This window comes from Paenibacillus lactis, from assembly GCF_017873605.1.
In the GTDB taxonomy this organism is placed as follows: domain Bacteria; phylum Bacillota; class Bacilli; order Paenibacillales; family Paenibacillaceae; genus Paenibacillus_AQ; species Paenibacillus_AQ lactis.
In genome coordinates, this window is the sequence record NZ_JAGGKI010000001.1 from 230,687 (window position 1) to 346,029 (window position 115,343).

Here is a 115,343-nt window from a genome sequence, read left to right on the forward strand (position 1 = left end):
AGCTGTGGATTCGGGGCCCCGGGGTAACCGTTGCCGGCCGCTGTTTCGGTGCAGATTGGGACATGTTGTTCCTCCCGCTTGAAAAATATAGTCAAGGCGCATGCGAACATCCTTGCGACACACGTTAACGCCAGCCTAAGGGCTGCGGTCTTTCGGACTTAAGGACATTCTAACCTTGGCGATGGGGTGAAACTATATAACAAACCCGCGATTTTTTATACTTCTGACGGATGATCGGTACGGACACAGCTTGAAAAAGTATAAAGTCTGCCTGCCCACGGCATAAAAAAAGATGCCGCCTAATGATAGACGGCATCTTGATCTTATCAATTACTTTTTTTGTATCGGTTAAATGGATCGTTTCAGGGCATTGCCCATCGCATTTGAAGCACTGCACCCCGCGCATTCATTTAGCTCCGTACCGCTTACGGCATTCGCGCATATTCCGATATCGGGGAGAGGCCTCCCCTTCGGCTTATGTGCGCTTGATCTCGACAACGGTCGAGAAGAAGGTTGCCCCCTCACCCATGTCTGCCAGCCTGTCCGGCGTAAGGGCATTGGCCCGCTGCTTCCGGCCCTCGCCTTCCCACCAGAGGCCTTGGCTGACCACGGTGCCCGGCAGCATCTTATCCACCACTTTGGCGCGAGCCTCGTAGGTTCCGCGATCGTTGAACACAACGATCGGATCGCCGTCGGCAATCCCGCGCTGCTCCGCATCCTCGGGATGGATCTGGAGCGTCGGCTCCTTCTCCATCTTCTGATGCTTCTCGACATTGGCAAAGGTCGAGTTCAAGAAATTGTGGTTCGGCGGGGAAATGAACATCAGCGGATACCGGTTCCCCCGTCCGCGCCGCACCCCGTCATAGCCTTCCTTCAGCGGCACATAGGTCGGCAGCGGCGGAAGCTTGGCTTCCGCCAGTCTGGCCGAATACAGCTCGATCCGTCCCGAAGGGGTCGGAAGCCGGTCCAGGAAGCTCTCGAGAGGCGTCATGTCCAGCTTGACATGGCGCTCTGCCTTCAGCCTGTCCAGGGTCACTCCGTTTAAATACGGATTATCGGGATTATCAAGCGCACGGGCAATCATCTCTTCTTCCGATTCCCGGAAGGCTTCTTCCTCAAATCCCATTGCCCGGCCGAGCAGGGAGAACAGCTCAACATTGCTCTTGCTTTCCCCCTGCGCCGGAATAACCGGCTCCTGAAGCTGAACGTATTGGTGCCAGTACGAGGCGTACAGGTCCGTGCTTTCAAAGGAGGAGGTGGCCGGCAATACGATATCCGCATACTTGGCCGTGTCCGTCATGAATAAATCGTGAACGACCGTGAACAGATCCTCCCGCGCAAAACCCTCCCTCACGCGCTCCGTATCCGGAGCAACCACCAGCGGGTTGCTGCAGTAAACGAATACCGAGCGGATCGGCTTCTCGGTCATGGCCAGCGCTTCCCCGATCCGGTTCATATTAATCGTGCGCGCACCCGGGTTCGGCCGCAGATCCGGCCGTTCCAAAGCCTCGCTGTTCATGCTGTTGTAACCCCCGTTTGATTTGGCGGCCCCGCCGCCCCGCTTGAGCCACTGCCCGGTCAGCGCCGGCAGGGCCGCAATGCTCCGCACCGTCATGCCGCCGTTATCATGATGCTGCAGACCGTTGCCGATGTGAATGTAAGACACGCCGGCACGGCCGTACAGCTCGGCCAGCTTCGCCACATCGTCGGCCGGAATGCCCGTTACGGAAGACACGTATTCCGGCGTGTACGTCTTCACATGCTCCCTCAGCTCCTCATGGCCGATCGTATAACGTTCCATGAACGCCTCATCCACCAGCCCGTCCCGGAACAGGACGTGCATGATCCCGACGGCAAGCGCGGCATCCGTACCGGGATACAGCGGAATGAACCAATCCGCCCATTGGCCGGTCTGATTTTTATGAACATCGATGACGACGACCTTCGCGCCCCGCTTGCGGGCTTTTTCGGCGAGCACCACCTGATGCATGTTCGTGCTGACGATATTGCCGCCCCAGACGATGATCACATCGGCGTTCACCGTGTCTTCAGGGACCGTCCCCCCGTTGAAGCCCATGACCGATTTCCAGCCTTCGTTTCCGGCCGAATTGCAAATGGACTGCTTCAGCTTGCTGGCGCCCAGCCTGTTGAAGAAGCGGCGGTCCATGCCGTCTACGCTCAAGATGCCCATGTTCCCGTAGAAGCTGTAAGGCAGGATGCTTTCCGGACCATCCGATGCAATCAGCGCCTTGTACCGGTCCGCGATTTCCCGGATCGCCTCGTCCCAGCTGATCCGCTCAAATGAGCCGGCCCCTTTCGGGCCGGTCCGGCGCAGCGGATACAGGACACGCTCCGGATGGTATACCCGGTGAGCCATATTGCGGACTTTATTGCAGATCGCGCCTTGCGTGATCGGATGGTCGGGGTTGCCTGTAACCTTTACGATTTTCCCGTTCTCTTTATGCAGCAGCAGGCTGCAAGTATCCGGACAATCCAGCGGGCAAACCGCCGGAAATACGCCGTGTTTCTGATGAATCAATTTGTCCTCTCCCCCTTGTCCTCCAGCCTCTTTCGTATCCCCTTATCTTAAAAAAAATCAGCCTTATCGTAAAGTCATACATTTTTTTCTAAAGATGTGATTCACCCCTCGAACTCCCGGGTATATTTCTATCAAGAGCAAGGATGAGAAACCCAGACCCTTTCTCCTCCTCGCCATATCATGGACCACTCCCAAAAATTCGCCATGCATGTATCTCCTCCCCCGAGATACGGCATGGCGAATTTACATTACGGCCGGCTCAAGAAGCGGCCGCGAATGCTCTCTTCGGCTTGCTTCTTCGATAGGAGCATCCTCTTTTATCTGCACGCCTACCTTTTCCCCTCACCGCGTTTTCTGCTTTCCCTACCGCGCTTTCAGTTTCCAAATCTTCGCATTCAGCGATTTATTGCGTAAATCTGCAAAATAATGATCCCGCGAAAGTCCGTATCCTATGTAATCGCTTACTTATGGATCATTCGGTTCCTTACTGCCGAAAATAGCGGCAAAAGGCCGTTTTACAATCGAATGCCGCAGGCGTAATATACTATTCAGATTTCAAATCCAATATAATCTCACAGTTGATTCGCCGAATTTCCAGAGAGGAAAATGGGGGAACCGAAGCGTATGCCTGCCGATGCGGCAGCCATACTATGGGGTGAATCCTGAATAACCGCGGCCGGTCCCGCGCGGCATCAGGTAGGGCGACTCTCGCGCCCGAATCCGACAGCTAACCTCGTAGGCGTTAATGGGAGGGTTGTGAACTTGTGCAAAAAACACAGGCTCTAACCTGTGTTTTTTCTATGCCAAAAATCGAAAAATCGAAATGGAGATGCATCCCATGCCCGGCCCTTGACCATTCACCCAAGCCACATAGCTTTATGCTTTTTTAGGGAGAACGACCCAAAATCCAAATCGAATCGGTGGTGAAACACGATGCTATCTTCCATCAAGCGCTTCCTCATCGGAAGACCGCTCAAATCCAATGAATTAGGCGATCAAAAATTGAATAAAACCAAGGCCCTGGCGATTTTGTCATCCGATGCCCTGTCATCCGTCGCCTACGGCCCCGAGCAAATCCTGCTGGTGCTGATGACTGTCGGCGCGGCTGCCTATTGGTATTCCATCCCGATCGCCATCGGCGTTCTCGTCTTATTGCTGGCGCTGATCCTATCGTACAGACAGATCATCTTCTCTTATCCGCAGGGCGGTGGAGCCTATGTCGTGTCGAAACGGAATCTGGGCATGTATCCAGGCCTCGTTGCCGGAGGCTCCTTGCTCGTCGACTATATCCTAACCGTTGCGGTCAGCGTATCGGCCGGGACGGATGCGATTACGTCGGCTTTTCCCGAGCTTCGTCCCTATAACGTCGGGATCGCCGTGCTGTTCGTCCTGTTTCTTACTGTGCTGAACTTGCGGGGCGTGACGGAATCCGCCTCGATCCTGGCCTATCCGGTCTACCTGTTCGTGCTGGCCTTGTTTATTCTGATCGGCGTCGGTCTCTACGATATTGCAACCGGCCACGCTTCGCCGGACCTGCACACCAAGATCGGCACGCCCGTCGCCGGACTGAGCCTGTTTCTGCTCCTGCGGGCGTTCGCTTCAGGCAGCTCCGCGCTGACCGGGGTCGAAGCCATATCCAACGCCATCCCGAACTTCAAGGAGCCCGCGCCGAACAACGCCGCCAAAACCCTGGCCGCGATGGGCTCCCTGCTCGCCCTGTTATTTTCAGGGATCGTATTCCTGGCCTATTATTACGGGGTCAGCCCCAGCGAAGAGGTGACGGTTGTCTCCCAAATCGCCGAGCATACCTTCGGCCGGAACGCGCTGTATTATTTCATTCAGGGGACTACTGCGTTAATCCTGATCCTGGCCGCCAACACGGGGTATTCGGCATTTCCTCTGCTGGCCGTCAACCTGGCAAAAGATAAGTTCATCCCGCGAATGTTCACGGTCCGGGGGGACCGCTTGGGGTATTCCAACGGCATCATCATCCTTGGCCTTCTGTCCATCGTGCTGATCGTGGCCTTCGAGGGCAAAACCGAGCATCTGATCCCGTTGTACGCCGTCGGCGTATTCATTCCGTTTACTTTGTCGCAGACGGGAATGATGGTGAAGTGGATTCGCGAGAAGCCTCAAGGCTGGATCCCCAAGCTGGTCATTAACACGACGGGGGCTGTTATCAGCTTTGCGGTAACGTTGATCTTTTTCTTCACGAAATTTGCCCAGGTGTGGTCGGTGCTTCTGTTTCTGCCGCTTATCATCTGGATTTTCACCCGGATTCGGAGTCACTATGAAGCGGTCGCCGATCAGCTGCGGATTACGACCTGCGAGCCGGCAAAGCCGATCGAAGGCAACATTATTATCGTGCCGGTAGCCGGCATTACGCATGTGGTGGAGAACTCGCTCAATTATGCCAAATCGCTGTCCGCTGACCAAATCATCGCCGTTTACGTGAATTTTGAACGGGAAGACCAGATTGCTTTCGAGGAAAAATGGAAGAAGTGGCAGCCGGACGTCCGGCTGGTGACGCTGCATTCGCCATACCGAAGCATCATCTCGCCGCTCACTAAATTCATCGACACGGTACAGCGCAAGGCCAGCGAGTCCGACTACCAGGTGACGGTCGTCATTCCACAGTTCATTCCAAAGAAGGGGTGGCACAACTTCCTGCACAATCAGTCGAGCTTGCTCATTCGCGCTCATCTGCTTTACCGGCGGGATGTTATTCTTACAACGGTTCCTTATCATTTGAAGAAATAGCTGCAGCCCGGACCCATGGCGGGGACGGGCTTTTTTCTGCCTTTGCATCCGGTTCGCTTCCCACATCCGCTCCCAAGCGGCTGATGCTGATTCTTCTGAGATGGATTGGGAAGAGACTGGTAATTTACCGAAGGAAAGCGTACGCGCATGGCCGCCAACACCTTCGACATAGGCTTTTTTCTGGGGACAGGCAGCCTTAGGCTTTCTAAGCGTCTTATTTTTCTTTATAATGTCGGAATGGATGGGTCATGCATCGGGGAAATCTATCTAAATAAACATCTAGGAGACTCCATTTATGAGCTTGAAACACAATCTGCTTCGCAAGAAGCCGATTCCGTCTTTGACAGGCGGAGAAGTGCGTTCCGCATTGAAGAAACAGCTCGGCGTCATGGACTTGATCGTCCTTGGCGTCGGTTCTATTGTGGGAACGGGAATTTTCGTATTAACCGGCGTGACGGCCGCCACCCATGCCGGTCCGGGACTGATCTTGTCATTCCTCCTGGCAGGGCTGGTATGCGCCTTCTGCGCACTATGCTATGCCGAATTCGCCTCCACCGTGCCGGTAGCCGGCAGCGCGTATACGTACAGCTACTCCGCCTTTGGGGAAGGCCTCGCTTGGCTGATGGGCTGGGATTTGCTCCTGGAATACGGCTTTGCAAGCGCCCTCGTATCCAGCAGCTGGTCGGGGTATGTGCAGAGCATTCTGTCCGGGTTCAATATTCATCTTCCTGTTGCCATTACAAGTGCCTTCAATCCTGCGAAAGGCACATACGTGGATGTGCCGGCGATCGTCATCGCGCTGTTGATTACATGGATCGTATCCCGGGGTGCGAAGGAATCGACCCGGCTCAACACCATCATGGTATATCTGAAGATAGCCGTCATCGTTCTGTTCATCGGTGTCGGAGTTTTCTACGTGAAGCCGGACAACTGGACGCCGTTCCTTCCGTTCGGCATCGAAGGGGTCATGACGGGGGCGGCCATCGCCTTCCTCGCATATATCGGCTTCGACGTAATCGCCACAGCTGCGGAGGAAGTGAAGCAGCCTCAGAAAAGCCTGCCAGTCGCCATATTAGGCTCTCTGCTTATCGTTGCCATCCTATACATTGCCGTTACGGCGGTATTAACCGGCCTTGTACCGTATCATCTCTTGAACGTGAAAGACCCTGTCGCCTTCGCGCTGCTGTATATTGAGCAGGACTGGATGTCCTACTTCATCTCGCTCGGAGCCCTCGCCGGCCTGACCACCGTCCTCATGGGGGTATTGTTCGGTCAATCCCGGCTGCTGTACGCACTCGGTCGGGACGGCTTGCTCCCGAAACGGATGAGCTCGGTCAATCCGAAGACGAAGTCGCCCGTATTCAGCACTTGGGTATCCGGCATCTGCATCGCGGCGCTGTCGGGCTTCGTTCCGCTTGGAAACCTGGCGGACCTGGCCAGCATCGGCACGCTGTTCGCCTTTATTACCGTTTCGCTAGGCATCATTGTCCTGCGCAAGACGCACCCTAACCTGAAGCGGACCTTTCGCGTGCCGCTGGTTCCATGGCTGCCTTTAATCGCCACGCTCAGCTGCTTGTACCTGCTCACGACGCTGCAGCGGATCACCTGGATCGGGTTCATCGTCTGGATCGGGCTCGGCATCATTATCTACGCCGTGTATGGTTACAGGCACAGCTCGCTGCGCCAAGACGCAGCACCAGACGAATCCTGACTTCGAGTGAACGTCTTGCGCGCTACCATAGATTAAACCAGCCTTGACCTCATCATTAACGAAGAGAAGAAGGGACTCTCCCGTAAGGTCCATTGACCTGGGACAGTCCCTTCTCTTTTCTTATAAGTAAGTTGTTGAGCTGAGCGCTCTAGGATTCCATCACGCCTTTAGGGGCAGCCGTCGGCCCGGCAGGCATGCCTTCAACCGGCACCTTGGCGGCGGGAAGCTTTATGCTGACGAACGAGGATACCAGGAATATGGCTCCTGCCGTGAAATATACCGCAACGATCGACGATGCCGCCATATACCATCCCGTCAGTCCGGAGCCGATCAGCAGCATGCCGGTAAAGACCGGCGTCATGACGCCATTGAGACGCCCGATATATTGTTCATCAACCTGCCGCATCATCAGCGCCATCAAGACGGTTTGCGCCAGCGCCATCAGCACGCCCGTAACAAAACGCATGGCACCGGTCAGGAGCGGCCACTTCGACAGTACTTCGATGCATGTGGACACCCCCAGGAAGGCAAGGCCAGCAAACAGAAGATACGAGCCTTTCACCCTCCCGGCGATGACGGCAGCAATAATCCCCCCGATCAGCATCCCTGCACCCTCAAGCGCGGTAAACCACTGCACGCTGGTCATATCCAGCATCAACCGCTCGGTGATGACAAAGATATCGAGCGGCTGGACAAGTCCCGCCCCGAGCGCCAGAAGAACATAAACCACCAACAGCACCTTCAGCCATCCGGTACGGCCGATGTAGCGGAAGCCCTCCTTCAGTTCTTCTGTAAAAGAGCTTGCAGATTCGGCCCTATCCGCTGCTTCATCCACATGCGAGGGGAGGAATGCCAATACGGCGGCAGAGCCGGCAAATATGACAAGCAGACCAATCAGTGACGCTTCGAGGCCGAAGGCTTGATAGATCGTCGTCCCGATCATCGGCCCTAGAATAATGAACAGCGACATGAGCGTCTGGGACAATGCCGTCGCCGACGAGACATGCTCATCCGGCAAGCAGCGCTTGATGATCTTGAACGAGGACGGCTGGGAGAATTGGGAGACAACGGCCGAGATCAGCGTCACGGCGAAGGCCGCCTGCCAATATCCTGCAAATACGACGAACAGGATGAGCAGCACGGATAAGAAACTCAGGATGTCCCCCCAAATCATCGTGCGCTTCGGCCGCCAGCGGTCGGCTAGTACGCCGCCGATAATCGAAACCAGAAAGATCGGCGCATATTCAATAACGGTCAGAAGCGATATGGCTACCGGGTTATGATGGCTTTTCTCCATAATGAAGTAGAGCAGCGCCATGTTGCGGATCCAGATGCCGATGTTCTGCAGGACATCCGAAATCGTGAGCAGTACAAATGCTTTGTTGCGAAACAGATGCTTCATTGTTCATGCCCCCTTAGTTGAAACCGACTAGTCGGTTTATTTATATTCATAAAAGCACGGAGCATGCCTTCGCATGTTCCTATGCTTTATCAAAAGAAGCTTGGTCATCCGGTCAGTCCTCGGCTCGCCCAGTCATCACCCCTTGCAGAAAAATGCTGACGCCCTTCCGGTACAGCATGCGCAATTCCTCTTGTGACCGTTCATAGAACGTGGTCGACAAGCCGTCGAGAAGGGATCCGAATATAACGGATACTTCCTCGATATCCTCCGGAGAAATGATTCCTTGATCGGCACCCTCCTCCAGGATTTCCAGGTACAGGGCCCGCGGCCCCTGCAGGATCGCCAGCAATTTATTCAGCAGCGTATTGTCATTCGGCTGGTTGATGTAAAATTCCTCTGCAACCTTCGTGAGCGGGTTTTGAAAATCATCGACCATATGATCAGCGATCCCATACAGCTTCTCTTCAAAGCTTCCGTACTTCGCCTTCTTCTCGTGCCATGCTTCCATCCATTCCTGATTCTGTTTGGCAAGTAGCTGGATAAAGAGATCCTCCTTGCTGTCAAAATGGTAATAGATGCTGCCCTTGCTGGCACCGGTAAACTTGACCAATTCGTCCATGGACGTTGCCGCATATCCGCGCTGGATGAAGAGCATCTTCGCTTTCTCCAGAATAAGGTCCCGCTTCCGTTGAGCTTTCTCTGTTGCCATCGAAAAGCACTCCTTGCTACAATGAATTGCCGTTACGGACAAGGTCCTGCAGCCCTTCTTGGGTGGAACCAGAGCCCGATTTATCGCCATTGTTCAAACCAATTCGTTGATTTCAGAAAAAAACCGACTATGCGGTTTAATTTCATCCATCATACCCCAACCCTCCCGCAATGTAAAGGAAAGGCCTGAATAACTAGAACAGGAGGGCTTTCGTTTTATCGAAAACCCTCCTGTCATCGTGCTGCCTACATTCTTAGCTATGATTCGTCTTATTCCAAATTCCAGACAGCTCTGTCCATCTTCATCGGATCCCCGAAGCTCAGCTGCAGACCTTTGGCATCTTTAGCTACCTCATAGGAAATTTCACCCTTCAGCTCCTCCCCGGGTGCTATGGTTCCATCGAGGGTCTGCACATCCGAGGAGATCGCCGGCGTATAGTGCACCTCCTGGTCATCTGTCAGCGCAAACGATAAGGCGGACGAAATGACCACCGGCTCGGTTCCGTTATTTTTAACGGTTAGATCGACAACCTTGAACATATTGCCATCCTGGGGCTTTTTATAATCGTCCCCTTCCGATTCCCGCAATCCGTTCAGCGTAATCACGATTCCGTAATAGTCGATCGTATCGCCGACAACGCCTGTCTCGCCGGCACTCAGCTTCTTGCCACCGTCCGGCGTAGCGGTCTGATCCTCTTGGGGCTTGGCTGAAGGGTCTTCAGCGGACCCTGAGGCATTGCCTGAATCGCCGCCTCCGCTTACGGCAGGGGGCTGTTCCGCCGGCGGAGCAGCCTGATCATTCGAGCAGGCTCCAATAAGCAGCATCGTCAGTATTGCAGCCGAAATTTTTATCATCATCGGATTCATCCTCATTCATATTACCTCCTATCGCAGTCATGGCTTGATTAGAATCTTTCCTTAATCCTGAACTTAAATAGTTTCGCCATGCATTCGCAAAATCCTGCATAAACACGAAAAAGCCCCCTGGAAAGGGGGGCTTCGAAGGGATGAGTTATACGTGCACAGGTGTCTCGGTTTGGATTTCAGGCAGCGCCTGCAATCCCGCCGTATTCAGGAAGTTCCACGGCTTGTTGTAATGCGGCTGGAAGAAGAAATCGATAAAGGCCAGCTGGTCAATCGTCATCCGGTTCTGGATGCATACCGACAGCGTGTTGATCGACTGGGTCAAGTCTGCCTTGGAAATCACTTGGGCACCGATTACGCGGCGGGTTTCCGTCTCATATACGACCTTCAATGTTACCGATTCAGACGTCGGCATAAATTCCGGACGGTAATGATCGGTGATCGTTACGGCTTCGACCTGAAGTCCTTCATCCTTAGCGGCTCCTTCCGTCAGCCCAGTGGACGCGATGTTATGCTCATAAATTTTGAGGCCCGAGGTGCCTTGCGTCCCCATATAAGGGGTGGTGTGCTTCACCAAATTGCGGGCAACCAGCGTCCCCATCCGCACGGCGTTCGTCGCCAGCGGAATGTACATCATCTTGCCTGTCGGGTTATAGAGCACCGAGCAGCAATCGCCCGCTGCATAGACATCTGGCTTATTGGTCTGCATGTACGAGTTCACAACGATGGCTCCGTTGTCGAGCATGTCGACCTGTCCTTTAAACAGCCCTGTGTTCGGACGGAAGCCGATGCAGAGGATGACCAGATCCGTTTGGATTTCTCCCTTGTCGGTAATCACCTTGGTTACTTTGCCCTCCTCTCCCTGGAAGGAGGTTACCGTCTGACCGAGTGCCAGCTCAATTCCTTTTTCCCGGAAAGAATTCTCGATCTGATCACTGAATTCACGGTCCAAATATTTGTTCAGAATGCGGTCAGCGCTGTCGATCAGCGTAACCTGCTTGCCGTTTTGCTGAAAGGCCTCGACCAGCTCGACGCCGATATACCCGGCACCTACGACGGTGATATGCTTCGCATGACGCGCTTTTTCGATAATCGTATTGGAATGGCGGTAATTCTTCGAGAGCAGGATATTGTCCAGGTCAATGCCCTCAAGTTTCGGAACGATCGGCCAAGAGCCGGTCGTAATGATCAGCTTGTCGTACGTATCGTCAAAGGTTTCGGACGTGACCAGATTGCGCACCTTAAGGGTTTTGCGGTCGGTATCAACCGATACGATCTCGTGGCGCATTTTGGTGTCGACGCCCAGCTCTTCGAGCTTCTCCGGCGAGGAATAAAATAATCCATCCGGATCCTTCACGACGCCTCCGACATACAGTGCGATGCCGCACGATAAAAAGGAAATATTGTCATTGCGTTCATAAACGGTAATCTGTGCATCTGGATACAGCTTGGCGGTATTTACAATGGCAGACGTTCCTGCATGGGTACAACCAATAACGGCAACTTTCATGGTTTTTCCTCCTCCAAAGTAAAGCTTGTATTTGTTTAAGATGATCTGTTTGGCATGGAATCATGCTTGGTAACCGTTGATGCCATTCTGCTTCTGATCCCGATGCCCAAGCTTGTTTGTGAATTAATTCACTTTTACTATGGTTTCATTATAATGTGATTTAATTCACATTTCAATAGGCTTTTGAAATAGCCACACTTTGTTCACAAATTCACAATCTTGTTGTGACTCATTCCATTGATTCTTATGATTGCGCAAACGGCTAGCTGTTATTCTAATTTTTGAGACTGGATGAACGGGAATGAATGAGCCGGCTTCAGAGCATACTATTTCGGTCGTTTCCGCCAGGTACGTTTGACACCGAAGCCAGGGGCTCAAATGTTCTGAAAGGGGCTGCACAGCAAAAAACAGGACTGCAGTGACCGGATCGTCCAGCTAAATCCCGGCACTTACAGCCCTCCTCTTAGCATTCGCAAAACTCTCGAAATCTTTAATCCAGCAGCGATTCAATTGCGCTTCTCATCGATTCAGGGGTCTCCCGCGGCTCAAACCGCTGCACGACTTGACCCTCGCGATCTACAAGAAACTTGGTGAAGTTCCAGGCAATCTCTCCGTTTCCTTCAGGACCAGGCTGCTGAGACTTCAAATATTGAAAGAGCGGATGGGCTTCTTCCCCGTTTACATCAATCTTCCCGAAAATCTTGAACGTTACGCCGTAATTCAATTGGCAGAACGATTCCGCTTCCTCGCTCGTCCCCGGCTCCTGTCCTCCGAACTGGTTGCAAGGAAAGCCAAGCACCTCCAGACCTCTGGACTTGTACTGCTCATATAACTCCTGAAGCTCCCCGTACTGCGGCGTCAGCCCGCATTGGCTGGCCGTGTTCGCAATAAGCAGCACACGGCCCTTATAATCCTCGAGCGAAATGGGTTTGCCTTGTGTATCGACGGCTTGATAATCATAGATTGACATCATTCATTCCCTCCTCTATAGTGCTACCATGTTTGGATTACGCTGATCCGGCGTTCACCATCTATTCCTCATCATACCTGAAATCATGGGGAGAAACCAAATTTCGATACCTCGGACTGATACCCAAATGAAAGCATTTGTATTATGATAAATTTATATTTATCGGGCAGGCAAAAAAACTAACAGTCTGATTCGCCGCGATGGCTCGTCTGCTTCGTCCTATCCCTTCCCGGGAATGGGATTGGATGGATGTGCCCTGCTGCAGCCGCACTGCTGCAATTTAACATGTAAGCGAGGAAGAAGCATGAAATTGTACCCAGAAATGTTTTTATCCCCTTGGCATCTCATTGTCCTCCTCTTTGTCCTGATTGCATGGGTAGGACTTATGATTGGCCGTTACGACCGGAAAACCATACTGCGCAGTACCGGCCTCACGGCTTTGGTATTTTATTTTATCGTGACGATTCCCGTGGGACTGATCACGCAGGAATCCTTGTATAAGCAAGAAACGATGCTGGCCGAGCTGGATCAGAGTTTCGAAGAAAAAAAGGAGGAGTCCAGCCTGACGAGCGTCCAGGATCATATCATTGTTTATGCCGGGGCATACAGAAATGATGATGGCGCCGATATTCTCGTCTATGCCGGCAATTACCATAGCAGCGAAACGTTCACCGGCAATATACGGGTTTCCGTTTATGATAAGGATAAAGAAGAGGTATTTACCGAAACATACGAGCGTGTGACACTCGCACCTGGGGAGAAGAAGAAACTCGATACGACTTATACAAGTCAGCCGATGGATACCTACTATCTCCAATACGAAGCGCAGCCCTAGGGCCGCGCTTTTTTACTGCTTATAAAATTGTTCGCAAGTGTGAAACAAAGTTCCGAATGCTTGAACAACCGGTTGTATTCCCAGCGATGCGCTAAAACAGCATCATGGCTTGATCACAATCTAGTTTCTAGCTCTTGTAAACTTCGATCTCCGATTCGGGAGCGTTAGCGGCTGGTCTATACGGCTCGGGTGCCGGCGGCAGATTCTTCGCGTCGCGGTCCTTCCGCAGACGGCGGATCCCAAGATAGACTAAGCCATATAACGGGAGAAGCATGAAGGACAATGCCAACAAACTTCCTGACATGATATAGGACGGATCCGTCTCAATGTCCGAGAAATCCACAAAAAAGAATGAAGCAAGCGATGCCAAAGAAAAAATAATGATCTGCGGCCATCGCATCCATTTCACAAGGATAAAAAACAGAATGCTGAAGCTGCCGAGCAGCGAAATCGAATAGGCGTAATTGTTCGGGTTAATTGAGCCGTTATCCGCTAATCTCACCAGCCAATAACCGATGGCGAATTGAACCGGAAATACAAGCCAAGCCAGCTTGCCGACCCCGCGAAAGGCGGACTTCCTCTTTCTCAGCTCCTCCTCGTATTCTAGAAGCTTCATCCCATGCTCAAGTTCTTCCAGTTCAGCTTCCGTATATTCGCGCTGCTCTTCCTCTTCAATTAACTGCTCCATATACGGACGGAAGTCGCGCTCGATATTCCCGTCAAATTCCGCTGCCTTCAAATCCTCATCGCTCCGCAGCTGCTGCGGCACCGATGCATCGCGGAAATCATGGATGATAAGCGAAGTCAGATATAGCGGTACATTTCTCCCGCTCATGACCTCCAGCCAACGATTCGCATCCATCGGATCCAAGAACGGAATGGCGATCGCCCGCTCCCTCATCCCGCTGCGGGCGATCAGATAGAGGACCGGCATCAATTCGACAACCGGGCTTCTTTCCATCATTTTGGTTTTCTTATAAGCATAGCTGTATTGGAGCACGTAACGTCCATAGTACATCTCCACCACATCGGTCAGGCGGACGCTTCCTTGCTCCGATTCTCCCGTAGCCGGATCCCACAGCTCATAGTCCACGCGATCCTCGTACAATGCGTATCGATCCAGATGCGTATTCGCCCACACCTGCTTCCTCAGACTTTTCAACAGCTTGACAAACATGATGATTCCGACAGGCACGGCCAGCAAGCTAAGCCAGGTCCAGACGGAAGGCCAGAGAAGCAGAAGGACCACCGGGCCGACGATCAACCCGAGCCCGAGCAGCATGGCGATCGAGTACGCCTCGAACGTCAGTATCCAGTAAAAGGGCTGCATTTTGGGTTCTTTCTGCTCATGAATCAACAGGGACATGCAGGCAACTCCTTTGTCTTCAACGTTTGACTTTTATAAGATATTGAACGGGATGAGGGCCAATTATGTGAAATGATCCTGCTTCCCTTCCAATACTCATTCTAACATTCTATATAATCATTCTTTATGTATGAATGCTCTAACCTTTATAATACGGCAAAATCCTTCCCGGGAGGAGATGAATTTAGACCCTTTTTTAGGCAGCTCCATCTAGATCATCCCAAGGCACAGGTCAGCTCAAAATCAAAAAAGCCTTCCCCGGAATTACTGCCGGGAAAGGCTGCCTGACACCATGTGAGAAAGGCTAAGCCTGACGTTTCTGTGCCAGCTTGACGAGCAGATGAGCCAGCTGGTGCTGCTCCTCCGGTGTGCCGACCTTCCACAATTCCTGAAGAAGCTTCTCCTCCGAATTTCTAGGCTCTTCGTTTGCAGCCAGATAGCCGGCCACCTTTTCCGCCGCCTGGGCAAGCTGCTCCTCATTCAATCCGATGCTCTCGGCCAGCTGAATTCGCTTGTTCAAATAGGCCTGAAACGAGTCGAAATCAGCCAGGATCCGCTCCTTCTCCTTATCGTCAATCCGATCTATCGCGTCATCGACCTTACTTACATCGAGCTCACCGTTCTTGTTCACGACATGATTATGTTCAGACATGATAACGCCTCCTTGTGATTGGATTAGATAACGATCAGTTATTAACCGCAAGGCCTGCGAATGAACCACCGGATGGCGTTAACGGCCGCGCCGTCCACCGCTCCGGCCGCTTCCTCCCCGGCTGCCGGAGCCGCGGCTGCCGCCCTGGTTGTCCTGGCCACGGGCGGGGCTGCCGCTGCGGCCGCCGGATCTTGCCGATCCACGGCCGGCACCGCCTTGGCTCTTGCTCTGCCCACGGCTGCGCTCTTCCGCGCCTGCACGTCTCCCGGGCCCGCCGCTCTCTTCCCTGCGTGGCTGCTCCGCTCTCCCCTTGGCTTGGGAGCGGCCTCCCCGGCCATCGGCGCTGCCGCCGCCTCCCCGGGAGCTGCGGTCCGACTGGCCGCGGCGTGCCGAGCCCGTTCCGCCTTCTCTTCGCCCGCCGCCTTGCCCCCGCTCACGGTCAGACTCAAGCGAAGAGACATGTCTAGCTTTTCTCGGACGGCCGGACTCCATACCCGCATTGTTCGCGCGCTCCTCCTGGACGTTCCCCTCGTGTGCGTCATAGCGCACCCGCTTCAAGCGAAGCGAGATGCCCTCCTCAATCCGCGCCAGGTCCGAACGGTCCTTGGCAGCCATAAAGGTCACTGCCATTCCGCTGCCTCCCGCGCGCCCCGTCCGGCCGATCCGGTGGATGTAACTTTCAACATCATGGGGCATATCGTAGTTAAAAACATGGGTAACCCCTTCCACATCCAGCCCCCGGGCTGCCACGTCCGTGGCGACCAAGAGCTGAAGCTTGGCTTCCCGAAACCGTTTCATGACCGCTTCACGCTTGGCTTGGGACAGATCACCGTGAAGCTCGTCCGATTCGTATCCGGCAGCAAGCAGGGCTTCGTTTAGAGCCGATGCCCGCCGCTTGGTACGGCAGAAGATGATGGCAAGAAACGGCCGGTAGCGCTCGATCATGGCCCGAAGGGCGTCCTGCTTGGACCGGTCGGTGCACTCGACAACCACCTGCTTGATCTGCTCCAACGGAATGGGGGATGCCCCTTTTATAACAATATCTTCAGGTTTATTCATGTAACGAGCCGCAAGCTGCTTCACCCCTGCAGGCATCGTAGCCGAGAAGAGCATCGTCTGGCGTCGGTATGGAAGGGCATCGATCAGCGCCTCCACTTCGGCCAAAAAGCCCATATGCAGCATTTGATCCGCTTCATCGAGCACGAGCATTTTAACCCCGCCGAGCTCCAGTGTGCCGCGTCGCAGATGATCCAGCAGCCTTCCCGGCGTGCCGATAATCAAATGCCGGCCGCCTTCCAGCTTGCGCAGCTGCTTCTCGACATCCTGGCCGCCGTACACGGCCAATATTTTAATCCCGTCCGGCTCCCCTGCGGTCAGCTTCCGGGCTTCCTCCGTGATTTGGAGGGCCAGCTCCCGGGTTGGCGCGATGATGAGCGCTTGCGGGAAAGGACGATTCGGATCGATATGCTGCAAAATCGGGAGCATAAAGGCCAGCGTTTTGCCGGTTCCTGTCCGCGCCCGGGCAATGACATCCTTCCCTTCAAGCAGCAGCGGAATCGTCTCCTGCTGCACCGGCGTCGGTACCGCGATTCCCTGCTCCTTCAATTTTCTCACTCTCTGCTCGTCAATGCCCAGCTGTTGAAAGTTCGGCAAACGTTCCACCTCATTTAAGTATTTTTCGCTATTGAATCGTATTAAGAAACTGACAAACGACCCTGTCTTTGGTAATGTCAATATTAGAAGATTCATCCCACCACGGCAAGGAGGTGTCCCCAATGAATCCGCTCCAGCTCATAGTCACTGTACTCGTTCTGCTGATCCTGCTCACCTTGATTAACATGATGATGAATTATGTTTCAAGACGGGACGGGGAACCGCCCGTCCCCCTTAAGAGAAAGCTGTGGCTTGTTCCGCTTCTCGCAGCCTTTATCATTGTGCCGATCGAGCTGTTCTCCATCCTGTATGCACTCCTGTTCCGGGTGACCGATTCTGCGGGACAGATGCTTGCCTATAACAGCGGCGGCGTGCTGCTAAGCCTGCCCCTGCTGCTCTTGATCGGGTTTCTGATCTTTGAAGGCCTCGTGCACCCGATCATGATTACCCTGCTGCGCCTATGGCTGCGGCGGGACGCTTCCGTATACGTCAAGCAGACCGTCACCGTGATCACCGATTCGATCCTGATTTACGCACTCGCGTCGGTGATCCCTGCCGTTCCGGTCGGCAGCTGGCTCCATGCGCTCATCATCGCCGTATTCTATCATCTCATAGAATGGGTCCTGATCGGCATTCAGGCTTGGATCCAGCAGCGTAAACGGGCCAAAGCCGCGGCCCCTGGCTAAACAGCCTTGATAAGCCCACGGCTAGAAACGGCCCGATTTAAAGATCGAATACAGCAGCCATGCCACCATGAGCAGCGCCACGATGAACCCGACCTCGATCACCGGGAAATTCCATAGCATCATGGGCTCCCGGCTCAAGGAGGAACCGATGATAAGTCCAACCATAATGATGCTGAAGGCCAGCAAAACGATGCTGAATGAGAGCCGGTTGCTGATCTGGTCCAGCTTCCGCATCAGCTGCTGCAGCTCCGGCACGCTGATTTCCACCCGGAGCTTTCCTTTGCTGATCAAGGCCGACAGCTGCCTGGCCTGTCCGGGCAAATCCAGCAGACTTTCTGCAAGCCCCGCCAACCCGTCCAGCACCTTCCTTCCAATCCTGCGCGAATTATAGCGCTCCTTCAGCAGCTTCCGTCCGAAAGGCTCCGCCATGTCGATGATGCTGATTTCCGGATCCAGCATTTCGATGACTCCTTCCAGCGTCAGCAGCGATTTGCCGAGCAGCGTCAAATCCGGCGGGAGCATAATCCGGTGCCGCTGGGCAACGGTGAACAGGTCGGTAAGCGCCTTCCCCAAGCGCACTTGAGAGAACGGCACGTCATAATATTCGCTCCGCAGCCGATCCATATCCGACCGCAAGGCGTCCATATCGCAATCATCGGGTATGAGTCCCATCTTGGAGATCGCGCGGATCATCCCTTCCGAATTTCGGCGCATCAAAGCAATGATCAGCCCCGAAAGATGATCCCTCATGTCCTCGCTCAACTGCCCGACAAGTCCAAAGTCCAGGAAGACGAGCTTTCCATCCTCTGCGACAAGCAAATTGCCCGGATGGGGATCGGCATGGAAAAAGCCTTCGATAAAAATCTGTTGAAGCATGCCGTCTATAAGATGCTCCGCAATCTCCTTCAGGTCATAGTCCTTCGCGGCCAGCTCCTGCCGGCGGCTAAGCGTAATGCCCTCCGCGAACTCCATCATCAGCACTTTCGAGGATGTATATTCCCAATATATCCGGGGAATACGGATATACTCATGGTCATCCAGCCGGGATGAAATCTTCTCAGCGTTACGTGCCTCGTGACTGTAATCCAGCTCCGCCATCATCGCTCTGGCAAATTCATCCACAATCCGGTCGACCCGGTACTGCTTCACCCAATCCCAGTGGCGCTCGGCGATCGAGATCATGTCCCGCAGGATTTCCAGATCGCGGCCGATCATCCTGGCCACACCCGGCCGCTGTACCTTGATCGCTACACGCTCACCGCTCTTCAGCAGGCCGGCATGCACCTGTCCGATTGAAGCGGCGGCAAGCGGCTTCTCTTCAAATTCCTGCAGTACATCATGTATCGGCATGCCCCATTCCTGCTCGATCAGCTCCCGCGCGCTGGCGGAAGAGAACGGAGGAACCCGCTCCTGCAGCTTGACCAATTCCTGGATAATATGGTCAGGCAGCAGATCCGATCTTGTGCTCGCTAATTGGCCCAGCTTCACGAATGCCGGTCCAAGATCCTCCAGCACCCTCCGAATCCGTTCCCCGAGCGTAACGGTCTCCGGCTGCTCCCTGGAGCTCCAGCGGACGGGCATCGACAGGACATGGAACAGTCCCATCTCCTCCACCATATAGCCAAAGCCATGGCGCATTAGCGCCATGGCGATTTCCCGGTAGCGTCCGGCATGCCTCATTCGGACCGCCATCTAATCCTGCTGCGGCCCTTCCAATTCCACGATTTTCCTCTCAAGGACAGCGATGCGCTGTTCCAGGCTCGCGACATCGGTTCCTTTCGGCACGTCCAGTTCGGACAGTACGCGCTGCACCTGTTCATAAATATACGTCTTGATCTGGGACTGCTCTTCCTCGCCGCGTTCAATGAGGCGATTCACCAGCGCTTTGGATTCTGTGGGCGCCAGCTCCCCGCGCTTAACCAGATCGTCCACGATTTTCTCGACTTTTTCTTTGCTGACAACGGTAAGGCCCAATCCTAACGAGATTGCTTTCTTAAAAAGATCACTCATGATTTTATCCCTCCCGATCTTGTCTGGTTCCATTATAACCGTTCGCGCTGGTAAAAACATCTATCCGCAAAGCTTCAGCACCCATGTCCTGTGAGCGCTCCCGGTTTATAGGCCGGCATTGTGAAAATTTAGATTCCAGCCGCTCCCCGGGTCAAATCTAGAGACGAACAAAGCCGTTTCGCTCTATAACTGTGCTGATGGGAAGTCGATCTTTGGATGTTGCAAAATCTCATATACTTAGAATTACCCGGATCCGGCCGTAAATATGAGAGCATGGATACCGATCTGTTAACGCCTAGTCGAGGAAAAGAAAACAGACCGACAGGGCATTGCCCCACGGTCTGCACGCTTTTCATAAGATCACTCAATCTTAATCGTTATAACGATCATCGTCATCGTCGTCATGATCATTATCGTCATGATCATTATCGTAACGGTCGTCTTGATCATCGTCATGATCGTCATCATGATCATCATCGTCGTGATCGTACTCGGACTTTACGATTTTCCCGCTCAGGGCGTTGACCTCGACTTCCATGCTGCCTTTGGAGGTCTTCACTTCAACGTCATAGATCCAGCGGTTATCGTCCTCATCCAGATCGACGTCAGTCACCGTGCCGCCTCCCGCATGCTTCAATGCAGCTGCAGCGGCCTGTCCTGCGCCGATCAAGCCGCTGGGATAACGATCGCGGTCATCATCAAAATCATCATCTCCATCATAGTGGTGGTGATATTCGAAAGTCCGCTTCCCGAGCGTTTTGCCGGTTGATGCGTCAATCCATAGCTTGGTGCCCCGATCACTTTGTTGGATGTACACCTTATAAGCGAGCTGTCCTTTATAGTGTACCAGATCGATATCTTTTACCGTTCCTTTGGCGACAGCCAGTGCAAGCTGCTCCGCCTTCTCGACACTGATCAGCTGCTTGCCCGTTTGCGCTGCAGTCGTCGTACCGGTGCTTGCACTTCCGTTCGAGCCCGCAGCCTGCACGGCATTATATCCGTATACGCCGCTTGCCGCTATAGCCACGGACAGCGCGCCGGCCCACAGTATTTTTTTCTTCATCTTGTTCTTTCCCATCGTAATAACCTCCTCATGTCTTATCGATCGTTCTCTTTACAATTTCATTATAACGCTCCAATATGAGAGCATTCAGAGAGAAAGATTAGAAAACGATGATAAATGATAAAAGAGGTTGTTCAAAAGATCGTCTTTTGATCACGAAGTGAAATCAAGAAGTAACTCGTCTGATCCATTCCCTAATCATCCCACGTTACGGTCATAATCTTGCCGGTAATGGCATGAACCTGGATCGTGGCTTCCCGCCCATCGCTCTTCTCAATTTCGACCAGATAATAACGAACGCCGTCATCCTCGCGGTATTCGATATCCTCGATCGTCCCGGGAACCTTAGCAAGCGATACCTTCTCGGCGTGCTCCCTCGTGATCATCCGCATCGGCGGATTCTCTGGTTCGGTGCCTTCGCCATCGTCAGAGTCCTCCGGGGTTCCGCCTGACCCCTCCCCATTCGGCTCCGAAGGTGGTTTACTCCCCTGGCCTTGTCCCTGACCCTCGCTCTGACCCGTCCCGCGGTTATCCGGATCAGGAGGCTCGGGCTGCTGTCCGGTCGGATCCTGATTGCCAGACCCGCCCTTTCCCTTCTCCAGCTGTTCGATCGACACAATGCTGCCTTCGCGAGCATCCACAGCCAAATCATATTTGCCTTGATCGGACACCAGCTGAACCCGGTACACATCGCCGTCCAGCGCTGTATCCGTTATCGTCCCATTTGGGTAGAGAGTTTCCACTTTACCTATAATTTCATCCTCGCTCATACGCTCGGACGAAACACTGAACGGCTTCCACAGCAGCGTACCGGCCACCACGACGACGACCAGCAGAAGACCGCCCGTCAGCATCCCCATTTGTTTTCGCATCCCAATCACCTCGGGTAGATTCTGTTCATTAACGCAAGTATACCGCAGCAAGGTTAGAAATCGATGAGAAACAAAAGGGCGTTTAACCTTGACCTCGGGTCCCGGAAGGCTGCAGCCGGATCGTGGCGGTGGTGCCGACTCCCGGCAGGCTTTCGAGCTCCAGTTCTGCCCCGACGGCCTCTGCAATCTCCTTCGCCAGCGACAAGCCGAGGCCTGCTCCGCCGGTCTTCCTGCCGCGAGCTTCATCGACACGGTAGAAACGGTCAAACACATGCTCCAAATCTTCCTTCGATATGCCGATTCCCCGGTCAATGACCCGAATATATACCCCGGGCGGCTTCCTTCCGACTTCGATGACGATCGACTCATCGCTGTACTTGCGGGCATTATCAAGGAGGATGAACAGCAGCTGCTTCAGCCTGCGGCTGTCCGTCCAGGCGTGCACCTCGCCTTCAGCGCGGACGTCAACCTTCCGACTGTAGGCATCCCGGATCGCACGCGCCGATCCGTTTGCCAGCTCGGAGAGCTCCACGGATTCCATCTCGATCTTCCATGAATCCTGATTCCTCGCCAGCAGCAGCAGCTGCTCGGTCATCTCCTTCATTCGGATCGCTTCCGAATGAATCGCTTCCACCGACTCCTGAAACAGCTCCGGCCGCTCAAGTCCTCTGCGCTTCAGCAGACTGGCATAGCTCTCGATAATCGTAAGCGGGGTCTTCAGCTCGTGCGAGGCGTTGGATACGAACTGCTCCTGCTTCTCATGATTGCTCTCGAGCAGCGTGATCATATCATTGAATGCCGCTCCCATCTCCGTCAGCTCGTTTTTCGGCTGCTCCTTAAGCTCGATCCGGCGGAACCGTCCGCTCTCGCGGATATCCTTCATCGTGCGGGTGAGCGCCGTTATCGGCTGCATAATCAAGCGGCCCAGCACGCGGGTCGACACGACGATCGGAATCAGGCCGATGGCCGTGACGGCCACGAGCACGACACGAAGCGCCTTCAGAATATCCATCGTTGGAGCAAGCGTGCGTGCAAGCTGAATATTGTTAACCGAGCCGTCCGGCCAAATGACCGGGATCGAGGCGAATGCGTACGTTTCCCCTTGGATCGTGATCAGCCGCACCTGCTCCCTTGTATCATACGGCTCATCAAGGCCGTCCAGCTCCACGCCTGGCGCCGTCGTCAACCGCTGGGGGCTGCTGTTATCGGGCATGACCACCTTGATCCCTGCGCCAGCCGGAACATAGCTGCGCTGCAAGTCGGCGAGCGGGACGGATTTCGCGGCCTCCACCATATTACCGGCGATCTGCACGGCTTCGGCCTTCGTCTGCTTAAGCTGGCTATCCACCGTCATCCGGCTGAATACAAAGTAAACCAAAATATTCATGACGATCAGAATGACCGCCATAAGTACCGATGAATACAGATGAATTCGGCTGCTCAGCTTCATGGGCTGTCCTTCAGCACATAGCCGACGCCGCGGACGGTATGAATCAGATCGGGCAGGCCGTCAAGATCGATTTTCTTCCGCACATAACGTATGTACACATCGACGACATTCGTATCGCCGTAATAATCGTATCCCCATACCGCCGCCAGAATTTGCTCGCGGTTCAGCACCTGCCGTTGATTTTTGAGCAGGTAAACGAGCAGATCGAATTCTCGGGGCGTCAGCTCGATCTTCGTTCCGGCCCTGACGACCTCGCGCGTTCCTTCATGGAGCTTAAGGTCACCGGCGGAAAGCCATTCTCCTCCCGGCTCATTGTCGTTCTGGCGCGTCCCCTGAAGGCGAAGCGCTGCCCGGATTCTGGCGAGGAGCTCCTCGATCTGAAACGGCTTCGTGATATAATCGTTAGCCCCCAGATCAAGACCCGACACCTTATCCTCAACCGAGCTCTTGGCGGTGAGCAGCAGCACCGCCGTGTGCGTATCCTGGCTCCGGATGCGCCTCAGCAGCTCGATGCCGCTCATGCCCGGCAGCATGACGTCTAACAGAATCAGATCGAAGGACCCGCTTCGATATACGCTCAGCGCATCCAGTCCGTTATCCGCTTTGGCAACCTCATAGCCCTCGCTCCCCAGCTCAATTTCCAGCAGACGGGATATTTTAGCTTCATCTTCGACGATTAAAATCTTCCCGTTGTTCATCCAATCCCTCCTACAGGCATGCTCCGTATGATTTAGCCCGGAACGCGCGCCGCCCATTTGGCGGCCTGCGTGATGAGCCTCCGAAGCTGCGGCTGAAGGAAGCTCGGCTCATGATGGCCCGGCATGACAAAGACCACCCGGCCGATTCCGTACGTATGGCACCAAGCGGCCGGCCACTGCTGACCTTCATACTCGTAGTGCAGCAGCACCGTTTTTTCCGTAAACGGGCTAAAGGTGAAGCGATACGGTTCCTCATCCAATACAAACGGCTCCACGCCTTCCGTAATATCAAGATCGTTCTCGGCGGGAACGAAATACAGCTTATCCATCGGCGGATGGCCGTCAAACCGCGCTCCGATGAGCTGGGCCAACTCATACCGGTTAGCCAGCGTAATGCCGTTATGAATGACAAGCAGGCCGCCGCCGCCGCTGACATAGGACAGCAGGCCCGCCGTCTGCCGGGGAGATACGCGTTCATCCCACAAGTCGCTGTAGGCAATGCACAGCTCATAGGGATACAGATTGCTCTCGTGGAGCATTTTATGATTTTCGGTGCATTGCACCGTGAACATGTCGTTTAAAAGATGTGTTACTTGTTTATCGATCCCTTGGAGCGGGTGAAACTTGGGGTGGGTATAGCTGCCTAGCAGCAGTGCTTTTCTTTTATCCATGGGGCATCCTCCTATTTACTACTTACAATATTACACGCGATGGTCCATTACATGCACGAGCCTAAGAATCAATCCGGAAGACACGCCCGTCTCCCTCCCCTATCATGCCATTAATTCGCTGATTGGGCAAAATATCGACCGAGCTCGACCATCATGCTGCCCATGCGCTCATCTTCGGGGACAAGCAGGCGCGTGATCCCTTCCTCGCGCAGCCCCTGCGCCGTTACCTTGCCGACGGCAACGGCGATCACTGGCCCGCGGAATGCCTCCAGCACCGCTTCGAGCTTGCCGTGATCCTTGGCGAAATCAGCCAGAAACCGGAATTGCGGCGCACTGGTGAACGCAACGGCATCCACCTTGCCCTGGATAATTTCGTCCACCAGCAACGAGATGTCTTCCTCCCGCGGCGGTATATGCTTATACGGCAAGATCGGCTCCACCTGAGCGCCCCGGCTCTCCAGCCATTCCACAAGCTTAGGCGCGGATTCGCCATGCAGCTGGAGGATGACGCGCTGGCCTGCCAGATCAAACGGCGCAAGCGCCCGAATGAGGCCGGATGTGCTGCCGTCATCATCTCTTACGATGGGCGTAAGCCCTCTTTTTTTCAACGCGTTCACCGTTTTGTAACCGCGCGCGGCAATGGTTGTTTGCGTAAGCGTTGCATTCAACCGGTCCAAAGCGCCCATCTGCTCCGCCATATCATAGATGGCCTCAAGGCCAATGCCCGTCGTAAATATCGCCCATGGCGGTGCGGGCTCTTTAAGCCAATCCTCAATCGATTCACGCAGTACCTCATCATCCAAAAAAACCGTTCCCTGTGCCGGACGAATCAGCGGGGTTCCCCCCATCTTCTCCACCAGCTTTGCCATTTCCTCCGCTTTGCGGGGGCCGGCCAGGGCCACAACCCGATCTTTCATATGCTGTGCCATTATTTTGCCTCGCTCTCCTAGAGTGTGCAGGTTCTGCCATTTGACTCCAGTATACTGGCCCGATCCGCAGAGCGAAAGTCACTTTGGTCTTAAACTTCGGCAGCAAGCCTTATAAAAAAGCAGCGAAGGGAATGCATCCCCTTCGCTGCTTGAACGTTCAGCTCGAAGCGCTGCAAGACGCCCCGCTCCTCCTATAGCTGCTAAACCTTGAAACGCCGGACCAGCTCCTGAAGCTCCTCCGCCTGCCGGCTCAAATCCGTCGCCGACGCGCTTACCTCTTCCATCGAGGCAAGCTGCTCCTCGGAAGCGGCTGATATGGATTGCGTCCGTCCCGACGTCTGCTCCGAGATATTCCGAATCGCATCAATAGCCGTTCTCGCTTGATTCGCATCGCCCGCCAGCTGACGCGCAGCCTCGGCGGTTTCGCTTACTTGCCCGGTCACCTTGTGAACCGCCTTCTTAATGCGGGAGAAGGAGCGTCCGGTCAGGTCAGCCGCGCCGACGCCTTCGGAAACGTTCTCCTGAGCCGATGCCATTACCGCATTCGTCCGCTTCACCTCTTGCAAAATGGCGGCGATGAGCTCGGCGATATGCTGTGCCGATGCCTCGGAGCGATGCGCCAGACTGCGAATTTCCGCAGCCACGACAGCAAAGCCTCTGCCGTGTTCTCCCGCTCTCGATGCTTCAATCGAGGCATTAAGCGCAAGCAGGCTTGTCTGCTTGGCAATCTCTCCAATCGTCCCGACGATGCCTCGAATCTGCTCCGACCGCTCGGACAGCTGGCTGATGACGCCGCCGAGCTCTTCCATCGAATGGTTGATGTCCTGCATCGTAGCCGCGGCCGTGATCACGGCCGTATTCCCTTCCTGGGCCAGCTCTTCCGTCTGATTCATGGCCCCTCTCATAACCTCGAGGAGAGAGGCAATGGAATCGGCATGCTGCGATACTTGATTCATCCGCTTTACGATTTCCTCGACGGCGAAGAGCTGGCTCTCGCTGCCTGCCGCCACCTCCTGAATCGAGGAGGTCACATGCTGGACGGCCGCTGTGTTTTGCATCGCATTAGCCGACAGCTCCTCCGACGAGGCGGACACATTCTCCGACATCCCCATAACGCCATGCACCATTTCACGCAGATTATCCACCATAACCTGGAAGTGATCGGCCAATTCCCCGATTTCGTCCCGCTTGAATCCGCTCATACGATAAGTCAAATCTCCGTCGCTGATCACTTCGGTCGCCTTGCTCAGCTTGCGGATCGGCTTCAGCACCGAGCGGATATTCCATAAGGCCAGCGCAAACGCGCCAAGAAGAGACACCGCCATCACCAATACCATCGTATTCCGGATGCCGCGGACGGAATCTTCCACCTCCGAGAAATACATCGTACCGGCAATCTTCCATCCGGTCCGTTCATTGGTAATGTAATTCAATTGCTTGTCCTCGCCGTTATGCTCATAATGGAAGTGCCCTTCCGGCTCCTCATACAAGCGGGAGATCCAAGCCTCTTGCGCCAATGCATCCGTCCCTGCCGCGTATTCCGGGTGAAATAAATAGTGCTGCTCCTGATCCAGCACCATGGTATAGCCTTCGCGTGCAACCTTGACTTCAACCAGATCACGGATCTGGGTAAGGTTCAAATCAATGCCGACCACGCCGGATCCGTCTGGAAGCATCTGCGCAATCGTCACAACGATCATCGATCCGGCCTGTGATGCATACGGCGTCGTAATAATCGGTTCGCCCTTGGCGGTGATGGCCAGCTTGTACCACTCGCTCTGTCTCGGGTCAAATCCTTCAGGAAGCTCCTCTGTAGAGGCTCTCAAAATGCCGCCCCGGGCTGTCCCGGCAAAAATATCGACCGTTTCGGGGTGCAGCCCCAAATATTGCCGCAGCACCGCAGCGAGTCCTGTTTCGCTGCCCGATGCCAGCTCCTGATCGACCGCGGCCCCTTTGATCTTCCCGCTGAAATAGCTCAGGTCATGAATCTTATTTTCGATCGTCTGGTTGATGACATCATTCGCCGTCTCCACGCTGCGCGATGCGCTGCGCAAAATTTCCTCCTCCACGGTATGACTTGCATCGCGATAAGTAATATAACCGATCGCAAAGCTTGGAACGAGCAGCACCACAAGAAACGTGATGATCATGTTTCGCCGCAGCCGGTTGGTTCTCTTTGTCTTCATATGGTTCCTGTCCTTTCAATCCGCAGGGAGAACGCTCCCTCGTAACTAAAATCTTCCCTTCAACTTATCGGCATCCGGTAAAGGAATCGTTACATCCTACATGTGGTAATTATTTACAATTAAGATTGGGAGACTTGAGTTGGACCATGGTCCTCCGTGCGAGCGGCGGGTTACGGACAAGCGAAGCGGTCCTTGAAACACCCTGTTTGAAGCGGCTCACGGTTGACCTCAAGAAATTGGGATAACGGCAAGATGAGAAACGATTCATGCTAGAGCGTTCTCCTCCCAAGGAAGGAGCCATCCTCCCGGCAAGATCCGAAACGATACGCTAGCGCCCCTTAACTAAAAAAGAGGCGCCCCAAAGATCTCATGATCTTATCGGCACCTCTTTATATATGATGGCTTCACGGCCTGCACAGCGGAAGAAGCAGACCGTTAGGCTCTGGCTCTTTGGCGGACAATCGACCAAGAAGTTATTCCGTAATGCCTTCCTTCGTTAAAGACGCGGTTTATACAGACTCCGGCTTATTTGCTGCCGGAATGAAGCCGCTCAGATCTACGCCGAGTCCCTCGGCCAGTCTGGCTCCGTATTCGGCATCCGCCCGGTAGAAGTTGCATACGGCCCGCAGTTGGATGTCCTGCTTCACCTGGCTCAGATCGGCAATCAGGTTGCGGAGCAGATTGTCTTTCTGCTGCTCGGTGAAGGAGCGGTACAGCTCTCCGGCTTGGGTGAAATCGTCCGTCTTCTCGATACGCTGGCGAACGACATGACCGCTAAGCGGCGCTTCGCTCTCCTGAACGGATGGATCCTCGACCGGTCCGGTCGTATAGCTGTTCGGCTCGTAGTTGACCGGAGACGGATCCTGCTTGACGTTCATCAGGCCGTCGCGCTGATGGTTGCGCACCGGTGCATACGGACAGTTGATCGGAATTTGCAAGTAGTTGGCGCCCAGCCGGTGACGCTGCGTATCCGGATAGGAGAACAGACGTCCTTGAAGGAGCTTATCCTCCGACGGCTCAATGCCGGGAACCAGCGCGCTTGGCGAGAAAGCGGCCTGTTCAACTTCCGCGAAGAAATTTTGCGGATTGCGGTTCAAGGTCATGGTGCCTACCGTAATGAACGGGAAGCGGTCCTCCGGCCATACCTTCGTTGGATCCAGGGGATCAAAAGGCAAATCGTCCATCTCCTCCGGCGACATCAATTGCACCACCAGACGCCATTTCGGAAAGTCGCCTTGCTCGATATGCTCGCGCAGATCCCGCGTAGCATGGTTGAAATCCTTGCCCTGCACTTCAACCAGCTCATCCGCATCCAGGGTTCGTACCCCTTGCTGCGATTCCCACTTATATTTCACATAAGTCACTTTGCCTTCGCTGTTGACCCATTTGAATGCATGCACGCTGAATCCGTCCAGCTCACGGTAGTTGGCCGGCGTTCCATGATCGGAGAACACCCAGGTCATCATATGCGTGGATTCCGGGGACAGCGTCATGAAATCCCAATACCGTCCGGGCTCTTGAATGTTGCTGTCCGGAGCCGGCTTCAAGGAATGGACCATATCAGGGAATTTGATGGCATCCCGGATAAAGAAGACAGGGATATGATTACCAACGATATCGTAGTTGCCTTCCTCCGTATAGAACTTCACGGCAAAGCCGCGCGGGTCTCGTGCCGTTTCCGGGGAACCTGTTCCATGAATGACGGTAGAGAATCGAACGAAGACCGGCGTCTCCTGCCCGATCTCCTGCAGGAAGGCCGCTTTGGTGTACGGCTTCATGTCATTCTCCACGACGAAGATGCCATGCGCCCCGGCTCCGCGGGCGTGAACGACGCGCTCCGGAATCCGTTCACGGTCAAAATGCGCGATCTTTTCAATCAGATGATAATCCTCCAGCAGCGTAGGACCGCGGCGGCCTGCGGTCTTCGAATTCTGATTGTCTCCTACGGGAGCTCCTTGGTTCGTTGTCAATCTATCCATGCGGAAAACCTCCATCATTTCTATAATTGATTTTAGACTGAATCTAAATCTATGAAATGATTGTATCATCCCGGAATTTGTCCGGTCATGAGTGTCGCATGAACCTTCGATGAGCGTTGCGTGATTGACCAATGAGCATTCATGTTCATTCGATGAAGTTCTTATGAATGATCCGTGAGCAGAAAAAAAGGAGGAGGTTAGTCCGCCAAGCGGTAACCTACTCCACGTACCGTCGCGATATAGCGTGGTGCTCCCGCATTATCGCTCAGCTTCTTGCGCAAGCTCTTGATATGCACGTCAACTACATTGCTGCCGCCCATAAAATCCGTGTCCCAAATCTTGCTCATCAGCTCCTCGCGGGTGCAGACGGCCCCCTTGCTATCCATTAGCAGCAGAAGCAGCATGTACTCCGTCTTGGTGAGATGAATCGGAGCTTGCCCGCGATGTACCGTCATTTTATCCCGATCAATGGTCAGATCCTTAAATACGAGACCTTTAGCTTCCTCATCACCGGCAGGAGCGGAGACGGGGGCGAACAGGCGGATCGTCCGCTGCACTTGGTACATCATCGTATCCTTGGAGCGAGCCGGCCAGACCATCAGCTCCTCGTTCATCAGACTAGCGCCGGCATTGCTCATAAGCTCCTCGCCAACAAGATAGAGGACCGGGATCGAAGGATGCTCCGGCAGCAGCAGCTCCCGTTCTTTGCTGAAGGCAGCCATGTCCCTGCAGCCGGTCATGTCCGCAATGATCAATCCGGTGTTCAGAGCCGTCTGGAGACGCGGCTCCCACTTCCGGAACATCATCACCTCGAAGCAGTTCTCCGTCAGCGTCATGAACATTTCATGAACCCGTCCAGGTGACCGGCTTAACAGCGCCGCGCGCATCGTCGTAGGACAAGCATCGCCGATCGCCATACCCGCTCCCGGATGCTGGTACAGGCTGGTCGTCTTCCAGTCCGGAAACGAATATACGGTCGCCATCTCCATTATTTCTTCCGTTTGGTTTGACATTCTGGACACACCCCCCCGAATACAACGTGAGCATGATGGATGACGTAGCTGGTTTCGCTTGCTACGGTGTCCGCCCAATCCTTAGGCACCTCCGTCATGACCTCGTCGACTTTGCCGCACACTTCGCAAATGATATGCTGATGCTCATCCGTCCGGGCATCGTACCGGCTTGCGCTTTCGCCAAGCTTCAGCTCCCGGATCAGCTGCTTATCCGTCAAATAGCGCAAGGAGTTATAGACCGTCCCATACGCAAGATTATATCCTTTCTCCACCAGGCGGTTCATGATCTCCGCAGCCGTCGGATGGTCATGCGACTCCCGCAGCACATCATATACCGCTTGGCGCTGTGTGGTTAGATTTAATGATTTCAAGGTATTCACCCTTTTAATTTATTTTTAGATCAAGTATAAATCTTATTTTGGTCAGGGTCAACCTTATCGAGATACTCAATTGCTGGTAATCTTTATGTTTTCTTAAGAATCCATTTACAATTCCTTTAGCTCGCGCGGTTACACTGGTTTATATCAATTTTCGGTACATATCCGCTAAAAAGGAGACGATCCATCCGTCATGGCAACGGTATCCAAGTCGCGTTTCTCTTCTTCAAGGCAGAGCGCTGATAACTCTTTGCCGTATCGTTCCCCGCGTCGGTCGAAGCCGGCGGAAAGACGTAAGGGACAAGCCGGCATGGCTCTGTGGTTCCTGGGTCTTTGCGTCAGCCTGCTCTTCTTTTACATTGTAAAAGTCTTCATTCCGCCTGCGATCGAGGCCCGTTCGGCCATTCTCATCCATGCCGAGACCGGAAGGGTGCTGTATGCCCAGCGGGCCGATCTTCCGCTTCCACCTGCAAGCATGGCCAAGATGATGACCGAGCTCATGGTCATGGATGCCGTCTCTTCAGGACGGCATGATTGGAACGAGACGGTAGCCGTCAGCCGTTATGCCGAAAAAGCTCCCGGCCCCCAAGTCGGCATGAAGTCCGGGGAGACCTATACGCTTAGAGAAATGTTCGAAGCGCTGATTATTCATTCGGCTAATGATGCCGCCATCGCCATCGCCGAGCATCTAGCCGGAAGCGAGCGCGAATTCGTCGATAGCATGAACCGCCGCGCTAGGGAGATCGGCCTGTCAGGACGGACGGTATTTGCCAATGCATCCGGTCTTACCGCCAAAGATTTGAGCGGCTTTCCCGAAGCGGCCTCCGAAGGCGAGACGGTCATGACGGCAAGGGATGCAGCCATGCTCGCCAGGTGGCTGCTTCAGAACTATCCCGATGTGGTGGAGGTGACGAGCAAGCGCGACCTTTCGATCCCGCAGAAGGGAATCTCGCTGCACACGACCAATCTGATGCTTCCCGGCGAGCCGTATGCCTATGACGGCAGCGACGGCTTTAAGACCGGATACACCCGCTCCGCCGGCTATTGCTTCACCGGAACAGCGGCCCGGAACGGGGTCCGGCTTATCTCCGTCGTTCTTGGAACCGGCCATGCCGAACAGAGATTTACGGAGACTCAGAAGCTGATGGATTACGGATTCAGACGGCAAAACGCAATATTAGGCCTTTTTTCCATCCATATTTAGGGTAAACTGTTGCTAGGAGATACGACGCCGACCGAATACCTGCCTTAGGGGCAGCGACTCCATCGACGGAATGGTACATATATAGGATGAGCTGCCGTATCTAATGTGGATTTACTGGAGGATTCAAACGTGAGAAGCGTATTAATCGTTGACGATGACAAGGAAATATCGGGATTGATCTCGATCTACCTGGAGAATGAAGGATACCGGGTGATTCAAGCGCATGACGGGGAAGAAGCGCTGCTTGAGCTGAAGCTGCATCAGGGATCGGTGGATCTCGTCATCTTGGATGTTATGATGCCAAAACTGAACGGGATCGACACATGCCGCAAAATCAGGGAGACCTCGTCCATCCCGATTCTGATGCTGAGCGCCAAGAGCGAGGATATGGACAAAATATTAGGCCTGATGACCGGCGCCGACGACTATATGATCAAGCCTTTCAATCCGCTGGAGCTGACCACGCGCGTGAAAAGCTTGATCCGCCGCTCCACCCAATACAACACGGGGCTCGCCCAGATGGACAGCGACCGCCTGCAAATCGACGGCCTGGATATCAACCGCACGACCCATGAGGTCAAAGCGAACGGCCGACCGGTCACCTTGACCGCCAGGGAGTTCGACATTCTGTACCTGCTCGCCCGTCAGCCGGGAAGAATCTTCAGCGCCGAAGACATCTTTCAGCAGGTGTGGAAGGAGAAATATTATGTCTCCAACAATACCGTCATGGTCCATATCAGCAACCTGCGGGACAAGCTGGAGAAGGAGCTCGGCTACAAGCTCATCCAGACCGTGTGGGGCGTAGGGTACAAAATCCATGCATAAGCTGCAGTGGAAGATCATCACCCTGTTCTTTGTGAGCGGGGCTTTGACGTTGTCCATCCTGTTCGGCTTCCAAAAAATCATGCAGGTGATCGGCCGGGAATACTGGCGGGAGCCTTGGGTAACCTCGCTGTTCAACATCAGCCGCAGGCTGGAAAATATGTTCGGCTTTCCCGTCGCTGCCACCATCATCGGGATCATCATCTTCATTTTTGTCGTGCTGCTCATGAGCCAGAGCACCATACGGCAGATCAATCAATTGATGCAGGGCACGGAGCGGCTGGCGCGCGGAGAGCTCGATCAGGAGATTAAGGTAAGCTCCGGGGACGAACTCGGCCAGATGGCCCTCCAAATCAACCAGATGGCCAAGCAGCTCAAGCTGTCCCTGGAGGAAGAACGGATGGCCGTCCAGTCCAAGAACGAGCTGATCAGCAATGTGTCCCACGACCTCCGCACGCCGCTGACCTCAATCATCGGCTATTTGCGATTAGTCAACGAAGACCGCTACAAGGACGAGGTCGAGCTCCGCTACTATACCGATATCGCCTATAGTAAGTCTTTGCGGCTCGGCAGGCTGGTCAACGATCTGTTCGAATATACCCGGATCGGTTATTCGCCTGTGAATCGTACCGATATTAACCTGGTTGAGCTGCTGGGCCAGCTGGCAGTCGACTTTTCATTAACCGGGCAAACCGTGAGGGGAGACGTGCAGGTACAGTTTACGCCTTCCGAGGAGAAGATCAGCCTCTCCGCCGACGGCGACAAGCTGATGCGAATCTTCGAGAACCTGCTGTCGAACGCGGTACGCCACGGCAAAGATGCCGGGAGGGTCGACCTGAAAGCGTTCCGGGACGGAAAGAGTGCCGTCGTTCAGGTGATCAATTACGGACCCCCTATTCCGCAGCATGCCCTCTCCCACCTGTTTGAACGGTTTTATCGGGCGGATGAATCCCGTACGGACCAGACCGGAGGCTCCGGTCTGGGGCTTGCCATCGTGAAATCGATCGTGGAGGCCCATGAGGGAAGCATCGAGGTGACCAGCAATACGGATCAGACCATGTTCGAAGTGCGCCTCCCTCTAAACGGTAGCTGAAAGCCACAAAATTTGGATTTTGTTCGACAGAATAATCTATTTTCCGATAAAATAGGGATGACTGTCCTTATCGCTCTGGGCGCATTTGTTCAGGGTTACGTGAAAGGAATGACTCCCTTACATGATCAACATCCTGTTTACCAACTTCTGTATTCTCGTAACTTTTCTATACGTATCGGGCCTGCTGTCCAGGCAATACGTAACGGGCTTCGATTCGCCCTCCCGCTCCGTTAAACTCTGCGGCGGGGTGCTCTTTGGAATCTACGGGATCATTCTGATGTATTACTCATTTCCGATCGATCCGAGATTTTTCGCCGATTTACGACATCTCGCCATCATTGTGATCGCCAGCTATCTCGGGTGGCTCCCGTCCCTGATTGCCGGATTGTTAATGGCCGTCGGGCGTGTGCTGCTCTTTGGCATGACCGGTTACTCCGCTGTAGCAGGCGCCGGAATGCTGGTGATTGGTATGATCTGCGGGCTTATCTCGTTAGCCCGATGGGACCGCCTGACTAAAATGATGACCATGTCCATCGCGAGCATGCTCGTGCTGTTCTTTGTGATTGCGTCGAACATTCCGGATCGCGATAAAGTGTTCAGCGTATTTACCCAACACCTGATTATCTCCCTGCTGGCCACGCTGGTCATCTACATGCTGACCGAGTATATCCATACATCCAATAAGCTGTTTCTTCAATTGAAAAAATACGCCGAAACCGATTATTTGACCAGCCTGAACAATCTCCGTCAATTTGAGCAGCTGCTGTCCGAGCGCTTTCTGGAAGCCCAGCATTTCAGCGAACGTCTGGGGGTGCTCATGATCGATATTGACCATTTCAAAAAAATAAACGACACCTACGGCCATGCGGCCGGAGATGCCGTTCTGCAGCAGCTGAGCAAGGTGCTGAAGGATAACGCCCGCTCGTTCGACGAGGTTTCCCGCAACGGCGGGGAGGAGTTCTCGGTCCTCGTCCCGGAAGCCACCATCGCCGAGACGACGGCCCTAGCCGAACGGATCCGGGCCGCGGTGGAGCGTCACGCCTTCACGCTCGATGATGGCACGAAGCTGCATATCACGATATCGATCGGCGTTGCGGTCCATCCGGACACGATACGCTCCAGGGAAGCCCGCCAGCTGATGGAGCAGGCCGACCAAGAGCTGTACCGGGCCAAAAACAACGGGCGGAACCGCGTGTGTTCCGCCCCCGAAATCCATGACTATATGCTGAGTTAAGCGTTACTAAGGATGTCCTCGATCGCGGACAGCGTATCCGGCGTCAGCTTGATGCCGGATGCTTTGACGTTCTCCTCCACCTGCTCGGGACGGCTTGCGCCGACGAGCGCGCTGGATACGTTGTCCTGGCGCAAAATCCACGCCAAAGCCAGCTGACCGACGGTGATGCCGAGCTCGTCCGCGATGCGCCCAAGCGATTGCACCTTCCGAATGCGGTCCTCGCTGATCTTGAGGCGATCCGCTCCCAGCTTGGACGCCCGGCTCTCTTCAGGCACATCCTGCTTGGCGTTGTACTTGCCCGTGAGCACCCCTTGAGCGAGCGGGGAATATACGACCTGGCCGATGCCTTTCTTCTCGCCGAGCGGAATGATTTCTTCCTCGATCTTGCGCTCGAACATGTTATACAGCGGCTGGTTCACCACAATCCGGTCCAGCAGGTAACGGTCGGCGATCGCCAGAGCGGCTTCCATCTGGGCGGCCGTCCACATGCTGACCCCGACATAGAGCACCTTCCCTTGCCGAACGAGGTCGTCGAGCGCCCGCAGCGTTTCTTCAAGCGGCGTCTCCTCGTGAAACCGGTGGCAGTAGTAAATATCAACGTAATCGGTGCCAAGACGCTTCAGGCTTGCATGGCACTGCTCCATAATGTGCTTGCGGGATAACCCCTGATCGTTGGGCCCGTCGCCCATTTTGCCGAATACCTTCGTTGCCAGCACGTAGGATTCACGCGGGAATGCTCGCAATGTCTCGCCTACGACGACTTCGGCCGCTCCCTGCGCGTACACATTTGCCGTATCAAAAAAGTTCACGCCGAGGCCGTAGGCGGTCTGAATCGACTTCACCGCATTATCACGCTCTACATACCCGCCGTACGTGAGCCAGCTTCCAAGACTGATTTCGCTTACCTTCAGTCCGCTTCCGCCCAATCTTCGAAATTCCATATCCAAGCCTCCTCTTCTACAGAGATTGATGCCTACATCCGTATTGTACCATTTTCCGGTACGCTAGAGGGAGGGAATCCCTGCTTACCGTTTGTAGCCGGTGGACTTGATTGTCATTTTGACATGAACATTGAACTTGGCCCTCGGGTAAATTTCAGCCCACTTCTCCATTTCGGTATCGTTATTCCAGTGGGTACCCCCGTATCGCAGCCCGAAGCCCAAGGGATCCAGTCCCGTCTTCTGGATCTTCTCCAGCAGCTTGGTAATCGACTCGGTCAGGTCCTTGTTGAACTCCTTCTCAATTTTGCGGAGTCCTGCAGGGGTCATCGGCGCCTTATCCTCTTTCTCCTCCAGGATGGCCGTGATGCTGACCTTATAATCGATGGTCTCCGCTCCCTCTTTGGATTCGTTGATTTTATAGCGGCTTCGGGTCCGGTCCGTGTTCACCTCGAACAATTCCCCTTCGATTTTAATACCGAAGTTGGTGCTTAAGTGCCGTTGGTCCAGCAAGTTATACAGCCTTGTCTCATCCCGCGTCAAGATCGTCTTCACCCGGCTCTTGTCCAATAAGGCAACCTTGTCAATGTTCAAAATCTCCTTCCCGGTCGCTTCAATGACCGGCATGACGGGATCCTCCCCGGTTTCCGTCATCCGCCTGCTTAAATCGAAGGAGTACGTCTTTGCAATGAAAGGCGATTCTGTCCCATCCTCGCTAAGCGCCAGAAAAATAGCGTTCCCGGCGATCCGCTCCGTCGCGGGCTGCACCTTCAGGACCGCCTCGGCCGTCGGAATGGCAACGGCCGGATACATCAGGAGCTGCATATCCCGCCTTCGGACGGTCCAGTCCTGAATTTTGCCGATATCCTGCCGGGCATACGCCTCCCCGTACAAGACCCCTTTGCAATGACCGAAGTCCAGCTCCTTGTCCACTTTGGACTTCGCCTCCCGGATCGCCTCCGCGATGCTGGTGGATTCCTGCGTAATCAGCACGGTTTTGACGTCCCCCGATTTCGGATCGCCTGTAGGGATCGCGATTTTAAAGCTGAACCGGTTCATGTCCGGATTCGTCTCCGAGACGTCGATGCCGATCGCTACGACGAAGAGCCGAAGATCGATATCCCGAAATTCGCACCCGCCGAGCATCATAATCGAACCGCAGATAAGGAGCGTATACCACGTTTTCAAGGATTTCACGCCCTCCTCCTCCTTCCTCTTCTTATTGCGGCGTAGATCAAAAGAATGACGAGCAGGATTTCACCCGCAAACCGGACGTCCAGGAACACAATCGCCATATCATTGAGCGTATACTGATTGATAACCGTGGCCAGCACGAAAATAACGACGGCGAAAAGGGCCAGAACCCACCACTCCGCCTTCCGTTTCTTAGGCAGCAGCGAGGGCTTCTCGCCTTCCAGCTTAAATCCTCCCAGAACCAGCTCTTTCCCCACATGCCAGTGGATAATCGAGTTCATCAGAGACAGGATCATATAGACGACAAAGAACACATAGATCATCCGCTCAATAATAAAATACCGGATTCGGAGCGCATCGACCGTCGAGAAAGCGGGATAGACATGCTCGCCTGCTCCATTGGCTCCCAGAATCCCGATCGGCCCAAAGAGCGATATGAACAGAGATACGATGCTTACCAGGATGATCGAGAACATGTACCTGACTTTGAATCGGCGGAAGATCCGGTTGAAGACCACCATGTTGATGTAGCCGGTATAAATATAAGTCGCTGCGGCTACAGTGCGGTAATTCGGCATATTCCAGGCGTAAGTCATAATTTGCCTTACGGAATCCCAGCTGAAATACGGATTACTGTAGACTCTCCAAGCCATATAGGCAATCAGCGGCATCGTTATGTACAGCACCATTTCCAGCGCGTAGAGCAGCGATTCCGAATCCAGCCTTGCGCTTAGACCGACAACGACGAGAAATCCGGTCAGAACGATATAAGGCGATACGTCCGGGCTGATGTAGCGGGACGTGATATCCATGAAACTAATCAGCGTAATTGCGCTGGAAAAGTACCATCCCAGTCCATACAATACCAACAGCAAACCCGAAATCCAAACCGGAAACACCGAATGGAAGATTTCCGGCAGCCCTTCTCCCGGAAATCGCTGCAGCATCTTGGCGAAGACATACATCAGGATCGCCCCCGCCGGGATCGCAATCAGTACGGACATCAACACTCCGCTGAACCGGTCCTGGATCAGGATACGGGGCACATAGTTGATCAGGTTGATCGAAGCATTGAGCAGAAAGAGATAGTAAAAGTATTTGTTCCTAACCACTCTGCGGATCTCCCTTCCTTCTCCACTCAATCGCGAACATCTTTAAATACGGCTTACCGAAGGAACGCAGACTCGTCAGGTACATAATCAAGGAGACGATCCCAAGGACGATCCCGACCAGGCCGAAGAAGGTGGATAGGACAATGAATAAGTATTTTGTGACGCGTATCCCCATGCTCATCATCGTGATCGGGATGACGAAGTTGGTAATGGCTACTGCCGCAACGAGAATTACCATGACGTTGCTGACCAGGCCGGCTTCCGTAGCGGCCGTGCCCAAGATAAGACCGCCTACCGTCGTTGCCGACTGGCTGACCGCTTTCGGGAGGCGGACGCTCGCCTCGACGAGAAACTCCATCGCCAGCAGCATGAAGAGAACCTCGAAAGAGGACGGATAGGGTACCGTTGCCCGGCTTCCCGCAATCAGCAGCGTAATCTGCATCTTCAGAATTTCCGGATTGTACGATGTAAAAGCTACGTACAAACTCGGCATCATGACCGTAATGAACAGGGCTATATACCGGATAGCCTTCAGGAACCAGCCAATGAGCGGCAGCTGGATCTTGTCGTCCATTGCCGTGAAGAAGTCATTAAAGATGGCCGGGAGCACTAGGACGTACCCGGTAGAGTCCATGAGCACGCATATCTTCCCCTGCGATATGTTCAGCACGGCCCGGTCCGGACGCTCGGTGAGCATCAATGTCGGAAACAGCCGCAATTTCGGATGCATCGTATGCCGCTCAATCTCAGAAGCAGACTGAATGATATCCGTCTTGAGCTCGGATAGCCGCTTCTTCAGCTCCTTCAGCACCGAGTGATCTACTTTCATCTCGTCATACATAATAATGAGCCGGGTTTGGGAGATCCGGCCGACCGTCATGAACTCCGTCTTCAAGTCCGTCGTCTGATAACGGTGACGGATCAAGTTGAGATTCACCTCGATATTTTCCGTAAACGAATCGTCCGGTCCCTGCATTACATTCTCGGTGCTTGCCGGTTGGACGGATCCGGCATTGACCAGCACGGCATCGAGCAGCAGCACCCGGTCGCGGATGAAGATCGCAACGCAGCCTCTAAGCATATTGCGCAGCAGCTCCTGCTTATCCTTAGGCTCCAGGCTTGACGGGAACGACCGGATAAATCGCTCGAACAGCTCCATGGAGTTCAGCTCGTAGAATCGGTTAATCAAATTGTCGTTAACTAGGATGGGGTCGCACATACTTTTGAGATAGATGAGATGCGCATGCCCTTCCTCATTCTTCAGCTCACGCTGCTCAACGTCCCCGATATTCTTCAACTGCTCCTGCAGGCATTTCCTTGCTTCTTCGGCTTGCAGCTTTTGGTCGGTGGCCATGATCGATCCCTCCTTTATCATTGACAAGCAAACCGCTCAAGTCCTTCTATTTTCTGTACAAATGTCCCAAATTATTAACAATCAACCAGAAAAGTTTGCCGGGATTCGCAAGCTTCGGGAAAGCACCCTATTTTTCACGCCGGTCTTCTCGTTTCTAATTGGTCTATTGTGGTAATAATGGGGACAAGCGTATTGGAGAAACAGCAGCTGAAATTATAGAGAGACTAAAGGAGGAATCCAGATGAACCCATCGGGCACATCTTATCATCAATTGCCCCGGTATCCGGAATCGCTGTGGAGAGCAACGACCGATCTCCCTTCCTTTCCGCGGCTCGCGGAGGATATTGAAACGGACGTCGCTGTAGTCGGCGCAGGCATAACGGGCATTACGACCGCCTATTTGCTGGCAAAGGCCGGGAAGGATGTCGTACTTCTTGAGGCGGGGAAAATCTTCAACGGAACGACCGGTTATACGACCGCGAAGGTTACGGCTCAGCACGGACAGATCTACCATGAGCTGATCCAGCATTTTGGAGAGGAACAGGCGCGCCTCTATTATGAAGCGAACCGGGAAGCCATTGAGTTTATAAGAGATATCGTAGGCGGAGAGGAAGACAAGTTCGGACTGAAGCTGGAGGATGCCTACATCTATACAGAGCAGGATGGCAAAACGCTCGAGAAGCTGGAGCAGGAATACCGGGCATACGAGAAGCTGGACATTCCAGGCGAATGGACGGATCGGCTTCCATTGCCGATTCCGGTAACAGGGGCTGTGAAAATGCCGGGACAATACCGGTTCCATCCCCTGCACTATGTGAAGCATCTGACCGAGAAGTTTCTGGAGCTTGGCGGGCGCATTTATGAAAATACGACCATTGGAGGAAAGATTGAGACCGATGGTCCGCTGTCGCTGCAGACCAAACGGGGCAATCATCGCATCACGTGCAAATACGCGGTGTCCGCCTCGCATTTCCCTTTTCATGACGGCAAGGGCCTCTATTTCTCCAGGCTGCACGTCGAACGTTCCTATGCCATTGCGGTTAAGCCGGAGACCGCGTATCCGGGCGGCATGTATTTGAGCGTGGACAATCCGACCCGTTCCCTTCGGTCCGCATCGTACCAGGGCGAAGAGCTCGTCATTGTCGGCGGGGAGAATCATGCGACAGGCCGCAGCATCTGTACCCATCAGCATTATGAGAACCTGGAGGTGTTCGCAGGAAATCTGCTGGGGGCAATCTCCATCCCTTACCGCTGGTCCGCACAGGATTTGATCACGCTGGATAATGTCCCGTATATCGGACCGATCACAGCGGACGAGGACCGAATCCTGGTAGCAACGGGATACCGGAAGTGGGGCATGACGACAAGCACGCTAGCGGCCCACATCATCAGCGATCACATCCTTGAAGCCGACAACCGGTACGCCGAATTATTCAGCCCGTCCCGGTTTAAGGCGGATCCGTCCATTAAAACCTTTATCGTTCAAAATGCGGCCGTTGCGAAGGATCTGGTGTCCGGCAAAGTGGATATGTCCGATGCGGATATGTCCACGCTTCAGAACGGAGAAGGCGCCGTGGTCCGCCATAACGGGCAGCGCGCAGGCGCTTATAAGGATGAAGAGGGCAAACTGTTTCTGGTGGACACCACCTGCACGCATATGGGCTGCGAAGTAGAGTGGAACGAGGGCGAGCGTTCCTGGGACTGTCCTTGTCACGGTTCCAGATACGGCTATAACGGCGAAGTGCTGGAGGGACCGGCGACTGAGCCGCTCAAGCAGCTGGACCCGGAGAGCTGATCCATAACGCAGAACCAGATGGATAAGCAGGTTCAACGCTGGCTAGGTCATTTGCAGTTGATGGGGCAAATGGCTGTCTGTCCACGTGTTGAGTTCTGTTTTTCTCATTCAAAAGCATGCAAAAAAGGCACCCCTTACGGGTGCCTTCATGTATTTGTAAGACGTCCAGCATGGAATTTCGGCCGACGACAGTTCAGCATGAATTAGGCGCTAACGGTTGCCGGTTCTTCCCGGTATGCCTCGAGCGATTGATCCACGATGACCTTCACCAGGGAAGGATCCACATCGCTTATCCAAGGCATCGCAAGATTCCAGGCATTCTCCTCAATTTGCCGCAGGATCCGCATGTCTTCCCATTCATCAACCGATGAATCCAGCAGATCGCACAGCTCGGATAATTGGCCGTCCATCGAATGACCCAGTTCATGCGCGAAGACGACGGCATAATAAGCGTACACCTGTTCAAGCGATCCGAACAATTGCAGGCACTGCTGGCGAATGACCTCCGTATACATGGTCACGCTGTGATCGCCTATGGCATATTTCCCTCCGACTAACCGACCCCCCGGGAAATAGCCGTCCAGCTGTACGGTAACGCTGCTGCCCGACCGACGTAGAAGCTCTTGCGTAATGCGGTTCAGTTCAGACTTATTCAATAATGATCATGGCTCCCTTAAAAAGTATAAACAACATTATAGTAGAACCCTAAGAAATTGCAACAAGAAATATGCTGTTCAGCTTGCTGTTACGGGCTTTTTCGCTGGCTTCCATGCCTATAAAAATCATCCCGCTTCGGGCTGATCGCTGAACTGGCTGTTGTACAGATCCGCATAAAATCCGCCTTGCGACAGAAGCTCATCATGCGTCCCTTGTTCGATAATGCTGCCCTTGTTCATCACCAGAATGAGGTCCGCATCCCGAATCGTCGACAGCCGGTGTGCGATAACGAAGCTGGTCCGATTCTTCATCAGCTCCTTCATCGCCTTCTGGATATACAGCTCCGTCCGCGTATCGACACTGCTTGTCGCCTCATCCAGAATCAGAATGGCCGGATTGGCCAGAATCGCCCGCGCAATCGTCAGAAGCTGCTTCTGCCCTTGCGAGATGTTGGATGCCTCCTCGTTCAGCACCGTGTCATACCCGTCCGGCAGCGTCCGGATAAAGTGGTCCGCATGCGCGGCCTCCGCCGCCCGTATGATCTCTTCTTCGGTTGCGCCTTCGCGGCCGTATCCGATATTATCCCGGATCGTGCCGTTAAAGAGCCATGTGTCCTGAAGCACCATTCCGAACAAGCTTCTCAAGTCGCTTCGCTTCATGGAGGCAATATCCTTGCCGTCGATCGTAATGCGGCCGCCGTTAACCTCATAGAAGCGCATCAGCAGATTGATGAGCGTTGTCTTCCCGGCGCCCGTCGGGCCGACAATCGCGAGTGTCTGGCCCTGTCGGACATTCACGTTCATATTCTCGATAAGAAGCTGATCCTCCTTATACCCGAAGCTGACATGCTCGAAGGACACGTCGCCGCGAGGATGCCGGAGCACGGCCGGCGCGGATGATTCGGCCACTTCCTCCTCTTCATCCAGCACCTCGAACACCCGCTCTGCGGAAGCAATCGTCGATTGAATGACGTTCGCAATATTCGCCAGCTGTGTAATCGGCTGCGTAAACTGGCGCGAATATTGAATGAACGCCTGAATGTCCCCGATCTTGATCGCCTGTCGGGTAACGAGCACCCCGCCGACAACGCTCACGATCACGTAGCCGATGTTCCCGATAAACCCCATCAGCGGCATAATCGTGCCTGATATGAACTGCGCGCGCCATCCGGCCTCATACAGCTTGTCGTTGACCTCATCAAACCGCTCCACCGACTGGCGCTCCCGGCCGAATGCCTTCACGACCTTGTGGCCGGTGTACATCTCCTCGACATGGCCGTTCAGCTGCCCCAGATGCTTCTGCTGGGCTACAAAATGCTTCTGTGACTGCTTGGCTACCATCATCGTCACGATCACGCTGAGCGGCAGCGTCAGAATGACGACGAGCGTCAGCAGCGGACTGATGGTCAGCATCATCACGATCACCCCGAGCAGCGTGACGGCCGATGTAATCATCTGCGTCAAGCTCTGCTGCAGCGTGCCGGCGATGTTGTCCATGTCGTTGGTTACCCGGCTGAGCGTCTCCCCGTGGGTACGGGCATCAAAATATTTCAGCGGCAAACGGCCGAGCTTATCGTATACCGCCTTCCTCAGATCGTATACCGTTCTCTGTGCTACGCCAGCCATTACATACTGCTGGACGTAGGCGAACAAAGAGCTGAGGAGGTACAGCCCGGCCAGCCACAGCAGGATGCGCTGGATCGCAGCGAAGTCAATGCCCGCTCCCGGTTCGCCTTTCATTTTCGCCAGGAAGCCTTCAAACAGGATCGTGGTCGCATCGCCCAGAATCTTCGGGCTTACGATGCCAAAGATCGTGCTCAGCATCGCCGCAGCCAGAACGATCAGCAGCTTGCCGGTGTGCGGCTTCAGATAGGTCGTCAGTCTCCGGAAGGTTCCCTTGAAGTCCTTGGCTTTCTCCGCAGGCATGCCCGGGCCGTGCGGGCCGCCGAAGGGACCGCCGCCATGACCTCTTGGATGTCCTCCGCGCTTCTTCTCGCTCATGCGATCTCCTCCTCCGAAAGCTGGGAAATGACAATCTCGCGGTACACTTCGCTCGTATTCATGAGCTCCTCATGGGTGCCCATGCCCGCGATCCGCCCCTCATCCAGCACAATAATCCGATCGGCATCCATCACCGTGCTGACCCGCTGAGCGACGATCAGGACGGTGGCGTCACCGGTCTCCTCCCTTAATGCTGCACGTAGCTTCGCGTCCGTCTTGAAGTCCAGCGCCGAGAAGCTGTCGTCGAAAATATAGATTTCCGGCCGGCGCACGAGTGCCCGGGCAATCGAAAGACGCTGCTTCTGTCCGCCTGACACATTGCTGCCTCCCTGCGAAATCTCGGCATCATAAGCGCCTTCCATCGCTTCGATGAAGTCGGCGGCCTGGGCAACCTTCGCCGCGTGCCGGATCTCCTCGTCCGTCGCGTCCTCTTTACCGTAGCGGATGTTATCCGCGATGCTGCCCGTGAACAGGAGCGCCTTCTGCGGAACGAATCCGATCCGCTGCCGGAGCTCTTCCTGCCGCATCTCCCGGATATCGGTTCCATTGACGAGAATACGCCCTGAAGTTACGTCATAGAAACGCGGGATCAGGCTGATCAAGGTCGATTTGCCGGATCCGGTTCCGCCGATAATGGCCGTTACTTCACCCGGTCCCGTACGGAAGGAGAGATTCGATACCGCCGGCTCCTCCGCTCCGGGATAGAAGAACGTAACATCCTGGAACTCGACAGCGGCCTTCTGAAGCCCCGGCTTTCCAGGCTCTTTCGGATCATGAATGTCCGGCTGCATATGGAGCACTTCGTTGATCCGGACGGCGGACGCTTGCGCGCGCGGAATCATGACGAACATGACCGACAGCATAATGAGCGAGAACATGATCATCATGGCATATTGAAGAAACGCCATCAGATCGCCGACCTTCATATGGGCATCGTTGATGCGATGCGCCCCGAACCAGACGATCGCAATCGTCGCAAAGTTCATGACCAGCATCATGACCGGCATCATCGCCCCCATGATTTTGTTCACCTTGATCGAGGTCGCCGTCAAATCCTCATTCGCATCGTTGAAGCGCACGGTTTCATGCGCGGCACGGTTGAAGGAACGGATGACCCGGATCCCCGTCAGATTCTCCCGCACCACGCGGCTCAGCGTATCGATCTTGACCTGAATCGCTTTAAAGAGCGGAATTCCCTGCTTCGCAATAAGGAAGATCGCCAGTGCGAGAATCGGCAGCACGGCGAGGAGAACGGTGGTCAGGCCCGGATCCCTCGAAATGGCCATGACGATGCCCCCGATGCACATCATCGGCGCAATCGCCATCATGCGCAGGATCATGATCGTTACCTGCTGAACTTGCGTAATGTCATTCGTCGTACGGGTAATAAGCGATGCGGTTCCGATCTTGTCAAACTCCTGGAGCGTAAAATTCTCAACATGAGAGAACACGCGGCCCCGCACAATACGTCCGAACCCTGAAGCCGCTTTGGACGCCAAATAACTGGCTGCGATCGCGCAGACCATTCCTCCGGAGGCGACCAGAAGCATAACGCCTCCCACCCGCCAAATATATGGCACATTGCCAAGCGTGATGCCTTTATCTACAATGTCCGCCATCAAGGTCGGCAGATACAAATCCGATAAGCATTGAAAGAATGTAAACAATAGGACCAGCAGCACCGCAGTCCGGTACGGTCTCATATAACGAAACAGCTTAAGCAAAGCGAACCACCCCCTGATCGTGACTTATGTTTCCTGCGATCGTTGTTGCTCCTGATAATGGTATACCTTCATGAGGAGGTCCGCGAGTTTAACGCTGTCCTCTTCGCCAAGATATTCGACCAGGCCGTTAAAACGGCTTGCGACGTCTTGATACACCTGCTGAACGACCTGGACCCCCTCCGCAGTTAGCTTCACGCGGACAGCCCGGCGATCGTTCTCATCCATCACCCGCTCGACGAGTCCTTTCCCCTCCAGACCGTTGATGAACTGCGTGATGGTTGGAGAGGTGACATTCATCATGCTGCTGATCTCCGACACCTTCATGCCGGGCCCGCCAAGCCTGTTAAAATGCATAAGACCCATCAGCACACGGACTTCACCCGGTGTGTAGCCCGAAATCATGTGCCGATCCCACTCCTGCTTGTGAAACATACGAATGCTGTGCAGAAGCCTTCCGGCAATACTGTCGTCAGGCAGTCTCCCTGGGTGATGACAGCCTTCCGGCGAGTCCGGGTCTCTCCCGGCTTGATGACGCTTATGTAAATCTGGATGAAATTCCTGTGACATCGTCCACCTCCTGCGCATAAAACCGTAACCATCCGGCCGGGATGGCCGGGCGGTTACAATCCAAGCATGCAACGAATTAGTTAGCCTGCCTATTAATTAGGCAACCTAAATATAATCCCTGGCGAAGATCGATGTCAAGTTCAGTTCAACCCGCAGCTCCCATGAAGGCCCGAGTTACTCATCCATCAGCTCGAAATACGATCCGGCATGCGCGTTACGGCTCCTGGCCGCATGCTTTCCGCCAGGCTTCTTGCCTTGCTTCTTCTGGCGCCGCGTGTTGGCCTGTTCCTTGCGGGCCTGATGGGCCAGCTCTCTCTCGGTTTTTCTATAATTCGCGTACCGATCGGCATCCAGCGTCCCAGCCTGGAGTGCCTCCTGGACCGCGCATCCATCCTCCTTCTCATGCCGGCAGTCGTGAAATCTGCACTGCGCCGCGAGCGAGGAGATGTCTGCGAATGCCGCCTCCCAGCCATCCTCCGATTCCCACAGCTGAAGCTCCCGCATGCCCGGCGTATCAACCATGATCGCCCCGCCCGGCAGCACAAACAGTTCGCGGTGCGTCGTCGTATGGCGTCCTCTGGCGTCCTCTTCGCGGATGCTCTGAACCCGCTGAACGTCTTGGCCGGACAGCCAGTTCAGCAAGGTCGATTTTCCGGCGCCCGACGAGCCCGTTACGGCCACCGTCGTGCCAGGGGTCAAATAGCCCTGCAGCTGCTCCTTTCCCTGATCCAGCAGCGAGCTGACGGCGTGAACCGGCACCCCCGGAGCCGCAGCTTCGACGAGGGCGGCATGCGATTCCGGAGAATCGCATAAATCCGCCTTGGTCAGCAGCACGACCGGCTGGGCTCCGCTCTCCCACACGGCGATCAAGTAACGCTCGATTTTGCGGATATTAAAATCCTTATTAAGCGCATTGACGATAAATACGGTGTCGATGTTGGCGGCAATGACCTGTTCGTCCGGCACGCTCCCGGCCTCCCTGCGGGAAAACGCCGACTTGCGCGGCAGCAGCTGGTGAATCACCGCCCTCGGTTCGCCCTGCAAGGGCTCCACCATAACCCAATCGCCGACAGCCGGGAAATCGCTCTTGCTGGCTGCCTCATATTCATATTTTCCCGTTACGGCGGCCGTCATCTCTCCATCTGGCGTGACGATCCGGTATTGCTTCGAAAATTGGGCGACGATGCGCGCAGGCACCAGGCGTTTGTCCCGCTGGATCGATTGGAGCGCTTCCTTCGCCGCCCGGTCCCAATCTTCATTCCATCCATAGTCGTTTAATGGCTTCATGTTTTGATTTGTCAAAATGGTTGTTTTCTCCTTATCTTGTTTAGGTTTAGGTGTTTCTGAACAACAAAAAAACCGCAGAATCATATTCTGCGGTCCATCTTGAATACAGCCTAAGAAAGACGCCCTCCCGGCCAAACGGGCTAAAAAATCCCCGTTTATGCCGGTGACGTTAAACCTATGCATATACCAAAAAGACCCGCAGAATACCAATCACGGTCTCCTGCGGGTCTTGATCTTAGCGAATCATGCAAGGAGCAGTCCTTAAACCTTTAGCGCCCCATGCCTATTCAACTTATCGATAACCCGTTCGAGGAGACCTAGCGCCGACAATTTGTCATCATTCATATACATCATCATGGTCATCAGCCTCCTTGTGCTCATAAATATATCCGTATTATAGATTCCGCCGCAGCGGCTGTCAACTTTTTCCTGACGCTTGTACCGCGCTCGGGCTAAATCCGCTTATAATGCCGCCATTCCTCTGGCAAGAGCATGCTGTACTGCCGGTTAAGAAACCGGTCATCAACCAGCGTCAGCGTGCCGGTGTCATGCTCGGAGCGGATCAAGCGGCCTCCGGCCTGCAGCACCTTGTTCATGCCGGGGTATACATAAGCATAGTCATAGCCCCTTTTGCCGGTACGGTCGAAGTAATCCTTGATAATATCATTCTCGAAGGACAGCTGCGGCAGCCCTACGCCTACAACCACAACGCTGGAAAGCCGCTCTCCCTTCAGATCAATGCCTTCCGAGAAAATGCCGCCCATCACCGCGAAGCCGATCAGCGGCTCCGCAGCATCGGCCTGAAAGGCCCCGAGGAAGTTCTCCCGCTCCTCCTCACTCATGCCATGGCCCTGAAGCAGCGTCCGCCATCCGGGATTACTCTCGGTAAACGCCTTGTGAATATCCTGCATATAGGGATAGGACGGCAGAAAGATCAGCGTATTGACCGGCTTCTCCCGAACCAGCTCGCTCAGCATGCGCACGATCGCATCCTTGCTCTGCTCGCGGTCCTTGTATCGGGTCGAAAGCGGCAAGATCCTCACATCCAGCTGCTCCCGGGAAAAAGGCGACGGAATGGACAGGCTGTAATCCTCCTCTTCCGCCCCCAGCATATCCCGGTAATAACCGAGGGGCATCAGGGTCGCGGAGAAAAAGACGGCCGACCGGTAGTTCTTGCCCGCCTTCTGCAGCAAATCGGACGGATCCAGACAGAACAGCTTCAAATACACCTCGCTTTGACTGATCTCGGCGTACGTGACGAAGCGGTCGTCATAAAGCTTGGAGATCCGCAAATATCCCTGCGCGGCAAAATAGCACTCCAAGAGCGCATCCGCCTCTTCGCCACTCTTCCCGGTCATCAGCTCGGCCTCGGCCTGCAGAACGAAATCCTCCAGCAGCTCGTCCATCATTTCCGGCTGCTGCGAGCCGACGAACCGCTCCTCCTCCCCGCTGACCTTGCGAATGACGATAAACCGGTTATTGACCCGCTTCGCGGCATGGTACAGTCCCGGATTACTTTCTTTATACGCCCGCTGAATGTCGAGGAAAGCCGATTTGTACAGCTCCGCCGAGAACATCCCGCGCGCCCGGTCCACCAGATTATGCGCTTCGTCGATCAGGAGAACGCTGCGCTTCTTCACTTCCTCGGGCATCCGTTTAAAGGATACTCTCGGATCAAAAACATAGTTATAGTCGCAGATCACGACATCGGCCGCATACGAGGCATCCAGGGAAAATTCGAACGGGCAGACCTGATGCTTCCGCGCATACGTCTCAATGACCGACCGGGTGATCAGCGTTTCGTTGCCCAGCAGGTCCAGAAGCGCGGCATTGATCCGGTCGTAGTAGCCTTCCGAGAAGATACAGCCCTCCTGACCGCAGCCTTCGGCCTCGCTGAAGCAGATCTTATCCTTAGCGGTCAGCGTGACGGCATGCGTATGCAGTCCCTGGCGTTCCATCAGAGCCATGGCCTCCTCCGCTGCCGTACGGGTAATCGTCTTCGCCGTCAAATAAAAGATGCGCGACAGCAGGCCCTCGCCGATCGCCTTTACCGACGGGAACAAGGTAGATATCGTTTTGCCGATGCCGGTCGGCGCTTTGGCGAACAGCCGCCGGCCCTCTTCAATGGTTTTATAGACCGAGCCCGCCAGCTTGCGCTGTCCCTCCCGGTAAGCCGGAAACGGAAACGCCAGGCTCTTGATGCTTCGGTCCCGCCGCTCCGCATGATCCCGGAGCAGACGGGCATAAGGGGCGTAAGCGGCTATGACTTCTTCGACGAAGGTCACCAGCTCATCGATGCTGAAGCTGCGTTCAAACTGCTTTCGCTCGCCGCTCGGCACCTGGAAGTACGTCAGTCTGACCTCCATCGTTTCAATACCATGCTGCTTCGCATACATATAGGCGTACATCTTCGCTTGCGCCCAGTGTACGGGATAGCTGTCCTCCTCGATTTGGGAAAGGTCTCCCGAGGTCGACTTGATCTCATCAATCATGATCCGATCATCCTTCCGGATCAATCCGTCGCATCGTCCCTCTACGACAAACAGCAGCTCCTCATATGCAATTTCGGCCTCCAGCTGGACCTCTTTCTGGTCGTTCTCTCCGTATTCGCGCTGAACCTGCTGATGCGCCCTTGTCCCTTCCGTGAGGGAAGCAGCGCTGCGGAACCCCGAAACGATGCTGCCGCTGCGAAATACATACTCCACCAGCGGCCTAACGGATATTTGTATCGTATGCGGCATGTCGGTCTCCTTCGCTCCCATAGTGTTTGGTGCTGTAATTATACCAAACATCCGTTCCTCACGGGTAGCGAGATGCACCGATTTAAGGTTGGCCAACCGAATGGAAACCGATGTGTGACGGAAGTGACGGATACGCTGTAAAATCCTCTTTTCCGGAACTCGTCTAAGCTCCCAGCGTGCGGTGATCGCGTCACAATGACGGCAGCCGACCCTATGCCGGACACTTGCGCTCATGCCAAAAAGCGCAGTCCCTCCAAGCGGAAAGGACTGCGCGCAATATGCAGCCGGATCGAAAATGCCAGCCAATTTTTTCTTGAGTTACGGCGCTTTCTTCTGCATTTGGTCCAGGCTCTTAAACTCGTACCCGCGGCTGCGGGCCTCATCGATAATCCGGCCGAGCGCCTCCGTGTTATCTTTGGAGATCGAGTGCAGCAGAATGACGGCCCCCGGATGCAGCTGTGCCGTTACCTTATCAAAGGCGTATTGGGCGCCCCGCTGGGATTTCACATCCCAATCCATATACGCGAGCGACCAGAATACGTTGGTATATCCGAGCTGCTTGCTTACCGCAAGGGAACGCTCGTCAAAAATGCCGCGCGGCGTGCGCAAATACTTCATCTCCTGCTGTCCGGTAACGCGGGCCACTTCCTTCTTCACCCGCTCCAGCTCCTCCGTCAGCTTCTCCGCGGAAATCGTGGTTACGTCCGGATGATTCCAGGAGTGGTTGCCGATAATATGCCCTTCCGTCGCCATCCGCTTGAGCAAATCCTCCTGCGTTTTCACATAATGCCCTGTAACAAAAAAGGTAGCCGGTACCTTCTTCTCCTTGAGCGTATCCAAAATACGAGCGGTATACCCGTTCTCGTACCCGTTATCGAACGTAAGGTACAATTCTTTCTGGCTGGCATCGCCCATAAAGATGGCATCGTATTTTTGCAGCAGCTCCTTAAAGCCTTCTTGATCGATCGAAGGTAGCTGACCGTTGACGCTTCTCTTAAAACCGAAATGAAATGGACCGCTGCCGGCCGCAGCTGCTGCCGGAACTGCCAGGGCCGCTGACAGAAGCACGGCAAGGGCAATTCCAAGCAGCCATGCCGGCCGAAGAGCATTGCGCTTCTTCATTCCTGTTCTCTCCTTCTTGAATGTGGTGTTGGGATCCTAATCCCCCATGGCAAGGCATGCTAAGGGGTCATACACCCTACTATCCCACAAACCGGAGCAAACTATGTGCCGTGGCATGCCAGCCAGGCTGCCACATACCGTCACCCTCGCCGGACGGCTCTCGAAAATTAGATGACCTCCACCGTGCAGCCTTTACGATGGCTCTCCGCGGCATATTCGATCATCCGGATCACATCCCGCGCCTCTTCCGGCCGAACAGGCAAAGGACCGCCCTCGAGAATCGCTTCCGCCAAGCCCTGATAGAATGCCTGGTACCGCCCGGGCAGCGTCTCGATCTCGCCTTGAACCGCGAGGCCGCTCAGCTCCGTTGACAGCTCGCCGTACATATCCGGCTGATCCTCTCCCCAGCCGGCATCCCCCGGCCGCATGCCTTGCTTCAATTGACCTTCCTGGGGATCCATGCCGTATTTCAAGAAGCTTCCCTTGTCGCCATGAAGCTCGAATTTCGGCCCGGCTTGCCGGACCAGGGAACCGGCGTGCAGGATGACGCGATGGGATGGATAGCCCAGCACCAGATGGAAGTAATCATGCGCCTGGGAGCCCTCGCGCTCCTGCCGTAGATCCGCCCACAGGGTCCGGGGCTTGCCGAACAGGAAGAGCGCCTGATCAATCAGATGAGAGCCTAGATCATACAGGATCCCGGAGCCGGGCAGCGCCTGCTCTCTCCAGCGTTCCAGCTGCGGATCGGGGCGGTAGCGGCTGAACTGCGATTGATAGATAGTCAGCTTGCCGAGCGCGCCGGTCTCAAGGAGATTGCGGACGGTTAAGAAGTCATTGTCCCAGCGGCGGTTATGGTATACCGTCAGCAGCACGCCTCTCTCGGCAGCCAGCGCAATCAGCCGGTCCGCTTCCTCCGAGGTTACGGTAAACGGCTTTTCCACCACAACATGCTTCCCCGCCTCAATCGCAAGCTTGGCGTATTCATAATGCGTTGTATTCGGACTCGTGATGATGACGAGCTGAACTTCCGGATCCGCCAGCAGCTCATCCACGCTGTCGACCACTTCGGTATCCGGCAAGTCCCGATGCACCTTGTCAGGATCCGACGACACGACGGTCCGTACATTAAAATCCGGCACGCTTCGAAGAATCGGTGCATGAAACACCGAGCCGGATAACCCATAACCGATGATTCCCGTCTGTATTGCCATAACGCATATGCCCCCTTTTCATTAGTACTAGGTTCTAATTCGAGATTTGCCGGGTCGATTCCTTGCGCACCTCCTAAATTCCATGAAAAACCAGGGAACGCATCACGCCAAAAGCCGCCCTCCACGATTCCTCGTGCGAAGACGGCTTCTTGTGCTTATTCGCTTTCGCGTAATAAAACCAAATCGTTACGATAGGTTGCTGTCCGCTTAGTAAGGATCCGCCTCGTGGCCCATGCGCTCGGCATCCTCCACCGCTTGATCCCGCGCGCTTTCTGCGGCGCCTGCCTTCTTCTTGGCGTCCAATCCTTCCCTCACCCGACGGCCGTAATCCTCGTCGGCGTTCGTAAAGTATTCCACCATTTTATCCTGAATGCGGACGTCGCACTGAATCAGCGCATTAACCAAGTTGTTGATCAGATCGTCGCGCTCCCAATCCTCGAACGCTCTGTACGTATCGCCCGCCTGCTTGAAGTCGAGCGTCCGGTCCAGCTTCTCGCGGACCAGGCTGGCATCGTAATGCGGCTGATGCGGCTTTGCGGTCTGCGACGCCTCCTTCAGGCCGTCCGTCATCGACGGTTCATAGTCGACATGCGTGCTTTGCCCTGGGGCCTTATCGACGAAGTAAGACATTTGCCCGCCGCGCTGGTTCGTCGCCACCCGCTTCTTCGGCGCGTTAATCGGCAGCTGGAGGTAGTTCGTTCCTACCCGATACCGCTGCGTGTCGGAATACGAAAAGGTCCGTCCTTGAAGAAGCTTGTCGTCGGAGAAGTCGAGGCCGTCCACGAGCACGCCCGTCCCGAATGCCGCTTGCTCCACCTCGTTATAGTAATTTTCCGGATTGCGGTTCAGCACCATTTTGCCGACCTTCAGGAACGGGAACTGGTCCTGCGGCCACAGCTTGGTCGGGTCAAGCGGATCGAACTCCAGCTCCGGATGCTCATCGTCGGTCATGATCTGGACGCACAGCTCCCACTCCGGATAGTCCCCGCGCTCAATCGCTTCATACAGATCCTGCGTCGCATGGCTGTCGTTCACGGCCTGGATTTTGTTCGCTTCCTCTTGCGTTAAGTTTTTGATCCCCTGCTTGAGCGGCTCCCAGTGATATTTCACCAGCACGGCTTGGCCCTCGGCGTTCACCCATTTATATGTATTGACGCCGGAGCCCTGCATTTGCCGGTAGTTGGCGGGGATTCCCCATGGAGAATAGACGAAGGTAATCATGTGCGTGGCTTCCGGTGAGCGGGATACGAAATCGAACATCCCCACCGGTCCCGGAACGTTGGATACCGGATCCGGTCTGAACGCGTGCACCATGTCCGGAAACTTGAGCGGGTCGCGAATGAAAAATATTTTCAAATTGTTGCCGACCAGATCCCAGTTGCCCTCCTCCGTGTAAAACTTGACGGCAAAGCCGCGCGGATCTCGAAGCGTCTCCGGGGAACCGGCGCCGTGAATGACGGTCGAGAATCGGACGAACACAGGCGTACGCTTTCCCTCCACCTGGAAGAGCTTCGCGCGCGTATACTTGGATACCGGCTCGTCACCCACCTTGCCATAAGCCTCGAAATACCCGTGCGCCCCTGCCCCTCGGGCGTGGACGACCCGCTCGGGAATTTTCTCCCGGTCGAAATGCGTGATTTTCTCCAAAAAATGATAGTTCTCCAGCGTCATCGGTCCACGGTTGCCGACGGTTCTTACGTTCTGGTTATCCGAGATCGGATGCCCCTGCCGGTTCGTAAGCGTGTCCTCGCGCTCGGTTTCCCCGCGGTTCTGGTCATAGCTCCGGCGTCCGTCTTCAACCTGCTTTCCTGCTTCAAACTCCTGATCGCTCACGGATTTCATTCCTCCTTGGATATATCGCTTGCTAATGGCTTTCCTTACTAGAGGTTGTTCAAAAAGCCGTCTTTTGATCACGAAGCGAATCAAGAGGGAAAAACCGGCTTTTTGAACTCACACTAATATGGATATTATGTCCAAGGCCTGAAAATGTATGAAAGGATCGAAAGGTTTGATAGGGCGGCCCACACCGGCGCTACCGGCCCTCTTCCAATCCATGGAAATATGCTGAGCGCTCCGGCAAATCACCGAATGCTACTCCTTCTCCCCTAGCAGCCCGCGCGTAAATGCAATCCACTCCCGCACCGCAAAGGACAAGTAACGGTCCTTCCGCCAGATCATCCCGAGCTGCCACGGAATCGAAGGATTGTCCAGCGGAATAATGGAGACGCGCGAGGAATCGATCTCCTTGCAGATCGTTTCAGGCAGAAGCGCGATCCCCAAATTTGCCGCCACCATCCCGCTGATCAGGTCCCACTGCGAGCTTTCATATACGACACGCGGCTCGAACCCGGCCTCCACGCATTCGCGGATAATCCGGTCATGCAGCGTGAAATCCTCCCGGAACAAAACGAACGGTTCCTCTGCAAGCTCCTTCAAATTCACGCTGTCCCTGCCGGCGAGCCGATGGGACGGATGCACGAGCAAATTCAGCTTCTCCTTAACAAAGGAATAATAGTGAAACACCTCTTCATTTACCGGAAGCACCGCCACGCCGATATCCGTCTGGCCGCTCTCCACGTCGGCCTCCACCTTCTTCGCCCCGTCTTCGATCAGCTGAATCGTGATTTTCGGGTAGCTCTTATGGAACTGACCGATCACTTCGGGGAAAAAGCTTGACCCGACCATCGGCGGCAGACCGATCCGCAGATGCCCGCGCCGAAGATTCATCAGATCCTCCAGCTCCGCGGACACGCGCTGAAAGGCCTCTACCATCTGCTGCGCCTGCTGGTACATGATATGCCCGGCATCCGTCAGCTCAATCCGCTTGCCTGCCCGGTGGAATAGCGTGACCCCCCACTCGTCCTCCATATTCCGGATCGTCTTGCTGATGGTCGGCTGCGTGATATAAAGCTTCTCCGCCGCCTTCGTAAAGCTCTGATTTCTCGCAACCTCAAGAAAATACTGCAGCTGCCGTATATCCATTCGCGCATTACCTCCATGCTCGTATGTATAGATATATTTTGTGTGTATAGATAAATGGAATAGTTGGCATTCGATATATGCATTTTACCTATGAAAGCAATCGCTGTAAAATTTCATTAAAATGAAAGTGCAAAAAGTCGGTTTTTCAGCACCGAGAAGGTTGGATGAAGTTAGGGACTGAGGAGCGGAGCGTACGTTTTGGGTACGTGAGCCCCGGGAGCCCGGCTGAATTCAAGATTCGATGCCGAGCTACTTCGTGACTCACTTCGTGATCAAAAAACGACTTTTTGAACAACCTCTTAAAACATGAAAACAAGGAGGCGGAGGCCGGTCATGAAAAACATCATCAAGGGAAGCCTGCAAGTGGCCGGTTTCATGCTGCTGTCGATTCTGATGAGTCAGCTTGCCAAACTGGCCCATATTCCGATACCCGGAAGCATCCTCGGCATCGCCGTGGTCTTCATTCTCCTCGAAACGGGCGTCCTGAAGCTGGAGTGGATTGAACTCGGCGCCAATTGGCTCCTTGCCGAGCTCCTGCTCTTCTTCATTCCCGCCGCAGTCGGGGTCATGAATTATTTCACCGTACTTGAAGCCGACGGATTCCGGATTCTGGCCGTCGTCCTGCTCAGCACCGTTCTCGTCATGGCGGGCTCGGGATTGACGGCAACCTTAATTTCTTCAAGAAAGGAGCGTAAATCATCATGACAACTTTGCTATCCGTCCTGACGGGTTTGCTGCTGACCATCGGCATCTATGCCGGAGCCAAGCGATTATACCGCCGTGTGCCGAAGGTCTATCTGTCCCCGCTCCTTATTACTCCGCTGCTTATTATTGTGATCTTGACCCAGTCGGGCATATCCTATGATGCATATAATGAAGGTGCGAAGTGGATCAGTAAACTGCTGGAGCCGGCAACCGTCGCATTTGCCGTCCCGCTGTACAAAAACTTTCAAACCCTTAAGCGCCATGCGGCTGAAATTATATGCGGCGTCGCAGCCGGTTCCGTGCTTGCCATGGTGTCCTCCGGCATGCTGGCCAAATGGATGCATCTGAGCAGCCCGCTTGCCACAAGCCTGATTCCGCGCTCGATCACGACACCCATAGCCATGAATGTGTCCGAGGTCATCGGCGGCTTGCCCAGCATGACCGCCGTATTCGTCATCATGACCGGCATTCTCGGCTCCATGGTCGGGCCCTCGATTATGCGGATCTTCCGGATTCGGGGAGATATCGCACGCGGAATTTTGTTCGGGACCGCGGCACATGGGACCGGGACTTCAAAGGCGTTCGAATTCAGCTCGCTGTCCGGAACCATTTCCAGCATCTCCATGATCATGGCGGCGCTGTTTACCCTCGGTGCCGCGCCGATGATGATGGCATTTTTACACTAGAAGAGCTTTACTTCGATAAAATCGGCCTCGGGCCGGTTTTTTCATTGTTTAATTTCGGTTGTTATGCGAAGAATATGGACTTACTTTAACTCTTTGACAACCTCCTTCGAAGAGGTCATAATAAATTCTGTTCATAACTTTTGTAAAATTTATGGGTTAATTAGTTGTAAACGCAGCTGTCGGCAAGCCGCGTTTAACTCTGCTCTTAGCCGCTAAGGTATCGTATAGGCGGTACGAAGAACGCGCTTTGCACCGGACTGATCAGAGAGCATCATCAACATCGTAAAATCTGCATGTGCGACATGAAAGGAAGGCGATACAGGTGTTTTCCATCTCACGGTTTCGTTTAACCATTACGAAGCCATTTATATTTTTCTCCGTCATTATGCTGCTTAAGAGCTACTTGGCCTGGGTCGTCATATTTGACGATGTGCTTCCGTGGAGGCCGCTGATTACGGAGATCCCCTTTATCTGGCTCGTGTTCAGCTTGATTGAGTGGTTTGCCTCCAAGCGCAAGCTGGCTGTCTACATGGGCGTCAACCTGTTGTTGACCGCCATTTTCTTCGCGGCCATCATGTATTATAAATATTACGGCGTTATCGTCACTTATCATGCACTAGAGCAGGTGAACCAAGTCACTGCGGTGAGCAACAGCGTATTTTCGCTCATGGATCCGTACTACCTGCTGATCTTCACCGACATTATCGTATTGTTCGTGCTCCTTTGGCGCAGCGACCGCGTCAAGAACTGGAAGAACCGGCACACCAAGAAGGAGAAGCGGAAGTTTGCGCCGATTATGTTCGTGCTCTCCCTGATGCTCTGCCTCTTCCAGATTATGCCGAACCGGGCAAGCATGAACGAAATCGTGAAGGCACAGGAAATGGGCATCCTGAATTATGAAGCGTACACCATTTTCCAGCAGGAGAATAAAAAGCTCGAGGATGCCAAGGCGATTACACAGGCTCGAATCAACGAACTAAAGGGCCTTCAGCCCGCCGAGAAGCCTGTGTTATCCGGCGCAGCCAAGGGCAAGAACCTGATCATCATTCAAATGGAATCCTTTCAGAATTTCCTGATCGATTTGAAGATTGACGGCAAGGAAATTACGCCGAACATGAATAAGCTCGCCCGTGAGAGCCTGTACTTCCCGAACTTCTTCCAGAACGTTGGACAGGGCAACACCTCGGATGCCGAGTTTGTTGTCAACACGTCCTTCTACATTCCTCCGCGGGGGGCGGCGACGCAGCATTATGCGGACCGGGTTCTTCCGAGCCTGCCGAGACTGATGCAAAGCCAAGGCTACGATACGGCAACCTTCCATACGAATGTGGTGGAATTCTGGAACCGCGGCGAGCTGTACAAGGCGCTTGGGTTCAACCGTTATTACGATAAAGCCTTCTTCGGGGAGGATGATAAGCTGTTCTTCGGCGCATCGGATGACGCGCTGTATACCAAAACGGCGGCCGAGCTGGAGAAGATGCACGAGACGGGCAAGCCGTTCTATACGCAGATCATATCGATGTCGGCCCACCATCCGTTTACCATTCCGGAAGAGAAATACCGGATGACGCTGCCGGAGCGGTATGAAGGCACCTTCGTCGGCGACTATATCCGTGCGCAAAACTATGCGGATGACGCCCTCGGCAAATTCATCGAGCAGCTGAAGAAGGACGGCATATGGGACGACAGCCTGATTGTCGTCTACGGCGACCATCTCGGTCTGCCGATTTATTCCTTGGACAACAAGGATAAAGAGCTGATGCAGGAGATTTACGGCCGGGAGTACACATCAGCCGATATGATCAACATCCCGCTCATGATTCACGGCAATGGTCTGGAGCCGGCCGTGAAGGAGCAAGTCGGCGGGCAGATCGATCTGCTGCCGACCATTGCGAACCTGCTTGGCGCTCCGCTCGATGACCAGCTTCACTTCGGTCAGGACCTGCTGAACCATGCGGACAGCAATCTGCTGCCGGAGCGGTACTATCTGCCGTCCGGGACGTTCATCAACAATACGACCATGTACATCCCGGGGATCGGCTTCGAGGATGGCACCAAGCATCCGCTGCCTCATCAAGATAAGGCGTCCACCCAAGCTTCGCGGGAAGAGTTCGAACGCGCCCTGCAGCTCCTCCATCTGTCCGACAGTTATGTCAGACAGCTCCCGCTCCATAAATAATAACAAGGCATGCAAGGACCTCACCCGTCTGTTTGGGTGAGGTCCTTTTTTCTTCGACAGATGCCGCCAAGGCAATCCTGAAGCGGACTTTCATCGGCTTAACCAACTGACATTTGACATAGTGGCACACTTTTTCTTATGATGTATAACAATATACCTTGTTTTAAATATGATGATCGTGGTGAAATTAGGTACAACAACGAGATTCATTGAATCATATGAACGCATTTCAGCCATATATTTGTTAGAGCAAATCGATTACGAATTCTAGGAGTGACGATCCGACTTGGACCCCATACGAAGGATAAACAGAATTATATGTTCCGCTCTTGGCTTCATGCTGCTCTCTTACGTTACGCCCGCGCTCGGCGAGGATCTGTCAGATTCCGTTATTGCCCAGCAAGGGATGGAGGCGCCCGAAGGAGCATATCCAGCCCCGGCCCCCGTGCCCAAAAGCCCGGATCCCGTCCGGCTAATGCTGGAGCTGCCTCGCCATGAGTCTCTGCTTTCCTTGAATGACGTTACATGCTCCACTGAAACCGATATGTTCCTGATCCTCAAGCACATGATGCTCGAACCTTTGAAGTTCCGGTCGAATTATGTTGACAGCCATGTATAGTTGACACTGGTTATTTAAAAACTAATTCAGATCAGAAAGAAAAAGGATGTGTTTTGTTTGGATGACAATATTGGCCTAAATATATTTCTTGTTGTATTATTAATCGCCGCTACAGCTTTCTTCGTTATGACGGAATTTGCCATCATCAGGCTTCGTCCCAGCCGGGTCGACCAATTGGTCATGGAAGGGCGTAAAGGCGCGCTCGCGGTTAAAAAGGTGACGTCCAACCTCGACGGCTACCTGTCGGCGTGTCAGCTCGGGATTACGATCACCGCGCTCGGCCTCGGTTGGCTCGGGGAACCGACCATCGAGAAGATTCTGCATCCGGTATTCGATAATTTCGCGATTCCGGCCGCCATATCTTCGTTGATCTCGTTCCTGCTCGCGTTCATCATCATGACATATATTCACGTCGTGATCGGCGAGCTTGCGCCGAAGACCATCGCGATCAATAAAGCCGAAGCCGTTACGTTCTTGTGCGCGACACCGATTATCTGGTTTAACCGCATCATGTATCCGTTCATCTGGCTTCTGAACGGCTCGGCGAATAAAATCGTCCGCCTGTTCGGCATGCACCCTGCAAGCGAGCATGAAGAGGCTCACTCCGAGGAAGAGCTGCGCATGATTCTAAGCGACAGCTATGAGAGCGGCAAGATCAACCAGGCCGAATACGGCTACGTTAGCCGGATCTTCGCCTTCGACGATATGCTCGCCAAGGAAATCATGGTGCCCCGCACCGATATGATCTGCCTCTATGTCGATAAGCCGCTGGCTGCGAACCTGCAGATCATCAAGCGTGAGCAGTATACCCGTTTCCCGGTCGTCCGGGGAGATAAGGACCAGATTGTCGGTACGATTAACACCAAGCAGTTCTTCCTGGAGTTCGACGACAATTCGAACATGGACCTGACCAAGCTGATTCATCCGGCGATGACGGTATCCGAAGCGATTCCGATCAAGAAGCTGCTGCGGAAGATGCAGCTGGAAGGCACGCATATGGCTATCCTGATCGATGAATACGGCGGCACGTCCGGGATGATCACCATCGAGGACATTCTGGAAGAGATCGTCGGTGAAATCCGCGACGAATTCGACGAGGATGAAGAACGCGAGCTCATCCAGCCCGAGCCGAACCGCATTATCGCGGACGGCAAGGTGCCGATCAACCGGATCAATGATCTGCTGCACACCGACCTGTCCACGGACGATCTGGACACGATCGGCGGCTGGCTGTACGGACACAACTCGGAGCTGTCCAAGGGCGACATCTGGACATACGAGAACTTGACCTTCACCGTGTTGGAGAAGAAGACGCATCGCTATACGAAGCTTCAAATCGTCAAAGAGGTTGCCGAGGAATCGATGCAGGAAGCATCGGCGGCTTTAGCCGGAGAACGTGATTCCTAATCGTGAGTCCTTAGGCATAGATGATAGATACAACCGCCGTACAGGCCCCAGTGGGCCGGTACGGCGGTTTTTATCTGTGCACGCAACAAGAGAGCCTAACGGGTATCGCTGATATGCATCACATAGGATGACGATTGTCCATTTTACTGCTTTAATAAGTTACTCCAACGCTGTAATATAGAAAATAACATTTCTCACTTACGGGAGGCGGCATATTATGAATCGTCAAATTGCCATCATCGGGAGCAGCGGCGGCAATCTGTATAATTTGGGCGGCAAGGAGCCCCGCAAACTGCTGGACGAAATCCTGGTGCAGATGGAGAGCGCGGGGCTGTCGTGCGGGGCGCTGCAGTTCATTGCTGCGGGGGTTTCCATGGATGCTGCCAAGGAGACCACACCTGCGGCGCTCTACAGCTGGAGCTCTTCGCAGGGAGCACCTGTCATAATCGCTGAGGGCACTCTGCAGCAGGTCAATCAAGCCGCAGAGCGGCTGGATCGGGAAATTGCCGAGCAGATTGAGCTCGGAGAGATAGACGGAGTCATCGTCATGAGCGCTGACCCGGAGGGCAGCAACCGCCATGCGGTGGAGGCCTGCGCCAAATACAAGCTGCCGGTGACCGGAACCGGCGGCACCTCGATGGCGATGATTCAGGCGAAAGGCGTGCATGTGATTGCCGCTTCCGGCACGACGGGAACGACGAACCGGACCCGTGCCGTTACGTTCGTCACTTCGCTCAGCAAGCATTGGCGGATTCCGTATCGCCCGGTGATCGGCACAGCCCAGGCATCTTCCTCTTCCGGTTCGGGAAGCAGCGCATCGCCCTGGCGCAGAATTAATATTCGCGGCATGATGATGGCATCGCTCCCCGGCTTTATCGGGATGGCATTGGTGCTGGCTGTGAGTAAAATCCCCGGCTTGTCGGCATTATCCGAGGTATTCGACCTGATGATCAAAGCGCTGCCGGTCATCCTTGCCGCTATCGCAGCCAAGCAGGTGTCCGAGCTGGACGAGGTATCAATCGTGGCCGGTATCGTGGCCGGCATCCTGTCCGTAGAGGGAGGCATCATCGGGGGCATCCTCGGGGGGATCGGCGCCGGGATCATCGTCCATTACCTGTTCCGTAAATGCGTGGAATGGCGCTTCCCCGCCACAACGGTCAATATCGTCGCCGGAGGCATTTCCGGTCTTATTGCCGGGCTGATCGTCTACTTCCTTATTGCGCCGATTGCGCTCAGCGCGGGTGAAGGCATCCGCACGCTGATCGAAACGCTCGTCTCCTGGAGCCCGGTCATGGCGGGGCTGATTGCCGGCCTGCTCATCTGGCCTGCCATCATCGGCGGCGTATACCATGCCGCCATCCTCCCTATTGTTCTGCTGGAAATGGAGACGACGAGCAACAGCTTCCTGGGTGCCGTCGACATGGTGGGCCTGGTGATGGTATCGGCAGGAATCACGCTGGCCAACATGATCGCCCCCCGCGACAAGGGAGAAGCGGCGGTTGCTGCACCGGGATTCGCCATGAATATGGGCTTCGGCACATTCGTTGAAGCCGCGTATCCCTTCATGTTCTCGAACAAGCTGGTTTTTGCAGGCGCGATTGCTTCAGCCGGTCTCGGCGGCATGCTGGTCGGACTGTTCGGCGTTCGGGGAACGGCCTACGTGCCTTCCTTTGTCGGTCCGATCACATCCAACAACACGTTCGGCTTCCTGATCTCAATGCTGGCGAGCCTGCTCTGCTCTTTCTTGATCACCTTCTTCGTTAACAAAATGTACGTCTACCGGAGCGCCAAGAGCACAATCGGCATGTAATAGGCAAACGAGGCGTTACGGCGATTCGGGCTTAGAATTACGGTAACACTCCATAAAACGGCCTGGGGCATCCTCGAGGCCGTTCTTTATTCGACAGAGAGAGCTTTTTCTGTGCAGACTCGTGTCGCATCTTGGAATCACTCTACCAACACTGGTAAAATAGGAGATACGGCCTTCAACATTTAAACGGCTTTATCTAGCCATGGGGCAACTCTAAGCGCCTGCAACAGTTCCTTAACCGGTTCCGTGCAGACGCTCGGATTAGAAAGAGGGGATAATTGACACAATGACGATGATCGGTATTGATCTTGGGACGACAAACAGCCTTGCGGCTTATTGGGCCGAGGACCGTGCGGCAATCATCCCGAATGTGCTCGGGGAGCACCTTACGCCTTCGGTTATAAGCGTTGACGACAACGGGGAGATTTTGGTCGGCCGGGTTGCGCAGGAGCGGCTTATCACGCATCCGCAATCGACGGCAGCGACGTTCAAGCGGTTTATGGGGACAGAAAAAACCTACGCGCTCGGCCCTCACACCTTCACGCCGGAAGAGCTCTCATCCTTTATCATCAAAGCGCTGAAGGCCGATGCCGAAGCTTATTTGGGCGAGACGGTGACGGAAGCCGTCATCAGCGTTCCCGCCTACTTCAACGATACCCAGCGCAAGGCAACGAAGACGGCCGCGGAATTGGCCGGTCTCAAGGTGGAGCGGCTCATCAGCGAGCCGACGGCTGCGGCGGTTGCCTATGGATTGCACCAGGAGAGCCCCGAAACGAAATTTCTCGTATTCGACCTGGGCGGCGGCACATTCGATGTATCCATACTGGAATTGTTCGAAGGCATCATGGATGTGAAATCCATTGCCGGCGATAACTTTCTGGGGGGCGAGGATTTTACGGAGCTCCTCTTTACGCACTTTTTACATACGCATGACTTGAATGCCGAAGATCTCAGTGCCAAAACGAGATCGCTGATCTATAAGCAGGCCGAAATGTGCAAGCTGGCCCTCGGCCAGGATAACGAAGCCAAGATGACCGTCCCTGCCGAGACCGGCAGCTTGGAGCTGCGCATAAGCCGGACGGAATTTGAAAAGCTTGCCCAGCCGCTTCTGCTCCGTCTGCGCCAGCCGATCGAGCGTGCGCTGCGGGACGCTTCCCTTACACCTTCCGAATTGGACGCCATTATTCTCATCGGCGGAGCTACGCGCATGCCGCTGATTCGCAGCGTCATTGGCAGGATGTTCGGCCGGATGCCTTACAGCAACATCCATCCCGATGAGACGGTTGCGATCGGTGCGGCGATCCAAACGGCGCTGAAGCAGCGCAACCAAGCGCTCGAAGAGATGATTTTAACGGATGTGTGCCCGTATACCCTCGGTACCAGCGTTGTGCGGGAGATGGGAGGCGGCCAATATTCAACAGGGCATTTCCTCCCGATTATCGAACGGAACACGCCGATACCGGTCAGCCGGGTCGAGCGCCTCTACACGATTTCCGATAATCAGCGGCAAATGACCGTCGATGTGTATCAAGGGGAGAGCCGGCGCGTGGAGAACAACATTAAGCTCGGTGAGCTCCGGATCAAAATTCCGCCGGCCCCGGCGGGGGAGCAGAGCATTGACGTGCGCTATACGTATGATATCAACGGCATTTTGGAGGTCGAGGTCATCAGCGTGGCAACCGGCGAGAAAAAAAGAGCGGTCATCGAAAGCAACGTCGGCTCCATGACCAAGGAGCAGATCGAGGCCCGGCTTGCCGAGCTGAAGGATATCAAGATCCATCCCCGGGATCGTACCGAGAACAGGCTGCTGATCGCAAGAGGCGAGCGGCTGTACGAGGAATCGCTGGGCGACCGCCGAGAGATGATTGCCCGGCTGATTCAGCAGTTCGAGATGCAGCTGCAGACGCAAAATGAGCAAGTGGTTAAACAGGCTGCCGAAGCGCTCAAGGAGCAGCTGGATCAGCTCGAAAGGTGGATGGATTTGACATGAGTGTATGGGACATTTTGGGGATCGAAGCAACCGGAGATACATCAGCCATCAAAAGAGCCTATGCGAAAAAGCTGAGACTCCACCACCCGGAGGATGACCCTGAGGGCTATCAGCGCCTTCGCGAGGCTTATGATTCCGCGCTTACGATGGCGCCTTACGTTGAGCCGGAGAAGGATGAGCGCCTGGATTTCGATGAGCCATCCGCTTACGATCGCGGCCAGACGGCGTTCTCTGGCGGCGAGCTTTGGACGGGTGAAGAAAAAGACGATTACCCCGCATCCGGACAATCTCCGGCTGCTTCCGATTATTACAGAGAACCGCTTCACCACGCCCGCGAGCCGATTCCGCAAGACCCGATTGAGCAGTTCATCGATGAGATCGACGAAATTTATGAGAATTTCCAGGCGCGCATCGATCCCGAGGCCTGGGAGGACGCGCTTAACCGGGACATCGTATGGGATGTCGAGCGGAGCGGGGAACTGCAGTACGAACTGATGGACTTTCTGGAGGATCATCGCCATCTCCCCCGCCCGGTATGGCAGCGGCTTGACGACATGCTCCACTTCACGGAGAACAAGGAAGACCTGCTGGGGGAATACCCCGATTCGCTCATCGAATATATCATGAGCCAAATTAACGGTACCTCCGAGCTGCGGTACGAGTGCTTTAAGGAGCATCCTGCTAAGGATATCGATATCGAGCAGTATCTCGATCTGAGGGAACAGGGACAGTACATGTTGAAGGAAGGCGAGCTGGAAGAAGCCCTCGACGATTTGACCCGCGCCAACGAGATATATCCTCATGATCCCGACCTTCAGCTTATGCTCGGTAAATGCCATGCGCGGACCGGCAACCTGACCGCCGCGGACGAATGCTTCGGTCAAGCCATCCGGCTGGCGCCGGAGGAGCTTGATGGATATTGGCACCGTGCCCAGATCCGGTTCGAGCAGGCGGATTACTCGTCCGCATTGAGCGACCTTGAGAAGGTGCTGGGCCAAGAGCCGGAAAATACCGATGCGCTCTGCCTGAAAGGACGATGTTATATAGGACTTGAGGAGATAGATCAGGCACGGGATATCTTGAAACAGTCCAATCAGCTCGAGAATCCCCATATTCACTCGTATATCTACCTGTGCATGGCGTCCAACAAGCATAAATACGGCCGGAGACACATCACAGCCGCTGACCGGTGGCGGTCATGGAGAAGCAATCTGTTATTCGATACGCTCATGGTGCTCCGCTTAAGCTGGCTCTACATTCTGGTTTATCTGGCTCTGCAAATATTCTTCGACCTGCACCCGGTATATACGTGGCTATTGATTGCCGTCATCCTGTGGAACACCTGGAAGGCCATCAAAGTGCATTGGGTGCTTGCAACCTAGAAAGGAGGCATTCGCATCATGGAAGGATTCAGCCGCAAGCACAAGAAAAGAATCGAGCTCTACCTCCGCTGCTTGTCCAGCGTTTGTATCGATAGCATGCTGGGCTATTATTATATTCCTTATGAATTTCATCCCTCGGAGCGCTGGCTGCGAAAAGGCGTGATGAAAAAAGCGCTGGCCGACTGGAAGATCACGGACGCGGCCTCCCTCAAGGAGCGTATCGATTTTTTGCTAAACGACGGCCACTGCCAGGAATACCTGGACATTCATAACCGTTTGTCCGCCCTAACCCTCAAGGCACGCGAGCGTTATCTCGAGGACGCCAAAGACGATCCCGATTACAAAAAAATGATCGTTGTCGGCAAATGGATGGGGATGCTGCCTTCGGCCGATATCGCCGCATTAGGCGGGGGCTGGGCCATCCTTCTTAGCCGGATCGGACGGATCTATCGCTTCCTGAGCGAAGAGGAGGCCTGGGAGATCAAACAAAAGGCAGCGGCCCTCCTACAGCAGCATTACCGCAGCTGGGACGAATATCTTACCGCCTTTGCGGCCGGCACGCATTTTATCAAAGAGGATATCGCAATGAAGTACTCCCACCATGTTATAAGCAGAGCCAGCAACATCCTCGGGGGCAGCAAGCTTGCCTACAATAAGGTGCCTTGGGATCTAAGCCTGCTACCGGACAAGCACGCTTCGGCCAGCATGTCGGCCTCAGTCTGACTGAACCTGGGTAACTGACGCTTGCGCTTGCGCGAACAAAGGCGGGAAACTCCCCTATCACGAAATAAACAAAAGCCAGGACAGACCGAATAAAGGCTCTGCCTGGCTTTTTCAATTCTACAATTTACGGAGCTCGATGTCCGAAGTGCCCGTGATCCGCGAAATGTCGAACTCCCTGAACTGATACGTCGGCGTCGCATCTTGCAAGGCGCCACTCCCCTTCTCCAGCTTCGCTGCATTGGCGGGCGTGTTCAGTTTTGCCGGATAATACTCGATCTGAAGATCGGTCTTGCCCGGAACCGTAACTCCGGGCAGCTGCTTGACCAGCTCCAGAATGCGCTCCTTCTCTTGGTCCAGGCTGCCCTCCGCAACATCGGCAAACACAACGATGTCTACATTCTGGCTAACCGGCTCGCCGCTGCAGGAATCCAGCTTGTCGTACTCCCGCACCACCTGCTTCATATTGCAGCTCACCCAGGCCTGAACGAAAGCGCCGTCCGGATACAGCCGGTCGATGACCGGCTCCGCCTTGTCACGAAGCTGCGCCCCCCATACACGATTGAGGTAGGTTTCACCGGATGGGACCGGCGGGCTGCCGTCGGTGCTGTCCAGCGTGAATTCCAGCTCAGGAGCTCCTTCGGGAATCGCCGTAAGATTGTATGATCCGACAGCCCATGTATAGTCCATCTTGGTGACCTTGAACGGCTCGCCGTATTTTTGCTCCAAATAATGTTCGGCGGCTTCCCGAACAACCTGCTTCTCCGCAGCCGACTTGGTAAACGGGGCGGTTCCCTCCGTGTAACCGACATACACGGATCCGGCAAGCAAGAGGAGGCCGATCACCGTGCGCGCGGCGATGGCACCTGGTGAAGACAGCTGCCGCTGCCGTTTCTGCTCCAGCCACGTTTTTTTCGGCGACCGGTAGTTAAAATAAATAATCGTAATCACGATGCCCGCAATATGCAGCGCAAGTGCGGCCGGCAGCGCCAAAAAGCCGAGAAAGCCGAGCGTCAGCAGCAGAAAATAAAGCACAGCTCCCTGCAGCGCCATAAGCAGCGCCCCGGTAATGATCAGCATCGGGGTCCCGATGTAGAATAGGCCGAGGCCTGTAAAGATCACGGAAAGCACCACCGCGGTCAGCTGATGTTTCTTCACTGGTCATCCCTCCTTTTTTAAAAAAATTCCGCCCCATCCATCCGTCGAAGCTTTATTATAACAGCCGCTCCCCCGTTAGAGAAACAAAAACCCATCCACCTCGCGGGTGCATGGGTTGATTGGCCTTCACAGCATCCTGCTTATTCCTTCGGATGAATCATCTCTTCCGGCCGCACGATCCGGTCAAATTCCTCTGCCGTCAGCAGACCGCTCGCCAGCGCAGCTTCCCGAAGGGTCGTGCCCTCTTGATGCGCGCGTTTAGCGATCGCGGCCGCATTCTCGTATCCGATATGCGGATTGAGCGCCGTCACCAGCATCAGCGACCGCTCCATATTGCCGCGAATGACTTCGAGATTCGCTTCGATGCCGACCGCGCAGTTCCGGTCAAACGAATCCATCGCATTCGACAGCAGGCGTGCCGATTGCAGGAAGTTATAGATGATCACCGGCTTGAATACGTTCAGCTCGAAATTGCCCTGGCTTGCCGCGAACCCGATCGTTGCATCGTTCCCCATCACCTGGCATACCACCATCGTAAGCGCCTCGCTCTGGGTCGGATTTACTTTGCCCGGCATAATCGAGCTTCCCGGCTCGTTGGCCGGTATGGTCAGCTCCCCGATGCCGGAGCGGGGCCCGCTCGCCAGCCAGCGCACGTCATTGGCGATCTTCATCAGATCGGCAGCCAGCGCCTTGAGCGCTCCGTGCGCAAAGACCACTTCGTCATGGCTTGTCAGCGAGTGGAATTTATTGCTGGCAGAGGTGTAGCTTTTGCCGATCTGCAGGCTGATTTCCGCCGCGGTCATCTCGCCGAATTTCGGATGGGCGTTGATGCCCGTACCGACGGCCGTTCCGCCGATCGCCAGCTCCCGCAGCGGCTCGATCGAAGAAGCGACCATAAGCTCGCATTTCTCAAGCATACGGTGCCAGCCGCTGATTTCCTGCCCCAGCGTAAGCGGCGTGGCATCCTGAAGATGCGTGCGGCCGATTTTAATGAGATCCTTGTACTCCTCGCTCTTCTCTTTCAGCGTCTTCTTGAGCCGTTGAAGCGACGGCAGCACGCTGTCCTCCAAGGCGATAACGGCCGCCATATGCATCGCCGTCGGGAAGGTGTCGTTGGAGCTTTGGGATTTATTCACGTCATCGTTGGGGTGAATGCGCTGGTCGCTGCCTTTTTCCTGAAGCAGCTGGTTCCCCCGGTTCGCGATAACCTCGTTCACGTTCATATTGGACTGCGTGCCGCTGCCTGTCTGCCAAACGACAAGGGGAAAATGCTCATCATGCTTGCCTTCAATGATTTCATCGGCCGCGACGGTAATGGCCCAGACCTTATCTTCATTCAGCTTGCCGAGCTTGCCGTTAACAATCGCGGCGCTCTTCTTCAACACGGCGAACGCCCGGATAATCTCCTTCGGCATCGTTTCCGTGCCGATCCGGAAATTCTCGGAGCTGCGCTGCGTTTGGGCGGCCCAGAGCTTATCGGCAGGCACCTTCACCTCACCTAACGTATCCTTCTCAATACGGTACTCCATCTTGTCTTCCTCCTTTGGCATCCTTGATTTCAGCATTAAACGCTTTATATTCCATCTCCCCTATTATGGCACAGTCTGGCGCTGGAGAAAAATGCCGCGGCATGGAGAAGCGTAATGAGAGCACGGGTGAGGATTGCAGACGGCGGGGCGAAGAGAGATGAAGCACGAAGGAGGATTGCAAACGACGTGGAAAAAAGGCGGACTAGCGATTCATGCCAGCCATTCAAACCAGCGCCCATGACCGTCGGCTCTAAGGATGGTCTGTTCGCTCGATATGCCGCCGACAATAAAGTCGGCATGGAGATCGCCATCCCACATGTTGTTGTACACATGGACGATGTCGCGTTGTTTACCGATCGTGCTCAGATGATGGAGCAGCCGATGTTTGTTATCCTCGGGAATCTGGTTGGCTACATGCGTATGAAAGACGCATACGACGGCCTCTCCGGGAATGTCCCTCACAAGATCGGGCAGCAGCTCCGTCCCGTCCCCTTCTATAAACCGAATATCAGACCGGCTCTTAAGAAGAGCTGCGGCCTGCTCGAGCATCGATACCCGGCGGGGGTTGCCCGGCCAGATGAGCGCCCGCAGCCATAATACATCCTCCGCGCTGTGCACATCGTTCACGTGAAGATCGATCCCCATCCGGTAGACGACCGGGGGACTAGAAGAGAGCAGAAACGGGGCCTTCCCGCCCCTGATCTCGGAATCGATGCGAACGGCGGACTCCTTCTTGCCGTATGCCTCCTGGCCGCCGTAAGCATAGCTGTACTGATCCCACAGCAGCTGCAGTCCGGCGCTGCACCCCAGCTCTACAAGGGCGAGCGGCTTTTGCACCTTGGCGTACACGGAGCAGAACACCGGAAAAAGATACGCGCAGCGCCGGACCTCGTTCGTCTGCACCCGCTTGCTTCGGAGGATCCCTATAATCTCCTCCCTATGCTCCAGCACAAATGTCCGAAAATGCGGATAGCTTGCCTCCATTTCCTTCGGCTCCTCCGCGAGCCCCGGATAGTAGGCGCTAAGCGCCGCCCCCTTGCCCTTCAGCAGCAAGTACTGAACCGCGCCGAACAGCAGATTGGGCAGCTATCGCCAAAACCTCCGCATCGCCGGCGATCTGCCGCGCCAAATGCGCGTACAAATCGCTGGATCCCGGAAATTCCTTATCGGCAAAATGCTGAAACACCCTCACCAGCCGCTCCTGATCCATATGTCACTCTCCTAACTAAAAAGTTATAGACCGGTCTAAGACCATGTTACATCTTTCCAGCCGCGCTTTGGATTGCGATCTTTTATCGGTCCGATAAGAGAAACAATGGAATGGTTCAGGACCTATTCAATTATGCGCCGGGGCGGTCCAGCCGATACAGCCCGCGATACCTTGGGTAGCGCTCCATCAGCTCGTCGTGCGTACCGCGCATGACGACTTTCCCTTGCTCCAAGAACAGGATCTCATCCATCTGCTCGACGCCGACGAGATGATGGGTCACCCAGATCAGCGTCCGGTCCTGAAGGCTGGAGAAAATGGTAGAGAGCAGCTCGCGCTCCGTTCTGGGATCCAGCCCGACCGTCGGTTCGTCAAGGATAACGACCGGACTCTTCTGCAGCAGAATGCGGGCAAGGGCCACTCGCTGGCGTTCTCCTCCTGAAAAACGCTGCCCTGCTTCCTGCATGCGGGTATGGAGGCCGTCCGGAAGGGAATCGACCAGCGTAGTTAGCTGGGCCATCGCAGCGGCCTGCCGGATATCCTCTTCCGTGGCATCCGGTCGTCCGAGCCGGATATTGTTTGCCAGCGTGGTGTCGAATAGATGAGGGCTCTGATTCAGGACGGAAATCACGGACGAGATATCGTCGCCAAAACGCGCAGCATCCGTGCCGCTGATCGTGACCGTGCCCGATGAGGGTGTCAAGACGCCCTGGATAAGCTGCAGCAGGGTCGATTTGCCGGCTCCTGAACGTCCGATGACCGCCACCTTGGCTCCGGCGGGAACGTCAAGGGAAATGTCCCGGAGCGCGTGTGTACCTTTGTCCAAACAGCCTGATGCTGTCGCGCCTGCCCAACGTGCCGAATGTGCTGCATCTGTCGCTTCTGGTTGATATGCTGTATCTGCCGCTTCTGGTTGATATGCCGCATCTGCCGGATCTGGTGAGTGTGCTGTTGTTGAATATGCTGCTTCAGCCGCATCTGGCGAAGGTGCTGCTGGTGAATGTGCTGAGTGTGCTGCATCAGTCCCATTTGCATCGTATTGAAACGAGACGGCCTCCAGCTTTATATGCGCGCCGCTTCGAATGACGGCATCCACTTCGCCCCGGCTCAATGACAGCTGCTCCGGGTATCCAGTGGTGGCGGAGCCCTCTCCATGCCCGATGGCCTTCAGTCTCTGAACCGATTGACCGTACAGCGGAATCCGCTCTACCGCCTCGGACACCGGCAGAAAAGCGTCCATCAGTGGAAACACCGCAAGCACCATCGCCGCGATCAGCGTAACGTCCAGTGAACCGCCCGCATACTCCTTGCCAGCTACATACACGACCGTGACGACCGTTACCGCAACGACCGTCTGCCCGATGAAGCCGCGCAGCCGCGCCCACCGCTTGAGCGCCCGGTCGGTCCGGTCCACCTCGGCTTCATCCTCCTCGTATCCCGTCAGAAACTGCTGCTGCCGGCCGCTGACGTACCATTCATGCATGCCAAGCACCGCATCGGTCAGCTTCTGGTACAGCCGGTTCCTTGCCTGCTTCATCTCCCGGTTCTTCCGCTTCGTCAGCAGCAGGGAAATGAGCGGCAGCACGAATACCAGAACGGCCACATACAAGGCCAGCAGAAGAGCAAATCCCGGATCGAATCGTCCAGCGGCCGCAATCACGCCGGCATATAGGACCAGCGCCACGAACGACGGAAATACCGTGCGGATGTAGACGTCCTGCAAATATTCAATGTCATCGGAGAGCACGCCGAGGAGATCGCCGGTCCGGTAGCGGGAAGTTAACCGGAGTGCCTGAGGCTCCAGAATCCGGTACAGCCTCAGCCGCATCCGGGACAGGATACGGAGAATCGTATCATGCCCCACAAGGCGCTCCGCATAATGCAGGACGGCGCGTCCGATCCCGAATGTACGGACACCTACCGTCGGCACGTACACCATCAGAATGTTCTCCGGTCGGAGCGCGGATTTGGAGATTAAATACCCTGACGTAAACATCAGCATGCACGCAAACAGAACGGTAAGCACGCCGAGCATGGCAATCAGCAGAAAGCGCCAGAAATTTGCCGTCACATAAGGCCGAAACCACGATTCCTGCTTCATCCGACTCCCTCCATCTGCGAAGTAATCAACCCGTAATACACGCCCTTCAATTGCATGAGCTCCTCATGCGTTCCCGTCTCTGCGACGCGCCCCCGGTGGAGCACGATGATAACATCCATATCCCGCATCCAGTGCAGTCTGTGCGTAGCAAGGAATACCCACTTGTCCCGGAATAGGGACAGCATCGTCTCTTTCAGCTCATATTCCGTCTCGATGTCAAGATGGGCCGTCGGCTCATCCAGCAGCAGCACCTGCCGCCCGCCGAGCAGCGCTCTCGCCAAGGCGACGCGCTGGGCCTGCCCGCCGCTTAAGGCTCGCCCTCCAGCTCCAATCATTTCATGAAGTCCATTCGGCAACTTGCGCACAAGGTCAATCAGTCCCGCCGCCTCAACAGCGGCCCGTACGTCCGCATCGGAAGCATCCGGCGCATAGAACCGCACATTATCCTCAAGCGTACTGCTGAACAAATACGGATGCTGCAGCATATACGTCACCCCGCTTCGCCATGCCTTGCGGTTCCCTTCCTCCAGCTTCACGCCGTTCAGCTTGATCTCACCTGCGGTAGGAGCCGCAAAGCCGCCAAGCAGATCAATCAGCGAGGATTTGCCGGCTCCGCTCTCCCCCACGATCCCGATCCTGCCTTTGCACGGGATCCGGAAGCTAACGTCCTGCAGGGAAGCCGGCCCGTGCTCTTCATGCCGCAGGCCGACACCGGACAGCTCCAGCATGCTGCAATCATCCCATCGAAATACAGGCCGCGAGCTTTCACGGTAAGTTGAATTATCCTTAATTTTAAGTATCGGGGCCGAGAGAGGCGTTCCAACTGTAACCGCCCTATCGGTTGTCGCCGCATGGGCCACAGCGGCTTCGCCGAAGCCAACGGCGCCCGCATTCCGAGCAGTCTCCGCCGCTTCCGGCTTGCCGGTCTCCTCGGCCCGCGATGCCCGAATGATCGACTGCATCGCTTCCCCCGCCTGCTTGCCGTCCAGCGTCGCATGGAAATCGGCGCCGACCATCCGCACCGGAAGGAAGTACTCCGGCGCGAGAATCAGAACCAGCAGCGCCGGCAGCAGCTCGATACTTCCGTTTATGAGCCGCAGACCAAGGTTGACCGCAACGGACGCAACGGACAGCATGGTGAAGAAGTCCAGCGCGAAGGAGGACAGAAAGGCCACGCGCAAGGTGCGCATGGTCGCTTTCCGGTAATCTTCGCTGACCTGCCGAATGCTGCCGCTGTGCTTGCGGCTCTGGCCTAGAAATTTCAGCGTCATAAGCCCCCTGAGCGAGTCGACGAAATGATTGGACAGCATCCGGTAAGAATCCAGCTGCCGCTCAGTCTGCTTCCTTGCAGCGAGGCCGACAAGAATCAGGAAGGCAATCAGAATCGGCATGGTCACGAGCAAAATAATGCCCGAAATCCGGTCGGTCATGAATACGTACAGCCATACCAGCGCAGGAGTTATGCCCGCGCCCATCATCCGGGGGATGGTCAGCTCCGCATATTTGCGGAACTTGCCGATGCCCTCCAGCACAAGCGTAACCACATTGCCCGTTCCTTCCTTCCGGATCAGCGCCGGCCCTCTCCGGAAGAGCACGCCGAGCAGCTCCTTACGAAGGCTTGTGCCGGTCTGCTCCGCAAAGCGCTGCGCAATCCCTTGCTGGATGGCTCCGACCCCGTGCCGCAGCAGAAAAGCAAGCAGAAACAGGGCAATGGTTCCCCCCTGCTCCTGCAGCGAGGCCCCCGCGAACAGCGCGGAAACCGTCTCTGCAAGCCATTTGGCCTGCAGGAGGATGGCCATGCTCTGTGCCAGGGTACATACGGCGACCAGTAGAAACGTCGTCTTGGCGCCACGGTAACCCAGCAGATCTTTTCCCATCAGTATTCCAGATGCTCCTTCTCATGTACCCGTTTGTGGAAAACGAAGTAACTCCAGATTTGATAACCCAAGACGAAAGGCAGCAGCGTGACGGCCACGATGGTCATCACCTTCAGCGAATACGGGCCGGAAGCCGCATTATAGATCGTCAGATCGAACGCCTGGCTGATAGAGCTGATCATGACCCGCGGGAACAATCCCGCGAACACGGAGGTTACCGTAAGAGCGATCACGGCGCCGGTCATCCCGAACGCCCAGCCATCCCGCTTCAGGCTCATGAAATATCCGCCGAGCAGGAAGGCCAGCAGCGCCAGCCCCAGCAAAACGGCGATCAGGCCGCCCCGCCGCTCGAACACGTTCGTCATGAAATACGTCATGACGCCGAATGCCGCGAACAGTCCCGCAACCGGAAGCAGCAGCTTCCGTGCCATGGAGCGTGCGCGCTCTTGCAAGTCCGAGGTCGTGCGAAGCGTCGTGAACATCAAGCCGTGCAGCAAGCACAGCAGCGTCATCGTCAGCCCGCCGACCACCGTATAGGCATTGACGATATCGAAGAAACCGGCGTGCATTTCCATTGCTTCGTTGATCGGCAGCCCCTGGATCAGGCAAGCAAATACGACGCCGAGCAGGAACGGAGGCAGCACGCTGCCTGTGAAAATGGCGCCGTCCCATACCTTTTTCCAGCGGGCATTCCCCACCTTCCCCCGGAACTCAAAGGCTACGCCGCGGCCGATCAAGGCCAGCAGGAGGAAGACAAGCGGAATGTAGAACCCGCTGAACAAGGTCGCGTACCAGTTCGGGAACGCCGCGAACATTGCGCCCCCTGCCGTTAGCAGCCATACCTCGTTCGCGTCCCAGAACGGGCCGATGGAATTGATGAGCACGCGGCGCTCCGTGTCGCTTTTGGCTAGAAGCTGCGTGGACATCCCAACGCCGAAATCAAAGCCCTCGAGAAAAAAGAACCCGATAAACAATACCGCAACCAGCACAAACCATACTTCATTAAGAGACAGCATTGTAGCCCTCCTTGTTAAACGGATCGCTTGCGTGGCGGTGGTCCGCCTCCTCCGCATACGGCCCTTTCTTAATCACCTTGACGAACAGATAGGCCATGACAGCCGCCAGCACCGCGTAAATCGCCGTAAACACGATCAGCGAGAACAGAATCGACCCGGCGCTGACATTCGGCGAAATGCTGTTCTCCGTCGTAATGAGCCCGAACACCGTCCACGGCTGGCGCCCGATCTCCGTCATAATCCAGCCCGAGCTGTTCGCTATGATCGGCAGGGAGATGCCAATCAGCATCATGCTCAGGAACCACTTCCCGGCCTGCTCGACCTTTTTGCGCAGCATCAGCCAAGCACCGTACAGACCAAGCAGAATCATGGCCGTTCCGGCCGCCACCATAATCCGGAAGCTCCAGAAGGTCGTGCGCACCGGAGGAATATAATCGCCCGGGCCGTATTCCTGCTCGTACTGGTACTGCAGCTCTTTCATCCCGATCACTTCGCCGCTAAATTTGCTGTAAGACAGGAAGCTGAGCAAATACGGGACTTTGAATTCCGCCGAGTTCTCCTGCTTATCCGGATCGATCGACGCAAAGACCGTCCACGGCGCCGGGTCCTCGCTCGTTTCCCACAGGCCCTCCGCAGCAGCCATCTTCATCGGCTGAGTCTGCACGAGGTACTGCGCCTGCTGGTGGCCGAACACCGCAACCAGAATGGAGGTAATCAGGCCAACCACAATCGCGAGGTTGAACGATCTTTTGAAAAAGTCCAAGTCCTGCTTCTTCATCAGCTTATACGCGCTCACCCCGGCTACGAGGAAAGCGCCGGTAGCCAGCGCCCCGAAAATCGTATGCGGGAACTCCACCAGCAGCTGACCGTTCGTGATCAGCGCGAAAAAGTCGTTCATCTCCGCCCGACCGTTGTTGATCTCGAATCCGACCGGACGCTGCATGAACGAGTTGGCGGCCAGAATCCAGAACGCCGACATCAAGGTGCCGAAGGACACCAGCCAGATGCTCAGCAGATGGACCTTCTTCGAAAGCCGGTCCCAGCCGAAGATCCACAGGCCGATGAACGTCGATTCGAGGAAAAAGGCCAGCAGTGCCTCGATCGCCAGCGGCGCGCCAAACACGTCCCCGACGAACCGGGAATAATCGGACCAGTTCATACCGAACTGGAATTCCTGCAGAATCCCCGTCACTACGCCGACCGCAAAGTTAATGAGAAGCAGCTTGCCCCAGAATTTGGCCATCCGTTTATACACGTCCTGGCCTTTGAAAACGTACATCGTCTCCATGACGGCGATCAGAAACGCCAACCCGATGGAGATCGGTACGAAAATAAAGTGAAAAATAGTTGTCGATGCGAACTGTATTCGCGCCAGCATCACCGGATCCATAACATACCCCTTCCTTTAGCTCACGTCATCATTTTAAATTTGATTCTTTTGGTATTGTCGCAGACTGGAGCAGGCAGGATTGTGATTAACATCACAATATCGGAGTCGAAAACGGATAAAAAGTTATAAATTTGTGACAAAAATCACGAGGTCCCGAACTTAAAAGGGACAGGCCCGCCATCCCTGGTGAGCCTGCCCCTTGTATACTATACCACGTGCCTCTCCCGGCGCGCGTCGTTCCTCATCACTGCTGCACGACCCTCGTCGTTATTGCTCGTACGATGCGGCATGCAGATCATTGCATTAGCTTGTACATTTTATTGAACCGGACCCACCTCAGTCTCGATCAGCTTAAACTCTATCACATCCGCAATCCCGCGATTTGTGATGCGGATTTCCGGAATGACCGGGAGTGCGATGAGGGAGAAGGTCATGAACGGCGCGTTGATGAAGCAGCCAAGCTCCTTCCACGCATCCTCCAGCGCCGCCACTTCCTCGGCCACGACTTCCACCGGACGGTCAGCCAAAAGGCCGGCGATCGGCATAGCCACCTTCGCCAGCACCTTCCCGTCCCGGACGACGATCATGCCGCCGCCGCAAGCCGCCAGCTCATTGGCGGCAAATGCCATATCGTCCACATTCGTGCCCATCACCAGCAGGTTGTGGCTGTCATGGGCCACGGTCGAAGCGACCGCACCCGACTTCAGACCGAAGCCGCTCGCGAACCCTAGCGAGATTTGGCCGGTTCCGCGGTGACGCTCGATACAGGCAAGCTGCACGACGTCCTGCTCCAGGTCCGGCCGGATGATACCGCCCTCCACCGGGAGAACCGCCGTCATTTTAGCTGTACGGGCACTGTTCTCAATGACGCGCACGACATTGACTTCCGTTCGCGCTGCCGAACCCGATTTGCTGCGGAGCAGGAAATCTTCCGGGGTGAGGGCCCGGGCTAGACGCACCGATTGATAAGCCTTCTCCGGGTATTGGTAGGACGGAAACTCCACCACAAGGCGGCCGTTCTCCGCAACGACCTCGCCATCGGCAATGACGACCGATGGAACCATGCGCTTCAAATCGTCAATGAGCAGGATGTCCGCCGATTTTCCCGGGGAGATGCTGCCGAGGTCCAGCTCCATTCCGAAATAGCGAGCAACGTTGATCGTGCCCATTTGAATCGCGGTTACGGGGTCAACCCCTTCTTCCATCGCCCGCCGCACGATATGGTTCATATGGCCGAGCCGCACCAGCGTCTGCGGGTATACATCGTCGGTAATGAGCGACATGTTGTCCGTGCGCACCTTATCCTCGGTCACCACTTTGATGACCTCCTTGATGTCCTGCCATGCCGAACCCTCGCGGATCATCAGATGCATCCCGAGCCTAACCTTCTCCAGCGCCTGCTCCCGTGTCACCGTCTCGTGGTCGGAGCTAACCCCTGTAGCCAAATAAGCCTGAAGCATTCGGTCATCCTCAGCCGGAAAATGTCCGGTTACCGTCTTGCCCGCACGCAGCGTTGCTTCAATCTCTCCGAGCATCGTCGGATCGCCGTTCACGACGCCTGGGAAGTTCATTACTTCACCGAGGCCTGCCGTGCCGGGCCAGGTCAGCCCCTCTTCGATATCGGATACGCCAAGCTGGGCGCCGCCATCCTCCAGATCGAATGTTGCGGGGACGCAGGAAGGAATGGTCGTGAATACCTTCAGCGGCAGCTGCTGACCTTCCTCATGCATCCAGCGCACGCCTTCCATACCGAACACGTTGGCAATCTCGTGCGGATCCATATAGATACCGGTCGTTCCGCTTACGATGGCCGCCTTGGCAAATTCGGTCACCGTCAGCATCGTGGATTCGACGTGCATATGGCCATCAAGCAGTCCCGGCGTAATATACCGCCCTTTGCCATCAATCACTTTCGTGCCCTCGCCGATGGTATGATCCGCATTGCCGATATAGGCAATGCGCCCGGCTGCAACCGCCACGTCCATATTCGCTTGAAGCTCGCCCGTAAATACGTTGACCAGCGTGCCGTTCTTGATCACCAGCTCGGCTGGCGACTGCCCCAAAGCAACCTGTCCCAGCTGCCGGCTGACCTCGTATCGTTTATGTCTTTTGCTTGAACTCATGATGATTGCACGCTCCCCTTTTTTGCTGATTGGATATCTACGCAGTGAGTCTGATGATGCCCTTCATCGCAAATTTTTCACGCATGGAGGGAGGGGCCCATGGTTTAGATCAATACGATCCCCCTGAGCTGCGGAACGCAAAACAACCCGGACAGCGTACCTGCCCGGGATGCCTAAAGATTGAATTCATCAAGATGAGAAAGTCCCTTGCTTATCTGCTGCGCTCGCGTAATATTGCCGCTGATTCCGGATTAGACCTTGCGCCGGTCCCACTCGGACGAATACGTGAAACGCCACGCGTACCGGGGTACCGCCATGCCTCGCGATTCCCCTTCAAAGCTCGGGCTGTCCTATTCTCATCTTTTATGTAGTCAAGTCATTTACGGTAACCTGGTAGAGACGCCTGGGCCCTATTCCCCGGCATATACATCAAGATTTGCTGCTAAGACCTTTACCCTATTCAATTCTACTCATTTGTTGTTAGAATTATAATCCTCCTGTCCAAGAAGTCAAGTGACAGGAAGGAACCGGCCTCTTTAGGAAATACCAGGATGCCGCCAAAATCATGGCCGCAAGCCAGAAGCCTATGTATCGAATGAAGCACCCCTGTATTACAGGCTGACTTCGGCTGGAGCCTTTGATACCTTTTTGGCGTACAGCATCATCAGCGGAATGCTGACGGCAAACGCCCCCGCAACAAGCAGGAACGGAATGCGCGGATCGATGCCATAAGCCCAGCCTCCGATCACGCCGGAAGGCGTAATCACGATCAGGATAAGCACCTGGAGCAGCGCGAATATTTTAGCCCGGTTATCGTCATCAATGGCATTCGCAACCGCCGTTTCAAGATACGGATAGGTCATCATCGTTCCAACCGCCGCGATGATCGTGCTTACGCTGAGCACGACAAGGTCGCCCTCCGGGGCGATGACGAGAACGACGTTCGCAAGCACCGAAATGATGAATCCCCAGACCATCGTCCGGTTCACTTTGGACTCACTGATCCGCGGCATGATCCATCTCATGAACATCAGCATGATGATGGAGGAGAATGCCGGAAAGACGGAAATCAATCCGCTGCCGAGATGCAAATATTCCACCATAAAAATAGAGACATAGGTCGTCTTCACGGTCATCTGAAAGTTAAACAGAATATAAACGCCGAAGATGATCAGCAGGAGCGGGCTTTTCAGCATGCCCTTCATGACGGATATATAGTCGACCATGCCTTCGCGCAGGCTCATGGACTTTGTCTCCTTCATCTTGCGGTAGCCGATCTCCGTCTCCCGGGTCGCATAATGCCTGCCGATGAATTGAATCGTCATCAGGATACAGGCCAGCACGAACATGATCCGCACTCCAGGCACCAACGAGAAGTGATACACCAGCAATCCCCCGAGTGGGGCGAACAAGCCCCCTACTACGCTGATCAGCTGCAGCAGCGTAAACACATACGTCCGCTCCTTAGGGGCCGTGTCTTCAACAAGCAGGCAATAAAACGCCGTATGGGGCACTTTTTGAAAACCGTTGATTACAGCCGCGATGACAAAGAACCAGAAGTTTTGCGAGACGGCCCATAGCAGCGTAGCGATGCTCCAGCTGAGCACGTCGAAATAGAGCAGCGCACGCTTGCGGCCCATCCGGTCCGTAAGATAGCCGCTAAGAAACGAGGAAAGCACTTGGACGAGCAGGCCGATCGAGGTGATCCAGCCGATTCCCGTCTCGGTTACGCCAAGCTGGTACATAAAGATGGAGCTGTACGTCGCAAACATGCTGTAGGGAATCAGGAACAGCGGTTCATAGACGAGACAGCCCCTGGCATTACCGGTTAATTGCCGAAAAGAAGTTGAGCCCATGGATGTCCTCCGGTCGATAGATAGTAAGCAAATGAAATCATTTCCAGGCTATTATAGCGCACCAAGGATCGCAGCGGGTGGATTTTTTTGCAGCTATCCGGCCGAGATCGGCAATCCCGCATTCAGGCGTGCAACCCTAGTTATAGAGCCGATTCCTGCCGGCATCCGCTCTCACTTTCCCCTCGAATCCTTGCCGGTATCGGGCTCATCCCCGTCTCCCTGCCCAGCCTCAGGCAGCAGTACGGTAATGGTCGTGCCCCGACCCAGCTCGGACCAGATGCCTACCTTGCCTGCATGAGCCTCCACGATGGCCTTCGCAATGCTCATCCCGAGACCCGAGCCGTCCACGCTCTCCTCCGTGTTCGTTCCGCGGTAATACCGCTCGAACAGGTTAGCCTTCGTCTCCTCGTCCATGCCGTTGCCCTGATCCGCGACGATGATTGCGGCACCGCCAGGCCGGCTTTCGACCCGAACCTCGATCTTGACCCCTTCCGGATTATGCTTGACCGCATTGATAATCAGGTTATCCATGAGGCGCTGCAGCCACTTCGCATTACCGTTCACGAGCAGCGGCGTTTCCCCGCCGATATAGGTAAAGGTCGCTTCATTCAGCGTGGCATCGTTCACGTATTTCAGCACACAGCGGCGGACCAGCTCATTCAGATCGAGCGGGATAAGCTCCTGCGGGCGGATCGTGCTCTTGAGGCGGAACACGAGCGAGAAATCGTCGATCAGTTCCAGCATATAATCCCCTTTTTCCCGGATGACGGTGCCCATCTCCCGCAGCTCCTCCGCACTCCAATCATTCGGAGCGCTTTCCAGCATGTAACCGTAACCCTGAATGGAGGAGAGCGGAGTACGCAGATCATGCGATATCCCCGACATCCATTCCTCCCGGTTCCGTTCCAGACGTTCGCGTTCCCGTTCAGCCTCTGCCAGCTGCTCGGCCATCCGGTAAAAAGAATGGATCACTTCCTTGTACAGCTTATATCGCATGCGAAGCTTGCCGTTCTTGCGGAAGACCCGTTTGCGGTCTTTCGGCGTCAGCACTTCTTCATACGCTCCGCTGCCCATCCGCTCGAACCAGCCGGTAAAGAGCAGTAACGGGCGACTGTAACGATAGCCGTGCCAGATCGCAATGGCGAGCGAGAGAAGCAGCACGCTCATCATGGCCCACAGGGCGACGCGTATCAGCTCGTTCATCATCGGCCGTTTCCCCAGCGCTTCATCCTGCGGGGTATGGTAGATCCAGGTGTTGCCGCTGTTCTTGTCCCGAAATACGGCAATATGCGTCGAATAGGTACCCGGCTGCTCCTGCATGGCGATGATCTCCAACGGGTGGTACTCCGACTTATCTCCGGCGCCTTCCCCGAGCGACTGCACGATACGGCCTTCCCCGTCAATGATATGGAGGTAGCCGCCTGCGCCGCCAAGCTTCCCTTGCAGCTCCCTTTCGAATTCAGGGTCGACAAGCCCGTCCTTCTCATAAGCGGCCACCCAGTCCAGGAGCTGGTCCGATCCGGCATCGACCCGACCTGCCAGGAACAGCAGCGGTTCTTTATAGAACAGGTCCATCTGCCAGTCCATCGTATATTTGCCGAGCCTCCGTTCTTCCTTTATGGCGAGCAGGGTGCTGACGGAGTACTCGCTTGGAACATCCGAAGGGGTATTCGTGGCATGAATGACGTTCCCTTCCATATCGACGACCTGAAGCCACATGCCGCTCTCCTGCAGCAGCACCTTCCAATGCTCCTCCAGCTGAACGCTCCCCTTCTCCGCAACGGTTTCCCCGACGATGCTGTCCAGCACCCCTGCCGGGAAGTTCCGCTTGATCTCCTCGTTGCTGATATGACTAATAAGGAAAAACATCAGCACGATGATAAAACAGAACATGAATGCCGAGAATGCAATCAATTGATAGGTAAAATGAAAGGCAAGCCTTCTTCGCAGTCTCATCGGCCGCTCTCCTTGACGAGCTTATAGCCGAGTCCCCGAACCGTAAGCAGATACTGCGGGTTGCTCGGATCCTCCTCGATCCGCTCCCGGATGCGCCGGATATGCACCATCACGGTATTGTCCTCGCCCATGCCGTCAATGCCCCATACCGCTTCGTACAGCTGGGATTTGGAGAAGACGACGCCGGGATGCTTGCAGAAATACAGCAGCAGCTGGAACACCTGCGCCGGACACGGCACCGGTTCCCCAAGGACCGTCAGCTCGCCGGCAGCCTCATCCACTCTAAACCGGCCGAAATCCCAGGAGCTTCGAATAACGGCCGGACTGACTGCCGCATTCGTTCCGATGCCGCCGCGCCGCAGCCGCGCTTTGATCCGGGCCGCAATCTCCAGCGGATTAAACGGCTTGGTCACATAATCGTCCCCGCCCATGGCAAAGCCGGTGAGCACGTCAAGATCCGAAGCCTTGGCTGTAAGAAACAGGATGTGCGGACTTCCGTAGGCACGCAGCTGAGGACACAGATCAAAGCCCGTGCCGTCGGGCAGCATGACGTCCAGCAGCACGAAGTCCGCGCCATGTGCAGCGATTTCCCGAAGGGCCTCCTTGCAGCTGGCGGCCGTGTATATCCGGTTGAAGCCTTCTTTGCGCAGCACCATCTGGAGCATTTTCACGATCGAAGGCTCATCATCTACTATTAAAATTCGTGTATTGTCCATAATTCTCACCCGTACATTATGCTAGCACAGCAACCTTAACAGGAGTTAAACAAATGCCGGAGGCGTTAAGAAAAAGTTAGGTTGCCGTTTCCTTTATATTCAAGTGCAATGGCTATACTTATGGCTAAGAGGTGATGATGTGTGAGTACACATAAACGTTCAACGGTCGTCGACGCGATTCGCGGGTTAAGCCTGGCGGGCATTCTGATGGCCAATATGCTCATTTTTCAATACGGCATGTTCGGAAAGGATGAGCTGCATTTCTTCCAGCCCTCCGCGCTGGATACGATCAGCCACAATATCCTGAAGGTATTCGTGGAAGGCAGCTTCATGCCGATCTTTACCTTCCTGTTCGGCTACAGCATGGTGATGATGAGGGAGAGCCTTACAGCCAAAGGCCTGAAATACGGACGCAGCTTCTCCCGCCGCTCTGTGCTGCTGATCGGACTCGGTCTGCTGCACTCGACCTTTATTTGGGAAGGCGACATTCTATTGTTCTATGGGGGAATCGGCTTCTTTCTGCTCCTGTTCGTGAAACGCAAGGCGAAGACGCTGCTGATCTGGGGAATTATTCTGCTGGCCCTCATGACGGCCCTTGGATACGGCTCCATGGAACCGACTCCGGAAGACGCCTCCCGAATGGAAGCCTATGTGACCAAATCAATCGAGGTCTACGGCAGCGGCAGCTTTGGTGAAATCATGGATTTTCGGTCAAACGAGGAGATGCCGCTCAATCTGCCAGATTGGCTGATGCTCCTTGTGGTCCTGATCGCTCCGCTTATGAGCGCCCCGATGTTCCTGTTCGGCATGGCGGCGGCCAAACGGCGACGCTTCCTCCATCCGTCCATGGAAATCCGGCTGTATATCCGGTGGGCGCTGCTCATTCCCGTCGGCCTTGCGCTGAAGACCGCCGGCGTAATGCTGGGCACGACGCATGAATGGAACGGCATCTTCATGATGCTTGGCGGCCCGCTGCTGGCTCTAGGGTATATTTACTTGTTTGCTTCGTTATACGCCTTCTCATCAAGGCAATCGGTCGTGATCCGGGCATTCGAGGCGGTGGGCCGCATGTCGCTGACCAACTATTTGACGCAGAGCGTCGTCTGCGTGCTCATCTTCTACGGATTCGGACTCGGCTTGTTCGGCAAGCTCGGCGTGCTGCAAGGGGCGCTTTTGGCGATCGGCATCTATGCGGTGCTGGCAGCAGGCAGTCTGCTGTGGCTGAAGCGATTCCGCAGCGGTCCCGTGGAGAGACTGCTCCGGATGGGCACCTATTGGTCCTGGAGCGGCCGGCCCAAGACCAAGGCCGCTCCGGCTCCGGCCATCGATACGCCGGGCGAGGGGCCGGCGGCAACGTAAGCATCAGGGGTACAAGAGGCAGCCCGCTCGGCCCGCCTCACCTGCACCGGCTCCCCCAAGATGAAATCGGTCCGTCCGTTCCTGTATAATGGACATACGTTAGAGGAACAGGATGAATGAAAAGGAGGATGCGGCATGCTGGTTGTGACCAACTCGATTAAAGTGAAGCCCGGCCACGGCAAGGAGATCGCACAGCGATTCGCTGAGGCCAAAGGGGTTCAGGAAATTGAAGGATTCGTGCGGATGGAGGTATGGCATGAAGCCAAGGAAGGCGCCGAAGCCGAGGAACTGAAGGTATCTACCGTTTGGGAGGATGAGGAAGCATTCAAGCGCTGGACGTCCAGCGAATCGTTCCGCCAATCCCACGGTCAGGGCCGTAACGAGAATATATTAGGCGCTTCCCTGAATAAATACGAGCTGCTGATTAGCCATTCCAAGTAAGGCAGCGAAAAACGGAAGGCACGTAAAATTGGTTTAAAAGATAAAGGCCTCGGCGCACGTCTCCAAGAATGTGCGCCGGGCGACAGATTGTGCGAAACACAATTAGATCCAGCTGCAGGCATATCGGGGAAGCTCTCCCTTTGCCTGTCAGCTGGATTCTTATTTTTATAGGGACTGTTACCCCAGCCAGTTCCCGCCGCCATCAAAATCACCAAATACAATGACGTCCGAATGGTTATATTAAGCAGGACACGCTTGTTATCTCATATTTTGATGCAAAGGAGCCGAATCATTAATGGAAAGCACCCATGATTTCGTAGAAAAAATGAATGAGAATGCGGAGAAAGCCCGCCGCAACAAAAACAACGGCAAAGGGACGCCTAGCGACAAACTCCCGACGAAGCAGCACGGGACAAAAAAATGAAGCCGGCCTCGTCCGCGATCCCGTCAAGATCGCGGATGAACCGTCTCCACCGATACCGTCCCGCCTGCACACCGGTTTCTTACTATAAGCTCGCGGAAGCCTGCTTCAGCAGGGCAGAAAGCGCCTGCTCATCCACATCCTGTCCTTGGGCAATTTTCATCGTTTTCCGCTCCGGCGGTCCATCAAATGTATCCTCCGGCCATGCCAATCCCTCCGCGTTAAAAATCGTAAAGCTCACCGCGCTCTTGGCAACGCTGATCACGGCCGCGTATTTTCCGTTTTTCAAGAAATGCGGCTTTTTGTACTGCATCCGTTCCTGAACCTCCGGGATCGCGTTGTGGACAAGCTCCCTGAGATTCGTACTCAACTCGATCTTCCAGGCATCGCCTAATGCTTCGATGTAATCGGACACTTCTTGGTTTTGGTTCATTTTTTACAGCTCCCTCTATGTCACTGGATAATGGGCTCACGCTGCAGTAATGCTGCGAAGGCATGTATCCTAAGCACATGCGATCATGTCAAAACGCCAAACACGCTACCGACAAGCTTTATGCTCACTCACTAGGTATGACCGGTATCTTGGAGATCCACGTTCTTATGCCTAGCCCTGCTTCACCAGCTGCCACGTCATGCCGAACCGGTCCACGAGCTCGCCGTAATAGAAATTCCCCCATGGCTGAAGGGCAAACGGATATTTCTCCACGCCTCCGGCGCTCAGGTTACGGTAAGCGGTGCGTGCAGCCTCCTCGTCATCAAACGATAGCGACAGTCCCATATTAGCGCTCAGTTCCGCATCTTGAAAGGCATCCGACATGATTAACGTATTCCCTCCCGCCAGTGTCATCGATAGATGCATCACTTTATCCTTGCTCGATTCCGGCGTGCCCGGAGCGTCCCCGAAGGTAGACAACGCATGGATTTCTCCTCCGACCGCTTCGATATAGAACGCGGCTTGTGCTCTCGCGTCACCGGAAATAATAAATGGAATCAATTGTGCTTGCATATTCTTCATCCTCTTTTCATTTGTTTTTTAATAAGATGTTAGGCAAGTACGTAAAGTGTTCCTACGATCGCTGTTGCTCCCAAATTTCTTAATCTGATGAATTCATATTAGGGTAGAAATTCGGTCGCAAAGGCGACCACTAAGCTTATGCTTCCGATGTAGCTTTCATTTAGAAAGCTTTAGACTTCTTCGGAATCACTTTACTCCCTTGCTAATATCTCATTTTTTTGTTCATCTTATATAAGTGACGAACGGCCATCGCCCAAATCGACATCCACTCGAAATTTTTTCGAAAAATTTTTTGTATGGGAGAGAGCCCACCGTTATTCGCCGCTTGACGCGCATTCCGCGGCACGGCTAAGCAATAATTGCTTCTCCCGCTGGTTATCGGTCAGCGAAGCGGCTCGCTTGAATTCTTGGCATGCCTCATCCAGCCGACCCAGCTTGAACAGCAAATCTCCTCTGACGCTTGGCAGAAGATGGTATCCTTTCAGAGACGGCTCGGCTTGTAAAATGTCCACGATCTCAAGCCCGATCTCCGGCCCGAACGCCATGGAAAGCGCGACCGCCCGGTTCAATTCCACAATCGGGGAAGGGGAGACCTGAGCGAGCGCCTCATACAAGGCCGAAATCCGGATCCAGTCGGTATCCTCGGCCTTCGGCGCACCCGCATGGCAGGCGGAGATCGCGGCCTGGATCGCATACGGACCGGTCATGCCGCCCAGCTGCTCCACCCGCTCCAGCGCGGCAAAACCGCGCCGGATCAGCAGGTAGTCCCATAGTCCCCGGTTCTGATCCATGAGCAGAACCGGCTCGCCGCGTTGATCCACCCGGGCCTTGAAGCGGGAAGCCTGAAATTCCATTAACGCCACCAAGCCGTGGACCTCCGGCTCCGCGGGCGCAATCTCGGCCAGAATCCGTCCGATGCGAAGCGCCTCCTGGCACAGGAGCGGCCTTATCCACTGGCTGCCCGATGTCGCGGCATATCCTTCGTTGAACATTAGATAAATGACCTCAAGCACCGACGAAAGCCGCGGTTTAAGCTCCGGACCTTGCGGAATTTCGAACGCCACCCGGGTCGCGGACAGCGTCCGCTTGGCACGGACGATCCGCTGCGCGACGGTTGCCTCGGAAGTCAGGTAGGCATGGGCGATCTCGGCCGTCGTGAGCCCGCCAAGAAGGCGCAGGGTCAGGGCGACCCGCGCCTCCGGCGAGAGGACCGGGTGGCAGGTCATGAAGATCAGCCGCAGCAGATCATCCCCCACCTCGCCGGGTTCCGGCACATCCGGCTCGGAATCGGCCCACGGCTCCTGCTCCCGGCCAATCAGCTCATACTTCCGATCGCGCAGCTTGTTTCGACGAAGCATGTCCAGCGCTTTACGCTTGGCCACGGTCATCAGCCAGCCGCCCGGATTCTCCGGCATTCCCGTCTCCGGCCACCGTTCCAGTGCGGTCACGAGCGCGTCCTGCGCCAGGTCCTCCGCCAGTCCGATATCGCGCACCATTCGAGTCAAATGGGCAATAATCCGGGAGGACTCAATTCTCCAGATTGCGTCTATCGTACGATGTGTGTCCATGGATCCCTCTATCGCTTCTGCCGCTCGATATGCTCACGCATCTCATATTGCTGGGCCTGGGATTCGGGATCCTCCGTCAATTCAGTCGGCTCGAACACCTGCCGAAGCTCGATCTGCCCCGCGCCATACCCGTGAGGGTCCGGCATGCGCATCGCCCACTCGATCGCCTCTTCCCGCGATTTCACTTCGATCAACGTATAGCCGGCGATCAGTTCCTTGGCCTCGGTGAAGGGCCCGTCCGTCACCTTCGGTTTCCCTCCTGGCTCCGGATACGAAATCCGGATCGCGCCTGAGCTTGGATGCAGTCCGTCCGCTGCGAGCAGCACGCCGGCCCGGGCCAGCTCCATGTTGTACCTCATCATGGCGTCAAGCTGCTCCTTGCTCGGCAGCACACCCGCCTCGGAATCCTCGGTTGCTTTTACAATCATCATAAATCTCATGGGAAGTTCCCTCCTGTTATCAAATAGGACCTCGAAATCGGGCCTTTACTAGTTCAACGAACAACCGACTAGGGAATCGACATGGCAAAAACATTTTTTAGAGAAAAAAATCAACTATCAACCATTTCGTGAGTAAACGGAGGATTCCTTTTATAAAAAAGACAGCTAGAGAGATTTATTGCTCGGCGACATTGTCACGTAAAAGGGGACTCCCGCTGGGAGTCCCCTTTGTCATATCAAAAAATATCCATGCTCAAATACCGTTCGCCCGTGTCCGGCGCAATGCAGACGACCCGCTTTCCTTCGCCCAGCCGCTCGGCGACGCGCATTGCCGCGAATACCGAAGCGCCGGAGGACGGCCCCACAAGGATCCCCTCCTTGCGGGCCAAGTCCCTTGCCGTCTGCAGCGCATCCTCGTCCGCAATCTGAATAATTTCATTATAAATGCCGGTATTCAGAATCTTTGGCACGAACCCCGGACTCGTCCCCACCAGCTTATGAGGACCCGGCTGCCCGCCGGAAAGGACAGGAGAGCCCTTGGGCTCCACGACCGCAATATGCAGGTCCGGCAGATGCCTCCTTAGCTCCTCGCCCGTGCCCGTTACCGTTCCGCCGGTGCCGGCCGTAGCGACAAACGCATCCAACCGTCCTTGGGTCTGCTGCAGAATTTCCGGGGCAGTCGTGGCGCGATGAATATCCGGATTGGCTGCATTCTCAAACTGCTGCGGAATGAAGCTCCCGGGGATCTGCTCCCGCAACTCAAGGGCCTTCGCAATCGAACCCGGCATGCGCTCGCTGCTCGGCGTCAGGACAACCTCGGCCCCGTAGGCCTTTAGCAAATTGATCCGTTCCTTGGACATATTATCCGGCATAATGAGGATGGCGCGATACCCTTTGGCAGCGGCGATCATGGCAAGTCCGATGCCGGTATTTCCGCTGGTCGGCTCGATAATGGTGCCGCCGGGCTTAAGCAGGCCCTTCGTTTCCGCCGTATGAATCAAATTGTAAGCGGCCCGGTCCTTCACGCTGCCGGACGGGTTGAATTTCTCCAGCTTCACATAGATCTCGGCCGCCCCTGGCGGCGCGAGACGCTGAAGCTTTACCATCGGCGTCTCCCCGATCATATCTGCAACGCTTTTATAAATGTTGGCCATGATGCTTCATACTCCTTATATGTTCAAAAATTATATTCAAAAATAATATTCCCGCGGTTTCTGTCATCATTTATCTAACAAAGGTAATAAGCTTACTCGGATTATAGGAGAGTTTCCTCTCGCTTGTCAATGAAGCTGTCTGCTGAGAACGTCCATACCTGACAGCCGCCAAGCCCGCTTTATGGTATGCTGTTCATGAGATTATCCCGATCGGGGATCCGTAATCGCCATACGGCCCCTTGTTTGATCACGGATAAGAGGAAACCTTGTTCACATATGTGGCAACTATAACGAACCGAAGATGGTATATAGCCATTGTACAATAGAGGAGGCGCAAGAAAGCGTGAATACCCCGCTGTCACTGCAACATCAACCGATCCTCCTGCTGGATCGGACCGACGATTTGAATTCAGATGATGTGCTGCTCCATTTTGCATTGGATGAGCTGTTATGCCGGCAGGCCGGAAGCGGCGGTCCTGCCGTGTGTCATTTGTGGCGCCACCCGAGGGCGTTTGTCATGGGCGCTCGAGACAGCCGTCTTCCGCAAGCGCCCGAAGGGGAAACATGGCTCCGCTCCCTTGGCTACGACACTGCCGTCCGCCACTCTGGCGGCGCAGCCGTGCCGCTGGACCCCGGCGTCGTCAATGTGTCCCTGATCGTTCCCTTTCAATCGGCCGGCCCGGCACCGGACTTTCATCAGGATTTCGAGCTGATGGTTGCGCTGATCCGCCAGGCGCTTCAAGGCACGGAACGGCAAGTAGACACCGGCGAAGTCGCAGGCGCCTTTTGCCCGGGAACGTTCGACTTAAGCATCGACGGCCTTAAATTTTGCGGCATCGCCCAGCGGCGGCAGCGGAAGGCTTTCATTGTCCAGGCTTTCGTTATCGCGGAGGGGTCCGGCAGCGAGCGTGCCCGGCTCGTCCGTACCTTTTACGATATCGCAGCCGCAGGCGCCGACCCGAAGCTGTACCCGGTCGTGGAGGATACCAGCACCGCCAGTCTGGAGCAACTGACGGGGATCGGCACGGGCGAAGACGCCGTACACCGCTTTGTCGACGATGTGCGGAACGTGATCCGGAGCTGGCAGGCGGATCAGGATTTGACCGAAGCCGCCGCCTCATTCGCCATGCCGGAGGCCGAGAGCATCCGTACGATGGCCATGCAGATGCGTCAGCGGTATCAGCGAACAGAATAACTTTCTTTTTACAAAAAATTAAAAGCGTTCATCATCCAACTCCCTCCCAATCCGGCAGGGAGTATTCGGCATGCCTGCTCCTCATCGCTCGAGGCGAACGATAGCTTCCTCCCATCCCCTCTTTAATCCCGCCGCAGCTCGCTTACCTCCTTTTGATATTTCCGCACCCGAAATTACTTCTATTTTACAAATCCCCCATGAACGATGATATGGACTTAACATTTCCAGCTTACACTTGTCCTATCGAACATTTAATCATGAGGGGTGGATTAGTTTGAGTAAAACGATGGACCGCAAAACCTTCCTTTCTTATCTGGGCACCGGCGCAACCGCGCTTGCAGCTGCTTCTGCCGGCTTAGGCGTTCTGGAGGGCAAAGCTTCCGCGATGTCGGGAACAGCCAATCATCTGTTCGGATTCAAGACAAACCGCGTCAGCGGATATTTCGATCCGATCGAGCCTACCAAGGCCGACGAGCTCGTCCTGCCGAGAAATTTCAAATACGACGTCATTGCCGCATTCGACGACGTGATCAATCCGGCCGGCGAAAAATTCGGCTCCGGCTGCGATTACAACGCCTTTTTCCCGATCAACGGGTCCAATGTCCGCGGTTTGCTGGTCAATAACCATGAATATTCCACCATCTTCTCGATCGGCCCGGTGAAAGACGGCAAAATGACGGCCGACCAAATCGAGAAAAACTTGTACTATCAAGGCATGTCGGTGATCGAGGTGTACCGTGACGAGAAGGGCGTATGGAAGATGGACACATCCTCCAAGCATGCCCGCCGCATTAACGGTTTCACCAAGTTCGACATTACCGGCCCGGCGCGCGGCATTCCGGCGCTGAAGGGAGCAACGACGGCTACCGGCACATTCGCCAACTGCTCCGGAGGCGTAACCCTCTGGAATACGGTGCTGTCCTGCGAAGAGAATTTCGAGGAAACCGCAAGCATCTCGGGATTGCCGGAAACCCATTACGGCTGGGTCGTCGAGGTCGATCCATTCGATAAATCCTTCCTTAAAAAGCATACGGCGCTCGGAAGATTCAACCACGAGAATACGGCAATGGGTCTTGCGAAAGACGGCCGGGTCGTGGTCTACATGGGCGATGACAAGAAGGATGCCTGCGTGTATAAATTCATCAGCAACGGCAAATACGACAAGAGCAAGGGACGCGCCAACTCCGCCCTGCTGGAGGACGGCACGCTCTACGTAGCCAACCTGAAATCCGGAAAATGGCAGCCGGTTACGCTGGAAGAGGTGCTGAAGGCGGCAGCCGACGCGCCGGAGGTTAAAGGCAAGTTCAAGTCCCAAGGCGATGTCGTCACGTATTGCCAGGAAGCCGCTCGCCTCGTAGGCGGAACGCCGACGGACCGTCCGGAGGATATCGAAATTTCGCCGTTCGACAACACCGTCTTCGTCTGCCATACGAACAATGACAACCACGGCAATATTCATGGCCATATTACGCGGATCTTCGAAGCCGGGAACGATCTGGCAGCCCTCGAGTTCGATTTTGAAATCTTCGCGGCAGGCGGCCGGCAATCGGGCTTCAGCTCCCCGGACAACCTGGCGTTCGATTCCAACGGCGATCTGTGGGTCGTGACGGACATCTCCAGCAGCAGCCAAAATAAAGGCGTGCATAAATCCTTCATGAATAACGGACTGTTCGTTATTCCAACGAGCGGACCGGATCAAGGCAAAGCGCTGCAGTTCGCCTCCGGCCCGGTGGAATGCGAGCTGACAGGCCCGTTCTTCTCGCCGGACGAGCAGACGCTCTTCCTGTCTGTACAGCATCCGGGCGAGAACACGGAGGATCTGAGCAAGCCGACCAGCACCTGGCCGCACCGCTCGGGAGAGAACATGGCGCGCTGCGCAGTAGTCGCCATCAGCGGCTTCAAGCTGGACTAATCTCAACTATAGATAGGAGCGATAGTCATGCCGTTTGGCAATATCGGAATCGGTGGCTTAATCTTGATTTTAATTATCGCCTTGATCATCTTCGGGCCTTCCAAGCTACCTGAGCTGGGACGGGCATTCGGCAGAACCCTGAGCGAATTCAAAGGCGCAACCCGGGGCTTGGTGAACGGGGATGAAGAGAATGAGGACGGGAAGAAAGACGATGCTCCTAAAGCGGCTGCTGCAGCGGGCAAGCAAGGCAGCTAACCCGAACGACCAGAGCGCGATCGAGCATCTCGAGGAAATGCGGAGGCGCCTGATCCGCACCCTGATCGCGTTCCTCGTTGCGATGGTGGCCGCCTTTATCTACGTCGAGGAGATTTACCGCTGGCTGGTTCGGGATATGGACGAGAAGCTTGTGCTTCTCGGTCCTTCCGAGGTCATGTGGGTCTACATGATCATCGCCGGCGTCGTGGCGCTGGCCGTCACGCTTCCGGTTGCGGCCTATCAGGTCTGGAAGTTCGTGCAGCCTGCGCTGCCGGATGGCGCCCAGCGCTCCGCGCTGCTCCTCATCCCGGTCATTAGCGTGCTGTTCATTGTCGGGCTCGTCTTCGGCTACTTCGTGCTGTTTCCGATGGTGCTGCAGTTCATGCAGCGGATGGCGGAAGGCCAATTCGAGACGATGTACACGGCTCAGCGGTATTTCACCTTCATGATTCATATGACCGTCCCGTTCGGATTCCTGTTCGAAATGCCGGCCATTGTCGTATTTCTTACCAAGCTTGGCATCGTGAATCCGCTTCGGCTGGCCAAGATGCGCAAGGCAGCCTACTTTCTGCTCTGCATCGTAGCCGTAACGATCACACCGCCGGATATCATGTCCGACCTGATCGTGATCGTCCCGCTGTTTCTGCTGTATGAGATCAGCGTATCGATCTCCAAAGTCGTTTACCGCAAGCAGCTGCAATTATCGCCTGCAAGCGGAGGCACATCCTGATCCTTCAGCTCCCCCTTGAAGGATGATACCCATGGAACCCGCGAATCTGCTCCCTTACCTAAGTAAGCGGCAGACTCGCGGTTTTTTTCGTATTCGCTCCGCCCAGACAAGTTTATTTTCCCCTTTCTCTGTAGCTTCTGGAAAGAATCCATCAAAACTTTTAAATGATGCATTGATTTATGAGGCAAGTTCTCCTAGTATTTTTAATAGATCATTTAACGGCTCGGCAATCCGGCAATTGCTTCGCTGTCTTTATGATAGCGCTATCACGGTGCTATTAAATAACGGGAGGCCTGCAAATATGAAATGGAATCACTTCAAGTCCAAGCTTTTGGTTAAGTATACACTCTCATATATATCCATTTTCCTGATCCCTCTTGTTATTTTGACCGTCATCATTTATCACAACGCCGTTAAGACCTTACGATCGGAAATTGAGCAGACCAACGTCAATCAGCTGACCCAGGCCAAAACCGTCATCGACGACCGTATGAAGGAGCTGCAGGATATCGCATTCCGTATCGCCTACGACGAACAGTTGACGCGTTATTGGACGCACCATCCGTATTACAGCCGGGAATCGATTGGCGCCCTGGTCAAATATAAAGCCACCAGCTCGATTATCGATGAGCTGTTCCTATTCTTTCGCGGGGATAATAATATCTATTCTTCCCAAGGTCTGGAGAACCTCGACGTGTTCACCGGCCGCTACAAATTCAACACCTGGAACAAGGAGGATCTGATCCGGGACTTGAATACCGTGCGCCTCCCGACGATGCGCCCGGCGGAGCAGGTCATCCAGGGCACCCGGGGGCAGAAATCCATGCTGGCCTATCTTGTGCCGATCGCCCCGAACAACACCCCTGCCCATGGAACCGTCATGTATTTGATCCATGAATCCAATTTGACGGGCTTGATCGATTCCATCTTGACCGATTACCATGGCATGACCTATATATTCGATAATAACGGCCAGGTGCTGGCCGCCAATCATCACGGTGACACCATTACGAAGAACGACGTAAAAGCGCTGTTTCAATTGGAGCCCGGTACGCACAGCCTGTCCCTGAACGGAGAGACCCATTCGGTGGTTTCCGTCAAATCGGATGACGGCTGGACGTATGTTACAGCTATGCCCAGCAGCCAGTTTTTCAGCCGCATCGTCCACATTCGGACCTTTGTTGTATTGGTGTTCTCGTTCGTTGTCATCATGGGTACCGTCCTTGCGATTTTACTGGCCCGGAGGCAGTACCACCCGATCTCCGATCTGATGGAGTTCGTGCGCTTGAGAAATGTCCGCAGCCTCTCCGAGCCCCCCTCCCAGACCAACGAGCTGGACTGGATCAAGAAGACGCTGCATGACTACAGCAAGCGCGTTGACCTTCAGGAGCCTTACGCGCGCAACCATATTCTGCTGATGCTGCTGAAGCACGGACATACCGGGGAATTGCCGTCCGACCTGAAGGAGCAGCTCGGCATCCGCTTCAACCGCTCCCATTATTTCGTCGTTACGATGGGCTGGGAGACGCATTCCCTGCCCGAAGCGGATCCATCAGGCGGCTGGCCGCTGATGCAGCTGATGAACGAGGTCGAGCTGCCGGAGCTGACCGCCCATGCGTACGGAGTGGAGCTGCCGCAGCCTGACCGGCTTGCGCTCATCGTCGGATTCAATGCCGATACCGGGCATGAGGCCAGCCTGAACGGCATCATGGAAGCGATCGTGGAGGCGCTCCGGTCGATGGTTATGGAGCACGCCGGCAGCCCGCCTGTCATCGGGACCGGCAACCGCTACAGTCATCCGGAGCAGCTGAACCAGTCCTACATTGAGGCTTCCACCGCATTTGAGGCCTCCATGCTTCACGGTCAGGGCAGCACCACCTTCTTCCATGCGCTCTCCGGAGCGAAGGATTCCTCCTCCTTCTGGGTGCCGAAGGACGTGCTGCTGAAGCTCGATCAGAGCTTGAAGCAGGGAAGCTACGACGTGGCGGCCCGGATGATCTCCACCGCGCTGGACAGCCTGAAGGAGGAAATGCCGTCGGTTCCGCTGCTGCGCTGCATCTGCTTCGACATTTTGAATACGCTGCTGAAGACGGCCTCGGAGCTCGGCATGCACCATGTCGTTCAAGAGCTTCCGAGTATCACATCATACGACTCCCTGGAGGACCTGGAGAAGAAGCTCGCCGGTCTCGCCGCCGACATCTGTACCCATGTCGAGGCGAAGAGCGAGACGGAAGAAAGCTCCTTGATGGACGAAATCGTAAGCTATATCGATGCGAACTATTCGGATTATGACCTTAGCCTGGGAACGATCTCATCGAAATTTTCGATCTCCTCGTCCTATTTCAGCCGCTCCTTCAAGGAGAAGGTCGGGGTGAACTTCACCCAATATATCTGGCAGAAACGGATGGACGAAGTCATCCGGCAGCTGCTGCATACGTCCGATCCGTTGAAGGACATTATTTCGCGGGTCGGCTACCTGGATACGCCGAACTTCATCCGCAAATTCAAGAAGGAAACCGGCTATACGCCGGGACAATACCGCAAAATGCACAGCCAGAATGGAAGTGCCGACGCCTCGGATGATGAGGATGAGGAATATATCGGGTAGCCGGTTGCTGCCTGCATGCACTACAAACAAAAACCTCCCCTGAAGCTCGCAAGCTTAGGGGAGGTTTTGTTTGTGCTCATATGTCCAAAGAACCATCCAGGTATCCCTGGATTCGCAACGCGCACATTGGGCATGTGCCGTCTATCTTGGTATTACGGAGCCTTCTGTACGGCCTATTCGATTGCTCGGGAACGGGCCGATTATTTGCTCCCCAGGCCTTGATGCATCGCATCCAGCAAGCGTCCGGTCTTGTCGCAGCCGTATTCCCAGAACATGATGCCCGCCAGGCCCTCGTCCCGGACATAGCCGCATTTGCGGCCGATCGACTCCTCATCGTCGTAGGAAATCAGACACGAGCCGTTAAACAAAAACGGCGCGCACGCCTCGTCGTCCCAGTACCGGACATAGCCGTTCTTGTCGATGTAATCGGCGGCAAGCTCGGCGTAGCCTGGCCCATAACCGCCCGTGGTACCGGCCATCTGGTGCAGACCCCGGTTGCGGTCCGGAACCTCGCGCCACATCCGGGAATAGAACGCTGCCCCGATCACGATTTTCTCCTTCGGCACGCCGGCGCGCACGAACAGGTTTACGGAAGCATCGACGCTGATCCGGAACAGATCGCCGGACGGCGCATACAGATTCGTATGATGCCCGGTGAGGATCTGAAAGCCGCCGCGCATGTCATACGTCATCAGCTGGACGAAGTCCAGATACTGCTGGACCTGATCCATCTCTGTGCCATCCACATAATATTGATCGGCTCCCGCCGCGATCGTCAGCAGATAATGGCGGCCATCGCGCTCGCCCTTGGCATCCAGCGCTTCGCGGATCGCCTTCAGCAGCAGCGTGAAATTCCGCTTATCGTCCGGGCTCGAAGCAATGCCGGCTTCGCCGTAGCAAGGATATTCCCAATCAAGATCAATCCCGTCAAACGGATGCGATTCCAGCACCCGGACGGCCGAAGCCGCCATGCGGCTTCTTCCTTCTTCGGTGGAGGCCGCTTCGGAGAATCCCCCCGCGCTCCAGCCGCCGACGGACAGGAGCACCGTAAGGCTGGGATGATCCCGCTTCATGGCATGCAGAACCTCCGCGTTCTTCAAATGCTCCGTCGTAATTTCATCATTCCGAACATGGCCGAAAGCCACGTTCAGATGGGTCAGCTTCAATAAATCCTCCCGCTTCATCTCGGGAAGAACGGCATCAACGGCATAGCCAGCCACAATATATTGCTTCATGTTCCTTCGCCCTCCAGCTCTCCATTTTAAGAGGATATTCCCGACAGTATGCGCAGCGCTTCCTTGCCCGTACCGATCTTATAGCCTGAAGCCGTATACCGGATCTGGTCCTGACTGTCCAGCACGAACAGATGCGGAAATCCGGCTTCGCGGGCCGGCGATTTCGAGATGAAATCAGGCAGGGCCGAGTAGCTGGCGTCACGCGCAAACACCGTGCGCTGCGGCAGCTTCGGATAGCTGGCAGGATCGAACGAAGCGGTCCATTCCTTCTCTCCGATCACCAGGACAATCGGAACGTTAAGCTGATCCAGCGACTCCGCCAGCTCACTCAATTCGCGGAGCAGATGCTTCGTCGGCTCGCGCTCCGGCTCAAGCCAAGCGGCTATCGCGCCTTCGGCACCCAACAGGTCTCCCATAAGCGCAGCCTTTCCATCAAGCAGGGTGAGCCCATGCTCGCGCGTAAGCGTGCCGAGCACCGGAATCTCTTCCCGGGTGTCGCGGAACGTCAAGGATACCGCAGCGGTTCCGTCTGCACGGACTGTAAAATAGGTGAAGCGCACTCGAACCGTGCCGTCCTTGAGACGGACACCGGTCGTTAAGCGATAAGCCCCTGCCTCGACCTCGAACGGATCATCATATACGTTAGACATGCCGTATGGATAAATCAGCGTCTTATATACGCCGTTCGTAAGGCGGGCGAGCGAAAAGTTCTCGCCGTAGGAGGCGGACGGCACGTCCTGTCCGGCATTCGAATCCTTTAACAGACGCAAGAGACCCCATCCGCCGGCTTCCTGATTCGCCTCACGATCAGCGCTGCCGGCAGCGTCCGGCTGCAGCGAAGCCTCTTCCCAAGCGCCGTTATGCCAGTACTGCGGCTTCTGCTCGCTCGGGTGCAGCCGCGCCGGGATGCCCAAGCTGCGGCATACGGCGACGAACAGAATGTCCAGCGACTCCGAATCGCCCTTCCGCAATCGGAAGGTGCCTGCCGGGTTGCCTTTCCCCTTCAGATTAGGAAGGTCCTCCCACAGCTCGAAGCCATCCGCCAGGCGGCCTGCAAGCTTCGCCGGCGTTACCCGGAAGGCTGCGATCTCTTCAGGGGTAAAGGTCCCCTGGAACAAACGGCGATACGGCACGAGCATTTCAAACGATACGCGCGGACAGAGAATGTATGGGACGAACAGTTCCTCCGCCCAGCTCCCTTGATGCTCCATCGCACCGGCCAAATGATCGTTCAGCGTAGGCCGGAAGGTATCGATCAAGTCCTTCTCGTTCAGAGATTCCAAGAGCCGCAGCGGCCACTCGCCATACTCGCCGGACTGCTCTTCAAGGAAAGCGGCAATCTCTCTGCTGTTGCCCCGGGCTTTATGCAGGACGTCCCACACCCGCTCCGGCGGCAGCCCGAGTCCGCGGGCGATGCTCTCCGCCTCCTCGGCTTTCAGGAAGGTATCCTCGTATTCGGTCCGGATCCTCGTCCCTTCCTCCAAGCGGCGGTTATGGCGTTCCAGCTCCTCCTCGGACGGCTGTTCATCGGCATCCCCCTGAGCTTCGGGAGGAGGAACCATATCGAAATCAACCGTACCGACCGGCTGCGCCGCTTCGGCGACCACGATTTGCACCTGCTCTCCGTCCCCGGCGCCCAGCTTATGCTCGCCCCAAGCGCCGTCTTTCACGGCACGGATCAGCACGTCGCCATAGCCCGTCTTGAACGAAGCTTCCCCCTGCTCATTGGTCGGCAGAATCGCAATCGGATACAGCTCCGCCATGTTATACAGCTCGAAACGCACCTCGGCGCCGGCCACCGGTGCCCCGTTGTTATCCTTGACTTTGACATGGATCGTGCGTGTTCTTGCATAATTCTCGAGCAGATTGATTTCGGTAAACCACTTATCGGCCAGCGTAATATCCTCCGGTCCAGGGTAATCGGCGAAAATCCGGGTGTTGATCAGCATCGCTCGCCGTGCGGGCGGACTGAACCAGCCTTGATTCAGGCGGGCTTCCGGCTCGCATGCGCCGATGTAATACCATTGCCCGTCAGCCCATGCCTCCACCCAGGCATGATTGCTGTCGCAATGGGCCCAGCGCGGCGTATATACTTGACGGGCCGGGATGCCGATGCTGCGCAGGGCGGCTACCGCGAGCGTGGATTCCTCGCCGCAGCGTCCGCGCGCGTTCCGAATCATCGTCAGCGGCGATATCGTCCGCAGATCGCTCCCGATGTACGTTGCCTTCTCATGGCACCAGTAATTGGTCTCGAGAATGGCATCCTTCATCGATAACCGCGAAGTTCGCTCTGCCAGCGCATCATATAGAATGCCGCGGGAATCCTCGATATTTTCCGTGTTGACGCGGTAAGGCAGCACGAAGTGCAGGAATAGATGATCCGGCACTCGATTTCCCCAAGGCACCTGCTTTCGGATCGCCAGCGTCCGGCGCACATGGCTGAGGAACAGCTCCCCGTCGTAATCGGCCATGTCATTCACCGGCATGTAGGCGTATAGATACTTCAAAGCCCACGTTTCCTCTTCGGTCAGCTCTTGGTCAAATATGCCGAACAGCTCCTGCTTTCTGGCCTCACCCAGGATCAGCTTCTCTTTGAATTTCGCCTCGATGGTCTCCCGCATATCGGGTTCCAATGAAAATGCGGAGGTTTGAATGGTCATATCGGCTTTCACTCCTTCCACAGCTTCCCGTCTTCCCGTATACAGATCACGGCGCTGCCGTCCGAGGACGGTGCGGTGATCTGGAACAGGCCGCGGGTCGTTTCGATGACGGGCTCGATGCTCCATGAATCCTCGCCCATCAGCAGCTTCAAATCCTTTGTGAATTCGCCATGCCCTTCGTAATAATTGCGCTCGCGGTAATAGAGCTTGCGGAGCTCCCATTTGATCCGCTCGTCTTTTGGCAATTCAAAGCCCGAGCCCGCTTCGCCCTCCGCGAAGACGACGTAGCCCCACAGCTCCGGATAATGCATATTGATGATGCCCATCGGCGACCAGACCCAGTTGTCCTCCGGGTATGGCTTGCCTGTCTCCGGATTGAGCACCTTGCGGTATTCGCCGTCCTGCACCTCTGTCCGCCATTCCACGCGGGAGAAGTTAACGCGCCAGAATTCACCCGGCACCGGCGGACGCCCCTCCTTCGCACATTCCCGCAGACTGCTCCAAGGCATCGCCACTTCCACGCTCCACTTCCGGTTATCCGCCCCGGGACGGTTCAGCTCTCCGTCGATATGCACGGCGGTCTTTAGCCCTGCGATATCCCAGCCGTTGACCGGAGGCCCGCCGTCCCGGTACGGCTTGACCAGCAGCAGATCCCATACGGTATTCAGCGCATTGATTTCGAACTCGTAATATTGATGACTATCCCCGTCCGGATCGATAAAAATCTCAAAATCATTGTCGTAAAAGATCACCGAGTCCCGCTCGGTCAGCGTTGCCCAGATCTGATCCTCGATCAGCTCCGCCGCGAAGTAGAAATACTCGTCATCCCACAGCATTTTGACCCGGGTCCGCTTTTCGGGCTTCGGCCTAAGATCCCCCTCGATATCCACGAAATCCTCGGTCCATTCCGCCGCTTCCCAGAACGGCTTATCGATCCGTCCATCCAGCTCAAGGGGCTCCTTCGCACGACGGCATATGTAATGTTTCGGAGCATATTCGATCTGCGGCTCCGGCACTCCGCTTCGGTTCATTTCATTCCCTCCGTTTGACCCGGGAGGAGGCGCCGGCTGCATAACCCGCGCCCTCCCGGCGATTGTTTAGTTATGGGTGACAACGGCTCCGGAGCCGCCGTACATCTCCAGCTCTTCGTCAAACTCAAGTTTCAGCACCGTTACCTGTTCATGAGCATCTTCCGGAGTCATATGGATCCAGGTCGTTCCCGGAATGTTGAACCATGGCACCCCGCCATGAATTTCGTGGGTCAGCTCCTTGCCCGAATGCAGCACCGTAATCCTCTTGATCGGGTTGCAAAGACCTTTCAGGCATACATTCTCCTTCGGATCGTCATAGACGAACAGGTACAGCGTCTTGCGGTCTTTCGAAATGGTGCTTCCCCCTAGATAATAACGGGTCATGATGCCTTCCCCGGTTCCGAATACGGCCTCTTCATGCGTCCGGATCCAGTCGCCCAGACCGAGCAGAATGTCCTCCTGCCGCTTGTCGATCGTGCCGTCTTCCCGCGGGCCGATATCGAGCAGCATATTGCCGCCCATCGAAATGCAATCGCAGAACATCCGAATGATCTGATTCAGCGATTTGTACTTGTGATCCGTCGGCACGTAGCCCCAGGATGTATTGATGGTCGTGCAGAATTCCCACGGCCCCTCCGGCCTCGTGATCGGAATGCCCTGCTCCGGCGTCTTGTAATCGCCATGCCCCTGAAGCCTTGAATTGATGATCAGATCCGGATTAAAGGACTTTAAATAATCCTTGAATGCCGGCAGGTTCCACTGCTCGGCGCTGCGCTCCCAGTCCCCGTCGAACCACAGCAGGTCCACCTTCCCGTAATTCGTCAGAATCTCGCGCAGCTGCTGATTGTTAAATTGAAGGAACCTCTGCCATCTCTCCTCATCCTGAACGCCGTCCACCGGGCTAGAGAATCGGTTGACGCTCCCGAGGTCTTCCGGAACGCGGCCTCCTTCATACACGCTCGGATAGTCCGGATGCGACCAGTCGATCAGCGAAAAATACATCCCGAGCCGAAGCCCCCGCTTCGTCACCGCTTCGGCATATTCCTTGATAATATCCCGCTTCGCAGGCGTCCGCTTGACCACATTCAAGTCGCTGTACTGCGTATCCCACAATGCAACGCCGTCATGGTGCTTTGTCGTCAGCACCGCATATTTCGCGCCGGATTTCTCGATCAGATCCGCCCAAGCCTCGGCATCGAATTTCGATGCCGTAAAGCCGTCCAGCTGTTTCATATACTCCTCATAGCTGATCCTTCCGTTATAGAAGGACCAGGATTCGGAGACCCCGTCCACCGCGTAGATGCCGTAGTGGATAAAGATCCCCAGCTTCGCCTCCTCAAACCATGGCTGCATATCGTCCGCACCTTTCCCCGATGTACTTGTAGCTTTCTTAAGCTTCCCGAGCTGTCGGCCTATCCCTTAACGGATCCGGAACACATGAGCGATCGGCGCCGCCCCATGCAGCTCCCTCTCCGGCAGCCGTACCGCGATTCCGTTCTCCGTCCGGCGGTAATCCAGCACCTCCTGGCCGCCGATCAGGTCGATACGGCTCGGCTCTGTCTGAAGCGGAAGATGCACTTCCCCGGCAACCTCCTCCTGCTCGTCCTTGTACAGATAGAAGGCGTACGTTGTGTCCCCTTTTTGAGTAAAATGCACGTTCTGGACGGAATACGGCTCGCAGGTCCGCGTGCCATAGATAGCATCGCCGTATACCTTCAGCCATTCGCCCATGCCCCTCATCCGTGAGATCGCCGTCTCCGGCAGCCTTCCGTCCGGCTGGGGCCCGATGTTGAGCGCCAGATTGCCGCCCTTGGCCACGATCTCCACGAGCAGATGGATCAGCTGGCGCACCGATTTATAACGGTCCTCATACCGGAAGGAGAACGACGTTCCCATCGTGATGCAGCTCTCCCAAGGAACGTGCAGGGCACGCTCAGGCAGCGTCTGCTCCGGCGTAATGAGATTCTCGTAAGGTCCGCCGACCGTCCGGTCCGCCGACAGAAGCCACGGCTGAATCTCGCGCGCTTTCTCCACGACCTCGCCCAGCCGGATGTTCTGATCCCGATAATCATTCACCCAGCCGGCGTCAAGCCACAGCACGTCAATCCGGCCATACCTTGTCATGAGCTCCATGATTTGCTGATGCGTAAACTGGACGAATTGCTCCCATAACCAAGGGTATTCCTTCGGATTATAGCTAGGCCCCCGCGACGTGAAGCTGCCGGCTTCCATGCCGGGCGCCCAGTAGTAAGGCGTATGCCAATCGGCTTTGGAGAAGTAGGCGGAGATGCCAAGCCCCCTTGCCCGGAACGCATCGAACAGGTTCTTGGTGATATCGGCGTATTTATGCCGATGAAACGGACAATCCGTGCCCGTGATCCGGTAGTCGGTCGTATGGGTATCCCACATGCAGAAGCCGTCATGATGCTTCGTCGTAAAATTCAAATACTTGAAGCCGTTATCGGCGGCCAGGTCCGCCCACAGGTCCGGCTGGAAGCGCAGCGGATTGAACGTTTTATTCAAGTCAAAATACTGCCGCTTGAGCTCCTCCGCGTCGATGTCCCAGTCAATTCCGTCACGCGACCATTCCGCATCCTTATCGCTAAGCGCCCAGGATTCAACGAGCCCCAGCTGGGAATAAGGGCCCCAGTGCATCATGAGCCCCAGCTTCTGGTCCTTAAACCATTCAAGACGCTCCAGCAGCAGCGGATCCTCCGGCTTGACCCATTTGTCTTCACTGCTGTAATTGTGGACGCCTGCCTCCACGACCGGCTGCTCTTCTTCGATCAGCTTGTTCTCCGACATGTTAATACCTCCGAGTAGGTTGATTGTTCGTCACCGGGCGATTCGCTTCGGGCGGTCCGCAAGCCGCTCGCCGGTTTCGCTGCATTCCTCATTCATCCGTTTAAAAATAAGAGCCAACCCCCGGTCTGAAAGCCTAGACCGGGATATGTTGGCCTTTTGTTGTTCTTGTTATAGATCTGTATTATTTATTGGTGTTCCAGCGGTCGTAAGCGCCTTGGTACAGCTCGACGATGCGGTCGCCGCCCATCTTCTTAACCTGCGCTACATACTTATCCCAATTTTCAAGCGGCTCTTGGCCCGTGATGAACTTCGCTTCCATCTGCTTGACGTAAGTGTCCAGATCGGACATCAACGCCGTAGCCTCGCTTTGCTCCTCATTGGTCAAATACACGTTAGGGAATGGAGCTTTGCCGATCGGCACCAGCTTCTCTTGGTTTTGCTGATCGATCCACTCATCAAATTCGGTACGCAGCCCTTTCGCCACTTCAGGATCGTTGATGCCCGGCGTCAGAATGCCGTAGTTTGGCGTGATTTTACCGCGGTATTCCTCACGGTCGCCGCCATCCGGAACAGGAAGCCATTCTTTCACGCGGTTCTCTTTATCCTTGAACTTCCAGAGCACGCCTTCAGGTCCTTGATTGAACAGCGTCGAACCTTCATAGCTGTAGAGGTAGTCGATCCAGCGCATGGTCGCTTCAGGGGCAGGGTTCTTGCTGGAAATGGCGAACGTGCCGCGTGCCGACATGCCCGGATGCTTGCCGTATACCGGAGATCCTTCGATTTCGCTCTTCACCGGCGTCATGAGCGGATGCTCGGTGCTAGGCTCGCCACCCAGGGTGAAGTACGGATGATAGTCGTTGAATAATGCGAGCTGATTGTTTTCGCCTTTGGCTTTTTTCTGGTCTGCCGTCTGGGAGAAGGTTTCGTGATCCAGCAGCTCTTCCTTCCATAGACGGTTCATGAATGTCAGGTAGCCCTTATAGCCTTCTTCTTGGAAAGGATAATGCACCTTTCCTTCCTTGTCGGCATAGATGCCTTCGTTGTACATGCCCCAGAAGCCGAAGAAGTACATCCGCAGGTCATCCAGCTTGACGGAAGTCAGCGGAATCTCGTCCTTCTTGCCGTTGCCGTTCGGATCCTCTTCCTTCACGCGCTTCAGGAACGTATACAGCTCTTCGGTCGTTTTCGGCTCGCTGACATTGAGCGCCTTTAGGAACTTGCCGTTATACCACATCGGTCCGCGGTACCATACCGCTGCGGTATCGATAAACGGCAGTGCATACATATGGCCGTCCGGTGTCGTAAATGATTTGCGCACATCCGGATGCGCATCCAGAACCTTCTTGATGTTCGGGGCATAGCCTTCATCAATGTATTTCTCAAGCGGAATCAGGATGCCTTGACTGCCGTAAGTTACCTGCTCAGCCGGCTTCAAATCCGCAGCGTAAAACATATCCGGGAGATCACCGCTTGCAAACACCAGGTTCTTCTTCGTCTCGAAGCTGTCGATCGGCGAGAGCTGATACTCCAGCTTGATGTTCGTCAATTTCTCCATCTCTTGCAGGACAGGCATCGTCTTCCAGTCCGCCACCCCGGCATCCTGGGACATGACCGTCAGCGTAATCGGCTCATCGACGATCGGGAAGCCTTCCTTCTTGACCTCCGTGCTGCTGGACGTTCCGGAAGGTGCGGCAGAACCGCCGTCTCCCTTAGGCGAACCACAGGCTGCAAGCATGGCTGCCGACAAGGTAAGACAGAGTAAAACGGATGATGCCTTACGAAGCTTCTTCATAACAACAACTCCCCTTTTTTGGTGTAGATTATGGTTTAAGATCAGCCCTTTACAGAACCAATCATAACACCCTGCACAAAGTAACGCTGAAGGAATGGGTAGATGACAATAACTGGCACCGTCGCGACGATGATGACGGCATATTTGACCAGTGCGGCGATTTCAGCCTTCGAGTTCATGGCGGCAGCCGATGAAATGTCGATGGCTCCTCCGCCTTGGGCCGCCATCTCCTGCAGAACCAGAATTTGGCGCAGGAAGAGCTGCAGCGGATACTTCGCCGCATCGTTCAGATAGATCATGGCGCTGAAATAGCTGTTCCAGTGCCCGACGCCATAGAAGAGCGCCATGACGGCGATGATTGGCATCGACAGCGGCAGCACGATTTTGATGAACAACCGGAAATTCGTACATCCGTCGATATGAGCGGCTTCCTGCAGCTCCTTCGGAATAGTCGACTGGAAGAACGTCCGTGCAACGATAATGTTCCAGATCGAAGCGGCTCCCGGCAAAATGAGCGCCCACATGCTGTTGATCATGCCGAGATCCTTGACGAGCAGGTAGCTCGGAACGAGGCCCCCGCCGAAAAACATCGTGACCAAGAACATCGCCATGAAGAATCCACGGCCTACAAAGTCGCTCCGGCTGAGCGCGTAAGCGGCCGGCAGCGTGACAAGCAGGTTGACCGCCGTTCCGATCACGGTATAAATAATGGTGTTCTTGTAGCCGATCCAGATATTCTGGTTCTCGAACACCCGAGCATAGCCCTCGAAGGTAATTCCTTTAGGGAACAGCCACATTTCGCCCGAGGCGACGGCCTTCGGATCGCTGATCGATGCGCTGACGATATACAGCAGCGGGTACAGAACAATGACCAACGCGATCGTTAAGTACAGATAGTTGCAAAATAGAAACAGTTTATCTCCGTTGCTTTCTTTAACTCCGGATGCCATGCGTAATTCCTCCTTCTACCACAGACTGTTTTCGCTGGTGCGCCGCGCAATTTGGTTGACCGTGAGCAGCAGAATCGCATTGACCACGGAGTTGAACAAGCCGACGGCTGTTGAGAAGCTGTACTGCGCATCCACCAAACCGGAGCGATAAACGAAGGTCGAGATGACATCGGACGACTCCATATTAAGCGGGTTCTGGAGAAGCAGGATTTTCTCGAAGCCGACGCCCAGGATGCTTCCCATATTCAAAATCAGCAATATCGTAATGGTCGGAACGATCGCCGGAAGATTGATGTGCAGAATCCGCTTGAACCGGCTGGCACCGTCCACGACGGCAGCCTCATGCAGCTGCGGGTCCACGCCCGACAAGGCTGCCAGGTAGATGATCGTTCCCCAGCCCGTGCTCTGCCAAACCCCGGACAGCACGTACACCGTCTTAAACCAGGCAGGGTCGGTCAAAAATTGGGGCGGTGTGAATCCAAGAAACTCCACCAGATTGACAATCATGCCCGTCGAAGGCGTCAAGAAGGTAATAATCATACCGGACATGACGACCACCGAAATAAAATGCGGTGCATAAGTTACCGTCTGTACCGTCCGTTTGAAGAACGAGTCCCTCACCTCATTAAAGGCAAGCGCCAGAATGATCGGCAGCGGGAATCCTATAGCAAGCTCGTACAAGCTGATGCTCAGCGTGTTCCAGAGCAGGTCCCAGAAATAATAAGAATTAAAGAAGCGAACGAAGTGGTCGAATCCGACCCACGGGCTTCCCGTTATCCCTAATGTCGGGATGAAGTTTTTAAAGGCGATTTGTATCCCGTACATCGGCCCGTAATGGAATATCAGAAAGTACAGAAATGCGGGGGCGATAAACAGGTACAGCTCCCAGTTTCGGACCATCCTCCTCCATAAGGTATTTTTCTTGCGGCTTGCCGTTGTGTTAACCGATATGCTCTGCGACAGGGCGGTGTGGCCATCTTGCTGCATCGGTTTCTCCCTCCTCTTCTAATGAAAATCCGGTCAATTTAAGAGGCTGTTCAAAAAGCCGCCTTCTGATCTCGTAGCCAATCAAGGTGCTGATAGACCGACTTTTTGAACGCTCGCTTTAAGGATAAGCACCCCTGTTCAAATGTAAGGAAAGAGGTTCCTTGAGCACACTTCCTCATCTGCGGGTTTGCCGCACCGGAAAATGTTAACGCTTACATCCCAAGTGTATGGACTGCGTACCGATCCGTAAATATGTCATTTTCAATGGTCATTGTAAGCGGCTACAATCGTTGATCCTACGCGGTTTTGGCCATTTTTGCGCAGCTTGTCATTGTCATTTCGGCCAAGGAAAACATGTTGATTTTGACCGCAGCCAACGCTTTGGCATACTGTGCAAACGATTCGCGCCGTCTTGACAGATGCTGGATAGGAACGCTAAGCTTCAAAAAAACAGCCGTATCGCAAATCTCACATATTTTATTGAAACGAGGTTGAAACTCATGACGGAATCCCCTTGGATTTTAGCCGGATATGCGGGACGCAGGGTTCTCTCCGAGGTTACGGCAGAGGACGCGCTGCGACTCACCCATCTGAATGTAGCTTTTGCCCACATCCGGGAAGGCGCCATTTCGTACCCCCATCCGGAGACTGCCGATGAAATCCGCCGGCTGAAATCGGTTAACCCTAAGCTTCAGGTTCTGCTGTCGGTCGGCGGCTGGGGCTCCAGCGGCTTCTCCGAGGCAGCCGCCTCGCCGGAAGCAAGGGTACGCCTTAGCGAATCCGCTAATGAAATTTTGGAGAATTACCCTTTTGACGGAATCGACCTGGACTGGGAGTATCCCTGCTATTCCGTTGCGGGCACCTCCGCTTCGCCTGACGACAAGCGGAATTTCACGCTGCTGCTTCAGGCGCTCAGAGAGTCTCTGGACCGGTTCGGGCGGGAGAAGCACCGCCGCTATATGCTGACCATTGCCGCAGGAGCCGATCAGTATTATATAGATGGAACCGAGATCGACCTCATCCACCCCTTTCTGGATTTCATACAGCTGATGACCTACGACATGCGGGGCGGCTTCCAGACGTACACCGGGCACCACGCGAATCTGTATACGTCCACCGGCGATCTGTTCCGGATCAGTGCGGACGCCTCGGTCCGATTATTCACCGCGGCGGGGGTGCCGCGCGAGAAAATCGTCATCGGAGCTGCCTTCTATTCGAGACGATGGAACAACGTGCCAAACGTGAACAACGGATATCTCCAGGTCGCTCCGGCCGCAGGCGGTTACGGTCCGACTTATACGGAGCTTGCGGCTCAATATTTGAACAATCCCGCCTTCACACGGCATTGGGACGACGAGGCGAAGGCCCCTTACCTGTTCGACGGCAGCAGCTTCATCAGCTACGATGATCCCGAGTCGTTAACGCATAAATGCCATTACGTAAAGGAGCAGCGGCTTGCAGGGATCATGTTCTGGGAATACAGCTGCGATGCGACACGCAGCCTGCTGGATGCGATGCATAAGGCGCTCGTTCTTGAATGATCGCCCTCTCTCAAAGCCCCCCTTTCTCTAAATGGATTGTCTTCAGTTACGGCCTGTTTCTCTTATTTGGAGAAGCAGGCTGTTCTTCGTTCGTGTGATTACACAGATGCAGAATGTTTAGATGTGTAATGTTTTATAACACCAAATTGCCATCTGTTCAAATCTGTGCTTGTTGCTTGTTTTCATTCTAGGGGACCCCCCTCTTCGCGTAAATATGTCGTTTTAATCGAGATGAAATGCTGAAAGCCCCTTGATACAACTAGGTTTATTCCGCATGATATGTTGATTTTGTCCTGTACGTCCAAATCCATGCACAAGGTTTACATCACCGTTCACACATAAAAAAGCCGCTCCCTTTTGTTGGGGCGGCCTTTAAACAATCCACTTTCTATCACTAATATTACGTTTCATGTTATATATATTAACTCATTTTGCTGTTCTTCGATCATCATTGGTGACGTCACCGAAGAATCGGATCGAGTACAGCGCACACAGTCCCACAATCGTGTAAACGATCCGCGAGCCTGCAGAGCTCTGTCCGCCGAACAATGCGGCGACCAGATCGTATTGAAACAAGCCGACCAGCAGCCAGTTGATGCCGCCAATGATCAGCAGCAAGAGCGCAATGGTATTCCACGTTCTCATCGTCTTCCCCCCTTATATGAACCGAATGTTGATGAACATCTTGAATCGCATGCTATATAAGATGAACGATTGAACGGGATGCAGGGCAAGTGCGCTGAAATTCTCCTGCAAATCGCTGCTGCTCCGACCTCATTCTTTTGGTTCATTCTATATAGTTCTAGTAGTTTTAGTATCTAGTTTTAACCTTTTCTTGGCATTGTAATCATCCAAGCGCAAAAAAACATCCTCCGTAAAGAAGGATGCTGCGATATCCTGCGATATCCTGCGATATCCTGCGATATCCTGCGATATCAGGATGTTGCAATGAAGGTCACTCTTTGGATTTTTGCAAAATCCTCATGTAAATGACTTATTGATTTTCGCGATCGATGGAAGAACCGCTTACGTATATTTTAGAACATTCCCTGTCTGCTCCTAAGCAGCTCGAGAAATACTTCCACGGCTTTCGTATGATAGGGAGTCTTCTGTGAAATGAGGGAGAAGCGGCGAATCACGGGCCTCCCGTTCGGCTTCAGCATATGGAGGGTGCCGAGCTGAAGCTCCTTGCGAACCACAAATCGTGACAGAAGCGTGACGCCTAAGCCCGCTTCGACTGATTCCTTGATCAGCTGTGTGCTGCCGAATTCAACCACATGCCGGGGATGAAAGCCGCTAGCAGCGAACATTCGCTCCGTCGCCTCGCGGGTGCCTGAGCCCTGCTCGCGCAAGATCCACGTCTCCGTTTGAAGCTCCGCCAGCGGGATTTCAGACCACGGGTCATAGCGCTGCCCGCGCGGAACGACAACGACCATTTCGTCCTCGGCGAACGCCTCAATATGCAGCCGCTCGTCCTGATAATCTCCCTCGACGATACCGACATCCGCCTCGTGCCGCAGGATCATTTCCGCCACTTCGGCCGTGTTTCCGATGGTGATGGTAGGACGGATTAACGGATACTGCTGTCTCAAGGAAGCGATCATCCGGGGGAGCAGATACTCGCCGAAGGTATAGCTGGATCCGATCGACAAATCGCCGCTTGCCCGATGCATCACATCATCCACAAGGGCGTTCATGCGCGTATATAACCCCAGGATCTCCTTCGCGTGATGATATACGATCTCTCCCGCTTTATTCAGTCGAACATATTTATTGCTCCGATCCAGCAGCCGCGTCCCCAGGGAACGCTCCAATGCCCGGATATATTGACTTACCGCAGGCTGCGTCATAAGCAGCTCCTCCGCTGCCCGGGTGAAGTTCCCTTTCTCAACGACGGTCACAAATACCTCTAACGCCTGATCCATTTCCTCGCCCTCTTCCTCCCTATACATTCGTTTATGTTGGACAGCTCCATATTATCATAATAAAATACTTATCATTACTATTATTATGATTTATTTTTCTTATTTAATAAAGTGGGATACGATAGGTTCAGACCAACCGAACAAACCGGAGGTTATGACTTATGGCTGAATCCGTGCATTCCCAATCGCAAGCCGCCGGCCCTGCTGCGCTGCCGAAGAAGCCGTCGATGATGGCTGTCATCGGTGGCATCGCATTTACGCTGGCCATCGCCCTCATCGGCTTAGCGCTCGCAAACCTTCCAGGTCTTCGCTATCTCGGCCAGTTGGCTTGGGCGATCCTGATTGCCGCCGTGTACCGCCAGATTCGCGGCTATCCGGAGGCGCTGCGGCCTGGAATCCAATTTACGGCCAAGCGGCTTCTTCGTCTGGCCATTATATTGTATGGGTTAAAGCTGAATATCGGCATCGTATGGCAACAAGGCCTTGGGCTCATGCTGAGGGATGTCATCAGCGTTGTGTTTGCCATCGCCTTGACACTGCTCATCGCCAAGCGGCTTAAGGCGGATATGTCCCTGTCCCTGCTGCTTGGGATTGGAACAGGCGTATGCGGGGCGGCTGCCATTGCAGCCGTATCGCCCATCGTGCAAGCCAAGGAAAAGGATACCGCGCTTGGGGCAGGGATGATTGCCTTTGTCGGTACGATTGCTGCCATTCTCTATACCTTGATACAGCCGTTACTGCCCTTATCCGATGCCCAGTTCGGAATCTGGTCGGGCGTAAGCCTTCACGAAATCGCTCATGTAGCGCTTGCGGGAGCATCCGCCGGCGAGGAAGCCTTGACGCTCGCCCTGCTCGCCAAGCTTGGCCGTGTTTTCCTGCTCCTGCCCCTGAGCGTCGTCCTGGTGCTCTGGATGAAGCGAACGCATCCGAATGAAAGCAAGGCCAGACCGGAGTTTCCCTGGTTTCTCATCGGCTTTATGGCAGCAAGCATGCTGGGCAGTTGGGAATATACCGGACAGCCGATGATTCCCCTTCCGCTCAAGGATGCGTTGTCGCAAATCGCCTCCTTTCTGCTGGCGATGGCGATGGTAGGCCTCGGATTGAATGTTCATGTCAAAGATTTGCGCAGAGCCTGGAGACCGCTGCTGGCCATGGCCATAGCGACGATCCTGTTGGTCCTGCTGACTTACATGTTGGTTTGAATACACCTGCTCCCGCTGTCTGGGAAGGCAATGTCTGCCGGCGGAAGCAGGTGGAATCCGTAGGCTGCGCCGCCGGAATCGTCAGGAACACCGGCAATTTCGAGCGTGTTGGAGAGTCTGGAAATCCTCGCGTCCCATGACCCGTGCGGCCCCGTTATCATCCGGGGCCGCACGTTTTTTTATACGCAAATTCGTTGTGTCTCGCCGTTTTGCTCGTCTGTTCCATGCCATATTCGGGAACAATTGAACTGTGGTTTAACACGGTATGCTCCCCGGGTATGGTTTATGGATATGGATAGCTATACCCTGTATGACATAAACGCAAGCCATCTTTACAGAGGAGATGAACGCAAGAATGCAGCGAAATCATACGATGATGCAATTTTTCGAATGGCATGTCGCCCCTGACGGAAAGCATTGGAAACGTCTGAAGGAAGCGGCGCCCGAGCTCAGCAAGGCGGGCGTCGATACGGTATGGATCCCACCGGTGACCAAAGCGCTATCGGCGGAAGATAACGGCTACGGTGCGTATGATCTGTACGATCTGGGGGAGTTTGATCAAAAGGGCACCGTACGTACGAAATACGGCATGAAGCAGGAATTGATCGATGCCATCGCGGCCTGCCACAAGTACGGGATCGCCGTCTATGTGGATCTCGTGATGAATCATAAGGCCGGAGCGGACGAAACCGAGCGATTCCATGTGGTGCAGGTCGATGAAATGGACCGGACCAAGGAAATATCGAAGCCCTTCGAGATTGAGGGCTGGACGAAATTCACGTTCCCTGGCCGGGGCGGCAAGTACTCCTCTTTCCAGTGGAATTTTCATCATTTCAACGGGACCGACTACGATGCGGGTAGAAAGCGCGCCGGCATATACCGCATTCTCGGCGAGAACAAATCGTGGAACGAGAAGGTGGATCATGAATTCGGCAACTATGACTATCTGATGTTCGCCAATATCGATTACAGCCATCCCGAGGTCCGCAAAGAGATGATCGGATGGGGTCAGTGGCTCGTCGATACCCTGCAATGCAGCGGCTTCCGGCTGGACGCGATCAAGCATATCAACCATGATTTCATCAAGGAATTTGCAACAGCCATGAAGAAGAAACGAGGAGAGGACTTCTACATCGTCGGGGAGTTTTGGAATCCGGAGCTTCAGGCGTGCCGAAGCTTCCTTGATCGGGTAGATTACAAGATCGATCTGTTTGACGTATCGCTCCACTATAAGCTTCATGCTGCGGCCAAAGGCGGGCGTTCCTTCGACCTGCGGACGATCTTCGACGATACGCTGGTGCAATCCCATCCAATGAATGCCGTTACGTTCGTCGACAATCATGACTCCCAGCCCCACGAATCACTGGAATCCTGGGTGGAGGACTGGTTCAAGCAGAGCGCTTATGCCTTGATCCTGCTTCGGAAGGACGGCTACCCCGTCGTCTTCTACGGTGATTATTACGGCATCGGCGGGGAGCATTCACTTCCGGGCAAGAAGGAATCCATCGACCCGCTCCTGTATGCCCGGGCTCACCTCGCGTATGGCGAGCAGGATGATTATTTCGACCATCCCAACACGATCGGCTGGGTTCGAAGGGGGCTGCCGGAAGCCAAGCACTCCGGATGCGCGGTCGTTATGGCAAACGGGGATCCCGGCGAAAAACGCATGTATGTCGGCACCCACCGCGCTGGTGAAGAGTGGATGGATCTGACTGGCAACCGGGATGAGCGCGTTACGATCGGGAGCGA

The 115,343-nt window shown here is 55.0% G+C and carries 89 protein-coding genes, 1 pseudogene and 2 riboswitches (2 of these 92 running past the window's edge); of the genes and pseudogenes, 28 read left to right on the forward strand and 62 right to left on the reverse strand.

Annotated elements, in window-relative coordinates; all coding sequences use genetic code 11:
* Positions 1 to 64 carry the 5' end (the start) of an ABC transporter permease gene (locus J2Z18_RS00890; protein ID WP_007128827.1) on the reverse strand. Its footprint begins 914 nt before the window's first position, so the window shows 64 of its 978 coding nt (coding positions 1–64); it begins with the start codon at positions 62 to 64; its stop codon lies off the left edge, out of view.
* A 411-nt stretch (positions 65 to 475) separates the two neighbouring features.
* On the reverse strand, positions 476 to 2,539 hold the full coding sequence (locus J2Z18_RS00895) for a molybdopterin-containing oxidoreductase family protein (RefSeq protein WP_210094018.1): 2,064 nt from the start codon (positions 2,537 to 2,539) through the stop codon (positions 476 to 478).
* 574 nt (positions 2,540 to 3,113) lie between these two features.
* Positions 3,114 to 3,296: riboswitch (cyclic di-AMP (ydaO/yuaA leader) on the forward strand.
* 176 nt (positions 3,297 to 3,472) lie between these two features.
* On the opposite strand from J2Z18_RS00895, the gene kimA reads away from it, so the two are divergent.
* Positions 3,473 to 5,299, forward strand: coding sequence for a potassium transporter KimA (gene kimA, locus J2Z18_RS00900; RefSeq protein ID WP_210094019.1), 1,827 nt, complete (start codon positions 3,473 to 3,475; stop codon positions 5,297 to 5,299).
* A gap of 295 nt (positions 5,300 to 5,594) precedes the next feature.
* On the forward strand, positions 5,595 to 7,010 hold the full coding sequence (locus J2Z18_RS00905) for an amino acid permease (RefSeq protein ID WP_245255799.1): 1,416 nt from the start codon (positions 5,595 to 5,597) through the stop codon (positions 7,008 to 7,010).
* Positions 7,011 to 7,158: 148 nt separating this feature from the next.
* On the opposite strand, the gene J2Z18_RS00910 is transcribed toward J2Z18_RS00905, so the two are convergent.
* From J2Z18_RS00910 to J2Z18_RS00930, 5 genes are all read right to left on the reverse strand, one after another.
* Positions 7,159 to 8,412 carry an MFS transporter gene (locus tag J2Z18_RS00910; RefSeq protein WP_210094020.1) on the reverse strand — a complete coding sequence of 418 codons (1,254 nt, stop codon included), beginning with the start codon at positions 8,410 to 8,412 and terminating at the stop codon, positions 7,159 to 7,161.
* A gap of 112 nt (positions 8,413 to 8,524) precedes the next feature.
* Positions 8,525 to 9,121, reverse strand: coding sequence for a TetR/AcrR family transcriptional regulator (locus tag J2Z18_RS00915; protein WP_144877945.1), 597 nt, complete (start codon positions 9,119 to 9,121; stop codon positions 8,525 to 8,527).
* Positions 9,122 to 9,390: 269 nt separating this feature from the next.
* Positions 9,391 to 9,993 carry a DUF4352 domain-containing protein gene (locus J2Z18_RS00920; protein WP_007128834.1) on the reverse strand — a complete coding sequence of 201 codons (603 nt, stop codon included), beginning with the start codon at positions 9,991 to 9,993 and terminating at the stop codon, positions 9,391 to 9,393.
* Positions 9,994 to 10,132: 139 nt separating this feature from the next.
* Positions 10,133 to 11,494, reverse strand: a complete 1,362-nt coding sequence (locus J2Z18_RS00925; RefSeq protein WP_028404116.1) for an FAD-dependent oxidoreductase — start codon at positions 11,492 to 11,494, stop codon at positions 10,133 to 10,135.
* Positions 11,495 to 11,984: 490 nt separating this feature from the next.
* Complete coding sequence (locus tag J2Z18_RS00930; RefSeq protein WP_210094170.1) at positions 11,985 to 12,464, reverse strand: glutathione peroxidase; 480 nt, start codon at positions 12,462 to 12,464, stop codon at positions 11,985 to 11,987.
* Positions 12,465 to 12,768: 304 nt separating this feature from the next.
* On the opposite strand from J2Z18_RS00930, the gene J2Z18_RS00935 reads away from it, so the two are divergent.
* Complete coding sequence (locus J2Z18_RS00935) at positions 12,769 to 13,299, forward strand: hypothetical protein (RefSeq protein ID WP_210094021.1); 531 nt, start codon at positions 12,769 to 12,771, stop codon at positions 13,297 to 13,299.
* Between the two features lie 127 nt (positions 13,300 to 13,426).
* On the opposite strand, the gene J2Z18_RS00940 is transcribed toward J2Z18_RS00935, so the two are convergent.
* The 3 genes from J2Z18_RS00940 to J2Z18_RS00950 form a co-directional block, all read right to left on the reverse strand.
* A complete protein-coding gene (locus J2Z18_RS00940; protein ID WP_210094022.1) occupies positions 13,427 to 14,665 on the reverse strand; it encodes a hypothetical protein in 1,239 nt (412 codons plus the stop codon).
* A 304-nt stretch (positions 14,666 to 14,969) separates the two neighbouring features.
* Positions 14,970 to 15,317, reverse strand: a complete 348-nt coding sequence (locus J2Z18_RS00945; protein WP_210094023.1) for a DUF3243 domain-containing protein — start codon at positions 15,315 to 15,317, stop codon at positions 14,970 to 14,972.
* A 78-nt stretch (positions 15,318 to 15,395) separates the two neighbouring features.
* A complete protein-coding gene (locus J2Z18_RS00950) occupies positions 15,396 to 16,970 on the reverse strand; it encodes a DEAD/DEAH box helicase (RefSeq protein ID WP_210094024.1) in 1,575 nt (524 codons plus the stop codon).
* A gap of 122 nt (positions 16,971 to 17,092) precedes the next feature.
* On the opposite strand from J2Z18_RS00950, the gene J2Z18_RS00955 reads away from it, so the two are divergent.
* Positions 17,093 to 17,656, forward strand: coding sequence for a hypothetical protein (locus J2Z18_RS00955; RefSeq protein ID WP_007128841.1), 564 nt, complete (start codon positions 17,093 to 17,095; stop codon positions 17,654 to 17,656).
* Positions 17,657 to 17,677: 21 nt separating this feature from the next.
* Here J2Z18_RS00955 and J2Z18_RS00960 read toward each other — a convergent pair whose 3' ends face one another.
* The 12 genes from J2Z18_RS00960 to J2Z18_RS01015 form a co-directional block, all read right to left on the reverse strand.
* A complete protein-coding gene (locus tag J2Z18_RS00960; protein ID WP_210094025.1) occupies positions 17,678 to 19,348 on the reverse strand; it encodes an ABC1 kinase family protein in 1,671 nt (556 codons plus the stop codon).
* A complete protein-coding gene (locus J2Z18_RS00965; protein ID WP_007128843.1) occupies positions 19,349 to 19,666 on the reverse strand; it encodes a phasin family protein in 318 nt (105 codons plus the stop codon). It lies immediately after the preceding gene.
* A 370-nt stretch (positions 19,667 to 20,036) separates the two neighbouring features.
* Positions 20,037 to 20,744 carry a PepSY domain-containing protein gene (locus J2Z18_RS00970; RefSeq protein ID WP_028404108.1) on the reverse strand — a complete coding sequence of 236 codons (708 nt, stop codon included), beginning with the start codon at positions 20,742 to 20,744 and terminating at the stop codon, positions 20,037 to 20,039.
* 179 nt (positions 20,745 to 20,923) lie between these two features.
* Complete coding sequence (locus J2Z18_RS00975; RefSeq protein ID WP_007128845.1) at positions 20,924 to 21,601, reverse strand: PepSY domain-containing protein; 678 nt, start codon at positions 21,599 to 21,601, stop codon at positions 20,924 to 20,926.
* A gap of 82 nt (positions 21,602 to 21,683) precedes the next feature.
* Complete coding sequence (locus J2Z18_RS00980; protein WP_210094026.1) at positions 21,684 to 23,051, reverse strand: sensor histidine kinase; 1,368 nt, start codon at positions 23,049 to 23,051, stop codon at positions 21,684 to 21,686.
* A complete protein-coding gene (locus tag J2Z18_RS00985) occupies positions 23,048 to 23,749 on the reverse strand; it encodes a response regulator transcription factor (RefSeq protein WP_210094027.1) in 702 nt (233 codons plus the stop codon). The genes J2Z18_RS00980 and J2Z18_RS00985 overlap by 4 nt, the downstream gene beginning before the upstream one ends.
* Before the next feature lie 32 nt (positions 23,750 to 23,781).
* Positions 23,782 to 24,420, reverse strand: coding sequence for a ThuA domain-containing protein (locus J2Z18_RS00990; RefSeq protein ID WP_210094028.1), 639 nt, complete (start codon positions 24,418 to 24,420; stop codon positions 23,782 to 23,784).
* A 110-nt stretch (positions 24,421 to 24,530) separates the two neighbouring features.
* Complete coding sequence (locus J2Z18_RS00995) at positions 24,531 to 25,349, reverse strand: uroporphyrinogen-III synthase (protein ID WP_210094029.1); 819 nt, start codon at positions 25,347 to 25,349, stop codon at positions 24,531 to 24,533.
* A gap of 200 nt (positions 25,350 to 25,549) precedes the next feature.
* Positions 25,550 to 27,535, reverse strand: a complete 1,986-nt coding sequence (locus tag J2Z18_RS01000; protein ID WP_210094030.1) for a methyl-accepting chemotaxis protein — start codon at positions 27,533 to 27,535, stop codon at positions 25,550 to 25,552.
* A gap of 509 nt (positions 27,536 to 28,044) precedes the next feature.
* Entirely contained in the window at positions 28,045 to 29,514 is a 1,470-nt protein-coding gene (locus J2Z18_RS01005) for a catalase (RefSeq protein WP_210094031.1), read from the reverse strand.
* 197 nt (positions 29,515 to 29,711) lie between these two features.
* On the reverse strand, positions 29,712 to 30,527 hold the full coding sequence (locus tag J2Z18_RS01010) for a winged helix family transcriptional regulator (protein ID WP_007128852.1): 816 nt from the start codon (positions 30,525 to 30,527) through the stop codon (positions 29,712 to 29,714).
* Positions 30,503 to 30,898 (reverse strand): Fur family transcriptional regulator, encoded by a 396-nt coding sequence (locus tag J2Z18_RS01015; protein WP_007128853.1) that lies wholly within the window; start codon positions 30,896 to 30,898, stop codon positions 30,503 to 30,505. Before J2Z18_RS01015 ends, J2Z18_RS01010 begins: the two co-directional genes overlap by 25 nt.
* A 199-nt stretch (positions 30,899 to 31,097) precedes the next feature.
* Here J2Z18_RS01015 and J2Z18_RS01020 point away from each other — a divergent pair, with 199 nt between their 5' ends.
* From J2Z18_RS01020 to J2Z18_RS01035, 4 genes are all read left to right on the forward strand, one after another.
* Positions 31,098 to 32,108 (forward strand): D-alanyl-D-alanine carboxypeptidase family protein, encoded by a 1,011-nt coding sequence (locus tag J2Z18_RS01020; RefSeq protein ID WP_210094032.1) that lies wholly within the window; start codon positions 31,098 to 31,100, stop codon positions 32,106 to 32,108.
* Positions 32,109 to 32,237: 129 nt separating this feature from the next.
* On the forward strand, positions 32,238 to 32,933 hold the full coding sequence (locus J2Z18_RS01025; protein ID WP_007128855.1) for a response regulator transcription factor: 696 nt from the start codon (positions 32,238 to 32,240) through the stop codon (positions 32,931 to 32,933).
* On the forward strand, positions 32,926 to 34,023 hold the full coding sequence (locus J2Z18_RS01030; RefSeq protein ID WP_007128856.1) for a sensor histidine kinase: 1,098 nt from the start codon (positions 32,926 to 32,928) through the stop codon (positions 34,021 to 34,023). The genes J2Z18_RS01025 and J2Z18_RS01030 overlap by 8 nt, the downstream gene beginning before the upstream one ends.
* A gap of 121 nt (positions 34,024 to 34,144) precedes the next feature.
* Entirely contained in the window at positions 34,145 to 35,257 is a 1,113-nt protein-coding gene (locus tag J2Z18_RS01035) for a GGDEF domain-containing protein (RefSeq protein WP_007128857.1), read from the forward strand.
* Here the strand turns inward: J2Z18_RS01035 and J2Z18_RS01040 are convergent.
* The 4 genes from J2Z18_RS01040 to J2Z18_RS01055 all read right to left on the reverse strand — a co-directional run bounded on the left by J2Z18_RS01040 (position 35,254) and on the right by J2Z18_RS01055 (position 39,855).
* Positions 35,254 to 36,198, reverse strand: coding sequence for an aldo/keto reductase family protein (locus J2Z18_RS01040; protein ID WP_007128858.1), 945 nt, complete (start codon positions 36,196 to 36,198; stop codon positions 35,254 to 35,256). The two genes, J2Z18_RS01035 and J2Z18_RS01040, sit on opposite strands and share 4 nt — an antisense overlap.
* Before the next feature lie 84 nt (positions 36,199 to 36,282).
* Positions 36,283 to 37,392, reverse strand: coding sequence for a Ger(x)C family spore germination protein (locus J2Z18_RS01045; protein WP_007128859.1), 1,110 nt, complete (start codon positions 37,390 to 37,392; stop codon positions 36,283 to 36,285).
* Complete coding sequence (locus J2Z18_RS01050) at positions 37,389 to 38,501, reverse strand: GerAB/ArcD/ProY family transporter (RefSeq protein WP_007128860.1); 1,113 nt, start codon at positions 38,499 to 38,501, stop codon at positions 37,389 to 37,391. The genes J2Z18_RS01045 and J2Z18_RS01050 overlap by 4 nt, the downstream gene beginning before the upstream one ends.
* Positions 38,494 to 39,855, reverse strand: coding sequence for a spore germination protein (locus J2Z18_RS01055; RefSeq protein WP_007128861.1), 1,362 nt, complete (start codon positions 39,853 to 39,855; stop codon positions 38,494 to 38,496). Before J2Z18_RS01055 ends, J2Z18_RS01050 begins: the two co-directional genes overlap by 8 nt.
* Positions 39,856 to 40,096: 241 nt before the next feature.
* Here J2Z18_RS01055 and J2Z18_RS01060 point away from each other — a divergent pair, with 241 nt between their 5' ends.
* Complete coding sequence (locus J2Z18_RS01060; RefSeq protein WP_007128862.1) at positions 40,097 to 41,650, forward strand: FAD-dependent oxidoreductase; 1,554 nt, start codon at positions 40,097 to 40,099, stop codon at positions 41,648 to 41,650.
* A 203-nt stretch (positions 41,651 to 41,853) separates the two neighbouring features.
* Here J2Z18_RS01060 and J2Z18_RS01065 read toward each other — a convergent pair whose 3' ends face one another.
* From J2Z18_RS01065 to cidR, 10 genes are all read right to left on the reverse strand, one after another.
* Complete coding sequence (locus J2Z18_RS01065; RefSeq protein ID WP_007128863.1) at positions 41,854 to 42,306, reverse strand: hypothetical protein; 453 nt, start codon at positions 42,304 to 42,306, stop codon at positions 41,854 to 41,856.
* Positions 42,307 to 42,432: 126 nt separating this feature from the next.
* The gene (locus tag J2Z18_RS01070) at positions 42,433 to 44,307 is read right to left on the reverse strand and encodes an ABC transporter ATP-binding protein (RefSeq protein ID WP_007128864.1); all 1,875 of its coding nucleotides are present in this window, start codon (positions 44,305 to 44,307) and stop codon (positions 42,433 to 42,435) included.
* Positions 44,304 to 46,031 carry an ABC transporter ATP-binding protein gene (locus J2Z18_RS01075; RefSeq protein ID WP_007128865.1) on the reverse strand — a complete coding sequence of 576 codons (1,728 nt, stop codon included), beginning with the start codon at positions 46,029 to 46,031 and terminating at the stop codon, positions 44,304 to 44,306. Before J2Z18_RS01075 ends, J2Z18_RS01070 begins: the two co-directional genes overlap by 4 nt.
* 24 nt (positions 46,032 to 46,055) lie before the next feature.
* Entirely contained in the window at positions 46,056 to 46,598 is a 543-nt protein-coding gene (locus J2Z18_RS01080; protein WP_007128866.1) for a MarR family winged helix-turn-helix transcriptional regulator, read from the reverse strand.
* Positions 46,599 to 46,772: 174 nt separating this feature from the next.
* Positions 46,773 to 47,900: a ribosome small subunit-dependent GTPase A gene (gene rsgA / locus J2Z18_RS01085; RefSeq protein ID WP_245255800.1), complete on the reverse strand. Its 1,128-nt coding sequence runs from the start codon at positions 47,898 to 47,900 to the stop codon at positions 46,773 to 46,775.
* Positions 47,901 to 48,337: 437 nt separating this feature from the next.
* Positions 48,338 to 50,626 (reverse strand): ATP-dependent DNA helicase, encoded by a 2,289-nt coding sequence (locus tag J2Z18_RS01090; RefSeq protein ID WP_007128869.1) that lies wholly within the window; start codon positions 50,624 to 50,626, stop codon positions 48,338 to 48,340.
* A 318-nt stretch (positions 50,627 to 50,944) separates the two neighbouring features.
* Positions 50,945 to 51,748: a delta-lactam-biosynthetic de-N-acetylase gene (gene pdaA, locus J2Z18_RS01095; RefSeq protein WP_007128870.1), complete on the reverse strand. Its 804-nt coding sequence runs from the start codon at positions 51,746 to 51,748 to the stop codon at positions 50,945 to 50,947.
* Between the two features lie 167 nt (positions 51,749 to 51,915).
* Positions 51,916 to 52,959, reverse strand: coding sequence for an oxidoreductase (locus J2Z18_RS01100; RefSeq protein WP_007128871.1), 1,044 nt, complete (start codon positions 52,957 to 52,959; stop codon positions 51,916 to 51,918).
* A 207-nt stretch (positions 52,960 to 53,166) separates the two neighbouring features.
* Positions 53,167 to 54,801 carry a catalase gene (locus J2Z18_RS01105; protein ID WP_210094034.1) on the reverse strand — a complete coding sequence of 545 codons (1,635 nt, stop codon included), beginning with the start codon at positions 54,799 to 54,801 and terminating at the stop codon, positions 53,167 to 53,169.
* Positions 54,802 to 55,050: 249 nt separating this feature from the next.
* Positions 55,051 to 55,941 (reverse strand): cidABC operon transcriptional activator CidR, encoded by an 891-nt coding sequence (gene cidR / locus J2Z18_RS01110; RefSeq protein WP_144879034.1) that lies wholly within the window; start codon positions 55,939 to 55,941, stop codon positions 55,051 to 55,053.
* Positions 55,942 to 56,274: 333 nt separating this feature from the next.
* On the opposite strand from cidR, the gene J2Z18_RS01115 reads away from it, so the two are divergent.
* From J2Z18_RS01115 to J2Z18_RS01150, 8 genes are all read left to right on the forward strand, one after another.
* On the forward strand, positions 56,275 to 56,646 hold the full coding sequence (locus tag J2Z18_RS01115) for a CidA/LrgA family protein (protein WP_007128874.1): 372 nt from the start codon (positions 56,275 to 56,277) through the stop codon (positions 56,644 to 56,646).
* Positions 56,643 to 57,332 carry a CidB/LrgB family autolysis modulator gene (locus J2Z18_RS01120; protein ID WP_007128875.1) on the forward strand — a complete coding sequence of 230 codons (690 nt, stop codon included), beginning with the start codon at positions 56,643 to 56,645 and terminating at the stop codon, positions 57,330 to 57,332. Before J2Z18_RS01115 ends, J2Z18_RS01120 begins: the two co-directional genes overlap by 4 nt.
* 322 nt (positions 57,333 to 57,654) lie before the next feature.
* Positions 57,655 to 59,511, forward strand: coding sequence for an LTA synthase family protein (locus tag J2Z18_RS01125; protein ID WP_007128876.1), 1,857 nt, complete (start codon positions 57,655 to 57,657; stop codon positions 59,509 to 59,511).
* A 676-nt stretch (positions 59,512 to 60,187) separates the two neighbouring features.
* Positions 60,188 to 61,537 (forward strand): hemolysin family protein, encoded by a 1,350-nt coding sequence (locus J2Z18_RS01130; RefSeq protein ID WP_210094035.1) that lies wholly within the window; start codon positions 60,188 to 60,190, stop codon positions 61,535 to 61,537.
* A 217-nt stretch (positions 61,538 to 61,754) separates the two neighbouring features.
* A complete protein-coding gene (locus J2Z18_RS01135) occupies positions 61,755 to 63,347 on the forward strand; it encodes a PTS sugar transporter (protein WP_210094036.1) in 1,593 nt (530 codons plus the stop codon).
* Between the two features lie 286 nt (positions 63,348 to 63,633).
* Complete coding sequence (locus J2Z18_RS01140; RefSeq protein WP_210094037.1) at positions 63,634 to 65,337, forward strand: molecular chaperone HscC; 1,704 nt, start codon at positions 63,634 to 63,636, stop codon at positions 65,335 to 65,337.
* Positions 65,334 to 66,719: a J domain-containing protein gene (locus J2Z18_RS01145; RefSeq protein ID WP_210094038.1), complete on the forward strand. Its 1,386-nt coding sequence runs from the start codon at positions 65,334 to 65,336 to the stop codon at positions 66,717 to 66,719. Before J2Z18_RS01140 ends, J2Z18_RS01145 begins: the two co-directional genes overlap by 4 nt.
* A gap of 18 nt (positions 66,720 to 66,737) precedes the next feature.
* A complete protein-coding gene (locus J2Z18_RS01150) occupies positions 66,738 to 67,442 on the forward strand; it encodes a DUF1266 domain-containing protein (RefSeq protein WP_007128882.1) in 705 nt (234 codons plus the stop codon).
* A 117-nt stretch (positions 67,443 to 67,559) separates the two neighbouring features.
* Here the strand turns inward: J2Z18_RS01150 and J2Z18_RS01155 are convergent, their stop codons facing one another.
* The 11 genes and pseudogenes from J2Z18_RS01155 to J2Z18_RS01205 all read right to left on the reverse strand — a co-directional run bounded on the left by J2Z18_RS01155 (position 67,560) and on the right by J2Z18_RS01205 (position 84,368).
* The gene (locus J2Z18_RS01155; RefSeq protein ID WP_210094039.1) at positions 67,560 to 68,597 is read right to left on the reverse strand and encodes a hypothetical protein; all 1,038 of its coding nucleotides are present in this window, start codon (positions 68,595 to 68,597) and stop codon (positions 67,560 to 67,562) included.
* Positions 68,598 to 68,737: 140 nt separating this feature from the next.
* Complete coding sequence (fumC, locus tag J2Z18_RS01160; RefSeq protein WP_210094040.1) at positions 68,738 to 70,126, reverse strand: class II fumarate hydratase; 1,389 nt, start codon at positions 70,124 to 70,126, stop codon at positions 68,738 to 68,740.
* Positions 70,127 to 70,336: 210 nt separating this feature from the next.
* Positions 70,337 to 71,336: pseudogene (locus J2Z18_RS01165) on the reverse strand (DUF2332 domain-containing protein).
* A 130-nt stretch (positions 71,337 to 71,466) separates the two neighbouring features.
* Positions 71,467 to 73,434, reverse strand: coding sequence for an amino acid ABC transporter ATP-binding/permease protein (locus tag J2Z18_RS01170; RefSeq protein WP_210094041.1), 1,968 nt, complete (start codon positions 73,432 to 73,434; stop codon positions 71,467 to 71,469).
* Positions 73,431 to 75,311 (reverse strand): thiol reductant ABC exporter subunit CydD, encoded by a 1,881-nt coding sequence (cydD, locus tag J2Z18_RS01175; RefSeq protein ID WP_210094042.1) that lies wholly within the window; start codon positions 75,309 to 75,311, stop codon positions 73,431 to 73,433. Before cydD ends, J2Z18_RS01170 begins: the two co-directional genes overlap by 4 nt.
* Complete coding sequence (gene cydB, locus J2Z18_RS01180) at positions 75,311 to 76,327, reverse strand: cytochrome d ubiquinol oxidase subunit II (RefSeq protein WP_210094043.1); 1,017 nt, start codon at positions 76,325 to 76,327, stop codon at positions 75,311 to 75,313. Before cydB ends, cydD begins: the two co-directional genes overlap by 1 nt.
* Positions 76,314 to 77,717: a cytochrome ubiquinol oxidase subunit I gene (locus J2Z18_RS01185; RefSeq protein WP_007128889.1), complete on the reverse strand. Its 1,404-nt coding sequence runs from the start codon at positions 77,715 to 77,717 to the stop codon at positions 76,314 to 76,316. The genes cydB and J2Z18_RS01185 overlap by 14 nt, the downstream gene beginning before the upstream one ends.
* A gap of 317 nt (positions 77,718 to 78,034) precedes the next feature.
* On the reverse strand, positions 78,035 to 79,840 hold the full coding sequence (ade, locus tag J2Z18_RS01190; RefSeq protein WP_007128890.1) for an adenine deaminase: 1,806 nt from the start codon (positions 79,838 to 79,840) through the stop codon (positions 78,035 to 78,037).
* 348 nt (positions 79,841 to 80,188) lie between these two features.
* Positions 80,189 to 80,290: riboswitch (purine riboswitch) on the reverse strand.
* Positions 80,291 to 80,451: 161 nt separating this feature from the next.
* A complete protein-coding gene (locus J2Z18_RS01195) occupies positions 80,452 to 81,696 on the reverse strand; it encodes an MFS transporter (RefSeq protein WP_007128891.1) in 1,245 nt (414 codons plus the stop codon).
* A gap of 171 nt (positions 81,697 to 81,867) precedes the next feature.
* On the reverse strand, positions 81,868 to 83,652 hold the full coding sequence (locus tag J2Z18_RS01200; RefSeq protein ID WP_007128892.1) for a sensor histidine kinase: 1,785 nt from the start codon (positions 83,650 to 83,652) through the stop codon (positions 81,868 to 81,870).
* Positions 83,649 to 84,368 (reverse strand): response regulator transcription factor, encoded by a 720-nt coding sequence (locus tag J2Z18_RS01205; protein ID WP_040738309.1) that lies wholly within the window; start codon positions 84,366 to 84,368, stop codon positions 83,649 to 83,651. The genes J2Z18_RS01200 and J2Z18_RS01205 overlap by 4 nt, the downstream gene beginning before the upstream one ends.
* Positions 84,369 to 84,509: 141 nt before the next feature.
* On the opposite strand from J2Z18_RS01205, the gene J2Z18_RS01210 reads away from it, so the two are divergent.
* The 3 genes from J2Z18_RS01210 to J2Z18_RS01220 all read left to right on the forward strand — a co-directional run bounded on the left by J2Z18_RS01210 (position 84,510) and on the right by J2Z18_RS01220 (position 86,592).
* Positions 84,510 to 85,727 (forward strand): DUF418 domain-containing protein, encoded by a 1,218-nt coding sequence (locus tag J2Z18_RS01210; protein WP_007128894.1) that lies wholly within the window; start codon positions 84,510 to 84,512, stop codon positions 85,725 to 85,727.
* Between the two features lie 135 nt (positions 85,728 to 85,862).
* Complete coding sequence (locus J2Z18_RS01215) at positions 85,863 to 86,168, forward strand: antibiotic biosynthesis monooxygenase (RefSeq protein WP_007128895.1); 306 nt, start codon at positions 85,863 to 85,865, stop codon at positions 86,166 to 86,168.
* A gap of 295 nt (positions 86,169 to 86,463) precedes the next feature.
* A complete protein-coding gene (locus tag J2Z18_RS01220; protein ID WP_007128896.1) occupies positions 86,464 to 86,592 on the forward strand; it encodes a DUF4023 family protein in 129 nt (42 codons plus the stop codon).
* A gap of 82 nt (positions 86,593 to 86,674) precedes the next feature.
* Here J2Z18_RS01220 and J2Z18_RS01225 read toward each other — a convergent pair whose 3' ends face one another.
* The 5 genes from J2Z18_RS01225 to cysK form a co-directional block, all read right to left on the reverse strand.
* A complete protein-coding gene (locus J2Z18_RS01225; RefSeq protein WP_007128897.1) occupies positions 86,675 to 87,022 on the reverse strand; it encodes a DUF1801 domain-containing protein in 348 nt (115 codons plus the stop codon).
* A 171-nt stretch (positions 87,023 to 87,193) separates the two neighbouring features.
* Positions 87,194 to 87,595 (reverse strand): VOC family protein, encoded by a 402-nt coding sequence (locus J2Z18_RS01230; protein WP_007128898.1) that lies wholly within the window; start codon positions 87,593 to 87,595, stop codon positions 87,194 to 87,196.
* Between the two features lie 323 nt (positions 87,596 to 87,918).
* Entirely contained in the window at positions 87,919 to 89,172 is a 1,254-nt protein-coding gene (locus J2Z18_RS01235) for an RNA polymerase sigma factor (protein ID WP_007128899.1), read from the reverse strand.
* Between the two features lie 8 nt (positions 89,173 to 89,180).
* Complete coding sequence (locus J2Z18_RS01240) at positions 89,181 to 89,612, reverse strand: YciI family protein (RefSeq protein WP_007128900.1); 432 nt, start codon at positions 89,610 to 89,612, stop codon at positions 89,181 to 89,183.
* Between the two features lie 236 nt (positions 89,613 to 89,848).
* The gene (gene cysK / locus J2Z18_RS01245) at positions 89,849 to 90,766 is read right to left on the reverse strand and encodes a cysteine synthase A (RefSeq protein WP_007128901.1); all 918 of its coding nucleotides are present in this window, start codon (positions 90,764 to 90,766) and stop codon (positions 89,849 to 89,851) included.
* Positions 90,767 to 91,109: 343 nt separating this feature from the next.
* On the opposite strand from cysK, the gene J2Z18_RS01250 reads away from it, so the two are divergent.
* The 5 genes from J2Z18_RS01250 to J2Z18_RS01270 all read left to right on the forward strand — a co-directional run bounded on the left by J2Z18_RS01250 (position 91,110) and on the right by J2Z18_RS01270 (position 97,466).
* Positions 91,110 to 91,961 carry a lipoate--protein ligase family protein gene (locus J2Z18_RS01250; protein WP_007128902.1) on the forward strand — a complete coding sequence of 284 codons (852 nt, stop codon included), beginning with the start codon at positions 91,110 to 91,112 and terminating at the stop codon, positions 91,959 to 91,961.
* A gap of 286 nt (positions 91,962 to 92,247) precedes the next feature.
* Complete coding sequence (locus tag J2Z18_RS01255; RefSeq protein WP_007128903.1) at positions 92,248 to 93,873, forward strand: PhoX family protein; 1,626 nt, start codon at positions 92,248 to 92,250, stop codon at positions 93,871 to 93,873.
* A 27-nt stretch (positions 93,874 to 93,900) separates the two neighbouring features.
* Positions 93,901 to 94,128, forward strand: a complete 228-nt coding sequence (tatA, locus tag J2Z18_RS01260) for a twin-arginine translocase TatA/TatE family subunit (RefSeq protein ID WP_007128904.1) — start codon at positions 93,901 to 93,903, stop codon at positions 94,126 to 94,128.
* Positions 94,064 to 94,858 (forward strand): twin-arginine translocase subunit TatC, encoded by a 795-nt coding sequence (gene tatC / locus J2Z18_RS01265; protein ID WP_276824950.1) that lies wholly within the window; start codon positions 94,064 to 94,066, stop codon positions 94,856 to 94,858. The genes tatA and tatC overlap by 65 nt, the downstream gene beginning before the upstream one ends.
* A 301-nt stretch (positions 94,859 to 95,159) precedes the next feature.
* Complete coding sequence (locus J2Z18_RS01270) at positions 95,160 to 97,466, forward strand: helix-turn-helix domain-containing protein (protein WP_210094044.1); 2,307 nt, start codon at positions 95,160 to 95,162, stop codon at positions 97,464 to 97,466.
* Positions 97,467 to 97,666: 200 nt separating this feature from the next.
* Here the strand turns inward: J2Z18_RS01270 and J2Z18_RS01275 are convergent, their stop codons facing one another.
* The 8 genes from J2Z18_RS01275 to J2Z18_RS01310 form a co-directional block, all read right to left on the reverse strand.
* Positions 97,667 to 98,701 carry a glycoside hydrolase family 18 protein gene (locus J2Z18_RS01275; protein ID WP_007128907.1) on the reverse strand — a complete coding sequence of 345 codons (1,035 nt, stop codon included), beginning with the start codon at positions 98,699 to 98,701 and terminating at the stop codon, positions 97,667 to 97,669.
* Positions 98,702 to 98,727: 26 nt separating this feature from the next.
* Positions 98,728 to 101,361, reverse strand: coding sequence for a transglutaminase domain-containing protein (locus J2Z18_RS01280; protein WP_210094045.1), 2,634 nt, complete (start codon positions 101,359 to 101,361; stop codon positions 98,728 to 98,730).
* Positions 101,362 to 101,369: 8 nt separating this feature from the next.
* Positions 101,370 to 102,392 carry a carbohydrate-binding family 9-like protein gene (locus J2Z18_RS01285; RefSeq protein ID WP_144879839.1) on the reverse strand — a complete coding sequence of 341 codons (1,023 nt, stop codon included), beginning with the start codon at positions 102,390 to 102,392 and terminating at the stop codon, positions 101,370 to 101,372.
* A 66-nt stretch (positions 102,393 to 102,458) separates the two neighbouring features.
* Positions 102,459 to 103,745, reverse strand: coding sequence for an alpha-L-fucosidase (locus J2Z18_RS01290; RefSeq protein ID WP_210094046.1), 1,287 nt, complete (start codon positions 103,743 to 103,745; stop codon positions 102,459 to 102,461).
* Between the two features lie 66 nt (positions 103,746 to 103,811).
* Positions 103,812 to 105,197 carry an alpha-L-fucosidase gene (locus tag J2Z18_RS01295; RefSeq protein ID WP_210094047.1) on the reverse strand — a complete coding sequence of 462 codons (1,386 nt, stop codon included), beginning with the start codon at positions 105,195 to 105,197 and terminating at the stop codon, positions 103,812 to 103,814.
* A 181-nt stretch (positions 105,198 to 105,378) separates the two neighbouring features.
* Entirely contained in the window at positions 105,379 to 106,989 is a 1,611-nt protein-coding gene (locus J2Z18_RS01300; protein ID WP_007128912.1) for an extracellular solute-binding protein, read from the reverse strand.
* A gap of 41 nt (positions 106,990 to 107,030) precedes the next feature.
* The gene (locus tag J2Z18_RS01305; RefSeq protein ID WP_007128913.1) at positions 107,031 to 107,939 is read right to left on the reverse strand and encodes a carbohydrate ABC transporter permease; all 909 of its coding nucleotides are present in this window, start codon (positions 107,937 to 107,939) and stop codon (positions 107,031 to 107,033) included.
* A gap of 15 nt (positions 107,940 to 107,954) precedes the next feature.
* A complete protein-coding gene (locus tag J2Z18_RS01310) occupies positions 107,955 to 108,926 on the reverse strand; it encodes an ABC transporter permease (protein ID WP_007128914.1) in 972 nt (323 codons plus the stop codon).
* Between the two features lie 500 nt (positions 108,927 to 109,426).
* On the opposite strand from J2Z18_RS01310, the gene J2Z18_RS01315 reads away from it, so the two are divergent.
* Positions 109,427 to 110,467 (forward strand): glycoside hydrolase family 18 protein, encoded by a 1,041-nt coding sequence (locus J2Z18_RS01315; protein ID WP_210094048.1) that lies wholly within the window; start codon positions 109,427 to 109,429, stop codon positions 110,465 to 110,467.
* 426 nt (positions 110,468 to 110,893) lie between these two features.
* On the opposite strand, the gene J2Z18_RS01320 is transcribed toward J2Z18_RS01315, so the two are convergent.
* Positions 110,894 to 111,112 (reverse strand): DUF378 domain-containing protein, encoded by a 219-nt coding sequence (locus tag J2Z18_RS01320; RefSeq protein WP_007128916.1) that lies wholly within the window; start codon positions 111,110 to 111,112, stop codon positions 110,894 to 110,896.
* A gap of 392 nt (positions 111,113 to 111,504) precedes the next feature.
* Positions 111,505 to 112,392 (reverse strand): LysR family transcriptional regulator, encoded by an 888-nt coding sequence (locus J2Z18_RS01325; RefSeq protein WP_028404058.1) that lies wholly within the window; start codon positions 112,390 to 112,392, stop codon positions 111,505 to 111,507.
* A 161-nt stretch (positions 112,393 to 112,553) separates the two neighbouring features.
* Between J2Z18_RS01325 and J2Z18_RS01330 the strand changes: the two genes are divergently transcribed.
* Entirely contained in the window at positions 112,554 to 113,594 is a 1,041-nt protein-coding gene (locus J2Z18_RS01330) for a YeiH family protein (protein ID WP_210094049.1), read from the forward strand.
* 355 nt (positions 113,595 to 113,949) lie between these two features.
* Positions 113,950 to 115,343, forward strand: partial view of an alpha-amylase gene (locus J2Z18_RS01335; protein WP_210094050.1) — the 5' portion only. 73 nt of this gene lie beyond the right edge of the window; 1,394 of the gene's 1,467 nt are visible here — the first part of the coding sequence; the start codon lies at positions 113,950 to 113,952; its stop codon lies beyond the right edge, outside the window.

Excerpts from the sequence above, each read along its gene's own strand:
- kimA (WP_210094019.1), top strand. The coding sequence starts at position 3,473 with ATGCTATCTTCCATCAAGCGCTTCCTCATCGGAAGACCGCTCAAATCC.
- J2Z18_RS00905 (WP_245255799.1), top strand. The coding sequence starts at position 5,595 with ATGAGCTTGAAACACAATCTGCTTCGCAAGAAGCCGATTCCGTCTTTG.
- J2Z18_RS00910 (WP_210094020.1), bottom strand. The coding sequence starts at position 8,412 with ATGAAGCATCTGTTTCGCAACAAAGCATTTGTACTGCTCACGATTTCG.
- J2Z18_RS00915 (WP_144877945.1), bottom strand. The coding sequence starts at position 9,121 with ATGGCAACAGAGAAAGCTCAACGGAAGCGGGACCTTATTCTGGAGAAA.
- J2Z18_RS00920 (WP_007128834.1), bottom strand. The coding sequence starts at position 9,993 with ATGAGGATGAATCCGATGATGATAAAAATTTCGGCTGCAATACTGACG.
- J2Z18_RS00925 (WP_028404116.1), bottom strand. The coding sequence starts at position 11,494 with ATGAAAGTTGCCGTTATTGGTTGTACCCATGCAGGAACGTCTGCCATT.
- J2Z18_RS00930 (WP_210094170.1), bottom strand. The coding sequence starts at position 12,464 with ATGTCAATCTATGATTATCAAGCCGTCGATACACAAGGCAAACCCATT.
- J2Z18_RS00935 (WP_210094021.1), top strand. The coding sequence starts at position 12,769 with ATGAAATTGTACCCAGAAATGTTTTTATCCCCTTGGCATCTCATTGTC.
- J2Z18_RS00940 (WP_210094022.1), bottom strand. The coding sequence starts at position 14,665 with ATGTCCCTGTTGATTCATGAGCAGAAAGAACCCAAAATGCAGCCCTTT.
- J2Z18_RS00945 (WP_210094023.1), bottom strand. The coding sequence starts at position 15,317 with ATGTCTGAACATAATCATGTCGTGAACAAGAACGGTGAGCTCGATGTA.
- J2Z18_RS00955 (WP_007128841.1), top strand. The coding sequence starts at position 17,093 with ATGAATCCGCTCCAGCTCATAGTCACTGTACTCGTTCTGCTGATCCTG.
- J2Z18_RS00960 (WP_210094025.1), bottom strand. The coding sequence starts at position 19,348 with ATGGCGGTCCGAATGAGGCATGCCGGACGCTACCGGGAAATCGCCATG.
- J2Z18_RS00965 (WP_007128843.1), bottom strand. The coding sequence starts at position 19,666 with ATGAGTGATCTTTTTAAGAAAGCAATCTCGTTAGGATTGGGCCTTACC.
- J2Z18_RS00970 (WP_028404108.1), bottom strand. The coding sequence starts at position 20,744 with ATGGGAAAGAACAAGATGAAGAAAAAAATACTGTGGGCCGGCGCGCTG.
- J2Z18_RS00975 (WP_007128845.1), bottom strand. The coding sequence starts at position 21,601 with ATGCGAAAACAAATGGGGATGCTGACGGGCGGTCTTCTGCTGGTCGTC.
- J2Z18_RS00980 (WP_210094026.1), bottom strand. The coding sequence starts at position 23,051 with ATGAAGCTGAGCAGCCGAATTCATCTGTATTCATCGGTACTTATGGCG.
- J2Z18_RS00985 (WP_210094027.1), bottom strand. The coding sequence starts at position 23,749 with ATGAACAACGGGAAGATTTTAATCGTCGAAGATGAAGCTAAAATATCC.
- J2Z18_RS00990 (WP_210094028.1), bottom strand. The coding sequence starts at position 24,420 with ATGGATAAAAGAAAAGCACTGCTGCTAGGCAGCTATACCCACCCCAAG.
- J2Z18_RS00995 (WP_210094029.1), bottom strand. The coding sequence starts at position 25,349 with ATGGCACAGCATATGAAAGATCGGGTTGTGGCCCTGGCCGGCCCCCGC.
- J2Z18_RS01000 (WP_210094030.1), bottom strand. The coding sequence starts at position 27,535 with ATGAAGACAAAGAGAACCAACCGGCTGCGGCGAAACATGATCATCACG.
- J2Z18_RS01005 (WP_210094031.1), bottom strand. The coding sequence starts at position 29,514 with ATGGATAGATTGACAACGAACCAAGGAGCTCCCGTAGGAGACAATCAG.
- J2Z18_RS01010 (WP_007128852.1), bottom strand. The coding sequence starts at position 30,527 with ATGTCAAACCAAACGGAAGAAATAATGGAGATGGCGACCGTATATTCG.
- J2Z18_RS01020 (WP_210094032.1), top strand. The coding sequence starts at position 31,098 with ATGGCAACGGTATCCAAGTCGCGTTTCTCTTCTTCAAGGCAGAGCGCT.
- J2Z18_RS01030 (WP_007128856.1), top strand. The coding sequence starts at position 32,926 with ATGCATAAGCTGCAGTGGAAGATCATCACCCTGTTCTTTGTGAGCGGG.
- J2Z18_RS01035 (WP_007128857.1), top strand. The coding sequence starts at position 34,145 with ATGATCAACATCCTGTTTACCAACTTCTGTATTCTCGTAACTTTTCTA.
- J2Z18_RS01040 (WP_007128858.1), bottom strand. The coding sequence starts at position 36,198 with ATGGAATTTCGAAGATTGGGCGGAAGCGGACTGAAGGTAAGCGAAATC.
- J2Z18_RS01055 (WP_007128861.1), bottom strand. The coding sequence starts at position 39,855 with ATGGCCACCGACCAAAAGCTGCAAGCCGAAGAAGCAAGGAAATGCCTG.
- J2Z18_RS01060 (WP_007128862.1), top strand. The coding sequence starts at position 40,097 with ATGAACCCATCGGGCACATCTTATCATCAATTGCCCCGGTATCCGGAA.
- J2Z18_RS01070 (WP_007128864.1), bottom strand. The coding sequence starts at position 44,307 with ATGAGCGAGAAGAAGCGCGGAGGACATCCAAGAGGTCATGGCGGCGGT.
- J2Z18_RS01080 (WP_007128866.1), bottom strand. The coding sequence starts at position 46,598 with ATGTCACAGGAATTTCATCCAGATTTACATAAGCGTCATCAAGCCGGG.
- J2Z18_RS01090 (WP_007128869.1), bottom strand. The coding sequence starts at position 50,626 with ATGCCGCATACGATACAAATATCCGTTAGGCCGCTGGTGGAGTATGTA.
- pdaA (WP_007128870.1), bottom strand. The coding sequence starts at position 51,748 with ATGAAGAAGCGCAATGCTCTTCGGCCGGCATGGCTGCTTGGAATTGCC.
- J2Z18_RS01100 (WP_007128871.1), bottom strand. The coding sequence starts at position 52,959 with ATGGCAATACAGACGGGAATCATCGGTTATGGGTTATCCGGCTCGGTG.
- J2Z18_RS01105 (WP_210094034.1), bottom strand. The coding sequence starts at position 54,801 with ATGAAATCCGTGAGCGATCAGGAGTTTGAAGCAGGAAAGCAGGTTGAA.
- cidR (WP_144879034.1), bottom strand. The coding sequence starts at position 55,941 with ATGGATATACGGCAGCTGCAGTATTTTCTTGAGGTTGCGAGAAATCAG.
- J2Z18_RS01115 (WP_007128874.1), top strand. The coding sequence starts at position 56,275 with ATGAAAAACATCATCAAGGGAAGCCTGCAAGTGGCCGGTTTCATGCTG.
- J2Z18_RS01120 (WP_007128875.1), top strand. The coding sequence starts at position 56,643 with ATGACAACTTTGCTATCCGTCCTGACGGGTTTGCTGCTGACCATCGGC.
- J2Z18_RS01135 (WP_210094036.1), top strand. The coding sequence starts at position 61,755 with ATGAATCGTCAAATTGCCATCATCGGGAGCAGCGGCGGCAATCTGTAT.
- J2Z18_RS01140 (WP_210094037.1), top strand. The coding sequence starts at position 63,634 with ATGACGATGATCGGTATTGATCTTGGGACGACAAACAGCCTTGCGGCT.
- J2Z18_RS01145 (WP_210094038.1), top strand. The coding sequence starts at position 65,334 with ATGAGTGTATGGGACATTTTGGGGATCGAAGCAACCGGAGATACATCA.
- J2Z18_RS01150 (WP_007128882.1), top strand. The coding sequence starts at position 66,738 with ATGGAAGGATTCAGCCGCAAGCACAAGAAAAGAATCGAGCTCTACCTC.
- fumC (WP_210094040.1), bottom strand. The coding sequence starts at position 70,126 with ATGGAGTACCGTATTGAGAAGGATACGTTAGGTGAGGTGAAGGTGCCT.
- J2Z18_RS01170 (WP_210094041.1), bottom strand. The coding sequence starts at position 73,434 with ATGAAGCAGGAATCGTGGTTTCGGCCTTATGTGACGGCAAATTTCTGG.
- cydD (WP_210094042.1), bottom strand. The coding sequence starts at position 75,311 with ATGGGAAAAGATCTGCTGGGTTACCGTGGCGCCAAGACGACGTTTCTA.
- cydB (WP_210094043.1), bottom strand. The coding sequence starts at position 76,327 with ATGCTGTCTCTTAATGAAGTATGGTTTGTGCTGGTTGCGGTATTGTTT.
- J2Z18_RS01185 (WP_007128889.1), bottom strand. The coding sequence starts at position 77,717 with ATGGATCCGGTGATGCTGGCGCGAATACAGTTCGCATCGACAACTATT.
- ade (WP_007128890.1), bottom strand. The coding sequence starts at position 79,840 with ATGAGTTCAAGCAAAAGACATAAACGATACGAGGTCAGCCGGCAGCTG.
- J2Z18_RS01195 (WP_007128891.1), bottom strand. The coding sequence starts at position 81,696 with ATGGGCTCAACTTCTTTTCGGCAATTAACCGGTAATGCCAGGGGCTGT.
- J2Z18_RS01200 (WP_007128892.1), bottom strand. The coding sequence starts at position 83,652 with ATGAGACTGCGAAGAAGGCTTGCCTTTCATTTTACCTATCAATTGATT.
- J2Z18_RS01205 (WP_040738309.1), bottom strand. The coding sequence starts at position 84,368 with ATGGACAATACACGAATTTTAATAGTAGATGATGAGCCTTCGATCGTG.
- J2Z18_RS01215 (WP_007128895.1), top strand. The coding sequence starts at position 85,863 with ATGCTGGTTGTGACCAACTCGATTAAAGTGAAGCCCGGCCACGGCAAG.
- J2Z18_RS01220 (WP_007128896.1), top strand. The coding sequence starts at position 86,464 with ATGGAAAGCACCCATGATTTCGTAGAAAAAATGAATGAGAATGCGGAG.
- J2Z18_RS01225 (WP_007128897.1), bottom strand. The coding sequence starts at position 87,022 with ATGAACCAAAACCAAGAAGTGTCCGATTACATCGAAGCATTAGGCGAT.
- J2Z18_RS01230 (WP_007128898.1), bottom strand. The coding sequence starts at position 87,595 with ATGCAAGCACAATTGATTCCATTTATTATTTCCGGTGACGCGAGAGCA.
- J2Z18_RS01235 (WP_007128899.1), bottom strand. The coding sequence starts at position 89,172 with ATGGACACACATCGTACGATAGACGCAATCTGGAGAATTGAGTCCTCC.
- J2Z18_RS01240 (WP_007128900.1), bottom strand. The coding sequence starts at position 89,612 with ATGAGATTTATGATGATTGTAAAAGCAACCGAGGATTCCGAGGCGGGT.
- cysK (WP_007128901.1), bottom strand. The coding sequence starts at position 90,766 with ATGGCCAACATTTATAAAAGCGTTGCAGATATGATCGGGGAGACGCCG.
- J2Z18_RS01255 (WP_007128903.1), top strand. The coding sequence starts at position 92,248 with ATGGACCGCAAAACCTTCCTTTCTTATCTGGGCACCGGCGCAACCGCG.
- tatA (WP_007128904.1), top strand. The coding sequence starts at position 93,901 with ATGCCGTTTGGCAATATCGGAATCGGTGGCTTAATCTTGATTTTAATT.
- tatC (WP_276824950.1), top strand. The coding sequence starts at position 94,064 with ATGAGGACGGGAAGAAAGACGATGCTCCTAAAGCGGCTGCTGCAGCGG.
- J2Z18_RS01270 (WP_210094044.1), top strand. The coding sequence starts at position 95,160 with ATGAAATGGAATCACTTCAAGTCCAAGCTTTTGGTTAAGTATACACTC.
- J2Z18_RS01275 (WP_007128907.1), bottom strand. The coding sequence starts at position 98,701 with ATGAAGCAATATATTGTGGCTGGCTATGCCGTTGATGCCGTTCTTCCC.
- J2Z18_RS01280 (WP_210094045.1), bottom strand. The coding sequence starts at position 101,361 with ATGACCATTCAAACCTCCGCATTTTCATTGGAACCCGATATGCGGGAG.
- J2Z18_RS01285 (WP_144879839.1), bottom strand. The coding sequence starts at position 102,392 with ATGAACCGAAGCGGAGTGCCGGAGCCGCAGATCGAATATGCTCCGAAA.
- J2Z18_RS01290 (WP_210094046.1), bottom strand. The coding sequence starts at position 103,745 with ATGCAGCCATGGTTTGAGGAGGCGAAGCTGGGGATCTTTATCCACTAC.
- J2Z18_RS01295 (WP_210094047.1), bottom strand. The coding sequence starts at position 105,197 with ATGTCGGAGAACAAGCTGATCGAAGAAGAGCAGCCGGTCGTGGAGGCA.
- J2Z18_RS01300 (WP_007128912.1), bottom strand. The coding sequence starts at position 106,989 with ATGAAGAAGCTTCGTAAGGCATCATCCGTTTTACTCTGTCTTACCTTG.
- J2Z18_RS01305 (WP_007128913.1), bottom strand. The coding sequence starts at position 107,939 with ATGGCATCCGGAGTTAAAGAAAGCAACGGAGATAAACTGTTTCTATTT.
- J2Z18_RS01310 (WP_007128914.1), bottom strand. The coding sequence starts at position 108,926 with ATGCAGCAAGATGGCCACACCGCCCTGTCGCAGAGCATATCGGTTAAC.
- J2Z18_RS01315 (WP_210094048.1), top strand. The coding sequence starts at position 109,427 with ATGACGGAATCCCCTTGGATTTTAGCCGGATATGCGGGACGCAGGGTT.
- J2Z18_RS01320 (WP_007128916.1), bottom strand. The coding sequence starts at position 111,112 with ATGAGAACGTGGAATACCATTGCGCTCTTGCTGCTGATCATTGGCGGC.
- J2Z18_RS01325 (WP_028404058.1), bottom strand. The coding sequence starts at position 112,392 with ATGGATCAGGCGTTAGAGGTATTTGTGACCGTCGTTGAGAAAGGGAAC.
- J2Z18_RS01330 (WP_210094049.1), top strand. The coding sequence starts at position 112,554 with ATGGCTGAATCCGTGCATTCCCAATCGCAAGCCGCCGGCCCTGCTGCG.